Source organism: Streptosporangium sp. CA-135522, from assembly GCF_050949235.1.
GTDB lineage: Bacteria > Actinomycetota > Actinomycetes > Streptosporangiales > Streptosporangiaceae > Streptosporangium.
Map to the genome: position 1 here is coordinate 228,958 of NZ_CP192027.1, position 111,464 is coordinate 340,421.

At 66.9% G+C, this 111,464-nt stretch carries 121 protein-coding genes, 1 tRNA gene and 3 pseudogenes (1 of these 125 running past the window's edge); 97 read left to right on the forward strand and 28 right to left on the reverse strand.

Translation table 11 applies throughout. The annotated features are described in order from the left end of the window. The first annotated feature begins 384 nt into the window (after positions 1–384). Genes ACQPYK_RS49370 through ACQPYK_RS49380 form a run of 3 tightly spaced genes read left to right on the forward strand, consistent with a single transcriptional unit; the run spans position 385 to position 3,343 of the window. Entirely contained in the window at positions 385–1,428 is a 1,044-nt protein-coding gene (locus ACQPYK_RS49370) for a bifunctional DNA primase/polymerase (RefSeq protein WP_433259798.1), read from the forward strand. Then, a complete protein-coding gene (locus tag ACQPYK_RS49375; protein ID WP_433259183.1) occupies positions 1,425–2,942 on the forward strand; it encodes a DNA primase family protein in 1,518 nt (505 codons plus the stop codon). The genes ACQPYK_RS49370 and ACQPYK_RS49375 overlap by 4 nt, the downstream gene beginning before the upstream one ends. Then, complete coding sequence (locus ACQPYK_RS49380; RefSeq protein WP_433259185.1) at positions 2,939–3,343, forward strand: DUF6009 family protein; 405 nt, start codon at positions 2,939–2,941, stop codon at positions 3,341–3,343. Before ACQPYK_RS49375 ends, ACQPYK_RS49380 begins: the two co-directional genes overlap by 4 nt. Positions 3,344–3,777: 434 nt before the next feature. On the opposite strand, the gene ACQPYK_RS49385 is transcribed toward ACQPYK_RS49380, so the two are convergent. Together ACQPYK_RS49385 and ACQPYK_RS49390 are read right to left on the reverse strand one after the other, a co-directional pair. After that, a complete protein-coding gene (locus ACQPYK_RS49385) occupies positions 3,778–4,431 on the reverse strand; it encodes a hypothetical protein (protein WP_433259187.1) in 654 nt (217 codons plus the stop codon). Continuing rightward, complete coding sequence (locus tag ACQPYK_RS49390; protein ID WP_433259188.1) at positions 4,398–4,976, reverse strand: hypothetical protein; 579 nt, start codon at positions 4,974–4,976, stop codon at positions 4,398–4,400. The genes ACQPYK_RS49385 and ACQPYK_RS49390 overlap by 34 nt, the downstream gene beginning before the upstream one ends. Positions 4,977–6,233: 1,257 nt before the next feature. Between ACQPYK_RS49390 and ACQPYK_RS49395 the strand changes: the two genes are divergently transcribed. Beyond that, on the forward strand, positions 6,234–7,796 hold the full coding sequence (locus ACQPYK_RS49395) for a hypothetical protein (RefSeq protein ID WP_433259190.1): 1,563 nt from the start codon (positions 6,234–6,236) through the stop codon (positions 7,794–7,796). A gap of 245 nt (positions 7,797–8,041) precedes the next feature. Here the strand turns inward: ACQPYK_RS49395 and ACQPYK_RS49400 are convergent, their stop codons facing one another. The 3 genes from ACQPYK_RS49400 to ACQPYK_RS49410 form a co-directional block, all read right to left on the reverse strand. After that, positions 8,042–8,824 carry a hypothetical protein gene (locus ACQPYK_RS49400; protein ID WP_433259191.1) on the reverse strand — a complete coding sequence of 261 codons (783 nt, stop codon included), beginning with the start codon at positions 8,822–8,824 and terminating at the stop codon, positions 8,042–8,044. Positions 8,825–9,081: 257 nt separating this feature from the next. Next, positions 9,082–10,152, reverse strand: coding sequence for a ParA family protein (locus ACQPYK_RS49405; protein WP_433259192.1), 1,071 nt, complete (start codon positions 10,150–10,152; stop codon positions 9,082–9,084). Positions 10,153–11,294: 1,142 nt separating this feature from the next. Next, positions 11,295–11,978 carry a hypothetical protein gene (locus ACQPYK_RS49410; RefSeq protein ID WP_433259194.1) on the reverse strand — a complete coding sequence of 228 codons (684 nt, stop codon included), beginning with the start codon at positions 11,976–11,978 and terminating at the stop codon, positions 11,295–11,297. Positions 11,979–12,257: 279 nt separating this feature from the next. Here ACQPYK_RS49410 and ACQPYK_RS49415 point away from each other — a divergent pair, with 279 nt between their 5' ends. After that, a complete protein-coding gene (locus ACQPYK_RS49415; protein WP_433259196.1) occupies positions 12,258–12,728 on the forward strand; it encodes a hypothetical protein in 471 nt (156 codons plus the stop codon). Here ACQPYK_RS49415 and ACQPYK_RS49420 read toward each other — a convergent pair. Further along, a complete protein-coding gene (locus tag ACQPYK_RS49420; RefSeq protein ID WP_433259198.1) occupies positions 12,697–13,095 on the reverse strand; it encodes a hypothetical protein in 399 nt (132 codons plus the stop codon). The two genes, ACQPYK_RS49415 and ACQPYK_RS49420, sit on opposite strands and share 32 nt — an antisense overlap. Positions 13,096–13,363: 268 nt before the next feature. Here ACQPYK_RS49420 and ACQPYK_RS49425 point away from each other — a divergent pair, with 268 nt between their 5' ends. From ACQPYK_RS49425 to ACQPYK_RS49465, 9 genes are all read left to right on the forward strand, one after another. Further along, entirely contained in the window at positions 13,364–13,837 is a 474-nt protein-coding gene (locus tag ACQPYK_RS49425; protein WP_433259200.1) for an SsgA family sporulation/cell division regulator, read from the forward strand. Between the two features lie 511 nt (positions 13,838–14,348). After that, the gene (locus ACQPYK_RS49430; RefSeq protein ID WP_433259201.1) at positions 14,349–14,621 is read left to right on the forward strand and encodes a hypothetical protein; all 273 of its coding nucleotides are present in this window, start codon (positions 14,349–14,351) and stop codon (positions 14,619–14,621) included. Further along, the gene (locus ACQPYK_RS49435) at positions 14,614–16,662 is read left to right on the forward strand and encodes a hypothetical protein (protein WP_433259202.1); all 2,049 of its coding nucleotides are present in this window, start codon (positions 14,614–14,616) and stop codon (positions 16,660–16,662) included. Before ACQPYK_RS49430 ends, ACQPYK_RS49435 begins: the two co-directional genes overlap by 8 nt. Before the next feature lie 351 nt (positions 16,663–17,013). After that, entirely contained in the window at positions 17,014–17,556 is a 543-nt protein-coding gene (locus tag ACQPYK_RS49440) for a single-stranded DNA-binding protein (protein ID WP_433259204.1), read from the forward strand. Between the two features lie 155 nt (positions 17,557–17,711). Next, entirely contained in the window at positions 17,712–18,308 is a 597-nt protein-coding gene (locus ACQPYK_RS49445) for a hypothetical protein (protein ID WP_433259206.1), read from the forward strand. A 331-nt stretch (positions 18,309–18,639) separates the two neighbouring features. After that, positions 18,640–19,146 carry an SLOG family protein gene (locus ACQPYK_RS49450; RefSeq protein ID WP_433259799.1) on the forward strand — a complete coding sequence of 169 codons (507 nt, stop codon included), beginning with the start codon at positions 18,640–18,642 and terminating at the stop codon, positions 19,144–19,146. A gap of 121 nt (positions 19,147–19,267) precedes the next feature. Then, entirely contained in the window at positions 19,268–19,825 is a 558-nt protein-coding gene (locus tag ACQPYK_RS49455; protein WP_433259208.1) for a hypothetical protein, read from the forward strand. Beyond that, entirely contained in the window at positions 19,822–20,766 is a 945-nt protein-coding gene (locus ACQPYK_RS49460; RefSeq protein ID WP_433259209.1) for a sigma-70 family RNA polymerase sigma factor, read from the forward strand. Before ACQPYK_RS49455 ends, ACQPYK_RS49460 begins: the two co-directional genes overlap by 4 nt. Before the next feature lie 130 nt (positions 20,767–20,896). After that, positions 20,897–21,493, forward strand: a complete 597-nt coding sequence (locus ACQPYK_RS49465; protein WP_433259210.1) for a hypothetical protein — start codon at positions 20,897–20,899, stop codon at positions 21,491–21,493. A gap of 472 nt (positions 21,494–21,965) precedes the next feature. Here ACQPYK_RS49465 and ACQPYK_RS49470 read toward each other — a convergent pair. Beyond that, positions 21,966–23,110 (reverse strand): IS3 family transposase gene (locus ACQPYK_RS49470; RefSeq protein ID WP_433258665.1). Its coding sequence is split into 2 segments (ribosomal slippage): positions 21,966–22,897 and positions 22,897–23,110, totalling 1,146 coding nucleotides; the frame shifts between segments, so codons are not numbered across the junction. Between the two features lie 234 nt (positions 23,111–23,344). Between ACQPYK_RS49470 and ACQPYK_RS49475 the strand changes: the two genes are divergently transcribed. From ACQPYK_RS49475 to ACQPYK_RS49545, 15 genes and pseudogenes are all read left to right on the forward strand, one after another. Continuing rightward, the gene (locus ACQPYK_RS49475) at positions 23,345–23,881 is read left to right on the forward strand and encodes a hypothetical protein (RefSeq protein ID WP_433259212.1); all 537 of its coding nucleotides are present in this window, start codon (positions 23,345–23,347) and stop codon (positions 23,879–23,881) included. 281 nt (positions 23,882–24,162) lie between these two features. After that, positions 24,163–24,764, forward strand: a pseudogene (locus ACQPYK_RS49480) (DUF6915 family protein). Continuing rightward, positions 24,730–25,446 carry a hypothetical protein gene (locus ACQPYK_RS49485; protein ID WP_433259214.1) on the forward strand — a complete coding sequence of 239 codons (717 nt, stop codon included), beginning with the start codon at positions 24,730–24,732 and terminating at the stop codon, positions 25,444–25,446. The pseudogene ACQPYK_RS49480 and the gene ACQPYK_RS49485 overlap by 35 nt, the downstream one beginning before the upstream one ends. A 316-nt stretch (positions 25,447–25,762) precedes the next feature. After that, on the forward strand, positions 25,763–26,137 hold the full coding sequence (locus tag ACQPYK_RS49490) for a hypothetical protein (RefSeq protein WP_433259215.1): 375 nt from the start codon (positions 25,763–25,765) through the stop codon (positions 26,135–26,137). Between the two features lie 345 nt (positions 26,138–26,482). Further along, the gene (locus ACQPYK_RS49495) at positions 26,483–28,180 is read left to right on the forward strand and encodes a ParB/RepB/Spo0J family partition protein (protein WP_433259800.1); all 1,698 of its coding nucleotides are present in this window, start codon (positions 26,483–26,485) and stop codon (positions 28,178–28,180) included. Between the two features lie 581 nt (positions 28,181–28,761). After that, positions 28,762–29,118: a hypothetical protein gene (locus ACQPYK_RS49500; RefSeq protein WP_433259217.1), complete on the forward strand. Its 357-nt coding sequence runs from the start codon at positions 28,762–28,764 to the stop codon at positions 29,116–29,118. Then, the gene (locus tag ACQPYK_RS49505) at positions 29,115–29,891 is read left to right on the forward strand and encodes a hypothetical protein (RefSeq protein WP_433259218.1); all 777 of its coding nucleotides are present in this window, start codon (positions 29,115–29,117) and stop codon (positions 29,889–29,891) included. Before ACQPYK_RS49500 ends, ACQPYK_RS49505 begins: the two co-directional genes overlap by 4 nt. A 14-nt stretch (positions 29,892–29,905) precedes the next feature. Next, positions 29,906–30,679: a hypothetical protein gene (locus tag ACQPYK_RS49510; RefSeq protein ID WP_433259219.1), complete on the forward strand. Its 774-nt coding sequence runs from the start codon at positions 29,906–29,908 to the stop codon at positions 30,677–30,679. A gap of 78 nt (positions 30,680–30,757) precedes the next feature. Beyond that, complete coding sequence (locus ACQPYK_RS49515) at positions 30,758–31,111, forward strand: WGR domain-containing protein (protein ID WP_433259220.1); 354 nt, start codon at positions 30,758–30,760, stop codon at positions 31,109–31,111. 40 nt (positions 31,112–31,151) lie between these two features. Next, positions 31,152–32,099, forward strand: a complete 948-nt coding sequence (locus ACQPYK_RS49520; RefSeq protein ID WP_433259222.1) for an AAA family ATPase — start codon at positions 31,152–31,154, stop codon at positions 32,097–32,099. Further along, positions 32,096–33,958, forward strand: a complete 1,863-nt coding sequence (locus tag ACQPYK_RS49525; protein WP_433259224.1) for a hypothetical protein — start codon at positions 32,096–32,098, stop codon at positions 33,956–33,958. The genes ACQPYK_RS49520 and ACQPYK_RS49525 overlap by 4 nt, the downstream gene beginning before the upstream one ends. A gap of 106 nt (positions 33,959–34,064) precedes the next feature. Continuing rightward, entirely contained in the window at positions 34,065–34,481 is a 417-nt protein-coding gene (locus tag ACQPYK_RS49530) for a hypothetical protein (RefSeq protein WP_433259225.1), read from the forward strand. Positions 34,482–34,922: 441 nt separating this feature from the next. Then, positions 34,923–35,285, forward strand: coding sequence for a hypothetical protein (locus ACQPYK_RS49535; RefSeq protein ID WP_433259226.1), 363 nt, complete (start codon positions 34,923–34,925; stop codon positions 35,283–35,285). Between the two features lie 439 nt (positions 35,286–35,724). Beyond that, on the forward strand, positions 35,725–36,237 hold the full coding sequence (locus ACQPYK_RS49540; protein ID WP_433259227.1) for a single-stranded DNA-binding protein: 513 nt from the start codon (positions 35,725–35,727) through the stop codon (positions 36,235–36,237). Positions 36,238–36,429: 192 nt separating this feature from the next. Beyond that, the gene (locus ACQPYK_RS49545) at positions 36,430–37,050 is read left to right on the forward strand and encodes a hypothetical protein (RefSeq protein ID WP_433259228.1); all 621 of its coding nucleotides are present in this window, start codon (positions 36,430–36,432) and stop codon (positions 37,048–37,050) included. Positions 37,051–37,179: 129 nt separating this feature from the next. On the opposite strand, the gene ACQPYK_RS49550 is transcribed toward ACQPYK_RS49545, so the two are convergent. The 4 genes and pseudogenes from ACQPYK_RS49550 to ACQPYK_RS49565 all read right to left on the reverse strand — a co-directional run bounded on the left by ACQPYK_RS49550 (position 37,180) and on the right by ACQPYK_RS49565 (position 40,808). Beyond that, entirely contained in the window at positions 37,180–37,611 is a 432-nt protein-coding gene (locus ACQPYK_RS49550; RefSeq protein ID WP_433259230.1) for a hypothetical protein, read from the reverse strand. Between the two features lie 542 nt (positions 37,612–38,153). After that, positions 38,154–38,962: pseudogene (locus ACQPYK_RS49555) on the reverse strand (ExeA family protein). A 30-nt stretch (positions 38,963–38,992) separates the two neighbouring features. Next, a pseudogene (locus ACQPYK_RS49560) lies at positions 38,993–40,302 on the reverse strand (DDE-type integrase/transposase/recombinase). A 167-nt stretch (positions 40,303–40,469) separates the two neighbouring features. Continuing rightward, positions 40,470–40,808 carry a helix-turn-helix domain-containing protein gene (locus ACQPYK_RS49565; RefSeq protein WP_433259232.1) on the reverse strand — a complete coding sequence of 113 codons (339 nt, stop codon included), beginning with the start codon at positions 40,806–40,808 and terminating at the stop codon, positions 40,470–40,472. 304 nt (positions 40,809–41,112) lie between these two features. On the opposite strand from ACQPYK_RS49565, the gene ACQPYK_RS49570 reads away from it, so the two are divergent. The 18 genes from ACQPYK_RS49570 (at position 41,113) to ACQPYK_RS49655 (ending at position 53,003) form a co-directional block, all read left to right on the forward strand. Next, positions 41,113–41,370, forward strand: coding sequence for a hypothetical protein (locus ACQPYK_RS49570; RefSeq protein ID WP_433259233.1), 258 nt, complete (start codon positions 41,113–41,115; stop codon positions 41,368–41,370). 85 nt (positions 41,371–41,455) lie between these two features. After that, positions 41,456–41,599, forward strand: coding sequence for a hypothetical protein (locus ACQPYK_RS49575; RefSeq protein WP_433259234.1), 144 nt, complete (start codon positions 41,456–41,458; stop codon positions 41,597–41,599). A gap of 77 nt (positions 41,600–41,676) precedes the next feature. Then, positions 41,677–42,354, forward strand: a complete 678-nt coding sequence (locus ACQPYK_RS49580) for a hypothetical protein (protein ID WP_433259236.1) — start codon at positions 41,677–41,679, stop codon at positions 42,352–42,354. A gap of 576 nt (positions 42,355–42,930) precedes the next feature. Beyond that, positions 42,931–43,377 (forward strand): hypothetical protein, encoded by a 447-nt coding sequence (locus tag ACQPYK_RS49585; protein WP_433259238.1) that lies wholly within the window; start codon positions 42,931–42,933, stop codon positions 43,375–43,377. Continuing rightward, positions 43,374–43,862 (forward strand): hypothetical protein, encoded by a 489-nt coding sequence (locus tag ACQPYK_RS49590; protein ID WP_433259240.1) that lies wholly within the window; start codon positions 43,374–43,376, stop codon positions 43,860–43,862. The genes ACQPYK_RS49585 and ACQPYK_RS49590 overlap by 4 nt, the downstream gene beginning before the upstream one ends. 227 nt (positions 43,863–44,089) lie before the next feature. Beyond that, on the forward strand, positions 44,090–44,467 hold the full coding sequence (locus ACQPYK_RS49595) for a hypothetical protein (RefSeq protein WP_433259241.1): 378 nt from the start codon (positions 44,090–44,092) through the stop codon (positions 44,465–44,467). A gap of 101 nt (positions 44,468–44,568) precedes the next feature. After that, positions 44,569–45,213, forward strand: a complete 645-nt coding sequence (locus ACQPYK_RS49600; protein WP_433259242.1) for a hypothetical protein — start codon at positions 44,569–44,571, stop codon at positions 45,211–45,213. 479 nt (positions 45,214–45,692) lie between these two features. Further along, positions 45,693–46,196, forward strand: coding sequence for a hypothetical protein (locus ACQPYK_RS49605; protein WP_433259243.1), 504 nt, complete (start codon positions 45,693–45,695; stop codon positions 46,194–46,196). Positions 46,197–46,271: 75 nt separating this feature from the next. Beyond that, positions 46,272–46,724 (forward strand): hypothetical protein, encoded by a 453-nt coding sequence (locus tag ACQPYK_RS49610; RefSeq protein ID WP_433259245.1) that lies wholly within the window; start codon positions 46,272–46,274, stop codon positions 46,722–46,724. 190 nt (positions 46,725–46,914) lie between these two features. Beyond that, complete coding sequence (locus tag ACQPYK_RS49615; protein WP_433259246.1) at positions 46,915–47,868, forward strand: DNA-processing protein DprA; 954 nt, start codon at positions 46,915–46,917, stop codon at positions 47,866–47,868. Next, complete coding sequence (locus ACQPYK_RS49620) at positions 47,865–48,578, forward strand: hypothetical protein (RefSeq protein WP_433259247.1); 714 nt, start codon at positions 47,865–47,867, stop codon at positions 48,576–48,578. The genes ACQPYK_RS49615 and ACQPYK_RS49620 overlap by 4 nt, the downstream gene beginning before the upstream one ends. 547 nt (positions 48,579–49,125) lie before the next feature. Further along, positions 49,126–49,332, forward strand: coding sequence for a DUF4314 domain-containing protein (locus tag ACQPYK_RS49625; RefSeq protein ID WP_433259249.1), 207 nt, complete (start codon positions 49,126–49,128; stop codon positions 49,330–49,332). Further along, positions 49,329–50,093, forward strand: a complete 765-nt coding sequence (locus ACQPYK_RS49630; protein ID WP_433259250.1) for a hypothetical protein — start codon at positions 49,329–49,331, stop codon at positions 50,091–50,093. The genes ACQPYK_RS49625 and ACQPYK_RS49630 overlap by 4 nt, the downstream gene beginning before the upstream one ends. Positions 50,094–50,599: 506 nt before the next feature. Beyond that, a complete protein-coding gene (locus ACQPYK_RS49635; protein WP_433259252.1) occupies positions 50,600–51,061 on the forward strand; it encodes a hypothetical protein in 462 nt (153 codons plus the stop codon). 77 nt (positions 51,062–51,138) lie between these two features. After that, positions 51,139–51,414, forward strand: coding sequence for a hypothetical protein (locus ACQPYK_RS49640; RefSeq protein WP_433259254.1), 276 nt, complete (start codon positions 51,139–51,141; stop codon positions 51,412–51,414). A 258-nt stretch (positions 51,415–51,672) separates the two neighbouring features. Then, positions 51,673–51,873 (forward strand): hypothetical protein, encoded by a 201-nt coding sequence (locus tag ACQPYK_RS49645; protein ID WP_433259255.1) that lies wholly within the window; start codon positions 51,673–51,675, stop codon positions 51,871–51,873. Further along, positions 51,870–52,190 carry a hypothetical protein gene (locus ACQPYK_RS49650; protein WP_433259256.1) on the forward strand — a complete coding sequence of 107 codons (321 nt, stop codon included), beginning with the start codon at positions 51,870–51,872 and terminating at the stop codon, positions 52,188–52,190. The genes ACQPYK_RS49645 and ACQPYK_RS49650 overlap by 4 nt, the downstream gene beginning before the upstream one ends. A 237-nt stretch (positions 52,191–52,427) precedes the next feature. Further along, on the forward strand, positions 52,428–53,003 hold the full coding sequence (locus ACQPYK_RS49655) for a hypothetical protein (protein WP_433259258.1): 576 nt from the start codon (positions 52,428–52,430) through the stop codon (positions 53,001–53,003). On the opposite strand, the gene ACQPYK_RS49660 is transcribed toward ACQPYK_RS49655, so the two are convergent. Continuing rightward, complete coding sequence (locus ACQPYK_RS49660; RefSeq protein ID WP_433259259.1) at positions 53,004–53,501, reverse strand: hypothetical protein; 498 nt, start codon at positions 53,499–53,501, stop codon at positions 53,004–53,006. It lies immediately after the preceding gene. Here ACQPYK_RS49660 and ACQPYK_RS49665 point away from each other — a divergent pair. From ACQPYK_RS49665 to ACQPYK_RS49695, 7 genes are all read left to right on the forward strand, one after another. Continuing rightward, positions 53,500–53,751, forward strand: coding sequence for a DUF6461 domain-containing protein (locus tag ACQPYK_RS49665; protein WP_433259261.1), 252 nt, complete (start codon positions 53,500–53,502; stop codon positions 53,749–53,751). The genes ACQPYK_RS49660 and ACQPYK_RS49665 overlap by 2 nt on opposite strands. A 155-nt stretch (positions 53,752–53,906) precedes the next feature. After that, entirely contained in the window at positions 53,907–54,050 is a 144-nt protein-coding gene (locus ACQPYK_RS49670) for a hypothetical protein (protein ID WP_433259263.1), read from the forward strand. Between the two features lie 74 nt (positions 54,051–54,124). After that, complete coding sequence (locus ACQPYK_RS49675; RefSeq protein WP_433259264.1) at positions 54,125–54,433, forward strand: hypothetical protein; 309 nt, start codon at positions 54,125–54,127, stop codon at positions 54,431–54,433. Between the two features lie 29 nt (positions 54,434–54,462). Then, positions 54,463–55,068, forward strand: a complete 606-nt coding sequence (locus ACQPYK_RS49680; RefSeq protein ID WP_433259266.1) for a hypothetical protein — start codon at positions 54,463–54,465, stop codon at positions 55,066–55,068. Between the two features lie 487 nt (positions 55,069–55,555). Then, complete coding sequence (locus tag ACQPYK_RS49685; protein WP_433259268.1) at positions 55,556–56,002, forward strand: hypothetical protein; 447 nt, start codon at positions 55,556–55,558, stop codon at positions 56,000–56,002. Positions 56,003–56,584: 582 nt separating this feature from the next. Beyond that, on the forward strand, positions 56,585–56,914 hold the full coding sequence (locus ACQPYK_RS49690) for a hypothetical protein (protein WP_433259269.1): 330 nt from the start codon (positions 56,585–56,587) through the stop codon (positions 56,912–56,914). Between the two features lie 191 nt (positions 56,915–57,105). Then, the gene (locus ACQPYK_RS49695) at positions 57,106–57,696 is read left to right on the forward strand and encodes a hypothetical protein (protein ID WP_433259271.1); all 591 of its coding nucleotides are present in this window, start codon (positions 57,106–57,108) and stop codon (positions 57,694–57,696) included. Positions 57,697–57,994: 298 nt separating this feature from the next. Here the strand turns inward: ACQPYK_RS49695 and ACQPYK_RS49700 are convergent, their stop codons facing one another. After that, entirely contained in the window at positions 57,995–58,519 is a 525-nt protein-coding gene (locus tag ACQPYK_RS49700; protein WP_433259273.1) for a hypothetical protein, read from the reverse strand. 103 nt (positions 58,520–58,622) lie between these two features. Between ACQPYK_RS49700 and ACQPYK_RS49705 the strand changes: the two genes are divergently transcribed. From ACQPYK_RS49705 to ACQPYK_RS49725, 5 genes are all read left to right on the forward strand, one after another. After that, positions 58,623–59,096: a hypothetical protein gene (locus ACQPYK_RS49705; protein WP_433259275.1), complete on the forward strand. Its 474-nt coding sequence runs from the start codon at positions 58,623–58,625 to the stop codon at positions 59,094–59,096. Positions 59,097–59,180: 84 nt separating this feature from the next. Continuing rightward, positions 59,181–59,363 carry a hypothetical protein gene (locus ACQPYK_RS49710; RefSeq protein ID WP_433259276.1) on the forward strand — a complete coding sequence of 61 codons (183 nt, stop codon included), beginning with the start codon at positions 59,181–59,183 and terminating at the stop codon, positions 59,361–59,363. A gap of 99 nt (positions 59,364–59,462) precedes the next feature. After that, positions 59,463–59,747: a hypothetical protein gene (locus ACQPYK_RS49715; RefSeq protein ID WP_433259278.1), complete on the forward strand. Its 285-nt coding sequence runs from the start codon at positions 59,463–59,465 to the stop codon at positions 59,745–59,747. A 72-nt stretch (positions 59,748–59,819) separates the two neighbouring features. Next, a complete protein-coding gene (locus ACQPYK_RS49720; RefSeq protein WP_433259280.1) occupies positions 59,820–60,176 on the forward strand; it encodes a DUF4326 domain-containing protein in 357 nt (118 codons plus the stop codon). 124 nt (positions 60,177–60,300) lie between these two features. Then, positions 60,301–60,630: a hypothetical protein gene (locus tag ACQPYK_RS49725; RefSeq protein ID WP_433259282.1), complete on the forward strand. Its 330-nt coding sequence runs from the start codon at positions 60,301–60,303 to the stop codon at positions 60,628–60,630. A 15-nt stretch (positions 60,631–60,645) separates the two neighbouring features. On the opposite strand, the gene ACQPYK_RS49730 is transcribed toward ACQPYK_RS49725, so the two are convergent. Next, positions 60,646–60,966: a GYD domain-containing protein gene (locus tag ACQPYK_RS49730; protein WP_433259283.1), complete on the reverse strand. Its 321-nt coding sequence runs from the start codon at positions 60,964–60,966 to the stop codon at positions 60,646–60,648. Between the two features lie 122 nt (positions 60,967–61,088). On the opposite strand from ACQPYK_RS49730, the gene ACQPYK_RS49735 reads away from it, so the two are divergent. The 12 genes from ACQPYK_RS49735 to ACQPYK_RS49790 all read left to right on the forward strand — a co-directional run bounded on the left by ACQPYK_RS49735 (position 61,089) and on the right by ACQPYK_RS49790 (position 68,604). Continuing rightward, positions 61,089–61,340, forward strand: a complete 252-nt coding sequence (locus ACQPYK_RS49735; protein ID WP_433259284.1) for a hypothetical protein — start codon at positions 61,089–61,091, stop codon at positions 61,338–61,340. Further along, complete coding sequence (locus ACQPYK_RS49740; RefSeq protein ID WP_433259286.1) at positions 61,337–61,633, forward strand: hypothetical protein; 297 nt, start codon at positions 61,337–61,339, stop codon at positions 61,631–61,633. Before ACQPYK_RS49735 ends, ACQPYK_RS49740 begins: the two co-directional genes overlap by 4 nt. Before the next feature lie 191 nt (positions 61,634–61,824). Continuing rightward, positions 61,825–62,325, forward strand: coding sequence for a hypothetical protein (locus ACQPYK_RS49745; protein ID WP_433259288.1), 501 nt, complete (start codon positions 61,825–61,827; stop codon positions 62,323–62,325). Between the two features lie 119 nt (positions 62,326–62,444). Then, the gene (locus tag ACQPYK_RS49750; RefSeq protein WP_433259290.1) at positions 62,445–63,215 is read left to right on the forward strand and encodes a hypothetical protein; all 771 of its coding nucleotides are present in this window, start codon (positions 62,445–62,447) and stop codon (positions 63,213–63,215) included. 29 nt (positions 63,216–63,244) lie between these two features. After that, positions 63,245–63,394, forward strand: a complete 150-nt coding sequence (locus tag ACQPYK_RS49755) for a hypothetical protein (protein WP_433259291.1) — start codon at positions 63,245–63,247, stop codon at positions 63,392–63,394. Between the two features lie 811 nt (positions 63,395–64,205). Then, positions 64,206–64,291: transfer RNA gene (locus ACQPYK_RS49760), tRNA-OTHER, on the forward strand. A gap of 26 nt (positions 64,292–64,317) precedes the next feature. Continuing rightward, positions 64,318–65,982, forward strand: coding sequence for a TROVE domain-containing protein (locus ACQPYK_RS49765; RefSeq protein WP_433259293.1), 1,665 nt, complete (start codon positions 64,318–64,320; stop codon positions 65,980–65,982). Positions 65,983–66,189: 207 nt separating this feature from the next. Continuing rightward, positions 66,190–66,312, forward strand: coding sequence for a helix-turn-helix domain-containing protein (locus tag ACQPYK_RS49770; RefSeq protein WP_433259295.1), 123 nt, complete (start codon positions 66,190–66,192; stop codon positions 66,310–66,312). A gap of 8 nt (positions 66,313–66,320) precedes the next feature. Further along, positions 66,321–66,458: a hypothetical protein gene (locus ACQPYK_RS49775; RefSeq protein WP_433259296.1), complete on the forward strand. Its 138-nt coding sequence runs from the start codon at positions 66,321–66,323 to the stop codon at positions 66,456–66,458. Continuing rightward, complete coding sequence (locus ACQPYK_RS49780; protein WP_433259298.1) at positions 66,451–67,287, forward strand: DUF4326 domain-containing protein; 837 nt, start codon at positions 66,451–66,453, stop codon at positions 67,285–67,287. Before ACQPYK_RS49775 ends, ACQPYK_RS49780 begins: the two co-directional genes overlap by 8 nt. Positions 67,288–67,831: 544 nt before the next feature. Continuing rightward, positions 67,832–68,332: a hypothetical protein gene (locus tag ACQPYK_RS49785; protein ID WP_433259299.1), complete on the forward strand. Its 501-nt coding sequence runs from the start codon at positions 67,832–67,834 to the stop codon at positions 68,330–68,332. Continuing rightward, a complete protein-coding gene (locus ACQPYK_RS49790; protein WP_433259300.1) occupies positions 68,323–68,604 on the forward strand; it encodes a hypothetical protein in 282 nt (93 codons plus the stop codon). The genes ACQPYK_RS49785 and ACQPYK_RS49790 overlap by 10 nt, the downstream gene beginning before the upstream one ends. A 42-nt stretch (positions 68,605–68,646) precedes the next feature. Here ACQPYK_RS49790 and ACQPYK_RS49795 read toward each other — a convergent pair whose 3' ends face one another. Next, the gene (locus ACQPYK_RS49795) at positions 68,647–69,429 is read right to left on the reverse strand and encodes a phosphotransferase (RefSeq protein ID WP_433259302.1); all 783 of its coding nucleotides are present in this window, start codon (positions 69,427–69,429) and stop codon (positions 68,647–68,649) included. Between the two features lie 1,182 nt (positions 69,430–70,611). On the opposite strand from ACQPYK_RS49795, the gene ACQPYK_RS49800 reads away from it, so the two are divergent. The 4 genes from ACQPYK_RS49800 (at position 70,612) to ACQPYK_RS49815 (ending at position 73,194) form a co-directional block, all read left to right on the forward strand. Then, entirely contained in the window at positions 70,612–71,148 is a 537-nt protein-coding gene (locus tag ACQPYK_RS49800; protein ID WP_433259303.1) for a hypothetical protein, read from the forward strand. A 13-nt stretch (positions 71,149–71,161) separates the two neighbouring features. Further along, positions 71,162–71,908 (forward strand): hypothetical protein, encoded by a 747-nt coding sequence (locus ACQPYK_RS49805; protein ID WP_433259305.1) that lies wholly within the window; start codon positions 71,162–71,164, stop codon positions 71,906–71,908. Positions 71,909–72,020: 112 nt separating this feature from the next. Beyond that, complete coding sequence (locus ACQPYK_RS49810; protein WP_433259307.1) at positions 72,021–72,386, forward strand: hypothetical protein; 366 nt, start codon at positions 72,021–72,023, stop codon at positions 72,384–72,386. Between the two features lie 85 nt (positions 72,387–72,471). Further along, positions 72,472–73,194 carry a hypothetical protein gene (locus ACQPYK_RS49815; protein WP_433259309.1) on the forward strand — a complete coding sequence of 241 codons (723 nt, stop codon included), beginning with the start codon at positions 72,472–72,474 and terminating at the stop codon, positions 73,192–73,194. 174 nt (positions 73,195–73,368) lie between these two features. Here ACQPYK_RS49815 and ACQPYK_RS49820 read toward each other — a convergent pair. Beyond that, positions 73,369–74,186 (reverse strand): IS5 family transposase gene (locus ACQPYK_RS49820; RefSeq protein ID WP_433259311.1). Its coding sequence is split into 2 segments (ribosomal slippage): positions 73,369–73,844 and positions 73,844–74,186, totalling 819 coding nucleotides; the frame shifts between segments, so codons are not numbered across the junction. Positions 74,187–74,280: 94 nt separating this feature from the next. On the opposite strand from ACQPYK_RS49820, the gene ACQPYK_RS49825 reads away from it, so the two are divergent. From ACQPYK_RS49825 to ACQPYK_RS49840, 4 genes are all read left to right on the forward strand, one after another. Beyond that, positions 74,281–74,565 (forward strand): hypothetical protein, encoded by a 285-nt coding sequence (locus ACQPYK_RS49825; protein ID WP_433259313.1) that lies wholly within the window; start codon positions 74,281–74,283, stop codon positions 74,563–74,565. A 359-nt stretch (positions 74,566–74,924) separates the two neighbouring features. After that, a complete protein-coding gene (locus ACQPYK_RS49830; protein WP_433259314.1) occupies positions 74,925–75,368 on the forward strand; it encodes a hypothetical protein in 444 nt (147 codons plus the stop codon). Further along, a complete protein-coding gene (locus ACQPYK_RS49835; RefSeq protein WP_433259316.1) occupies positions 75,365–78,001 on the forward strand; it encodes a relaxase/mobilization nuclease domain-containing protein in 2,637 nt (878 codons plus the stop codon). Before ACQPYK_RS49830 ends, ACQPYK_RS49835 begins: the two co-directional genes overlap by 4 nt. Before the next feature lie 325 nt (positions 78,002–78,326). After that, the gene (locus ACQPYK_RS49840; RefSeq protein WP_433259317.1) at positions 78,327–79,628 is read left to right on the forward strand and encodes a helix-turn-helix domain-containing protein; all 1,302 of its coding nucleotides are present in this window, start codon (positions 78,327–78,329) and stop codon (positions 79,626–79,628) included. A 300-nt stretch (positions 79,629–79,928) separates the two neighbouring features. Here the strand turns inward: ACQPYK_RS49840 and ACQPYK_RS49845 are convergent, their stop codons facing one another. The 5 genes from ACQPYK_RS49845 to ACQPYK_RS49865 all read right to left on the reverse strand — a co-directional run bounded on the left by ACQPYK_RS49845 (position 79,929) and on the right by ACQPYK_RS49865 (position 85,430). Then, on the reverse strand, positions 79,929–80,936 hold the full coding sequence (locus ACQPYK_RS49845; RefSeq protein ID WP_433259318.1) for a methyltransferase: 1,008 nt from the start codon (positions 80,934–80,936) through the stop codon (positions 79,929–79,931). A gap of 98 nt (positions 80,937–81,034) precedes the next feature. Further along, positions 81,035–81,976, reverse strand: coding sequence for an ABC transporter substrate-binding protein (locus ACQPYK_RS49850; RefSeq protein WP_433259319.1), 942 nt, complete (start codon positions 81,974–81,976; stop codon positions 81,035–81,037). A gap of 208 nt (positions 81,977–82,184) precedes the next feature. Beyond that, complete coding sequence (locus tag ACQPYK_RS49855) at positions 82,185–82,550, reverse strand: hypothetical protein (protein ID WP_433259321.1); 366 nt, start codon at positions 82,548–82,550, stop codon at positions 82,185–82,187. Next, positions 82,547–83,335, reverse strand: a complete 789-nt coding sequence (locus ACQPYK_RS49860) for an SAM-dependent methyltransferase (RefSeq protein ID WP_433259322.1) — start codon at positions 83,333–83,335, stop codon at positions 82,547–82,549. Before ACQPYK_RS49860 ends, ACQPYK_RS49855 begins: the two co-directional genes overlap by 4 nt. Before the next feature lie 271 nt (positions 83,336–83,606). After that, entirely contained in the window at positions 83,607–85,430 is a 1,824-nt protein-coding gene (locus tag ACQPYK_RS49865) for an NAD(P)-binding domain-containing protein (RefSeq protein WP_433259324.1), read from the reverse strand. 945 nt (positions 85,431–86,375) lie between these two features. On the opposite strand from ACQPYK_RS49865, the gene ACQPYK_RS49870 reads away from it, so the two are divergent. From ACQPYK_RS49870 to ACQPYK_RS49880, 3 genes are all read left to right on the forward strand, one after another. Further along, positions 86,376–86,612, forward strand: coding sequence for a hypothetical protein (locus ACQPYK_RS49870; RefSeq protein ID WP_433259325.1), 237 nt, complete (start codon positions 86,376–86,378; stop codon positions 86,610–86,612). 140 nt (positions 86,613–86,752) lie between these two features. Then, complete coding sequence (locus tag ACQPYK_RS49875; RefSeq protein ID WP_433259326.1) at positions 86,753–87,448, forward strand: hypothetical protein; 696 nt, start codon at positions 86,753–86,755, stop codon at positions 87,446–87,448. A gap of 206 nt (positions 87,449–87,654) precedes the next feature. Then, complete coding sequence (locus ACQPYK_RS49880) at positions 87,655–88,779, forward strand: hypothetical protein (RefSeq protein WP_433259327.1); 1,125 nt, start codon at positions 87,655–87,657, stop codon at positions 88,777–88,779. Positions 88,780–88,980: 201 nt separating this feature from the next. Here ACQPYK_RS49880 and ACQPYK_RS49885 read toward each other — a convergent pair whose 3' ends face one another. Continuing rightward, positions 88,981–89,835, reverse strand: coding sequence for a hypothetical protein (locus ACQPYK_RS49885; RefSeq protein ID WP_433259328.1), 855 nt, complete (start codon positions 89,833–89,835; stop codon positions 88,981–88,983). Between the two features lie 550 nt (positions 89,836–90,385). Here ACQPYK_RS49885 and ACQPYK_RS49890 point away from each other — a divergent pair. The 9 genes from ACQPYK_RS49890 (at position 90,386) to ACQPYK_RS49930 (ending at position 98,936) form a co-directional block, all read left to right on the forward strand. Beyond that, positions 90,386–90,769 carry a hypothetical protein gene (locus ACQPYK_RS49890; RefSeq protein ID WP_433259330.1) on the forward strand — a complete coding sequence of 128 codons (384 nt, stop codon included), beginning with the start codon at positions 90,386–90,388 and terminating at the stop codon, positions 90,767–90,769. A 329-nt stretch (positions 90,770–91,098) separates the two neighbouring features. After that, on the forward strand, positions 91,099–93,957 hold the full coding sequence (locus tag ACQPYK_RS49895; protein WP_433259331.1) for a lantibiotic dehydratase: 2,859 nt from the start codon (positions 91,099–91,101) through the stop codon (positions 93,955–93,957). A 33-nt stretch (positions 93,958–93,990) separates the two neighbouring features. Beyond that, positions 93,991–95,175 carry a lanthionine synthetase C family protein gene (locus ACQPYK_RS49900; protein WP_433259801.1) on the forward strand — a complete coding sequence of 395 codons (1,185 nt, stop codon included), beginning with the start codon at positions 93,991–93,993 and terminating at the stop codon, positions 95,173–95,175. 140 nt (positions 95,176–95,315) lie between these two features. After that, positions 95,316–96,011, forward strand: a complete 696-nt coding sequence (locus tag ACQPYK_RS49905; RefSeq protein ID WP_433259802.1) for a thiopeptide-type bacteriocin biosynthesis protein — start codon at positions 95,316–95,318, stop codon at positions 96,009–96,011. A gap of 135 nt (positions 96,012–96,146) precedes the next feature. Next, a complete protein-coding gene (locus ACQPYK_RS49910; protein ID WP_433259333.1) occupies positions 96,147–96,554 on the forward strand; it encodes a hypothetical protein in 408 nt (135 codons plus the stop codon). Continuing rightward, complete coding sequence (locus ACQPYK_RS49915) at positions 96,509–97,375, forward strand: hypothetical protein (protein WP_433259335.1); 867 nt, start codon at positions 96,509–96,511, stop codon at positions 97,373–97,375. Before ACQPYK_RS49910 ends, ACQPYK_RS49915 begins: the two co-directional genes overlap by 46 nt. A 211-nt stretch (positions 97,376–97,586) precedes the next feature. Then, entirely contained in the window at positions 97,587–98,072 is a 486-nt protein-coding gene (locus tag ACQPYK_RS49920; RefSeq protein WP_433259337.1) for an N-acetyltransferase family protein, read from the forward strand. Between the two features lie 308 nt (positions 98,073–98,380). Continuing rightward, on the forward strand, positions 98,381–98,671 hold the full coding sequence (locus ACQPYK_RS49925) for a hypothetical protein (protein WP_433259339.1): 291 nt from the start codon (positions 98,381–98,383) through the stop codon (positions 98,669–98,671). Beyond that, positions 98,664–98,936, forward strand: a complete 273-nt coding sequence (locus ACQPYK_RS49930) for a hypothetical protein (RefSeq protein ID WP_433259340.1) — start codon at positions 98,664–98,666, stop codon at positions 98,934–98,936. Before ACQPYK_RS49925 ends, ACQPYK_RS49930 begins: the two co-directional genes overlap by 8 nt. On the opposite strand, the gene ACQPYK_RS49935 is transcribed toward ACQPYK_RS49930, so the two are convergent. From ACQPYK_RS49935 to ACQPYK_RS49950, 4 genes are all read right to left on the reverse strand, one after another. Further along, entirely contained in the window at positions 98,917–99,354 is a 438-nt protein-coding gene (locus ACQPYK_RS49935; RefSeq protein ID WP_433259342.1) for a GNAT family N-acetyltransferase, read from the reverse strand. The genes ACQPYK_RS49930 and ACQPYK_RS49935 overlap by 20 nt on opposite strands. A gap of 109 nt (positions 99,355–99,463) precedes the next feature. Beyond that, positions 99,464–100,372 carry a phosphotransferase enzyme family protein gene (locus ACQPYK_RS49940; RefSeq protein ID WP_433259344.1) on the reverse strand — a complete coding sequence of 303 codons (909 nt, stop codon included), beginning with the start codon at positions 100,370–100,372 and terminating at the stop codon, positions 99,464–99,466. Next, the gene (locus ACQPYK_RS49945) at positions 100,369–100,764 is read right to left on the reverse strand and encodes a hypothetical protein (protein ID WP_433259346.1); all 396 of its coding nucleotides are present in this window, start codon (positions 100,762–100,764) and stop codon (positions 100,369–100,371) included. The genes ACQPYK_RS49940 and ACQPYK_RS49945 overlap by 4 nt, the downstream gene beginning before the upstream one ends. A gap of 31 nt (positions 100,765–100,795) precedes the next feature. Next, positions 100,796–102,010, reverse strand: a complete 1,215-nt coding sequence (locus ACQPYK_RS49950; protein ID WP_433259348.1) for an MFS transporter — start codon at positions 102,008–102,010, stop codon at positions 100,796–100,798. 91 nt (positions 102,011–102,101) lie between these two features. Here ACQPYK_RS49950 and ACQPYK_RS49955 point away from each other — a divergent pair, with 91 nt between their 5' ends. Next, on the forward strand, positions 102,102–103,085 hold the full coding sequence (locus ACQPYK_RS49955; RefSeq protein ID WP_433259350.1) for a LysR substrate-binding domain-containing protein: 984 nt from the start codon (positions 102,102–102,104) through the stop codon (positions 103,083–103,085). A 518-nt stretch (positions 103,086–103,603) separates the two neighbouring features. Here the strand turns inward: ACQPYK_RS49955 and ACQPYK_RS49960 are convergent. Both ACQPYK_RS49960 and ACQPYK_RS49965 read right to left on the reverse strand, forming a co-directional pair. Beyond that, a complete protein-coding gene (locus ACQPYK_RS49960; RefSeq protein ID WP_433259352.1) occupies positions 103,604–103,855 on the reverse strand; it encodes a DUF397 domain-containing protein in 252 nt (83 codons plus the stop codon). Further along, positions 103,855–104,745, reverse strand: coding sequence for a helix-turn-helix domain-containing protein (locus tag ACQPYK_RS49965; RefSeq protein WP_433259353.1), 891 nt, complete (start codon positions 104,743–104,745; stop codon positions 103,855–103,857). The genes ACQPYK_RS49960 and ACQPYK_RS49965 overlap by 1 nt, the downstream gene beginning before the upstream one ends. Positions 104,746–105,019: 274 nt before the next feature. Here ACQPYK_RS49965 and ACQPYK_RS49970 point away from each other — a divergent pair, with 274 nt between their 5' ends. The 5 genes from ACQPYK_RS49970 to murD form a co-directional block, all read left to right on the forward strand. Then, positions 105,020–106,285, forward strand: a complete 1,266-nt coding sequence (locus tag ACQPYK_RS49970) for a hypothetical protein (protein ID WP_433259355.1) — start codon at positions 105,020–105,022, stop codon at positions 106,283–106,285. Between the two features lie 2 nt (positions 106,286–106,287). Then, positions 106,288–107,076 (forward strand): creatininase family protein, encoded by a 789-nt coding sequence (locus ACQPYK_RS49975; protein ID WP_433259357.1) that lies wholly within the window; start codon positions 106,288–106,290, stop codon positions 107,074–107,076. A 978-nt stretch (positions 107,077–108,054) separates the two neighbouring features. Then, positions 108,055–108,540: an ATP-binding protein gene (locus ACQPYK_RS49980; RefSeq protein ID WP_433259358.1), complete on the forward strand. Its 486-nt coding sequence runs from the start codon at positions 108,055–108,057 to the stop codon at positions 108,538–108,540. A 603-nt stretch (positions 108,541–109,143) separates the two neighbouring features. Continuing rightward, complete coding sequence (locus tag ACQPYK_RS49985; RefSeq protein WP_433259359.1) at positions 109,144–110,625, forward strand: UDP-N-acetylmuramoyl-L-alanyl-D-glutamate--2,6-diaminopimelate ligase; 1,482 nt, start codon at positions 109,144–109,146, stop codon at positions 110,623–110,625. 113 nt (positions 110,626–110,738) lie between these two features. Continuing rightward, positions 110,739–111,464, forward strand: the 5' portion of a protein-coding gene (gene murD / locus ACQPYK_RS49990; RefSeq protein ID WP_433259361.1) for a UDP-N-acetylmuramoyl-L-alanine--D-glutamate ligase. Its footprint extends 663 nt past the window's final position; the window shows 726 of its 1,389 coding nt (coding positions 1–726); the start codon lies at positions 110,739–110,741; the stop codon falls past the right edge of the window.

Genomic DNA, 111,464 nt, shown 5'->3' on the forward strand with positions numbered 1-111,464 from the left:
GTGCGCGTGTGCGCGTCATAGAGGGGAACCTTCAGTCGCTTCGGTCGCTGTTGTGGACGACAAACCGCTGTGAGCTGGGACTTCTTGTGCAGTCCGATCGCAGTGACTGAAGCGACTACGGTCGCTGCTGCATGGTTCAGTCGCTGATAATCCGCCACGCAGCGGTGATCCCTCGCCATTGCTAACGTGTCCGCTAATCTATGTTGGCCATGTTTGGAACTTCAGTCGCTTCGGTCGCTTCAATCGCTGGGCGGCCCTGTGGCCAGGGTTTTTAAGCAGCGACTGAACCTCCGCAGGGTCATGCGCAAGATGAGAAGGGATGCTGTGACGCCGTCTTCGAAGCAGGCCGCTCACCACCCCGCGCCTCAGCTTCAGTCGCTGGCGATCGCCCGATGGTGCGCCGCTCAAGGCTGGCCAGTCCATCCGCTGGCCCCCAGGCGTAAAAGTCCGGCAGGTAACTGCCGGCCGTGCAAGGAAGACAACCATCTCCCCGCCGCCTGCGCATGCCTGAAGAACGGACGATGGTGCCACGGCTTCCACGCCGCCACCCTCAACCCTGACCTGATCACCTCCTGGTGGAGCGCCCGTCCCGCCTTCGGGGTGGGGGTCGCCTGCGGTCCGGCCCACCTCGTCGTCGTCGACATCGACGCCCATCCCAAACCCGTGCCCCCACGCGATCGGATCCTGCCGGGCATTCCCATCCACGACCAGGTCGACCTCACCGGACTGGCGATGGGCTTTCACACCCTGGCGCTGCTCGCAGCCTTACGCGGTGCCCCGGATCCGGCCGAGGATGAATCGACCATGCGCGTGCGCACCCCCTCGGGAGGGCTGCACGTGTGGTACCGCACCGATGCCGCCCGTCCGTTTCTGTGTTCCAACGGATCCAGCACCGGCCGTCCTCTGGCCTGGCAGGTCGACATACGAGGGGAAGGGGGGTACATCATCGCCCCGGGCACCCAGACCATCGACGGGACCTACACGGCCCTGGGCGATTGTCGCCGGCCCGCCCCACTCCCCGACTGGCTCGCCCAGGAGCTCATCCGCACAGGGCACCTGCCCGCGGCCGCCCCTGCCCCACCTCCTGCCTCCCCACCCGTGGTGCCCGCCCGCGCCCGCCAGGCCGTCATCGCCGCCGGCGGCGGCCGCACCAGGGTCACCCGCATCCTCCAGACCGTTCTGGCGGAGGTCACCGCCTGCGCCGCCGTACCCCAAGGCGCAGGATTCAGCGACAAACTCAACCGCGCCGCCTACACCGCCGGCGGACTCGTCGCCTCCGGTCACCTGAGCGAAGCCGAAGCCGAACAACTCCTCACCGAGGCCGCCGGGCAGGCCCGCCCGGGCCAAGAGCGCCGCTGCGCCCAGATCATCCGCAGTGGTCTGACCGCCGGCGCCGGGCGCCCGTTCCATATCGAAGGACGCGCATGAACCGCTCGACAGACCGCGGCGGCTTCGACCCGACTGCGGTCGCCCAGCAGATGCTCGATCTCCCCATGCCTGCAACCACAACAGCTGCGCCCCAGCCTCGCTCCTCCGCCGAGACGGCCACCGCCCACGGCCTGCTGCCCGACACCCTGTCTGACCGCGGCAACGCCAAACTGTTCGTCAGCCTCTACGGCAGGGACTTCCAGCACGTCCCAGGGCTGGGCTGGTACCGCTGGGCCGAACACCGCTGGGAGCTAGACGAAAGCGACACCGTCGTCTGGGCCGCCGGTGAGATGGCCGACCACATCGCCCGCACCGACCCCCGCGGCGTCTACAACGACCGAGAGCTGAGCCGCCACCGGCGCCGTTCCCTGTCCACCTCAGGCATCAACGCCCTGCTGACACAAGCCAAGGCCGCCCCCGGAATGGTGCTCAACGCCGCACTGCTGGATGCCGACCCTTATGCGCTGTGCACCCCGGCCGGCGTCATCGACCTGCACACCGGCCTGCTCACCTCACCCGACCCGAGCAAGCACTTCCACTCCCGCTCCACCACTCTTGCTCCCGAACGTGTCCCTACTCCCCGCTGGCAACGCTTCCTCGACGACACCTTCGGCACCGACGCCGAAGGCCGGCAGACCACCGACTTCCTGCACCTGCTGCTCGGCTACTCCATCACCGGTGACGTCGGCGCCCAGATCCTGCCGTTCCTGCACGGCGGCGGCAAGAACGGCAAGTCCGTGCTTTTGGAGGTCATGCTCCAGCTCCTGGGCGACTACGCCGACGCGGCCCCGCCCGGCTTCTTGATGGCCAAACAGTTCGACGGCCACCCCACCGATCTGGCCGAACTTCACGGCCGGCGCATCATCGTCTGCTCCGAGCTCAAGCCCGGCGACAAATTCGACGAGGCCCGAGTCAAGCTGCTGACCGGCGGCGACAAGATCAAGGCTCGTCGCATGCGGCAGGATTTCTTCAGCTTCCCCCCTACCCACCACCTGTGGCTGCTGGGCAACCACCGGCCCGAGGTCAGCGCAGGCGGCTTCGCCTTCTGGCGCCGTATCCGCCTGATCCCCTTCAACCGCGTCGTCTCCGAAGAACGTAAGATCGATAACCTGGCACGCGTCCTCGTAGAGGAGGAGGGCCCGGGTATCCTCGCGTGGCTGGTCGATGGTGCTCGACGCTACCTGGCCGGTGAAAAGGATCTGAGCGGCCCTCAGCTGGTACGTGTGGCCACCAACGCCTACGCGGAGACGGAGGACCACGTGGGACGGTTCATCACCGACGAGTGCAAACTAGAGCCTGGCATGCGAGCCGAACAGGCTCAGCTGTATGCGGCATATACCCGCTGGTGCGGCTTCGAGGGCGCCAGCCCCGTTTCCGCCCGCGCCTTCGCCGCCCGCATCCGCGACGCCGTGGGCCTGACCTCTCCCAAGGGGATGGTCTTGTCGAACTCGCGTAAGTACTATCCGGGGATCGGATTGATCTCTGAGCTTCAGGCCGAGGAGACCCAGCCGTGAGCGCGCTGATCGAACCGAAGGATCTCATCCATGAGATCGACTTCGTCTGGCTGGAAGACCCAGAGCTTCTCGAATACGTTCGCCAATCCCTGGAGCGGTTGCCCAATCGCAAGCGCAAACCGGCCTACCACCGTGACGGCCGCATGATCGGCTATGCCATCCTCAGCCCCGCTGCCAAGGCCTCCCCTGTATCAGGCACTTTCCATCGTCGGGTGTTCTGGCTGCTGCCGCACGACCGTGACCAGCAGCCCGGCGGTCCGTACGTCACCGGTGCCCCCTCCGAAGCTGTCGATCCCCGCACCTTGGCGCCGACGGTGGTGGGCTACAAGACGGAGCGCTCCGAAGGCGGCCCGCCGTCGCCGGCGATGCTCGAACTTGGAATAAAGCTCCCCAAGGCCTGATGCGGAGCGCGCGCGCCGGCAGGCATAGATCGCCTCACCTCCCTTTGATCAGGGAGAAACTCAGGGAAGCCCCTCAGCTCTGCCGGCACGGACATCCATCGTTGTCGTGGTCTCGACGATGCTACGAAGCCAGCCTTTCCAAGGCGACGAGCGGGAAGACGCCCTTCGCTCGCCATGCCGCTAAATGGGCCCTGAATGGATCACTGACTGTTCAGGCTGAAACGGGACGGCGAACGACCAGCAACAAGGCCGAGAGCTCACGCCGCCCGCACACCACAACGTGACCGATCTCCGGCGTCGACGACGCTCGAACGGCGGCCTTCCTGCATGAGGAAGGCCGCCGTTCGAGCGTCGTCACCAATACCCGCGGTCACCGAAGAAGAAAGCGGAGGCCATCCCCCTCCAACGCCCCCACACCTCTCCCCCATGGTCGCTCATGTGGCCAACTTCACCGCTTCAACATCAATGCGCATCGTCGCCCGCGCCCGATGGGCCAGCACAAGACATTGCTGTGGATCACGGCTGGTGACGATCACATAACCTGCACACGGGGGAGCCTCCTCGGCCCCGAAGGCGAGCCGGTCTTCAGGGGCGACCAGCCAGCTCATCTGCTCAACCCAGGACATGCCCGCCAGATCTCCAGAGGCCTCCAGCCGCCGTACTGTTCCAGCTGCCGGAGCGTGAACATACTCCAGCACCGCAGACCGATACTCCCGATCAGGACTGCCGACAGGCAGCCCCAGCGCTGTGGCTGCGCACTCGGCCGCCAAATCCGCCCCGCTGGCCAGGCCCACCACCTGCGCCAGCAGGTTCCCGCCAGCGGCCGGGTTAACCCCTATGACAACAGGGCCATGAAGGGTCAGACGGAGCTTAACCTCGCTGCAACCGTCACGAACTCCCAGCGCCGCCAGCCCTTCCCGGGCCGCCTGAACGACCGGCGGACTCATCCTCGCGGGATCACCCGCGTCGACCAGATGCCACAGCACAGTCGCAGCCAGCGCGAACTCCGTCATCGTCCGGGCAACCGCCACGATGGAGCTGTGACCGCCTTGGGTCAGGCAGATGACGCTGAGCTCCGGCCCGGCCACGCAGGCCTCCACCACGACGCTGGGGGAGGGATGATCGCCAGCTGCGGTCGAGAAAGCCAGCACGACCTCCGAGGCCGAGCGGGCGAGGAGCACTCCCGCCCGCCGGACCACATACGAGGCTTGAGGACGACCGGGTATCCGATGCCGGCCGCAGCGACCACCGCCTCGTCGAGGCTGCCGGCCAGCCGGGCATGCGGCGTCAAGCATCCGGCCGCCTGGAGCCGCTGGTGCAGGCGCCACTTATCACCGGGCGTCACCGCCGCGCTACTGCCGTAGCCGGGAACGCCGAGTTGCTCGGCCACTGAGGCGGTCAGCGCCGCCAGGCTCTCATCGAAGGTGATCACACCGGCCACTGGCTGCCGTGATGCGCTGATCGAGCGGAGCACGTGTTCAGTGCTGAGGTTCATCGGGCGCAGCTCGTCGCTGAGGTAGGGCCTTTGCCAGGTGGCCTGGACGGTGTCGGCGACCACGAGCCGGCGACAGGCCAGGGCCCGCACCGCGGGCTCGGTGACGGCCGGGCGCAGGGCCATCCCGCCGATGAGCACGATGGCACCCGGCCCAGTCGCCGTGATGGGCTCGGTCCTGAGGCGGGGCGGATCTGAGCTGGCAATACGGAATCGTCGGTTCATCATGCCTCGCTGGGCTGGACGCCATGACGGAGTCGGTCAGCAACCATGTCTTGACAGACTTTCTGACTTGTCAGAGTTAATCCGGTCAGACAGTAAGGGGTGAAGGCGACGTCCACCACCGGCGAAGCATTCTGGGCGCCAGTTGTGATGATTGTGTTATCCGATCAGACAAATTTCCCGTTCTGGCATGCGACCAGCCAGAGGGTATCCTCCCTGCTCAAAGGGGGCAATCGACGGAAGTCAAGAGAGGAGAGGCGGATGCGTCCGCCCAATAGGCGCGCTTTGTGCCTCTATGTCCATGTCTAATCGTTGCCGACGGAGCATGATGATCACAGAAAGGAAACGATTGTTGCGGAGAGGGTTGCGCTCATAGAACTGGTCAAATCGACATAGCTACATTTGTCTGCCACCTTTACTGATCGTTGTCATGAAAGTCAGGATGGTTCCGCCATGTCCCCGCAACCGCGAGGCCGGCCTCCCTACCGCCCGCTTGCTCCGTCCTACGACGTCCCGCAGGACGCCTCCCACCGATCCAGCGATTCCTTCAAAACTCACCGCAGCAACTCCTCCGCTGACACTGAACCCAGCAGCATGACCCCCCTTCGGCGCTCACGCTGGCGCACCACGACCCGCACCCTGGCAATGACCGGTGCCACCACACTCATTGCGATCTTGATGTTCGAGGCGATGTTCGACCAGCCCACGCCCAGTCAAGCGAGCAACGTCAACATCGCCGTTACCGAGTACGCGGCCCCAGTGGACCATCTGCCGTTGTCCGAGCCACCTCCCCTGCCGACCTTCGCCGTCACCGCGTCCCCATCGCCCTCACTCAGTGCGACGCCGTCAACGGTGACGACACCCATGCCCCTGACCGTCGCCAACCCGCCGAAACGTTCGGCGACCCCCACCCCTACCCGCACCTCCAAACGCCCCCGAACCTCTGGAAAGAAGATCATCAACACCGCGCCCACCAGCCCGGCCGAGAGCCCCTCGGCGCAGCCTCCAGAGCAACCCGACCCCAGCCCGGCACCCGCAGCCCCCTCGCCATGACAGCAGTTAACGGGGCCACTCCCCCAACCCGCCGACCTTCACCTGGCGGCTCCCGCAACAGCCGCGACACCGCCTACTCCCATTGACCACCCCACATCCCCGTTCTGCGACTAAGGAGACGTCATGATCCAATGGATACGAGCCCGGCCGAGGTGGATCACCGCCACCCTCATCGCCGTACTGGCCGTCACCGGCGGCATCGCCAGCGGAGGCGCCATCGCCTCCACCCAGGAAACCCCGGACTACTGCGCCCAGCTCTACCCCGCCGGCGGAAGCGAATACGAACGCTGCAGATTCTGGAACGATCCGAGCCTCGAGGCCGGAGCCGGAGCGATCGACGGCAGCCAGCCCGCAGTGAACAGCTCCTACACCCTCCCGCAGCCCGTGTCGTTCTGCGGCGCCGAAACACCCGCTACTAAAAAGGTCAGCGGCAAAACCGCCATCAGCGCCACCAGCTGCTCACGCCCCATCATGTGCACCTGGAACACCTCCACCGGCAAATACCACTGCGTCGACTCCGCAGGCAACGCCGCAAACCCGCCCGGCCGAGTCTGCGCCGAAAGCCCGAACTTCGCCTGCGCCGCCAAATCGACTACCAACTCCTCCACCGTGGTGATCACCCCCACCACGCCACCGCAGTCACGGCACATCACATTTCCGTCTCAGCAACCCCAGGCCGTCAGCCCTGACCCTCTCGCCCCCAGCACTGATCCGGTCGCGGCCCCGACCGCGACTGCGGCCGTTCCGGCCCCGACCTCCAGCCCCTCCCCGACGCAGAGCACAACCACCGACACCGGCGACCCGACCGCGCAGGCCGTCCAGCAAGCCCAAACCCTCGGCTTGAACGTCTGGCTGGATACCGACCTCGTCGCCACCTGGCAGGCCGGCCCCGCCCAGCTGCGCGCCGCCGCCGCCCGCCTGGCCCAGCAGGCCAACCAGCCCAACGTCACCGGCGTGAAGTTCGCCGCGGAACTCGGCCTGCGCGGCGGCTTCTCCTCCGCCGATCAGATCCGCACCTTCGTCACCGAGACTTCCAAGGCCCTGCGGGAGGTCTTGCCCGCAGGGCGCAAGATCGAGGTCGACGTCATCATCCCCGAGCTCGGCTGCGGCCAGCACTCCCAGTGTGTCAACACGATGCGCACCAACTACCCCCTGCTCTCCCTCGCTGAGGTCGAGCAGTATGTGCTGACCGGGGCCGTCGGGGCCATCGACGCGGTCAATGTCAGCTCACCGTTGATCAACCCGTTCATGGACATCTACACCCGCTCCGGTATCACGGCCGACCGCGTACTGCAGCAGCAGTGGATGGCGCTGCGCATCCGCGGCTGGGACAGTCGCGGCCTGGACCTCGGCGCCCGTGAGCTTGGTCTGGCTCACCCGGATAACAAGCCGGCCCTGGCTGGACCTGTAGCCGAGCGCGTGGTCAAGGGCCGTCTGGATAGTCCGTTGCGTCTTGGAGCCCAGCATGTGGTGCTGTGGACCTGGCGACAGGACTGGAACGGCACCGCTTGGCGCCTCAACGAGCCTGGGTTGAAGTCGAACAGTGTCTGGGACGCGCTACGCGGTCGCAAGGCCCTGGGGCGTACCAGCATTGTCTTCAACCCGCGTGAGGTCGAGCGCAACGTGGGCGAGGACTTGCGAGAAATTGCCAACATCGCCTCGACGGTCTACATCACTACGCAATAGGGCGACCCTGTCGTGTGACAGCGACGGGAAAGGCGTAGGCCTCATCTGTCGGGACGTAAGCAAGGGCGCGGACCTTAAAAGGATCCGCGCCCTTGCGCTTCTCAGCGCTTCAGGTAGTCACAGACGCTGCTCTGGGTGGAGCCGCCCCTGCCCTCGCTTCACCAAGCAGTTCCACTCCTTTCCAGGTGAACGACCCGTGGGCAGGATCGAATGGTGCCGCCCAGGTTCGATACACGCCCTGAGAGTCACAAAACCCGCTCTATCCGCACAGGGATGCCAAAATAGTCACCTAGGGCGAGACGGGCGAGTACCGATTGCCTGAGGTTGTAGCGCCGAGCCGTCTCTTGCAATGTTGGCATCCACCTCCCCGACACCGAGTACTGCAGCCGTGTATTCGCCGGCTCCACCTTCTTCGGCCGTCCCGGACCTCGCTCGATGATCTCAAGCCCAGGGAACAGTCCGCCTTCGTGCACGGGCCCGCGGGCCTCAGCGATGATCTCCGGAAGTCGGTTCGCGCACTGCGCCACCGCGGTCAGGACGATCTTCTCTGCCGACCTTCCCGTCTGCTGCATCTCCTTCACCTTCGCCGCGATGGAACTCGGCACATAGGTCTGGAGGCTCACCTTGCCCGTGGCGGTGGCATTGAGGTACTCCAACTCGTCGTACCCGTGCTCACCACGGTCGTCATCGGTCGAGTCGGTGACATCAGCTTGCACCTCTGCAGCAACGCGCTGGGCCTCTTCGGCTTCGCGGCGTTCGCGCTCCTGACGCTTTTGCTCGGCCTGACGTTCCTGTTCAGCTAGACGTTCCTGCTCGGCGCGCTGGGCCTCTTCGGCTTCGCGGCGTTCGCGCTCCTGACGCTTTTGCTCGGCCTGACGTTCCTGTTCAGCTAGACGTTCCTGCTCGGCGCGCTGGGCCTCTTCGGCTTCGCGGCGTTCACGCTCTTCGTTGGCCTTGCGTTGGGCTTCTTGACGCTCGCGTTCTCCATCAACGTTTACGGAAGCTGCTGGAGCAGCGCCCTCGACCATAGTGTTAGACGTAGCGGAGTTCGGCAACGACGCAACCGTCGACACGACAAGCGAAGCTGCGGATGGAGATAGGACCGGCGTAGGCACACTGCCACCAGAGAACGTGCCAGGAACTGCCCCGGGCTGGATTCCAGTAGGCGCTACCGTGTCGCCAGACCCAGCCTGAGCAACCCGAGCTCCACGCCTGCGGTTCCGCCCCAGACCGCTGACTTCGGGCTTCGGCGGAGCGACTGGACCATTCGACTGAGTTGCTTCTGTCATGCTACGGCGGCCTCTTCCATTTCCACCTCGTGGATGCGCTCGACTACTTCGACAACGAGGTCTTCGTAGTCGCGGCCGACCTCCTCTGCCCGCTCAGTGGGGAGAACCGTCCCTGTCTCTCCCTTGGCCTTCTGCCACCACTTGATCCCGTCAGCGGCCTCTCCCACCTCATACGAGAGCTGTCCACGATCGCGGCAGTTGACCGCAACGGTTTCTGCGTCCCGAATGACCGCTTGGAAAACCGGGGCGTCCGTACCTGCTTCGCTCAACAGTGACTGGATACGCTCACGTGCCTGAACCCAGAGGCCAACGGGCCGCTTCTCGTTGGTCTTCCTGTCGGTGTAGTAGCGGTGGGCGAACCCAAACAACACAGCGCCGAGAAGCTCGAGGTCAGGGTTGAGATGGGCGGTTTCGTTGAAGCGATAGGCGACACCCCCCAGACCGTCGATAGAGGAAATGTCGCCTGTAGAGACAGGACTGAGTACCCATCGTGCTGCGCACAGGGCAAGCAGCTGAGGCTCTTTCGTCACGGGCGGGCAGTCGATGATGATCCAGCGATACTCGCGAGACAGCTTGGCAAGCAGAACGGCCAGACTGAGGTTCGCGGCCTGGCCGTACTTGCTCTGCATAGTGACCATCTGGAACGGGATCTGTTCCAGATGCTTGCCGCTTGGGACCACATCCAGGTGCGACCGAACATTTCGGATGATCTTGGGCATGTCGCCGAATTGGAGGGCGATGGCCAGGGACTTCCCTTGATCGTTATCCAGGTGCCCCTTGATGCCAAGATCGTGAAGCGTGTTGCCCTGAGCGTCAACCTCAAGGAGGAGAACACGACCCGCATCCTGGCCCTCTGCAGCCTTGGCAGCCTCTCCTTCTGCGAGCAACCCCGCCATGTGGGAGGCCAGGCTCGTCTTGCCCTGTCCCCCTTTGCCATTGAAAACGGAGATCACACGCGTCAGGAACGGCCGCAGCGACAGCACAAACTCGTCCAGGACATGCTGTGGCGTCGAGGGCGTGAACGGGTCCAGGGAGAAATCTGGAAGTTCGAGCGCTTTCGTGGTCATCAGTGCGAGTTCCCCTCCGAACGTTCGACAGGCGCCGCATGGCGCCCGATGGTGGACTCCGACCCGGGCCTACGAACAGTTCGCGCCCCTGGCATAGAGACGGGACGGGATCTTACCTGACAGATGGGTTGAGGAGTGAGCGCCACGCAGGATCTCTGTATGGGATCACGGCCGAGCAGATCGTCTGGCCTCCTGATTGGTCTATAGACAAACCGTCCGCTAGTCCCATCGTTTGCTCCGCCGCATGATCTGAAGCTCATCTCATTAAAGGAGCGGCAGACAGAACTTTCACATGTACCACCGTTCGACTTAGAGCATGATCCATAGTTGGTTCTGGCGTCAGATCTAGCTCTGAGTCAATATTTTGATCTGTCGCCAGGACTGTGACTGGCGCTATAGGCGGTTTACACTACTAGCCTTAAGTTGGATCCGACTCCTGTTCTGCAGTATGTTCTAATATGTGTTCTTTATTTAAGTCTAATATAAGAACTATTTCTAGAGGCTAATGTCGCTCTCATATTTGATCTCATAGAGACCCTTTTGTTTAGTCTTTATTTTGATCTAAATCTTGATCTTATTAAACATCTATTTTGCGGACGAATATACAGGCTTTCTATAAGTCTATATATAGGACTAGCTTGAGGACTAGTCATAGGTCTCTATTAGAGACGTATAATCAACTTGCTCGAATCTATATAGAAGGCATGTCTAACTACTATGCAAGAAACTTGCTTGGAGACCATGAATCAACTGTGTTCTAGACTAGGTAGGAGACTGGTTCAGCTGGCTGACCTGGTCATATTCGTGATGTGAGGATCGCGAACAGTTGGTTAATTCAACTCCTGTCTGAAGACCTTACGAAGGTTACCAACCCTGAACTACTTCGGTCCTCTCAAAAAATCGAGCTTTATGGATGGCAGGAGCACGGTAGATCTGCCGTGTAACGCGTTGCGGTTCAGCAGAAGTTAGTCAAGATCCTCAAGGTGTCGACCGGGAGGCATCCAGACGTACTTGAAGATTTCTTCGAGGAAGCGGAGCGAGCTCATGCAGTTATTCGATGAGCTGGAAGAGGATCCGTTTGGCGAAGCGTCGTGGGGTATACCTCTCAGTGCTTCTCGGAAACGACGCCAGGCGCAACGACCTCAGAGATTTCGCGCAGCCTCCAGCGCAGCTTTCGCTTCCGATGTCCGGGCTGGGGGAGCCTCATCGATGGAAGCTTGCATGTTGATTTCTGTGACTGCGAGGCTGATGTACGCGGCGAGACTCTGCTGTTGAGTGGGTGTCGGCGTTACTTCCTCCAGGATTTCGCCGGCCGATTTCAGCCATTCTTCCGCATCTTCGTTGAGCGTCAGGTCATTCACCTGTCTCAGCAGCGCGGCGGCGATGGCCCGTACCTGGTGGTGGCGTCTCGCGACTGCGAGTGCTGTGCGGCGCTCCCGATCCGCAACAGCTTGCTCCTGAGCCACAAGCTTCCGGCCTGCCGCCGGAGTTCGCTTCCCATCTGGATCTGCAGCAGCGGCCCGCAGCCGGTCGAAGCGGTTCGAAGCGCTACCGGGGTACTCGACGCCCAGCAGCACTGCAATCGCCTGCCAGGTGAGACCACCGCTCCGCGCGTCCTGGAGTGCCGCCAGCTCTTCGCGGTCGAGCAGCTCCCGGAGGTTCCGGATGAGCGTCAGCCGCAATCCGGCATGCTCGCCTCGGCGCTTGTTCTCGTAGGTTGCCGGTGGCATCGCCCGATGGTGGGTCCGGGCGTACACGAGGGCTCCGATGAAATCTCGGTCATCTGGCCACAGGGCCAGGCTTTGATCGTCGGCATCGACGTGCATTTGGTACAGACGCTGGAGGAGTTTCCGCAGGTCAGTGGGCTGTGGGCGATGTGGACGTCCTTTGGGCACGCCCTGATGATGGCACCAAACCAGCACTTTGTCAGTCTGACAAAGGAGGGACATAAAACCACAAATAGGGCATCGACCCTCGCTGTCTGAAGCTGATGGTCGAACAACCCACCTGATGACAAGAGCGGTAGCGGATTCAGGCGGGAATTACGCAGGGAACGGAGAGATGTAGGACCAAGCGAACCAAGATGCCACCCACACCGTACGGGCGTGCTCGACAACACGGCCGTCGCCAACGCGGGCCGTACGGCACACCTCCATGACCGGCTGCCCAGCGGAGAGACGGAGCAGGTCAGCCGTGCATCGTCGAGGAGCACTACCCTGATCACCGCGGCGGCAACGGTCCTCCCAGCCCAAGCCCCGGCCGAAGCCACCGGCGTGGCCCGCATCCGGGCCAAGGTGGCTCGCGCGATCGAGTTGGCCTTCCTGATGGGAGCAGTCCGGGTCGACGCCGCGCTGGGTCTGGCCGCCATCCACGGCCTTTTCAGCGAGAGCGACCTGGCCTCCATCCGTCCGACCTGCCGGTGGGCCATCGTCGCCGGTGACATCCCTGGCCAGCCCGGCCTGCGCATTGAGATCTTCGGATGCGAGCAACCCCGCCAGATCAAGGAAGCCTGGCCCCCGCCGTCGGCCGGGCGGCCGCACCTGATCACCCACCCGGACGCCGCGAGGCACCCTTGAGTATCTCCCTCCGCCGGGCTCGGCAGCGGTCACTCCTGATCCGGCGCCCGAAAGCGCCCAGGGTCCGTCCGGGGAAGCCGCCGTGGACCTCCAGGCGCTCGCGCATGGCCTCGTACACCATCTGCAGCACCTGCCGTTCCTGATCAAAACGCTCGATGAACTCCCGCAGGTGGCCGACGAACGCGCAGCCGCCATAGTGGTGCTCCCCGATGTAGGAGACGACCTGCCAGTGATGGCTGGCCAAGTCATCGTCGTCGTAGGAGCCCAGGTCCCAGCCGGTACGCGCGATGAACTCCTTCAACGTGATCTCACCGCGGTCCCAGGCCTGCACCACCTCCAACTGCGTGGCCACCACGAACCTGGGCACGCGCCCTGGCAACCGATACGCCAGACTCAACACCGCGACGTGTTCTTCCCGGCTGCACTCTTTCCACAATTGCCGCATATCTGATCACATTGGCGCCGCTCGGCGGCACCGAGGACAGGACGGTCACGATCGGCCGGGCCTGTTCCAGACGGGGCATGCCCCGACAGGCCTTCACACATTGCATCGAAAGCGTCGCAGTCAACCCTTGACGCTTTCCATGATCCTCCTTATGTTCAAGCGCCCTTTGACGCAGACCGTAAGGAATGGCATGAACGCGATCATCGAAGAGCTCGAGGTGAGCTTCCCGGCGGGAGGTTCCTGCGCGGTCCGTGCCGTCTACGAGCCGACTGACCCGTTCGCGGTGCAGTTGCAGTTCAACGTCCCGAGGGAGGCGGGCGACTGCGGTGCGGCCGCGCCGGCCGGTGCGGACGAGGACGTCGACCAGTGGACCACTTGGGTTTTCGCCCGGGACCTGCTGGCGCTCGGCATGAACAAGCACCTGGCGTCCATGCGGATGCAGGTCGGCGAGGGCACCATCGCTCTGGGGCCGGGCCCTACCGGCGACCAGATCACCGTGGTGCTGTGCCCGGCGGACCCTGGCAAGCGGGTGGTCATGTACATCCGCCGGGCCGAGCTCGAGGAACTCCTGGTCAGGAGTGTGCAGCTGGTGCCGTTCGGCCAGGAAAGCACCAGGCTGGACCTGGATGAGGAGTTCCGGGCACTGCTGCGCAAATCAGCATGAATTGCCATAACGCTCAGGCGACGGGCGGGTGGCTGCCACACGGCTGCCACCCGCCCGTTTGATGATGACGGCGCCGCCAACGGTGACCGCGGAGCAAGCAGGTGCAGCTGTGCTAGGCGACTTTCCCATGAGGTTCCCCCGGTTCCCCGGAGTGTTTCCCAGCTGGTTGCGGTTAGCTCGGTGTAGCTGCTGACCGTGTCGGGTGGATCGCGTTGTTGGGTGTACCAGGCGGCCTCGTACTCATCCGGAGAGAGTCCGCCCAGACCCTTCTGGATACGGAAGGACAGCCTCGGCGCGCTCACGTAGCTCCACGCTCACGTAGCTCCATCGGGTACTTCCGCGTCCCCGTGATCCGCAGACCATGATCCAAAGCCTCCGGAAAAACAGGGAAGCTCACCAGGATCCCCGCTGCCGTCTGGGGCAGCGCAGAAGGAACGATACCGCCCACCTCCGACATGACTGAAGCTGTCAAAGTCTTCCATATCGCCAGACAAGTCACTATAACTGGCGCATGATCTCATCCGAGGGCGAACCCTTCGTAGTAGAAGGTGAGCTCGCTGACGCCGTCACCGCTGTTGACCGCGACGGGTTCACCGCCCGTCCGTTCCGTATCGCTACCGCCGACGGCGCCACCGCCGTAGTCATTTCTGAAGAGCTGCTGCTCATCTTGCAGCGCGCCGCCGACCATGACGCACAGCAAGGGGTACCGCTGACCATCGATGACCTGGCAACCCTCATGGACGAACCGCCCCGGGCGGACTCGCCGGCGGTGAGCGATGGCTGAGGGCGATGGACGTGCCGTCAACCCATGGCAACCAGGCGCCGACCGCGCCTGGGGAGATGGCACCCCTGACGGTTTCGACCGTGCGGACCGGACGGTCGACCCGGACGTCCGCCAGTTCCGCTCCGAAGAGTCGATCGTCGCGGACCGCACGTATCGCCGGCCTCCCGCCAGTGTCACAGAGCGAGGACCCCGCCGGGACCTGCTGGTGGAACGTGACGTCCTAGCCGACATCAACCAGTTGCCGGAAGCCGACCGGTTCCGGGCCGTGCAGCACATGCAGGCCCTCGCCCGGGATGTGCCCGGCAGTGAAGGCATTCTCCTCACCACGCTGCCGAACGACGGCCGGATGTGGCGGGACTCACCCTTCGCCCTGGTCACCCGCGGCCTGGACGATCAACAGCGGGACCTGTTCCAGCAGCGGCTGCGCGCGGCCCTTAGCCCGTCGCCGCACAACGACATCGTGCCCGTCGCGCAGGTAGAAGGCGACCTGCGCGCGCTGCCCCGCGAGATGAAAGCCCCGGCGCTGCAGGCGATCGATGCCCTCGCCCAGGCCTCACCATCGGAGCTGAAGAAACACGAAACCGTCTTCACCCGCGCCGACGGTTTGGGTGGAACGGTGCGCATCCTGCCACTGGGCGAGAACCACACGCTGATCTACCACCACCAACCGCCGGCGTGGGGCAGCAGCTCATCCTCTCAAGAGCTCCCTGATGCGAACCTGGGGAAGTTCTCCGCCCCGCGCCGCCCGGCCGAGAGCCTGCCCGGCCGCGGAACCGTTCAGCTGCTGGCGGTCTGCGACAACAACACCGAGCTCGGCCGGCTGGCCGACGACCGCGCCACCGCGCTGCCGCACGGCCACATGGTCTACCGGGTCCTTCCCGGCCATGCCTCGCCTACCGGCCGTGAGGCCGTGCAGGTCCTGGCCATGCAGGTGGGAGCCAGTGTCGACGTCGACCGTCTCACCGAGCGCGTCTACGCTCTTCAGGCCAGCATCAGCGAACATCGCGAGCGCACACGCACCACCACACGGCTGGAGCACTCGCCTGACGTCGCCGTCGTGCCCGTCGCCAGCAGGAACACTGCCGCCGACAACGGCATTACGCCCCCGCGTCCGGCCCGGCTGGCCACCGTCGCGGGCACGGTCACCGAATCCTTCGACAAAGACCTTGCCCGTGCCCTTTCTCCCGACCGCCGGTGGGACTTCGTCGTCCACCCCCAGGCGGTTCAGGAGTTGCGCGAACTGCCCACCGAAGTGAAAGCGGCCGCCTTCGGGGAACTGCAGGATCTGGCGTTCTACGGCCCCAGCAGTCAGGACGTCAAACGTCAGCCGCCCGGGCAGCCGACCCCGCCCAGTCCTGCCAGCGCCCAAGCGGTCAAGGACTTCGACCTGTCACAGTTCCGGCCCCGCTACGTGCTCGGAGGCGATGGCCAGCCGACGCATCAGATCGTTTACCGGGCCGTGCCCGCACCCGCCGTGTACCGGCAGCGCGCAGGCCAGCGCGTCACCGGCGTCGGCGAGAGCATTCGTGTTCCCGTGAGCATTCCTGACCCCGGGCCGGGAGCCAGACTCGATCAGGTGCTTGAGTCCCGCGGACCGTCTCTGCGTATTGACGGCACTCGGGATCCTGACTCTCGCCCGCTCATCGTCATCACCGCGGTGCGCCCCTGGCCCAACGACCCTGATGTCGCCGCAGTCGTCGCCGACCGCTCACCTCAGCTCAACCGGGAATCCCTCCAGCAAAAGCAGGCTCGCCCCTCACGGGTCCAGCCTGCTGAGCCCGGCCTTGGCTATCAGGTCGTCGAATTGGCGCTCAGGCCGACGGAAACCGCCCAGCAGATGGCCGAGCGCGTGCACGAACAGCAAGAGGCACGACTGAAGGAACGACAGGAGCGGCGGGCTGGCCCTCCCAATCCCCGGCAGCAGGCCGCCACTCGGCGTTCTGCCACCGCCTCTGCTCCACCGATCCCGCAGCAGCCGCGCCCCACCCTGCCCGCGGCGCCTCCACCCCAAGCACGGCCGACGGTCAATCGTCAGAGGTAAGGCATACCGAGCAGTTCCGGTGGCCCTTGTCCCCTCTCAAAAGAGGGGACAAGGGCCACCGGCGTAGAGGGGGGCGAAGCAAGCCGGAGCGGAGGTGGGGTTTCCGTCCCGACTGCTTGCAGGATGCGGCCCCGGCATCGGGCGGCAAGCCGGGCGGAAACCCCCGCCCGTCAAGATCTTTTGCGCTCTTCGCCGTTGCTCACCCCTCCGCCGTCGACGGGCGCAAAACATCTTGACGGGCGGCCGCCCGGCTTGCCCCCCGAGCCTGCCGGGACCGCTGCCAGCAGTCGTTCGGGACGGAAACCCCACCGCCACCCCGGCGGTGACCCGAGGACGCGAAAGGCGCACATCATGGCTGCTGGAGACACCACGATCACCATCGTCGGCAACCTCGTCGACGAGCCCGAGCTGCGCTTCACCCCCACCGGGCAGCCGATCGCCCGCTTCCGTATCGCTTCCACCCCCCGCTACCTCGACCAGGCCACCAACACCTGGAAGGACGGCGAGAGCCTGTTTTTGACCTGTCAGATCTGGCGGCGGGCCGCCGAGAACGTCGCCGAGAGCCTCCAGCGCGGCATGCGGGTCATCGTCCAGGGACGGCTGCGCCAGCGGTCTTACGAGACCAAGGAAGGCGAGAAGCGCACCGTCTACGAGGTCGAGGTCGACGAGGTCGGCCCGTCGCTGCGCAACGCCACCGCCAAGGTCGACAAGAACTCGCGCCAGGGCGGAAACCGGGGCCCTGCGGAGTGGGAGAACGCCGCCTCTGAGCGAACGCAGCAGGCATCCGTTCCGCCGCAGGCCGCTGCGGCGCCCGCCGAGGCCCCGGCGAGCAGCCCGTGGGAGACGGAGTACGCGGCCGCCGGTTCGTCCCAGGGCGACGCGCCCCCCTTCTGAGTAACGCCTCCACCGGCCCCGGTTCGCGCGGGTGCGTGAACCGGGGCCTTTGCCTGCTCCGGCCGATGCGCCGGACACGACCGTGCCGGGATCGGAGCCCGGCACGGTCATCGGCGTTTTCCCAGATCGCCCCTCTCCGCCCGTGGAGGTAGCACATGTACCTGACCCGTGAATCAGCGATCGAAAGCCTCAAAGGGCTGGTCAGCTTTCTCGAAGAACACCCAGAGCTCCCGGTGCCGACCCATGTCGTCGCCATCGTTCCCGCTGAGGACGCCGACCAGATCACTGAAGCGCTGGACCACTGCGACGACGCTCGCTACGGCACCCACCGCGTGATCACCTTGGGCGAAAACGTCGCTAGCGACCCGGTCTGGCCGATGCGCTTTCAGACCTCCCCTCCCGGGGGATTCCTGTCCCCGGCAGTGTTGTCCGACCTGGAGCCTGCTCCGCGCGAACTGCCCAACTGCCCGCCTCCTCCCGCCCAGGACGGGATGGGTCTGTTCTGGGACCACTACGACAACTTCGCGGTGACCAGCCACGTGGAGCCAGACGGCAGCGGACACGCCGACAAGGCCCTGCACACCTGTAGCCGTTTCGGTGACTACACCGGAGCCAGTGTCCTGGTCGCCGTCTCGGCAGACGGACGCTGGCAGTGGCGCTGTGTGGGATGCCGCGCCGAGATCTCGCAGTTTGGCCTGTGCTCGGGGTGCGCGGAGCGCGAGCACCGGCTCTGGGGCGATCCTCCGTTTTGATCTCTGCTTCGCTGCTCTCTGGTCTCGCCTCCATCGCCCGTCGGCCGGATGAGGGTGAGCCCGACAGAGCCCACTGGTCTTTCCCCTTAGCCCCCGCCCAGAGCTCACGTGCCCCGGGCGGGGCGGGTGCTCTGCCAGGGACGCTCGGGCGGCTGGTCCTAACCCTTTTCAGCCTGCGGTATCAGCGGGTTCGGGGCAAGCCGCCAGGCTTGCCCCGAACCCGCTGATACCGCGTGCCGGAGTCGTTCGGGACCAGCCCGCACCGCCGACCGGCGGCGCCGACTCGAAAGGAAGGGAGCTCAGCTTCGTGTTGCTACTCGACGACCCGCACGTGTTGATCTGCGGCAGCCGCGACTGGCCTTGGCCAGGTGCGGTGCACACTGTGTGTGATCGTTTGGAAAGCCGTTCCGGCAAGGATCTGGTGCTCATCGAGGGCGCCGCCCGCGGTGCCGACCGGGCCTGCCATGACTGGTGCGAGGCCCACGGCCTGGGCACGCGGCACCGCTGCTTCCGGGTCGACTGGGCAGCTGAGCGTGCCGCCCGTCCGGACAGCTGGCGGAAGGCCAGGCCGGAGCGCAACACCCGGATGCTCGCCGAGAACCCGAAATTGATCATCGCCTGCCACGAGGCGTTCCTCTTTCACCGCGGCGGAACGTCGGACATGTGCTTGCGCGCCCTGCTCGTCGGGGTGCCGGTGTGGTTCATCTCCGGCCCCAATCTCTCCGGCGGTCAGTGGCTGCGTTTGGAGATGTTCCCCCGCTGGCGGGCGATGCGGGCCGCCGACCTGCTGCGCCGCATGTACCCGGAGATGACGCCGAAGATCCTGCTCACTGCCTGACCCGCCGCATTCCGCACTGACGGCGGCGATGACCTCCCATCCTCATACGGCCCCCGGGACCCGCCCCCCCTTTCGGTGGACGGGCCCGGGGGTCGCCGTCATTTCACCGAAGGAGCGCACCATGATGGACGCACCCGGGACGCTGCCGTTGACCACCGCTCTGCAGCTGTCGGACCCCGATGTCGCCCTGTCCCTCGTCAAGCGGCTGTTCGGCAAGCAGCCGCACGACACCATGGTGGCCCTGGGATTCACCCGGCAGTGCCTGACCGCGGTGGTCAGCGCCCACCTGCCCACCCTCTCCCCGCCGCTTCCCGCCCTGATGCAGGACCTGACGGGGCTGCTGGTGCAGCACCGTGTCACCGAGACCATCACGGTCGGCTACGGCGCCGCCGCGTACATGACTTCGGCTCTGACCGGCCTGCAAGGCATGCTGGATCGCGTCGGCATCATCCAGATGGCCACCGTGCACTACCAGAACGGCCGCTACTGCCTGCCGCTGTGCCCGCAGCCGGGCCGGTGCTGCCCCGCCGAAAACATCCTGTGGAACCCTGATCAGGGCGACCCGGCCGCCATCGCGGCCCTGCAGGCTCACACCCCGGTCATCCACACGATCTACCCGTCCCGCCGCTCTCTGCGCAGCATCCGCCAGCCCTGCCCGACCGGCGGTGCCCGGCGATGAGCGTGACGATGGCGCTGCACGCCGATCCCGAGACCTCCCCCGACATCGATCTCGTCCGCATGTACCTCACCACCATCAGCAGCCGCGACCTGCTGAGCGCCGAAAAAGAGGTCGAACTCGCCAAGCGCATCGAGGCAGGCCTGTACGCCGAGGCCCAACTGAAGGCCGGGCCGAACCTGCCCACCGTCGACCGCGGCGAGTTGGAGGAGGTCGCCGCCGACGGACGCCACGCCAAAGACCACATGATCGAGGCGAACCTGCGGCTGGTGGTTTCCATCGCCAAGAAGTACACCGGCCGCGGCCTGACCCTGCTCGACCTCATCCAGGACGGAAACCTCGGCCTGATCCGCGCGGTGGAGAAGTTCGATTACACCAAAGGCTACAAACTCTCCACCTACGCCAGCTGGTGGATCCGCCAGGCCATCCAGCGCGGCCTGGCCGACTCAGCCCGTGCCATCCGTCTGCCTCTGCACGCCCTGGATGCCCTGTTCCGGTTGATCCGAACCGAACGGGATCTGCACCAGAAGCTGGGTCGCGAACCTGCGGTCGAAGAGCTCGCGGCCGCGCTGGAGATGACCCCGGCCAACGTCCGCGACCTGCTGAAGCTCCGGCAGGACCCGGTCAGCCTGGATGTCTCCACCGAAGACGGCTCAGCCGACTTCGGCGACCTCATCGTCGACACCAGCCAGATGGAAGCCCCCGAGGCGGTCGAGCGTCGACTGCTCGGCGAGCAGCTGCAGGAAATCCTCGCCACGCTCTCCCCGCGTGAGGCGCGGATCATGGCCCTGCGGTTCGGCTTCCACGACGGTACGCCCCGCACCCTCCACCAGATCGGCGGCGAGCTCGGCCTGACCCGCGAACGGATCCGGCAGATCGAAGAGCGCTGCCTGACCAAACTGCGCCATCCCAGCAGTCTGCTCCAGCTGCGGGACTGGACCTGACCCGCAGACGCGTCCGCCAGCTCATCAAGCAGCCTCGGGCCGCCCAGGCGGCTTCCGGTGCCGCCCTCGCCCGATGCTCCTGCTCCGCCCTCCCACTTCTTCTGATCCTCCTGCCGAAGGAGACATTCTCATGCTGTCCAGGGAGCCCTCGAAGCTGTACAGGAAGCTGCTGGACCTGTGGTCCGCGGTCTTGCCTCTGCTGGTCGCCATCGACAACGCCGTCGACGGTGACTGGCACATCGCCGCCCTCTGGATGGTCCTCACCTTCGTCAGCCTGGCCCTGCTGGCCTTCGCTCGCCCCGACCGCGTGCGCGCCTGGCTCGCTCCGGGCCTCGTGATGCTCACGCGGTTCACGAAGCGCCGCCACGACGACCTCAAGACCATCACGTTGTGGCACAACCAGCACCCCGAGCGCACGACGGGCTGGCAGTCGCACCATCCCATGAAGGCGGTCTTCGTCTTCACTCTCCCGGTCTACCTGTCACGCGGAGACAAAGACACCCACTATGACCTGGACCACCTGCGTGCCCGCTTCACCTTCACCGGTGACCCCGGAGACGACGAGCTGCTCCGCCTCTACCAGGTGCACGGCCTGCGACCGCTTGAGGACGGTGACGTGATCGAGATCAATGACCCTCGGAAGAAGACCCCATTCACCCGCTGGCAGATCAGACCGAACGGCTACACCCCCGCCATCGGCCCATGGACGAGAGACCACAGCAACTGATCGCCGTTCTGACTCCCGGCGAATGGACCTGGCTCCTCCGCCTAAGCGCGAAGGAGCCGGGACCCTGCCGCCACCGCGCTTGGGACGGCAGCAGGCGAAGACGCGCACCGCGATCCCCGCCGCCCGCCGGGCAGCCTGCCACGGGACCTCTGCGCTCTGGAAGGCCACAGCCGCGCTGCGCGCGGTCGCCCTGCGGGCGAGCCTTCCGGCGCTCCGAGAACCCGTAGCCGCCCAGCGGCCCGGCGGCGGGGATTGGGCCCCGCCCGGCCACTACGGGAGGTCATCATCATCACGTTCGGCAAGGACACTCCGTCCGCTGCCGGCCTAGGCATTCGTGAGATCCGCGGGTTGATCACCGACAACACCAGCTCGTTCGTACCGCATCTGATCATTGAATGACCTGACCAGCCGCTGACGGCCGACACCAGGACCTGGAGTTGCCCCGGTTCGGTAGACACATCAGGGCTTTCGGCTACGCGGCAGCATAGTCGTCTTCTTGAATGGGCTTGAGGGCTTGGCGTCGCTCATATTCGGCCGGGCTGAGCTGGCCGTTAGCGGAGTGACGGCGGCGTGGATTGTAGAAGCCCTCGATGTAGGCGAACACCGCGCGCCCGGCCTCTGACCTGGTGTGGAAAGTCCGCCGGTCGATCAGCTCGCACTCCAGCGAGGCGAAGAAGCTCTCGGTGATCGCGTTATCAAAGCACGTGCCGGTGCGGCCGGTGGAGGGGCGCACGCCGGCCTGCGCACACCGCTGGCCGAACGCAATCGACGTATATTGACCGCCCTTGTCGCTGTGATGGATCACCCCGGCGTCAGGGCGGCGCTGACCAACCGCCATCGCCAGGGCATCGGTGACCAGTTCGGTGCGCATGTGCTCGGCCATCGCCCAACCAACGATCCTGCGGGAGAAGACATCCAAGACGACCGCGAGGTAAAGGAAGCCCTGCCACGTCGGCACATACGTGATATCGGCGGTCCAGATCCGGTTCGGCTCGTCGGCTTCGAACGTCCGCCTCACCAGGTCTGAGGCGGCAGCCGCCTTCCTATCCGTAATCGTCGTGCGACAGCCCCGACGCCGAGACACTCCGGCCAGCCCGGCCGCGCGCATCAGCCGGGCCACCCGCTTGCGGCCCACGTTGTCCCCGTCGATCTGGCGCAGGTCGGCGTGGATGCGCGGCGCTCCGTAAATCTCATCGGAGGCCTGATAGTGAGCGTGGATCTTCTCGGTCAGCTCCGCATCGCGACGGGCGCGAGCCGACGGGCCGCGCCCGGCCCAGGCGTAGTAGCCCTGGCGCGACACACCCAGCACCCGGGCCAGCAGGGAGACGCCGTGGTGGTCTTTCTCCGCATGAATCAGCCGGAATCTCATCTCGGCCGATCCGTCTCCCGCGCGAAGAAAACCGCGGCCTTACGCAAGATCTCCTTCTCCTCGCGCAGCAGCTTGACCTCACGACGCAGCCGGGCCAGCTCGTCTTTTTCGGCGCTGGTCAGCCCGTCTTGGCGGCGGCCGTCATCCAGGTCGGCCTGGCGCACCCAGACACGGATCGACTGCGCGGAGGGCTCGAATTCCTTGGCGAGCTCCTCCGGCGACCGTCCCGCGCGCACCAGCTCCACCATCTGCCGGCGAAACTCCGGCGGATAGTTGTTCGGCACAGTGGACTCCTTCTTCCGGGAACCAGGGTTCCTCAGAAATCAGGTGTCCACCAAACCGGGTCAACTCCAGACCGTTGTGACTTCAGCTGCCGTCTGACGGCAATCGCAGCGATGACTCGCCTGCTGCCTTGCGGTCTTGCTCCGGCCACCCCGAAGGAGCGCGGCCGCCGACATCTCAATCTCGGCTAGGAGCCCACCATGACCTTTGCGTCATATCACCCTGCCCGCTCAGCGCCCGACTCCGAGGTGAGCCTCCTCATCACCGAGAAGTTGTTCGGTGCCGACCTTCACCCCAGCCTCGTCGCGATGGCATTGAAGCTGCAGGGGCTACCCGTCGCCGCGGTTCAGATCCACCTGCCCGACCGTTCCCCACAGTTGCTGCCACTGCTGTCTCGCCTGACCGACATCATCAAGGACGGCGACGCCTGCGGCGCGGTAGGCATCGGGTACGGCGCCGCCGCATACATCACCCCCGCCCTGAACGGACTGCAGGTCACGCTCGACGACGCCCAGCTCGACACATGGCGGCTGCTGCACTACGAGAACGGCCACTACTGCTCGCACTTGGATCGTAACGGCTGCCCAGATAAGCCTCTCCCCGTAAGGCGCTCCCTCGCCAGTAAGGCCGCAGCGGACATCTTGGCCGTCGCCGCACCGGCCATCTACACGATCTCCCCGTCCGGGCGCGTGTGCTCCCGGAAAGAGGGCCGAGTCATCACCTGCGGTTCGGCCTGAACGACGGCAATCTCCCACCCTCAACAGATCGGCCGGCGTCTGGGCGTGACCGGGGAACGTGTCCGCCGAGTCGGGAGTTGTCATCGACCCGCCTCACCCAAGGCAATCGCGACGCCGTCGCTTTGCGCGCGATCTTACGCAAACTCACCTGGTGCAACGGATGGCTGGACCTGCCGGGTCGTCCGCCCGGCTCCGCCCAGTCTGTGGCATCGGTGCCAGGCGGGTGGAGACCCCCTACCTTCACAAGATTTTTGCGCCTGCCGTCGCGCCTGCTCGGCCGGATGAGATCCCTGCCTAAAGCGCACTGCGCATCCGTTAAGGCGGCTGACACCTGCCTTCAGCACACGTTCGCACAGCGCACCGCCTCCTGCGGGCTCTATGCCAGCTCGGCCGGTCGCTCTGGCAGAGCGACCGGCGCCGAGATCGTGGGCGAGGAGGCGGTCCCGTACTCGCCCTCACTTACCGAGGTGTCAGTGAACTCGTTCTTCCATGCCAAATCCTCCGCCCACAGATGGGGCGGCATACCTGAGGACTACCTGCCGATCCACGAATTCATCGACTCCTCCAAGCAGGTCATCGGTGACGTACGGCATCGCTCCCTCTACCACCACACGCTCGGCGTGTGGCTCTGCCAGATGATCTTCGGCCGCACGATCACCGTGCGAGCAAGCAGATCCCCGTGAGGGAGATCGCCGAACGCCACATCATCGAGGACCTCGGCTGGCTCCCCAGCCCCGCCGACTACATCGGCGGCATGCCAATCCAGCGGTGGATGAGCGGCAGCAAGTCCACACAGCTTCCTTTATCCGCGCTCAGTCTCACCACTCTCGACGAGAGGAGATCATCTGATGACATCCCAGCCGACGACCCAATCTCCGGTTGAGCCGTCCTCCGAGGTCGCCACCTACAAGGAGGTCTTGCGCTTAATCGACCGCCGACAAGCCCAGCTTGATCACTACCGCCAGATCGCCGAAAGCTACCTCACGAACGCTTCAGGTGACACCGAGATCAGCACCGCTAATGGTGATCCGGCCTTGTCTTGCAATGGGCCGCTGACCTTCACCACGACCTTCCTCGGCATCCCCATCGAAGGCGAGATCATCCGGTCGAACAAGGACGAGCAGAAGCCGATCGAGGAATTCGCGCCTCTCATGCAGGCCGTCCTAGACGACCCCACCGTGCAGGCCTTCGGCTGGCAGCAGTGCACGCCATACTTCAACGACGGCGACGAATGCATCTTCAGCGCAGGAAGCCTGTGGATCCGTACCGATGCTGACCCGGCTCCTGAAGCCGGTGACGAATGGGACTGGCGCCGGAACCACTTGGTCGGCAATCACCATCCCACGCTCGGTGAGCGACCTCGCGTCTGGGACTCAGTCACCCGCGTCCACACACAGCTTTCCTACACCGGCCCGGACGAGGACCGCTACGACCGCTGTCTTGCTCTGTCGAACGCCATCTCCTCCGGCTACTCCGACAACGTGCTGCTGGACGCCTTCGGAGACCACGCCGAGATCACCATCACGCGCGACGGCATCACCGTCGACACCTACGACCATGAATGACCCAGCGGAAGGCACCGTCCACGGGCGACGGGCTGCACAACGAGATGATCCGCAGGCACGGCCCCTTCAGATAAGCGAAAGTGCGCGGCCTTGGCCTCTGCAGAGGCCAAGGCCGCGAGCGCATAAGGCAGGAGGCCGAGGCGAGGACACGGGCCCGCCCCGACTCCCCGCATTCTGCGGCCCCGGGCTCGGGTGGCAAGGCGGGCGAAACCCCTGCCCGCCTTGCCACCCGAGCCCGCCGGCACCGCTTGATGCGGTCGTTCGGGATCTGGATCCCGCGCCGCCACCCCGGCGGCTCACCTGGTGAGGAGTCCGCATGTTTCCCCCACAACGCCCCGTCGAGCAGTTGTTCATCACCGTGGCCATCTGGCACAACACCAATCACCTGTGCCTTCTGCGGGGTTGGCATCCCGCCGACCCGATGATGCGGGTCTACGCCTACGACATCCCGGCCGAGCATGCCCGCAATCCCGCCCAGGTTCTGGAAGAGGCATACGAGACCTTCAACGTCGGTGACGACGAGCGTGCCCAGGCCTACCGCGAGCGCAGCAACCGCTCGCTGAGCGTGGGCGATGTCGTCGTGATCGGCGAAGTCGCCTATGTGTGCGCGTCGGTCGGCTGGGAGCTGTTGAACGGCTCGATCACCGTGGCCAGCCACGGCCAGGACGAGTCTGCTCCAGGGCACCGATAGTGCCCATCACCTTCCTCATTCGGTGACTCAGGCGATCACTCGCTTGCGTCCGCAGGGCGGCATCCACCGCTGTCGACGCAGGTGACCTGAGCTCAGCACATCGCACGTGCTGAGCCTGGCAGCCCTGACCTCCGCTTCATCGTGCCAAGTCTCCGCTTTGCCGTACTGACTCACCATGCCGATCGGCAGGGCCGCCCCGGCCATCTGAATTGAAAGGAATCTCATGACCACAGTCGCTAGATCCGCCAAGCGCCGCCGCGCCGTTCACCGCCGGGCGAACCGGCGAGCACGCCCGAACAGGATGCGCTGGCAGGTCCCGACTACCCGCCGTACGCCGTCATCCCCCTGGACCGGCTCGAGGAGAACCCGCTCAACGTCCGCACCGACTACGGCATCACCGAGGAATACGTTCAGACCATCAAGGACGAGGGCGCCCCCGAAGTCGACCTGATCGTCTTTCCCTCCCCGAACAACCCCGGCATGTTCCGCGTGCACGACGGCCACCGCCGGCTTCGGGGCACCCGGGCGGCCGGCGGCAAGGAGCTGCTGTGCCGCATCAAGCCGCACCTGGCCAACAGTCAGGAGGCCATGCTGCTGGGGCAGCTGAAAACCAGCATGCACCATAAGAAGCTGACAGATGGGGAGGCCGCCCAGGCCTTGTTCGCCCTTGATCAGCTGGGCGTAAACGCTGAACGACTGCAGCAGGCCACCGGCAAGAGTCGCAAGCAGGTGGAGCTGGCCATCCAGGCGGGCAGTCTGTCACCGGAAACTCGCGCGGTCATGGCCGCTGCTGCCCCGCATCACCAGCTCACCCACGAAGAGGAGGCGCTGCTGGCGGCTCAGGAGCAGGACCCGGATGTGCCGCCGAATGCGCGGGAGGAGATCGTCGAGCGCATCAAGCAAGGCCAGGGCGTCATCTACGCCGTCAGGATCGTCAACACCAACCGGCGGGAAGCCGCCGAGATGGCCCGGCTAATCGACGAGCTGCAGGCCGCAGGGGTCACGGTCACCGAGGAGATGCCCGAGGGCGCGGTCAACCTGTGGCGCCTGGAAGACGCCGGCGGCAAGACGTTCACCCCGGAGACGCACGCCAACTGCCCCGGCCACGGCGCCTACTTTCCATCCCGGACCCGGCCCAGCTTCTACTGCACCTGCCCCGAAAGCCACGGCTATGAGCCGCCGCAGAAGCCCGAGGAGAAGTCGAAGCTGCCGACCCGGCAGGTGCGCGAAGGTAACACCGCCTGGCGTGAGTGCGGTGAGCTTCGACTCAAGTGGTGGAAGACGAAGCTGCCCACCCGCTCCGACCCCAACCAGCGGGTGCTGAAAATCGTCACCGAGCTGCTGACCGCCGATCCGCCCGAGCCTCTGCGCGACCTGTTCGGCATGATCGACTACAAGCCGTTCTACGACGAGCTGGTCGGTAAGGCGCCCAGCGCCAGCACGATCGCCAACGCCTCCACCGGGCGGCTGACCTGGACGCTGATGGCGCGGGTCATCGCTGCGATGGAGTACTGGATGACCCAGCCCAGCTACTCCGTCTACCTGTGGCGCACCGACGACATGGGCCGCCCGGAGAACCGGACCGTCGCCCAGCGGTGGCTGACGATCTGCCAGAGCCTCGGCCACCAGCTGCAGCCGATCGAACAGGCGGTCAGAGAAGGCCGCGAGTACCAAGGTGACCTGGTCGGCTCCGATGCTGACGACGGCCTCATCGAGGTAGTCGGCCCACAAGAGCAGCACACTTCCACCGGTGACCTAGCGGCCAGCCATGCGCCCGTTGACGACAGCGCATCCACCGTCGACGGCGTCATGTATCGAGGTGAGAACCCCGGCAGCGACGCCCTTGACGACCAGGAGAGCGACGACAGAATCGACACGCCCTTCGACCCGGATGAGACCACCGCTCCGGCTGAGACCGAGGTGGACCCCGCGCCCCTGGGCTATCCCGTAGACCTGGTGGAGGGGGAGAAGCACCACCCCGACGCACGGGTAGACCTCAACGACGTCTCGCTGAACGACAGCGGCCCCAGCTCGTCCCCGTGATCGCCGGTCCTGCGCTCGCTGGCGACGACATCATCTCGCAGCCGGTTGCGCAGGCGAGCTGACGGCATGCGTGCTCTGCCCTGGTGACGCATGCCCAAAGCCACTGCACCCGAGCGGTGGGGATAGACACCCGCGCGTCATCGGCGACAAACACCCCTGGTAACCCACAGCGCTTCCGGCTGCAGCGTCAACAGCAACGCGTTGATCTGTCACCGGGGCCACGAACCCGCCTCACTGACCCCTCAGCTCTAGCCGCTATCCCGCATGACCGGGCGGCGCCTGCCCCTGATCTCTTCCTCTTCCCGATGGGCCTCCTGCGGGCGTTTCCACACTGGCGCGAGGCCCATCGGCATTTCTACCGAAAGGAAACCGAAGCCCATGCCGATGAGCATGCTCGCCAACCCGCCCAACCGCGGAGTTTGTCTCGGATCGAGCTTCTCGTGCCGATGCTGCCCGCGCTCCCGCCGCGGTGGATGGCGCATGATCCGCCGTTGCCAGAAGCAGCGCCTGCGCAAGCAGATCTACCGCCATGCAGCCCCGGCCAGCCACGCACCCGACACCGCGCGCCAGGAGGACACCCGATGACCTCCCCGACGATTCCGCCTGCGGTTGAACTGCCCGCCGAGATCGCCCCCTACGTGGAGGTGCTGCGGGTCATCGAGGAGCGCCGACAGAAACTCAACGAGTACTGGGAGATCGCCGAAACCCACCTGAAGAACGCCCTCGGGAACGCCGAGATCGGCACCGTCCACGGCGTGGAGGCCGTGTACTGGCGGCACGTCAAAGGCAAAACCACCACGGACTACAAGCGCCTGCGCCTCGATCACCCCGAGGTCATACCGCTGCTGCAGTCCTACGCCAAGGTCGGCAACCCCAGCCGTCGCTTCACCTTGGCCAACGCGGCCGCGGCGACCAAACCCAAGTCCGCCAGTCCATGAGCGTTCTGGCCCTGCACGACCCGATGCCCGATGTCATCCAGCACCTGGACGCCGCTCTCAAGCACGCCATCACCCATCAGCCGCGTTCCTTGCAAAAACGGCTGGGACCGTCGGAGATCGGCTGCGAGTGCGACCGGCGGCTGGGCTTCCACCTGGCCGGCGTCGCCCCGTGCAACCCGCATGTGCCCTGGCTGGCCTACATCGGTACCGCCATGCACGCCCAGCTCGCCACTGACCTGAAGGGCGTGGTGCTGCCGAACGGCGCGTGGGTGCTGGTCGAGCAGAAGGTCGACGTCGGCCGGATCGGCGGCGAAGACATCGACGGCACCAGCGACGTGTACGTCGGTTTCCCCGACGGCGTCACCGGGATCGTCATCGACTGGAAGCTGGTCGGCAAGACCTCTCTGCAGCGCTACCGCTCCCGCGGCCCCGGCCAGCAATACCGGGTCCAGGTCCATGAATACGGTCTCGGCTTCCGGCGCCGCGGCCTGCCGGTGACCCATGTGGCCATCGCGTTCCTGCCTCGCAATCAAGAACTCGTGCACCGCCACTGGTGGTACGAGCCCTACGACGAACAGATCGCGCTGAATGCGAACAAACGCACCGACGCGATCGCCGCTGCCGTGGACACGGTCGGCCCGGCGGTGCTGCCGCTACTGCGCACCGCAGACGCCAACTGCCCGTACTGCCCATGGTTTCGCCCTGGCAGTGCGGATCTGACCCGCAGTTGCTCCGGCGCATTCGATCTTCTCACCCCTAGTTCACTCATTTGACAAGGAGTCACCTCGTGACAACCACTGCGAACGACCTGCTCATGGCCGGCGGTCTGAAGTCGGCGTCCTTCCTGGCGATGGGCACTACCGTCGGCGGCCGCGTCATCCGGCTTCCCGAACCGGTCCAGCAGACCGAGTTCGGCACCGGCAAGGTGAAGGTGTGGGACGACGGCACGCCTCGTATGCAGGTCGTCGTCCACTTGGCCACCAACGAGCGCCGCGGCGATATCCCCAACGACAACGGTCACCGTGCCCTGTACGTCAAGGGCCGCATGCGCCTCGCCGTGCGCGACGCGATCCGCCGGACCGGTGCCACCGGCCTGACCCTGGACGGATGGCTGTCGGTCACCTACGTCGGCGACGACGAGCCGACCATCGCCGGCGGTAAGCCGCCTAAGTTGTATGTCGCCGAGTACGCGCCTCCGGCCGGTGCCGCCAACGCTGTGTTGATGGCCGCTGAACCCGCTGATGCTGCCCGGGTCCCGGCCGCAGTGCCTGTCGGGGTCTCCGCGCCTATCAGCACCGCTCCTGCGATGGGGGTTTCCGCGCCTATCAGCACCGCACCTGCGATGAGCCCGCAGCAGCTGCTGCAGGCCCTGGCGGCCCAGAGCACGATGCCCACGATTCCCGCCCCGCCCGCGCCGACCTTCACTCCGCCGGCCGTCCCCCCGACACCTGCCCCGGCCGCGGCGGCCGCCCCTCAGCCGGACCCGGAACTGCTGGCCCACCTGGCGCAGCTCAGCCCTGAGGTGTTGGCGCAGCTCGGTCTGAGCACTCCGTCCTCCTGATCTTCCGCCTTCGCGTTACCGACCACGTCCTGCGGGCCCGGCCATCGGCCGGGCTCTTTTCTTTCCTGGAGGCACCTTGTGATCACAAAAGCACCGGACGCCGACACCTTGGCGGTCGGCTGGGAGCTGGAGCTGATCGACCCTAAGCGCAACCATCGCAAGTTCTACCGGTTGGTCGTCGCCGGCTCGACCGTGGTGACCAATTACGGCCGAATCGGCCAAAGCGGAAGTTTTCGGGTCGCGCAGTTCGACTCCGTCACTGAGGCCCGGGACAAGGTCGTCGACACCACCCGCGCCAAGGAGCTCAAGGGCTACACGGGATCGATCGAACCGGTGCGATTCACCGTGCCTGACCAGCTCATCACCCACTGTGTCCGGGGCGACTCCCTTGCCCGCGCCGAGCTCATCAACCAATTCCTGAACGCCTGCTGATCCTCCCCGACATGTCCCTGAGCAACGAAAAGAGCCGTTCATGAGCACTCCTACGGCCACTCAGGCCGCCCAGATACTGGCCGACCTCACCAGTGATGACGACTTTTATTCCGGTGTTCCCACCGGCATGACTTCCGCGGCCACGGCGGTGGCCCGACCGGTGGCGCTGGCGCCGGTAGGAGAACGCATGCGCCCCAACGGTCAGATCTACAAGCCGCGGCAGATCGGACCGCACGAGGACCTGGCACTGATGCGTGCTGCCCAGCTTCGCCGCGAGAGCGTCCTGCTGTACGGGCCGCCCGGCACCGGTAAGACCGCGATGATCGAAGCCGCCTATCACGATGCACCGGGCCTGGAGTCGGTCATCGGCTCAGCCGACCTGACCGAGGCCGACCTGGTCGGCACCTTCGTTCAGGACCCGGTCACCCGCGCCTTCACCTGGGCACCTGGACCGCTGCACCGCTCGGTGCTGAAAGACGTACCACTGCTGGTCGACGAGATCGCCCTCATCGACCCGAAGGTGCTGTCGATCCTGTACCCGCTCATGGACGGCCGCAGCGTTCTGCAGATCACCATGAACCCCCAGCTGCCGCCGCTGAAGCTGGGACCGCGCTGGATGGTGGTCGCCGCCTGCAACCCCGATGTGCCCGGCGCGCAGCTGTCGGAAGCGCTCAAGAGCCGCTTCGCTCACCACCTGCTCGTGGGCACCGACTGGCAGCTGGCGCGTGAGCTCGGCGTGCCCGACACGGTCGTCACCATCGCCGAGAACCTGGACCGGCGCCGCATCAAGGGAGAGATCACCTGGTCACCGCAGCTGCGTGAACTCCTCTCCTTCCGCGACCTCGCCCCGGCCTACGGACCGCAGTACGCAGCAGCCGCACTGGCCGCCAGCGCCCCGGAACACGACCGCGATGAACTGATCACCGCGCTGCGCAAGTTCTTCCCCAACGTCACCGCCGCTCGAGTGGAAGGCCGCTACGGCGCATGAGCACATTCCCCACCGCGCAGCGCCGCCGCACCGCCCTCGCCTCTCCCACCGATCCACACCTCGATCAGGCACGCCAGGAACTCACCGCCCGCCTGAACCACATCATCGGAGTCTTGACCGGCCGCACCGATGTCCTGCTGGACACGGTCTGGGACCAGCCCGAGGACGTCCCCGCAGCACTCTTCGACATCACGCGGGCCGAGATCGTCATCAACGGGGACCTCGCCCTGCCACCCGGCACCGATCCCGCCGATGTCGATCCCACCACCACCCACGGGCGGTTGGCGCACCCGGTGCTGATCGGATTGTGCTGCCATGAGGCCGGTCACGCCCGGGCCCACGGCTGGAACACCTCCGAACCGGCCGAACGCAGCCGCACCGCACCCCGTGCGGGCGAGCTGGCCGGTTGGCTGGAGGAGCTGTGGATCGAAGCGGGTCAGCTGCGTCACCGTCCCACCGACCGGCGATGGCTGCGCGCCGCCGCACGCCATCTGATCAAACCGCCGGACCTGCCCGACGAGCCGACCGAGCAGCAGCTGCGCCTAGCCGCCGGATTCAGTGCGATCTTGATTCTGGGCCGCGTCGACGCCGGCGTACTGGATGCCGCCGACGTCGACGCGATCGATCAGCAGGTACGAGACGTGCTCGGCGACCAGGTCCTGGCTGAGCTCACCGATCGGTGGTGTCAGGCCCTGGCCCTGAACGAAGGCGACGTCGACGGCCTGTTCACTCTCGCCGAGGAAATCCGTGATCTCCTTGGCCTCGACGACGACTTCCCCGACGCCCTCCCGTTCCCCCCTGGTATGGGCTGTGCGCTGGGCGCGCCTGCCGCAGGCGGCTCGGCCTCCGACTCCGACGGCGCGAGCGCAAGTGGAGCCTCCGCGAGCAGCGCGCACCCACTGGCGGACGCGGTGGCCGACCTGGCCGGGGAAGTGTCCGAGGCCAGCATCACCCAGGCGGCTGCCGACCTGGCCGACCTCGAAGCGGCCCACGCTCCGGACGCCGACGCCATGGCCGGCCGCGCCCACGAGGCCACCGAACGCGCCGCCGCTGCCGCCCAAGCCGCCTCCACATTCACTCCCGGCGGCGGCCACGGCACCACTCCGGACGGACCGGTAACCGGACAGCGCTCGCCTGCAACAGTCGAGCGGGTGGCCGCCAACACCTTGGCCATTCAGCTGCGCCGGGTCCGCTACCGCGGTCGTGCCACCACCGTCACCTCCAGCGCGCTGCCACCCGGACGGCTGTCGGGCCGGACCGCCGTGCTCGCCGCGGCCCAGCACGCCATGGGCCTGCCGGTCACCGCACAGCCTTTCCGTCAGCTGCGCCGCCGTCACGTCGACCAGCCGCCGCTGACGGTCGGTATCGCCGTCGACGTCTCCGGCTCCATGGAGGACACCGCTCGCGCGATGGCCAGCCTGTCGTGGGTGATGGCCCACGCCGTCGCGCAGGTGCAGGGCCGTTCGGCCACGCTGGCCTGGGGGAGTGCCCTGACTCCGTTGACATGGCCCGGCCAGGTACCCGGCCAGGTACCCATCCTCAACACCAACGAGGGCACCAGCGTCCTGCCCGAAGCGATTCGGGCACTGGACGGGGCGCTGGGGCTGGCCACCGGGCGAGGAGCCCGCCTGCTGGTCATCGCCTCCGACGGCGAATTGGATGGGACGGTTCAGATGCGCACTACCCAAGCACTGATCGAACGGCTGACTCGATACGGCTGCGGAGTGCTGCAGCTGTGCCTGGACGGCACCGCCCACGTACTGCCCGGCGCAGTCCCCGTATCGGCGACACGTCCACAGGAGGCTGCTCGCGCTATCGGCCAGACCGCGATCGACGCCCTCCGCCGGGCTAACGCCTGACCAGCACACCGCGACGCTCCCCTGCCGCCGATCGGGCCCGGACGTCATCACCGGCGGCAGGCCCGCTACGGCTACTCCCTCAACTGACCATTCCCGAAGGAATCCGATGGACGACCTGTTTGAGCACGACATCCAGTACGCCACCCGCGCACCCGACGGCACCATCACCGAATATGACCTCTACGACTACCCTTCGCACTGGAACCTGCCGTGCACTCCCGGTGAGACGCTTTTCCGTATCGTCCGGACCGACCATTACGCCCATAACCGCGTCGCCGATGTCGTCTCCGACTGGCACGACTTGCCCCGCGGCCACACCATCCAGTACGGCACCCGCAACGCCGACGGCCAGACCGCGCCCGTGCCCGTCTACAACATGAACACCCGCCGCATGCACCTGCAGGCACATGGTCTCCACAGCATGGCAGGTGAGGGCAGCGACATCGTCGTCCGCGTCGCCGCCCTTGACCAGCACGGCCGCCTCACCGCTCCCTACACCGAGTGGATCACTATCCCCTCCTGACTCCAGTGGATATCAGCCCTGCAGATCATCATCTGTGGTCATCTTGGCCCCCGCTGCCCGGCCCGCCGCGAGCCGGGTCAGCCACGCCGTTCACGACCCGAGCAGATCAGCTGGCGGCCGCAGGAGCCCTGGACGACACCCCTGATCCGCTCCTGATCCACGGAGGACGCCCAGAGCCAGGGCATGAACTACACCAGTCGCCTCCACGTGCCTGACCGCGCCCTGCCCGCGGCCGACATGGCAGCTCAGGTGCTCCGCCCCCAGCATTCGCCTATTGACCGGCCCATCCCGCTCCACCGACGGGCCGGTCAACAGCCGCTGCCATCCCGACCGCCGCTACTGACCAGCCCTTCAACCACAGGAACCCTCCTCGCCATGCACGCCGCTGCCCACTCGCCCCCCGATCCGCCGGGCCGAATCCCCATCACCGACCAAGCCGCCATGGACACCATCCACGCGGTCCTCACACGTCTCGGTGCAACCCCTGATGCCTTACCCGGCATCGCTGACATCGTCCGAGCCACCGGCCGCCTGTTCCCGCAGACCACACCGGTAGACGTTGAAGTCCTGGAAAGCCAAGATGGCCAGCAGATCGCCTACGTGCAGGCCGGAGACGTGGAGATCTTCGTCTCCCCTGAACCCGGCGCAGGCGTGCACTGCGACTTTCACACCCGCAATGACCGTTCCCGCGAGCTACTGCAACTCGCCATCGATGGCCGGCCCGTATCCGAGACGCACCAGACATTCGCCTCCCCCGCAGCATGCACCGACTCGCCAAGGGAGAGCAGCCGTACCGGTCGATGACCCTGCTGTCGAGTCGGTGTGGTTCTCCCTTGGATTACATCCCAGAGCTGCTCCCTACCCGGCGGCACACCTTCCATTGGAAGGGGGCCGTCAGACGCGAGATCCGCGGGCCCGGCCTTGACAGGGCCGGGCCCGCGGCCATGCAAGGAGAGCAGCACAAGAGGCCGACAGCGGGATTCCGTCCCCGACTCCCTGCATCGTGCGGCCCCGGCGTCGGGTGGCAAGGTGGGCGGAAACCCCCGCCCTTACAAGATCTTTTGCGCCCTTCGCCTGCATAGCCACCCTCCGGGGTCGAAGGGCGCAAAACATCTTGACGGGCGGCCGCCCGCCTTGCCACCCAAGCTCGCCGGCACCGCTGCCTGCAGTCGTTCGGGACGGAAACCCCACCGCCACCCCGGCGGTACCACCCGAGAACGTGACCAGGCGAAAGGTGCGCGTCATGGCTATTGGAGACACGTCAATCACCATCGTCGGTAACCTCGTCGACGAGGTCGAGCTGCGCTTCACCCCGACCGGGCAGGCGGTCGCCCGCTTCCGGATCGCCTCCACCCCCCGCTTCCTGGACAAGACCACCAACGAGTGGAAGGACGGCGAAGGCCTGTTCCTGACCTGCCAGATCTGGCGGCAGGCCGCCGAGAACGTCGCCGAGACCATGGGCAAGGGCATGCGCGTCATCGTCCAGGGCCGGCTGCGCCAGCGGACGTACGAGACCAAGGAGGGGGAGAAGCGCACCGTCTACGAGGTCGAGGTCGACGAGGTCGGCCCCTCCCTGAAGAACGCGACCGCCAAGGTCAACAAGGTTGCCCGTCAAAACGGCGGCGGAGGCGGCTTCGGCGGCCCGGCCAACGACCCGTGGGCTTCGGCGACACCGGCCGGGCCCCAGAACGGCGGCTACGGCGCGGAGCGGCCCCAGGGTAACGGTAACGACTTCAGCGACGAGCCGCCGTTCTAGGCCTCCTCCAGCCGCCCTCTGCGGCGAAACACCGTTTTAGATCTACTTCGATCAGCCCTGGCCTGTGCTCTCGCAGGCCAGGGCTTTCCCATCGTCCGGTCTGCGTGCTGGACGCGGCCGTGCCGAGCTCGGGGGTCCCGGCACGGCCACCGGCTCCTTTCCTCGCCCCCGTTCCGCACAAGGAGGCTGCACATGGTCAGGTCCCTATCGCGCGAGTCCGCCATCGACGAGTTGGAAGGGCTCGTGCGATTCCTGAGAGATCATCCAGAGCTTCCTGTCTCGACCCACGTCGTCGCCATCGTTTCCGCTGAAGGCCTGGACACGGTTGCTGAGGTGCTGCGCCACTACGGCTGCGACGAGGACCGCACCACCTTTCGCCGCATGGTCACCCTGGAAGAAATGGTCACCAGGGGAGAAGACGTCGACCTCTACCCGCTCTGGCCGATGCACTGGCAGACACTCCCTCCCGGAGGATTCCTGACCCCAGCCGTCATATCCGGCCTGGACGCTTCCCGCGAACTGGACAACTGCCCGCCCGCTCCGCCCCAAGACGGAATGGGTCTGTTCTGGGATCACTGCGGAAACTTCTCCGTGACCAGCCAGGTGGAGCCGGACGGCAGTGGTCGCGCGGACAAGGCGCTGCACACCTGCAGCCGGTTCGGCGACTACACCGGCGTCAGTGTCCTGATCGCCGTCTCCAAGGACGGCCGCTGGCAGTGGCGCTGCTTCGGCTGCCCTGGTACGGCCCCGCGGTTCGGGCTGTGCCCGCCGTGCGCGGAGCGAGAGCTCCAGCAAGGTGACCCTCCGTTCTGACCCCGCCCCGCTGTCACCCGGCAAGGGCATGCCGCTGCCGGGTGCACCGCGCGCCAGAGCAGAACACTTCACCGGCCGCTGATCGTCCTGCGGCCGCGAGCGTGCCTTCGAGCTGGCGAGCATTCATGCTCAATCGCGATGCGTCTCCGACGGCCAGGAGAAACCTGCCTCTGCCGGCGGTCGCGCACCCTGGCGGTCTCCCTCGAGCGCAGGGTCCAGCTCCAGCCCGGTATCCGCCGCAGCTGAGTCCTTTCGAACTGTCCTCGGCCTGCGCTGCTTGCCGCGGACCGTACGGGGACGGCCACGTGACCGCCCCGGCTCGCTCTCGAAACCCAGGTCCCCTAAGTTCTCCGGTCTCCAGCCTTCCCGCACCGCCTGCTCATACAGCTGCTTGAGGGTCTTTGCTATAGCCGCGCGATCCTTGCCGAGGTTGGCGATCTTGTCATCGATGTCCTCGAGCTGAGCTGTTGCCGCAGCCAGCTCGCGAATGACTGGCATGCGGTCTTCGAAGATCTTCTGGGCTCTCTGCTCAACGTCGCTGACTCTGTCCCTGACTTCCATAACTGATCAAAGTAACGATCACTTCGTCTTTCGGAAAGAGCCTGCCCGGAAGTAACCACCGCCTCCTGTCCGCACCGCTGTCTGCCCAGGGAGTAAGGCACTCCAGTGCGTCATCTCCGCTACAGAACCGGTGCGGCAGCGAACCCATCCGCCGCGAAGACCATACGCCCGCCCTGGCCGATCATCCCTTTCACGTTCCTCAACGGAAGAACCCATAGCCCTCACCGACCCAAGCTCGGCGACTTCGCCGCACAGGTCGCCGCTACCGCGGCCGCCCGGCGTGGAGATTACCGCTACGACGATCGACGGTGTGTACGAGAATCCCGTCAGCGTCGAGCGGGCAGCCCACACGGTTGCGGGCCTCCGCCAGGAGGACGACTTCGACCCCAGCGACTACCCCGAGTGTTGCCCGGCGCTGAAAATGCCGATGAATCAGGCGTTCAGGATGCCGACGGTCTGGAACGAGAACACCCCGCCGGTGGCGGGTCCGGCGGGGTGTCCATCGGCGAGGTGTCGTCGTTCGTCGGCATGGTGCCGGTCGGTCAATCGACCACCTCGCTGACCGCGGAGCGGGCTGCGGCCTCGTCGACGAGGTTCTTGCCCGAGGCGAACGCGGCGACCAGGGACTGCAGCGACAGGTTATTGACCGCCCGGGGATAGCCCCGCGAGGTGGTGTGGATCAAGGACATCGCGTCCTCGGTGAATAGCTGATCAGGGCGCCCGACCAGGTTGAGGTGGTGTTTGACATAGCTGGCGGTCTCGGCCGAAGTCATCCCCGGCATCGTGTAACGAAGGGCAGTGCGTTGTTCGAGAGCGGCCAGGACCGCCAATTTCATGGTCCGGCGCAAAGTGGGCTGGCCGACCAGCAGGCAGGCCAGCGGCGAGTCCTGATCCATGCCCTGGTTGGTGAGCATGCGCACCGTCTCCAACTGCTCGTAGTTGAGCAGGTGGGCCTCGTCCAGGACCAGGACGGGGGTGCGTCCCGTTCTTCGCGTTCGGCCACCAGGGCCTTGCCGACCTGGACGGCCAGGCGGGAACCGAGGTGGGCGGGGTGCTGGCCGAAGGTGTTGACGATCTCCTCGTGGATGCCGCGGACGCCGATCATCGGGTTGGGCAGGTAGATGACGGTGTGCTTAGAGGGGTCCAGGCCGGCCAGGGCGGTGCGGACCGAGACGGTCTTGCCGGCGCCGACCTCACCGGTGACCACGCCGATGGAGCGTTCGCTGATGCACCAGCTGATGCGGGCGACGGCCTCGTTGTGGGAGCCGTGGCGGTGTAGCATGCCGGGCGCCAGGTCCCGGCCGAAGGGCATGCGGGAAAAGCCGTAGTGGGCCTGCAGTTTCTCAATCACGCTGATCCTCGATGGAGTTGGCCGGCCCGATCACAGGTCGGTGAGGTCGACGGCCGGGGGTTCCCAGCCCAGGGCGGAGTAGTTGACCTTGTCGGCGAGTTCGGCGCTGTGCTGAGCGTCGATCAGGCCCAGATAGTCGATGCCGGTCGTGGGTTTGGGTTCCTCGGCCGGGACCTCGGGGCGGGCCTTGGGGTGGCTGTTGCGGCTGATCTGGAACGGCAGCGCGGTGCCCGCGTCCAGGCCGTCGTTGCGCACCCGCAGGAAGGTCAGGTCGAACGGGTCGAAGACCAGCTCGACGCGGTAGCCGACCAGCGTCGGGTCGACCTGGTAGCGGTTGCCGTGCAAGGAGACCAGACCGGTCTTGGAGACGGTGCGGTGCTCCGACCAGCGGAAGGCCTCGGCCAGGTCGGCCCGAGCCGGGACGGGGAACGGGGCGCCGTTCATCCAGCGAGCCAGCGGGGCCATGGCGGTCTCGGAGTGGGTGCGGCGGTGATAGACGCCCTCGACCCAGGCGGTGAACAGCCGGTTCATCTCCGCCAGGTTCCCGATCTGCCGTCCTGCCTCGCCCTCGCCGGAGGCGATCTCGACGGTGAATTCGCCGTTCACTGTCCGAAAGAACCGCTCGATCTTGCCTCGGCCCTGGGGCGGCCCGGCGCCGAGTGGACCAGCTTGATGCCGAGCTTGGCGCAAGCCCGCAGCAGCCAGGAGTCCACGAACGCCGAGCCGTTGTCGACGTAGACGTATTCGGGGACGCCTCGGGCGGCCAGCGCCGGACGCAGCGCCGCGGCCAGGCGGACGGTGTCTTCGGCAAAGCCCCAGCGATGGCCGACCACCGCCCGCGAATGGTCGTCGATGAAGGCGAACAGGTAGGTCTTGCGGCCGTCGATGCGGGGGCCGTGCAACGCGTCGCCGGTCCAGATCTCGTTGGGCCGATCGGCCTCAAACCGGCCGAACACCGCCGGTTCGGCCGGGGCCTTGAGCGCGTTCAGGCCGGTGCGCACGAACATCCGCTGCAAGGTCCGCTCGTCCGGCGCCCAGCCGTGCTGGGCCGACAGGATGCGGCGGATCTGCGCGGCCGACCGCGACGGGTTCTCCTTTTTCAACGCGGTGGCCAGCTCGAACACCTCCGGCGGGGTGCGGGGCTGGGACTGGCGGGGGGAGGGGACCAGGGCGTCAAAGCCGCCCCGGCGCCATTCAGAGATCCACCGATCCAGCGTCCAGCGGGTGATCCAGACGGTGCGGCCGTCGGGGTCGGTGTGCGGGACGCCGGCCAGCGCGCGCACCAATGCGCCGCGCTGGCGCCCGGTGAGCGTCGGGTCGGCCGCCTCCCTGATCAGCATGTAGCGAAACAGGCCGATCTGCCGGGCTCGCTCCAGGCGTGCGGCCTGGTCATCGTCCTTCTTCGTTGTCAACGCGACCTTCCTGGGGGGTTGTCATGTGACAGGACCCGCGAAGGCTCGCAGACACTCGCCGCCCGGGGTCAGGGGCGGCTGGTGTTGATCGACGATCAAGGCCAGGAGGGGGCCAGCAGATGGCCCCGGCTCACCGCGCAAGCCAGCCGCCAGGGCGACACCTCACCGATATCCGGCCAGCGTGAGGCCGCCGCCACCGACGCGCCGACCACCGCGGCGACCGCGTCAGCGAACGGCGTCGCGGCCGGTGCGGGTGGCACTGGATCGACGCCGGTGTCCACCAGCAGCACCGTGAAGCGGATCCGCACCTGTTCGGCCCGGCCGGCGAAGCGCCGCAGCCAGCCGCGGACCGTCTCCACCGGCCGGCCAAGTGCTGCTGCGATCGCCCGGGCCCCTGCCCCGGCCGCCTTCGCCGCCAGCGCAGCCCCTATCACCTCCGCTAGATCCGCTCGCCTGACCAGGGCGAACACCGGGAGAAGGACATGCGAGACACCACATCCCGCGCAGCGGGCTCGCCGGGGACGAACCGTCACCGGCATCGAGCCGCTTCGCAGCACCCGTTCCCGAGCCCATCCCCACGGGCCCAGCGAATCACCGCAATCCGGGCATGCCAACTCCCCGTTGGACAACTGGCACTCGACCTTCGCCGCGTTCGCCCCTACCGTGAGCACAGCGCCTCCGTGCGCTACACGGCCCTCCCGGGCACTCGGCCAAAAGAGACACCGGGAGGGCCTTCGCATGCCCTTGGTCGGCAAGGTGCCGCCGCCGATGAACTCATGGGTCCCAGGGACATGCATCCGAATTTGTCGGCAGACAGGATGCCCCCAATTCGCCGCGTTCGTAGGCATCTTCAGCGACGTTCAACACCCCGAGCTGTTCACCATCTATGAAGCCGACGAGCCGGTGATCACGGCCATCGAGGAGCCTGACCCGGACGCCGACCGGCGCATCGCCGCAGAGATCGTCCACATGCTCACCGAAAAGTTCGACCTGTGATGGACTTCCGGAGCCTCATGGCAGGCCCGCCCGCCAGCCCGCCACGCGCCGGCTGCCGCACACGTCCCCACTCGCGGACCAGTACGTGACCGCACTACACCAGGGCGGCGCCATCAATGCCTACCAGCTCCACCTGCTGACCGGCCACGGCACCCACCGCCACGGATGCGCCTTCCTCATACCGCGCGACCAGGGGTACCGCATCTGCCGCGCCAGCAGCGCCGTGTGACAACACCGCACCCACAACGCGGCCACGAGACATTCACCACGCCACACGACCTGCATACACCAGCGAAAGGACAAGTCGTGGACACGGACTCGAACCTCACCCGCGACCCCCGGTACGCGGACGTCATCGTCATGTACGCCGTCATGTACGAGGACAAGAGCGACAGCGTGGAGGTGATCGCCGAGACCCCCGAACTCGCCGAAAAGTACATTGCGGGCCAGTGGTCCACCGAGGGCTACTCGATCGAGCAGGTCAAGGTGATCAGGGCACTGCCTGAGCCGCGGCCGCTGTACATCATCACCGGTCGGCTTCCTTACAACCCGGCCAAAGAGGCCACTCGGCAACTGGACGACGACCCCGTGTTCCCTGGGCTCGGCAACGGCACAATCGTGCCGCTCGATCACGTTGTCGGCAAACTGTCCGAATACACCCCGTACGGGTGGGACGTGCAGGCTACTGGCTGGAACCTGAAGCAGACCGAGACGACGTTTAAGCAGCGCATGAACGAGGCCCGACAACTGCGGGCCACCCGCATCGAGGAGTTCAGCGGGTTCACCCACGGGTGCGTCGTGCGCACTCCCGGCGGCGAGACGATGCTACGCGTCGTCCGCCCGGACGGTGTTCCCTGCTGGAAGTCCCCCACCAGAGTGCTGTACGACGCAGACATCGACCCGAGCACGCTGACGGTTATCGCACCCGGCGACAACCCAGACCACCCGACGGTATCGCCGCCTACCAGCCGGGGAGACGCGTAACCACCTCACGGCCTACCCAGGCGAACCCGCGCCCTATCCGAAGGACACCGGTAGCGCCGCGCCGAGGGCGGAAGACGCCCTGACGGAGAACCCGCCACCACGGCCGGGTGCAATGCCACGCCCTGTTCCACGACAGCGCCGTCGGCCAGGAACGCCTAGCCAGCCGACCCGAACCTCTCTCCTCAGGATCTTCCACCAAACCCACCCATGCCTTCCGCACGACCAACAATGACGGAGGCGGCCGCGCACTACTCGGGCGGCCGCCTGCCGACTCCGTCCGGTTACTGAGGCGCCCCTGCAGATGTCTGACGTCATCTGTGCTCAACTCGCCGATCTGCTGGACGATTCGGGCATCCTGTCGCTCATCGACGTCGAACTGGCCATCGGCCAGGCCCGCTTGGCCCACCCGGAGAGCAGCCGCGCAATCAGATCGCCGGGCTGTTGCTCAACCAGTACATGCCGCCCGCGCCGGACCGGTGATAGCTGGACCTGCGCGGCGGCGGCATGCTCGTCGGCCTCTGCCACTGTGACGCCCCCGCTGACCTGCCCGACTCCATCTACGAAGAAGGGAACACGATGACCCGGAGAATCCGCCCCGCCGCCAACCCGAACACCAGCCGCAGCGTGATCGTCACGAAGGCGGGCCTGAGCGGGTGGGCCATCACCACCGGGGCGACCGACGCGGAGGGCGTCACCAAGTTGACCCTGACCCGCGACAACTGGACTGTCATCGTCACCTGCCAGGGGCAGACGGCGTCCTTGGCCGCGATCCAGTACCCCGGCCAGTCCTACCTGGCGGGCGTGCTGTCGCTCAGCATGATGTTTCGCTACCTGTGCGGCGACCGGGCGTCCATGTCGGCCTTCGCCCGCGGCCAGCGGGTCGTCGTCGGAGGCCGGGCCGGGGTGGTGGAGGACATCATCCCCAACGAGGCGAAGGTCCGGCTCGTCGTCCGCTACGACAACGGCAGCCTGGGGGAGCCGTACACCACGCACGTCCGCGCCGAGAAAGAGGTGACGGCGTGAGGCCGGTTCGCCGACCGATCGCGCTGCTCAACCACCCGGTCTACCAGGACCCGGACGGCGAGCACACCTACACGCTAGCCCCGGGCGTCTGCGGCAAGGACTTCCACGTCCCCGGCTGCCCCAAGCTCAAGGACATCGAAGGGGTCACCGAGGTGACCGGCACCTACGACGGCATCTTCACCTCCCGAACCATGCCATGCAAGCACTGCCAGCCGCACGGGCGGCACAAAGTGACCCTGCCGGACGGCACCGACCGCTACCGGCCGATGGGCCCGATCGCTGTCGGCAATCACGGTGACCGTGACGCGGAGTACGGCGAGTACGCCCTGTGCGAGCAGCGCAAGGGAACGTGGCGGGTCCGCGAGTGGGCCGCAGACGGGCCGGCCGCGCTCGCCCGCGCCGCCGAGCTCGGGGTGAAGGTGATCCTCGGCCCGCACGACGCCCGCCACGGACTTCCGATCGGACCCACGGAAGGCCAGCTATGACCACGGACACCGCCCGGTCAAGGCGACGACGTGACCAAGGCCCTGGACAGCGTGTACGTCGTCCTGCGCGTCCGCGAGCGGACGCCTGGCCAAGGCCCGCCACTCAGTGACCAACACCGTCTGACATCTGGTCCCGCGCACCGGGCCCTGGGTCAGGCTCTAACCACCGCATCGGCCCCCCTCTGGTGACGGGACCGATAGCGGTACCGCAACCAACGGAGGAACTCGTGACCGACGGCATCCCCCCGGCCCGCATGAAGTGCCCAACGTGCGGTGAGACATCACGCATCATCACCCGCGGCGATTCGCGGGGAACGATCGTCTCGGCGTGCTGCGAGGCAGTGATCCCCGAAAAGAACGACGAGCCGGCCGTGCTCGTCGAAGACGGCAAGCTCGTCTGCCCCTACGGCGACTGCGGCGCCACCAACCAGATCTTCGAGCTGGACGTGGCGACCCGCAGCAACCACCTGGTCATCGACGACGAGGAGACCAGCGCGATCAAGGCATGCACCGGTGACTCGTCGTTCGAGACGGACGGCTACGAGTGCGATGGGTGCGCACGCGCTGTGGCCCTGCCGGACGGCTACGAGGTCATCCAGTCCTGACCGCTGATACCGGAAAGGATCACCGCGATGATCGACCAAGCCCGCGACCTGCTTACCGAACACGAACCTGGCAACCCACGCCCACAGGGAATAGAGCCCCGATGAGCCGCCAGTTGGCCCTGCGGCTGTCACCTATGGTCGCGTTCTACCAAGTGGATGTGGCCGAGGCCGAGGAACACCTGATCGCCTGGCGCCACCCCCTGCACCTGCCCGATGCCGAACATCCCACCGGCAGGCCCTACACCCGTCCATTCGGCAGCCTGGCCTTCGTGATGGAGGACCGCGGCCGGCGAGCAGCCACCGTCGTGCTGGCCAGCACAATCAACCCAAGCGTGTGCAAACCGCAAGGCTGGCACAGGTATAACACTGTGGATCTTGCCAGAATCGCACGGAGCCCGGACCGCCGTGACCAGCAGTGCCTGCGGGCTGTGCTGCGCATCACGCGCGAGTACCTTGTTCCACTCTGGCTGGGAACGTACCCCCGCTGGGATGCGCGCAGCGCCGAGTTGTGCGGGCAGTCACAGATCGAGGCACTGGCGAGCACAAGTCTGCCCGGCACGCCCGGAAATTTGTACAAGTTCGACGGATTCAAGCGCATCCGGGTCTCCAAGGGCCCAAAGGGTGGAGGCCACCAGCGCCCCAGCGCCGCGAACGCAATCGCCGACGGCGCGCGAGGCCTGTGGGTGTACCCCTACCCGCAACCGGTAACGCTCGCCAGTGTTTCGAGAAAGTCCCAGGTGGGCTGACGGATCGGTAGATCGCGCGAACGGCAGCCGCGCTGGACGTGACCCGCCGGCCAGGAAACTCACCTCCGGTGCCGGGGGATCCACCAGCAGACCTCCGGCGCCACCATCTGGTCGTCCGCCTCCTCCGCGGCACCAGCTCGCCCTCCAGCGCCGACAACCGGCACTGCGGCCTGTCACCCTCACCGCGAAGCTCCCGGCCGCCCAAACATCGCTGTGGTTTCCCCGGCACAGGGCCCGCAAGCAAGCCGAGCCCCACCCTCAGGAAGGAAGGCCGTGAGATGGCCGATTCCGGCGCGAGCGCATCCGCCCGCACCTCCCGGTCCATGGTGAATCATGTTCCCGCAGATGACGCAGTGGCCTCGGTGACTTCCGCTGCTCATGAACTCGCCCTGCCCGACTTGTCCGGCTGGCGGTTCCTCAGATGCGGCTGCACGGTGTGTTACCAGGGGCACCCTGGCCGGTTCTCTCTGCACTTCTCCGTGGCCACACGGTGCCCGCAGGCTGAGGAACTCCACGACGCCCACATGGCGCAGGCTCTCGCCGAACTTGATCCCGACCGGCCACCCCGCATCCACGCTGACTGGATGGCCGCCCATGCTGCTCGCCGGGACCTGTACGTGGCGACCACGCTGCACTACGAACCCGATCCCGCGATCGACCCGCAGGGGTTTCAGCAGTGGAAGAGCGCCGCTGAAAACGAGATTCCCCGCTATGGGTACACTCCCGGCGGCCGCGCCATCCACACCACGAACGACCCTGACTACGGCCGCACCCGGTGTGCGTGCGGGCTGGCCTGGGCGGCCAATCACAGCCCCGGTGACGGCACCGGATGCCCCGAGCACCTCAAGCCCCGGCACATCCGGCACCCCAATCTCGACACTCCCGCCGATCAGGAGTTCCGAGCCCGCTACGAGATGTGGGCCGCCGAATTCGCCGAGCGCCGCGCTCAGCGTGCGCGCCGCACCTTCCGCTGTGTCTCCTGAAGCGCACTGGCCGGTGCGGCGATCGCATGACCCCGGCCAGGGCTCGGGCGCCCAGCTGACAACAAGGAGGTGTTGATGAAGCTCATCCAGCTTCGCCTCGCGCTGCTGGGACTCCTCCCGCTGCTCATCGCCGAGTTCAAGAACACGACGTTCGAGGAACGCCGGGACCCGGCGGCCGCCGACGCGCAGACCATCGCCTCCCGTGCCGACCAGCTCATGTTCCCCGACCCCAAAGCGAAACTCTCTGGAGTCCTGACGAGTATCGCCCGGGGTCTAGCCATCGGCGCCTATCAGCCCGGCGGCATCACCGTGCTGGGCATCCACGCCTGCGTCTACGCCCACCCGCACTGCCCGGCAACCCCCGGTGAACGCCCCTCGTGCTGCACCTGCGACCCCGGCCAATGCGCCACCGGCACCGGCCGCGCATGCCCCCAGGAGTGCAGTTGGTGCGCCAACGGCTGCTCCACCGACGGCGCCTGCTGCCCGCCCCCTTGCCCGCTGGGGCGCATCTTCATCGTTGAGAAGTGAAGCCTGCCTTCGCGCCCCCTGCAGTTTCCCTTCTACCTGCGGCCCTGCTGGTCACGCTCCTCTTCCGATGTCCCGCTGCGGCCAGCGAATCCTCACCCTGTGCCCGTCGTTCGGGCGCTGACATCCTCCACCCGGCGGGGCACAGCACACGTTGCCGAGCCCGCCCTGTCTGAAAGAAGGTGATCCGGCGATGACCGATTCCGATCTGCTGTCCCGTCTTACACTCATGCGCCTGGCCGAGCCCGGCAGCCTGCTCATCAGCCAACTGGTCCAGAACCTAGGAGCCGTCGCAACTGTCGAGGCGATCCGGTCCGGCACGCTGAAGGAACTGCATGCGGCAGCCGAGGACGACGACGCCGGCGAGCTGACACGGCAGCTGCCCGACTGGCAGAAGCGCCTCGAAAAGGCCGATCCGGTAGCCGACCTGGAGGCCGGGCAGAAGAGCGGAGCCCGTTTCCTCACCCCTGCCGCCGCCGAGTGGCCTACCTGCCTAGACGATCTTGGTACGGTGCAACCCCTAGGATTGGCGCAACCCCTAGGATTGTGGGCACGTGGGCCCGTCGACCTGCGAGCCGCCTGCCAGCGGGCGGTGACGATCGCCGGATCCCAGGCCGGCACCCCTTACGGCGTCCACGTGGCGACCCGTCTCGCGTCAGGTGTCGGAGAAGCTGGCTACACGGTCGTCTCCGAACTCACCCCCGAAATCGGTGCAGCCGCACACCGTGGAGCGCTGGGCGAGCTGGGGGCCACCGTCGCGGTGCTGCCCTCGGGCATCGACATGCGTTACCCGCAAGGACACCACTATCTGTTCGATGTCATCGCCGACCAGGGGGTCCTGATCAGTGAGTGTCCTCCCGGCACCATCTCCACGTGGTGGCGGACGTGGGCCCGTCACCGCATCACCGCCGCCCTGGGGCAGGCTACCGTGATCGTCGAGGCAACCTGGGACGGCGGCACGATGGCCATCGCCAACCGCGCCGAGATGCTGCGCCGGCCGCTGGGCGCGGTACCGGGGCCGATCGCGTCCGGGAGGTCCCAACCCTGCAACTGGCTTATTCGCGACCGCAGGGCGGTACTCATCCACAATCCGGAGCACGTGATCGCGTTGGCGGCGCTGGATGCCGATCCGCAGGAGCACGCATGACCCTCCCGACCTGCGCGGCTTTCCGTACGGAGGTGGACCTTCAGCCCGCGGCGGTGGAGGGTCTCGACGACGACCTCGGCTACGGCCTGGTCCTGCGCGACAATCATAGCCACCAACGGTGCGTCGTCGCCGGCACCCCCGACGAGCTGATGATGGTCATCCGCTGTATCACCGAGCGGGCCAAAGCCGTCTTCGGGCTCGACCGCCGCCACATCCCCGACCAGGAGCCGGCGCCGATCCGGCCGGTTGTGTTCGGCCCTCATCAGGCCGTCGATGTGGCGGTGCTCGCACCGGGCTGCGTTGTGCGCCGCTGGACGGAGTCCGACGACCCGGACGCCTGGGACGAGGACGGCTGGACCTACACCGGCAGCGCGGTGCGCACCACCGCGCCGTGCTGCAGCCGCACGATTCGGGTGGCCCTGGAGCACGCCGAGCAGGACGGGCCGCTGATGTGCCCGTGGTGCCGCGTGCTGTATCAGGCAGCGCTGATACAGGAAGACGATGGCGGTTACCTCGCCTGCTTCACCGTCCAGGCCGTCGATGTGCCTATGGTTCCGCGCCGAACTCGGAAGCGGTGCCAGTGCGGAGACTCGATTTACTCACGAAAAGGCACATGCCCCGAGCCGGGAGAACGGGACCACCTCTCGTGCCCCCGGCGCGCCGGCTACCTGGGCCGCGACCGCACGACACGTCCTGAACCGCCATCGTGACCGAAGGCGCTGGTCAGGGCAGCCTGTGGGACGACACCGAGGTCACCACCGACGACCTCCCCGGGGATGCCGCGCAGCACCGAGTGAAGCGCTCACGGCCATCCACTCACCTGCCGCATGCCCGCCGCAGCAAGGAGGCCCAGGCTCAGGCGTGCCGGCCCGTCTGCCGCATCTGCCGTCGCCCTGAAGGCCGCGGCCGCTGCAGTCCTCGGTGCGCCATTGTCTGCACGCACACCGCTGAACCGTGCCAGGTCGGGCTGTGCCTGGTCACCACCCGTGTGCAGGCACGGCTCGTCGACCGCGCCGGACGCCGGCTCGCCGTCGTCGATGACTGTCCTTTCTGTGGGCGTACCCACTGGCACGCCGCCCACTACGGCCACCACTACCGGACGGCCTCCTGCGGTCAGCCCTACCTCGTCACTCTCGCCCGGCCGCGGCCCATGTGGATGGGATCAGCCCGGCCGTAGACCGACATCTCGGCGGGGCCGCGCAGCAGACGCTGCGCGGCCCCGCCTTCGTTTCCCCGCTGAGCCGAAAGGTCCACCTGATGGTGAACTTCCAGCGCAATGATCGCGTTGAACTCGTCCGGACCACGGACGAACACACTCGTCTTCAGCCCGGCGACCGCGGTACGGTCACCCGCGTCGACCACAGCATGAAGGTTGTCGGCATGCGCTGGGATGACGGTTCCAGTCTCAGCATGCTGCTCGACGAGGGCGACGAGATCCGGCTCCTCGAAAGGCCCACCTCGTGATGACGCGTTTTTCTGTAGACACCCGCATTGAGGTGTTTCCCGCCCTGCCTGAAGACGTCGAGCACGGCCACCTCCTCCACCTGAAAACCGAGGGCGCCGCCACTGTCATCGCCCCGGTTGATGTGGCTGTGGGCTTCCTCGCCTACGCCCGGCAGGTGGCTGACCTCGTGACCGCCACAGCTGACGGCGACTACACGTTCAGCGTCCGGTATCTCAACGTCGACACCGCCGCCCTGTTGCACGAGAGTGACCTGGACCCCGGCGCGGACGCTTACACGGACGTCACCTTGACCGGCACCTCCGGGTCGCGGATCAACGTGCACCGCGCTGCCCGGCAGATCGGCCACCTGTGGTGGAACGCCACGTCGGAAATGTGGCACGCCGTCGCCGTGGACGATACGCCGATCGGCGAGCATCAGCTGCGTGTCAGGGCTGTTGCCCTGGTCGTGAACTATGCCCAGCAGGCGGTGGGCACCCCGTGGGGGTGGCTCATCACCCGAAAGCATGCCGCCAACGATGACGCGCTGGTTTTCGGTCCGCACAACATACAGCTGCAGATTCTCAGCAGGCTGGAGCGCGGAGAAGGCACGCAGTTCCGCTTGCGGGATGCTGACGGAAACCTCGGCTACGAAGGTCGCATCATCGCAGAAGACGGCGGTCCCGCGTTGCTGTTCATGCTGCTGGAGCGGGCCAAGAGCAGCACCGGCTGCACGTCGATCGAGTACCTGAACGAAAGGACCAACGGATGGGTGGAGCTGTAACCATCGCGCACCTCGTCTTCAAAACCCATCCGGACCTCGACCGCTACATCATGGTCTACAGGCTGGGCCGCCCCGCTAGGTAGCGGCAACCGCGCCGCGATCGAGAACCTGTGCCGCCGCAGCTGGCTCGGCCGTCCCAGAGCGATTCGATCGCGCTGATACCACCGGCACCAGCGCCATGAGCGGGACAGGCGGTTGGAACGACGGCGTCCTGGTCTTGCGAGAGTTCCCCACCCTGCTGCTGATTCTTGTACTCAGGCTTCAACCCCGAGCTCGCCGTCCGGGGCGCGAAAGGAACGTCTGGTTCGTTTCCCGGGAAGGTCCCGATCCGGGTTGTCATCTCGGCGCCTTTTCTGGGTCTATCGCGGAACCCTTCCGCTCCGGAAGGCCGAAGCCGCTTCGCGGTCGCCTTCGGCGAGCCTTCCTGCGCTGCAGGAACCCGCGATCGAGACGACCCAGGCGCCAAGACAACAACCCGAACCACTGGCCACAGCGAGAGGACACTGATGAAGATCCGCCTCATGGCCGATCACTCCTGGACCGAGCTGCCCGAGGATGCGGCGTACACCGACGAGGTGTTTGAGATGTCCCGCGCCCTCTGGGACAGCACGTCCGCGACGGAGCGCGAGAACTGGGCCGCCGGGGCGGCCCTCGTGCTCGCCGAACGCCGCAGCAAGGAGACGTTCCAAAGCTACGAGATCGAGCAGCATCCCGAGCGGCTCGTCGGCCGGACCGTCACCATGGTGGGCAAGCGCCCCATCCGGTGGGAGGACACCACCATCACCGCTGTGGAGGGCATTCACCTGATTCTGTCCGGCGGCGAGCAGATCACCCAGCTCCTCGACGACTCCCCGGTGCGGACTCCTATCGGCGGCCCGAACAGCCGCGTCCCGGCCTGGGAAATCGCCCGCGGGATCATCCACTCATGGGCGGATCCCTCCCCGGCCGCAAAGCGCGAGCAGCCATGACGGGCCCTGCACGCACCACAGAGCCTGAGCGTGCCCCAGGGCGCCTCGAGGTTGCCCAGCGGACAGGTGAGCCGCCGGTGGATGCGGCCCTCTGCTGGCGGAAGCGCGCCGAACGAGCCGAAGCTGAACTCGTCCAGCAGGCCGAGCCGCACGAGGATCTGCTCGCCTCGATCTGGCTGTACATCGACTGGCGGGACGTCACCAGACAGCTGACCACCGAGCAGAAGAACCTGTTCGCCGACGCCGTTGAGGCATTCTCACTCCGGCGAGACGACGAGCCCCCCGACGCGCCCCTGACCGTGGACCGCTGGTGGCACTCCGATCAGGAGAAGCTGCGAGCCAACACTTCCTGAACACCAACCTGAGACCACCGAGCGACCTCGCTGTCTCCAGCGCCAGCGCTCCCGGGTTGGTGCACATCCGAGAGTGCGGTCATCGTCGACCGCTCCGCTAGGCAATTCCTGCGCGGCCGCTGAGCACGGCCGCGAGGACACCGTCCGGCCGCATCATAAGCACCTGCTCGCTGGGATGCCTCGGAGGTCAAGACGCTGAGCGAGGCGGCCGAGGCCGCCGGGTGCACCGCCGCCCGCGACACCAGGAACCTGATTCGCGTGACGTGCCGGATCACCGCACGGCGCGACCTGCGTGGCGCCGAGCTCGCAATGCAGCAGGCGGGGGACATGATTGGCGCGCTGCTGAGGCAGGCAGGGATCACCGCTGAGGCCTATGTCCGCGACATCTACGCCCACCCTCCCAAGCGCCGGGACCACCCCGCCGCCAGCACCCCGGTGCACATGGGAGGTAGACGATGACGTACCCCGACGCGCAGCTGTCCGACGACATCGAGGACTTCAGCTTCACCGACGACCCGGCCCGGTTCGACCTCACGCGCCCCGGCGACCTGCTTCTCGCGGTCGGCCGCATCCTCGCCGCCATCCACCTTAAGAGGCCGATCGAGATCGCTCAGGTTGATCGCAACCGTACCTGGCCGACCAGCCCAGCCTACGTACCTCGGGCGGTCGGGATCAGCTGGAATGCCCTCAACCACCTGTGGCTGCTGATGGGCATCCGGGACAGCGACGGCATGACCATCACCTATGGGCCAGTCGTAGAAATCACGCACGCATAGCCGACCGACGCAACGCACCGACTGGCCGATGCAGCCAGCGGTAACAAGCCCACCTGGAGACGGCGAGGAGCACCAGGCCCGCCTTCTCCAGGTGGGCCACAGCGTTGGCTCTAGCGGAGCAGCGGCCAGCCTCCGCCATCGCTTGACCTAAGCCCTTTGTCCGCGTCTTGCACGTGCGCATTGGGAGGTGGTCAAGCCTGATCATCCACCCACTCACACACGAAAAGGAGAGTCCCCATGCTGCCTGAGGTGAAGGCATACTTCAACGCCATCAGGGACAGGAACCACGACAGAGAGCTCGACCGCGTCTACCGGGAGCACCCCATCCCGGCGTGGGACCACACCATGCCTCCGGACCAGATCGAGGCGTACTTCGAGGCTGAGGACAAGCAGAAAGCCGCCTTGTACGCGCTGGAGTCGGCGCACAAGAAGAAGCAGGCCGACGCGTACCAGGACCTGATGAAGTCCGAGAGTGCACTGGTGCGCTTTCTGCTCACCGATCCGGAGGTTCGGAGCTACCCCCGCCACGCGGAGGACGTGCTGAAGGCCCTGCCGATGACTCGTGAGGAGATGGAGGACTTCGGCAACCAGCAGGGCTGGTGCAGCGAGTTCGGGCGCTTGCTCGAGCGCGCGGAGAAGGCCGGCGTCCTGCCGGAGCCGGTCCCGGACCTGGCGGACATCGACGCGCTCGTGAACGATCTCCAGGCCATATACGGCACGAGTGCCCGCCGCCTCCGCTCCGTCATTAACAAGCACCTTGGGGCCATCATCGTCAGCGCCACGGCTAGAGCCGCTCAGGAGGCGACGACGTAGCTAACGAGCGAGCGCGGGTGGTGGACGGTCGACCGTCCACCACCCGCGGCACCTGCCGAAGAAGCACGCATGCGCCTGATGTTCGACAACGCGCAGCCTGGCCAGTTCGGCCGGTGTGTAGGGGGCGGTGCGCTCGCTGGGGGCGCTGAGTGCGACCGGGGTGCTTTCCCCACGCTGTGCCCAGGCGAGCGCGGCGCGTACCTGCCGCAGCCAGGACCGGTAGGTCTGTGCGGTGCGCGGGGCCAGGTCGGCGTATCCGGCCAGCACGAACGCGTCGATCGTCTCGTGCCGCAGCCACACCTCCGGGTCAGCGGCCAGCCCGCGCCCGTGGCACCAGATCGCCAGTCGGCCGACCACATGCAGCAGCCGCTCGATGCGGTAGCTGACCCACGGCGCGGACGCGGCGACGGTGGCGCGGACCTGGTCGGCCACCGCCTCCCAGCCGGGCGGGGCATTGCGTGGCCGATAGCTCGTGATCTTCGCCCGCGACGGGCGCATGATCGTCTCCTTCGAGCCCAACTGGCCTGATCGGAGGTTCGGCGATGATCCACATGCGCTCGACCATCTGATGGAGGGGCTGCGCTTCCAGATAGCCGATGACGACGTCGACCCCGTGGAGGCGGACGAGAGCGTCAGCTCCGCCTTGGCGCTGATCGGACGGATCACCGAAACCGACATCACCACCGATTGGCTCCAGGCGCGGCACTCGCGCATCAGCGACCCCTCCTGGCACCCACCCATGCCTTGAATGCAGGGCCGGCTGGGAAACGATCATCTTCATCCTGGGAAGCGATCAACGATTCCCTGACTCGTCCGCAGGTCAGGGCCACTCGTGAACACCCCGAGTTCTGCATTCTCGGCCAGCTCTTCGGAAAGTTTGAGGAGGGCCTGGGGCACCTGGAAATGGACTACGAGACGGCCGAGGAAAACGGCTTCTATGTGGCTTACGAGGACGACGAGGGCGAGCCCGTCCCGGATCTGGTCCAGCAGCACGTGGTCCTCGCCCGGCACTGGGAGTTCGAGATCAAGAAGCGCCTGGCCACCTGACCCTCAGCCCAGAATTCGCGGGCCCGGTGATTGTCACCGGGCCCTTTTCCTTGCACGGATACGAAAGGTTCGAGATGAACGAGCAGGAGCTGTCCGAGCGGATCGAGCAGGGGGCCGAGCTGCTGGACCAGGAGTACCCGGAGTGGTTCAGCGAGATCGATGAGGGCCGGCTCGACCTCCGCAGTCACTGCAGCGACGTCCTCGCCCAGCTTTTCGGGTCGTACAAGGACGGCCTGCGCTTCCTGGAGATGGAGTACAAGGAGGCCCAGGATCACGGGCTCACGATCCTCAACGAGGACGGCGACGTCCCTGACATCGACGAGCAGTACATCGCCCTCACTCGCCTGTGGCGTGAGGCGATCAATAAGCGCCTGACCGCCTGACCACGTCCCATCGAACAGAGAGGTACGAGATGAGCGAGATGACCTTCAAGACGGTCGAGCCGATCGAGGACTTTGCGGTCTACGAGGAGCGGGCCAGGTCTGGGGCCTGGGTGATGGACGACTTCGCCGGCAATTGGCAGTGGGTCGTCAATCCGAACGATTTGGACCTGGAGTATGGGCACCGGTGCGTGCTCGGTCAGTACCTCGGTGACTGGGAGCTGGCTCCGGCCACGATGGCGATGGACGAGGACGAGTTCGTAGCCAACGGGTTCATGTTGATCGACGGCACGCGAGCCCAGTTCGAGGCGCTGAACGTGGCCTGGCGACGAGAGATCAACTTCCGTCGCGAGCGCGATCTGAAGAAGACCTTCCGGACGCAGCACATTGGCGAGGTCAAGGTGGCCGAGGCGATGGCCCAGCCGTGGGGCTTCATCATCCCCAACGACTACGTCCAGCTCCTTAGCGTCGAACAGCGGTGCCTGCACTGGATGGGTAAGTGCTGGCAGCAGGTCGCATGCGGCATGCCGTGGATGGAGTGGTGCGGCGCTTCCAAGAGCGACGCCTGCGAGTACGGCAAATGCGCCGACTGCCATCAGGCCCAGCTCGACAACTACCCCGGCAGTAAGAGCGCCTAACAGAATGATCTCTGTTGTGCTTTGATCTCTCGCTGTAACGACAGCGGGAGGGGTGAGCCGGTTGGCGCGGTTGAAGCTATGGGAGCTCAGCGACGAGCTATGGGCGGTCATCGAGCCGCTGTTGCCCAAATATCAGCGGCGGGTGCGCCGGCGTCTGGCAGCGCCTGCACAAGGTGCTGCTAAATCGGCTGCGGGCCGTAGACGCCCTAAACCTCTCCCGGGCCGTGGTGGACTCCGACAAGAGCGGCGGATCAGGTGGCTGGCTCCTATCCCGGTCAACGTCACCGGTGACATTCCGCGCTCCCACGTCGTGCCGATCAACTGACCACTGGGACGGCAGCCTGCACACGAGCCTGCACCCGGCTCCGCTGGAAGACAGCTGCTCAAACGGTCGGCGAAACGCTGAGTGCCCGCACCGGCGAGCAGGCCACCGCCTGCCGGACACACGCCAACGCCCCTCGTCGCCCATGCTGCAGGCGTCGGCCTCATGCGCGCTGGCCACGCTCCGGGCCTGCCCGTCCTGATCGATCCGGCCGCCAGCCCGGCCTTCTCACCTCTTTTCCGGAACGGAAGGAAGCACATGCATAAGGCCACCCTGCCCGCGACCAAATGGCTCATGACGCTGCTTCAGACACGCGAAGATGCCCGCCACACGGCAAACCGCAGCGAGGACAACGACCTTCAGGAGAAGCTCCGCGACGCCAACACCAACGTCGTCAACGAGGTCATTGCTTTACTCGGCTTCCGCTCGAAGCAGGACCAGTTGCGGGCCGCAGACCAATGCCCTGCGGTGCTGGACGCGGACAAGTGCGTCGATCCGAGCTGCTGCGGCATCTCGACGTACTGCGGCCAACCTAAGAGCGACGAATGCGGAGCGGGCTGCTGCCCTTCTCACCACAACGGCGACGACGGGGACGGCTGTCTGATCTGCTGACCACGATAACCACGGGCCCTGAGATTCCATCTGGTCCTCGACATGCATTCCGGCGAGCACACCCCCATCTCGTGGACGTGATCAACCAGGCAATCCACGCCCCGAAGACCTTCAACGCCCTGATGGAGCTCTTCTGCCGCGGCACCCATCAGATGATCAGATGCTGCTCGGTTGCCTGACAATCACGATGACGACCACCACCATCCGCAGCGGACGAGCACGGACCAGCGGGCCCGAAGCGTCGCGGCCGCCAGCCGACCGGTCTTTCCCGCTCTGCCCGGTGACATGAGCACTGCCTGCTGTGACGGCGAGAGGTGAGCGTGTTCCTCCCAGGGCCGGGCCCAGTGCCTTTCCTGGGTCTATCCCGGAACCTCTGCACTCCGGAAGGCCAAGCCGCGCTGCGCGCGGTCGGCCTGCGGCCGAGCCTTCCTGCGTTCCGAGAACCCGAGATGTCGGCGAACCAGGCACCGGGACCCCCCTCGGAGCTGCGGCATCGACGTCGCTGTGTGCGGCGGGTCCGACCCCTCAACAAGCCACCCTGGCCATCTCCGGGTCGTTCCCGCACCCACCGGAGGGATGTTCATGCCCATCAAGTGCGGCAACTGCAGCAACCGCCACTTCAGCGTCACCTCCGTCCGTATGTGCTACCAGTACGGCGGGGTCCTGCCGTGCGACTGGCTAATCGACACCCGCCGGTACACCGAGGACGGAGAACCGATCATCGTCGCGTGCGGTGCTGACGCGTGGACTACCGACCGGGGATGGCGGTGCGCCGCCGGTCACGAGCACGTGTCCGCAGAGGTCCGAGACCGTGAGGGATGGGACTACGTGACTGAAGACGAGGCGGAGGGCTTCGCCCGCAACACAGGGCGGGTGCCCGTCCTGATGAACGGCCATCCCTGGGTGCCGTAACCATCTCGGCGCATCCCCGCGCAGCCGCAGATGCCCGCACGTCTACCGGCGTGCGGGCATCTGCGTCTGCCCCTTGGCCCGGTCCAGGCGTCGGCAATCACCCCGGCGCCGCGGAGAAACGAAAGCGTTGTCAGCCCCTGGACGGGAGCCGAACCATTCGCCGTGAGTGAGCCCACTCGAAGGAGAACACCGTGAACGACATTGCTGCCGGCGGCATCCAGGCCATCGAGGCCCTGCTGGCCTTCTTCGACGCTTTTCAGAAGTCGGCGGGCGACTTCGAAGACGAGCAGATGAGCCGCGCCTCGGACGAGCAGGCGATGGTGCCGGACGAGACATTCGCACTCGTGAAGGACTTCATCATCAAGCAGGGACTGGAGCCCATTGGGGAGGGGGACACGATGGAGTTCGACCCGGCGATACATGACGCCACGGACGCGCTGGCTCCTGGCGCGCCCGTGGAAACCATCGCTCAGGGGTGGCGTTGGCGGGCGCCCGACGGAGACATCGTCCTTCGCAAGGCGAGCGTTCGCCGAGCCAAGGATCCGTCCCGAGCTTTCGAGGCCGAACTCGAGGCCAGCCGCGAGTATCGCCTGGGTCCTCAGCGGGTCGGTGGCCGATACCGCTGCGGTTACTGGGGGATGGAATACACCGTGATCGCCATCAATGAGGATCCGAGCACCGGATGTTGGAGCATCACGGTCCAAGATGACGTCGGCACCCGGACCCACTGCACCCCGTGGGCCTACGGCCGGGGCAACAGGGTGATCAGCCAGCCCGAATAACCGACCCGAACGGCGCTGCGCTGGTGAGCTTCACTCCGGCACAGCGCCGTTCCTTCGTGAGATGAACCGCAGACCCAGGAGGCCGTCAGCGTGCTCTTGATCAGTCGCAGTGTGAGGCCGGGGCGATTGCGCTACCGCAAGCCTTCTTGCTCCTGCTCGTGCGGCCGCTCGTGTCCGGTCTCATCGGGCCAGGGCCGCTTCATATCGGCCTGAGCTGGCCAGGGACTGCCGCAAGGCCGAGGCGGTGGGGACTGCGACGGCCAGGGCGACCTGCTGGCGGGGGAGGCGGAGTGGCTGGCTACTCGGTGGGCGGGGGAGCGGGTTGGCCCTTCTTGAACGCCGGAATGCCGTGCTCGTCTCGGATGCGCCGGATGTATGGGCCTTTGAACGGACCATCGGTCTCAACCTCGGCTGGCCGAACGCCGCCACGCAGGGCGTCGACGATCGCAGCGGTTACCTCTTTGCGAGCCTCTTCGTGGGCTTTCTCGGTGCGCTGGTATTTGCGGGTGGCTGCTCGCAGCGTCTCGCGTAGCCGCTCTCTTTCCGTCTCACTCATGCGCTTTACGGTAGCGCAAACCTGTTGCGCTACACCATTGATAGCGCTACAGTGAAGCGCAGAAGGAAAGCGCAATATTATACCGTAAATCCAAGGGAGAATGACATGGCCGCTACCACTCAGACCATCCCTGCCGAGCGCATCAAGCCAGGCGTCGCCCGCCAGATCGTCAACCTCTTCGACCAGGCCGGCGCGTTCATCCGCCAGGTGGACTACCGGGGCACCGAGGAGCAGGCACGCGCCTACGCGCAGCTTCAGATCACGCATGACACCGACCCCGCTTCGCCGTCCTGCGGGCCATCGTCCGTTGCTGACCTCCCGGCCCGGGGGAGACCCCGGGCGCCCACCCCCTCAACCACAGGAGTCCACAATGACCGCCGACCAGTCCTTTCCAGCCGAGCTCGCCCACCTGCTGAACCACGACTCCCTGCCTGACCTGCAGCACAAATACCCCTTCACCGCCGTCATGGGCCGCGATCGGTTCGGGGCCGGCCAATTCGGGATCGAAGAAGTCACGGCGATGACGGGCCCGACTGACCCGGAGTCGGCGTTCGCCGGCGCCGTCATCACCATCACCCGAGTCAATGCCCTAGACATCAAGCAGGGCATGCAGCTCGCCGCCATGTCCGCCTGGCACGACAACGGCACCCCGCGGCCCGCCAACGCGGCATGCGCCCGCGAAGTCAAAGGCGTTCACGTCAAGGAGAAGTTCGGGCGTCGCAGCCGCAGCCTCACCTGGGGGTTGGTCAGCGCCGTCATCACCGTCACCTACACCGATGGCATGGAGCGGATCTTCCTCCATGAGCAGGACCGGCCAGAGTACGCCTGGATCGTCAGCGTCTGATCCGGTGTTGCGCCAGCCGCTCCAGGGCCCGGAGCGGCTGGCAGAACACCCGACCAGTCGAACCATCCCGAACGGAGAACCACGATGACCGAGAAGATCGCGACCATCACCGCTCAGCCTGGAATGCGTCCCGGCACCGTCATACACCTCATCACCTACACCGAGGACGGCCAGGACGTAGGCCGCAGTTATGCCCGCCCCGAGGACCTGGACGAGTGGAAGGCCGACCTGACCGTGCAGGGGTGGACGGTCCAGGACGCCCACTGATCCCCTGCCTCGGCTCTCTCCTTCCGGCGTCTGGCCGGACAGCACTCGGACTGCGGAGAGAGCGCCAACGCCACCTCCAACGATCTTGAACGGAGCGAAATGGCCAAGCGCCGCCTCACCAAAACCCTCGTCGAGCAGACCGTCCAGGAGACCAAAACCCGCGAGTTCATCGAGCACGTCGGCCTCACCTACACAAAGGCCGACGGCCGTCGGGAGCTCGACATCCGCCTCTTCGACGCCTTCGACGACCCGCGCCAGACCCCTGCCGGTAAGGCACTGATCGAGCGCCTGGAGGCCAGTGGATGGTCTGTGGCACACCGTCACGGCCGCCTCTACTCCCGCCTGACCGTGTCCGAGCCGATCGCCGCCCCCGAGGAGCGCTGACCCGTGCCTGACTCTCCGCTCCCTGAGGGAGCCCCGAAGCGCATCCAGCGCAAGCGAGAGCGCGGATGGCGCATGCCCGAGGGTGCCGTGTACGTCGGCCGCCCGAGCGTATGGGGCAACCCGATCCGCATCACCCTGCGGAAGTTCGACGACGAGCGCCGCCCAATGTGGCACGTCACTGGCAGCCCGCGCTACCTGGATGGCCCGGCGTTCAACGTTCTCAAGAACGCGCGGGTGGAGGCGACACTGCAGTTCAAGGCCGACCTCTTGCGGTGGGGCGATATCGACTACCCGTCCATGGAGGAGGTCCGCGCGCAACTCGCAGGCAAGGATCTTGCGTGCTGGTGCCCGCTCCCTGAGCCGGGAGAGATCGACTGGTGCCACGCGCGGATTGTGCTGGAGATCGCGAACGGAGACGCCGATGCCTGACATCCCTGAGGGAGCCGTACAAGCCGCCGCTGAGGCTCTCGCCTTACACGACTGGACGTCGCATCCGCGTTCAGCTCACCGGCTCCACAAGTACGACTCCGGGTGCGCGGTCTGCCGGGGTGACGTGACGGCGATCGTGAGTGTCGTCGCCCCGTTCATCGCCGAGACGATCGCTCAGCGGATCTGGGATGACCCGTTCAACGACTCGACGATGCCGCGCTCCTGGGCCGCTCAGATCGCCCGTGAGGCGTTCCCGAAGGGAGACGCAGTGACCGACTCACATGCCAACCGTCTTGCTAGCTCACATGTAGGGACCATCACCGCAGAAGAGCGCCGTGAACTCCTCGACGAGCTCACTGCCGACTCCATCGACGCAGGCACCTACACCCAGCCCGCCCCGCTTGGCGACATCGAAACCGGCGGCGCCAGCCTCCTGGAAGACACTCGTGACTGAACCGGATGGTCGCTGTCATGCACCGGGGGCCCGGTACTCCACTTCCTGCCGAGTAGCCTCGTCGATCTCTTCAGGCGTCAGGAGAACAACCGTCCGCGTTCGCGCTCCGCCAGCTGCCGACGCTGTGAGGCCCACAGCAGCCGAGGCCACGTTGTTCGGCATATCAGCGATGATGTAGACGTCGTTCTCGCCGAACGCGAAATACATCTGCTCGACCCGGCCGCTCACGCTTTCCACCATGCGCTCCACCACCTCACGCCGTGCGGTTCCTCCATCTCGGAGCACCCCCTTGAGGCCATCCATGGTGTAGCTCGCCTGAATGAGGTACTTGGGCATGATCGGCCCCTTCCCGTACCGCCGCCTCACATTGAAGCGGCCATTGCGGTTACGAGGTGAGCCGTTCTCAGCTTCGGGCGACGGTAATCCCACCCGCTGCACTGATTTCCCTTGGAGGGTTAATGGATGACTTGGTTGTAACTCCCGCTGCCCTGATCACCTCTGCCGAGGTAGAGCGTCTCTCCCGAGACCTGGAGACCGTCCGAGCCACCATTGCCCGGGTCCGCGAGGTCCACCGCGTCCACTCCTGCGAGCGAGACAGCCACGTCCACGCCAGCACGCCGACCCCGTGCGTCAACGACGGCTACTGCTCGTGCGGATGCTTTGCCCCGTGCGCGACCCTCACCGCTCTCACCACCTTGGAGGAGCCATGACCGCCTGGATCATCGCCGCCATCTACGCCGCCGGCGTCATCGTCACCGTCCGCCGCATTGCCCCGGAAGCGATCGCCGAGCAGGGCGGCGATGTGGTCCTGGGCCACACCATCGGCGTCCTGTCCGCCGTCCTCTGGCCAGCCGTCGCCATCGTCGCCTTCATCACCCGCGCCTGGGCAGCAATCAACAGGAGGAACCAGCGTCGTGATTCGAGAAGGTCTCCCCGGGTAGCAGTATCGCTGCTGGTAGACCGCCGCCCGCGACACATGGAGGACCCATGGCACGGCCGTTGACCTCCGCCGTCCGCTCCGGGCTGGCCGCCGCCTTTGGAACAGCGGCACGCTTACGACATGGACGCCCACTCCACCCTGTCGGGCTGTCCTTCCACGCCAACCTGACCCTGCACGGAGCACCCCACCCGTGGGGAGCCGAATTCCTAGACCAGCAAGCCGACCTCCAGGGAGTGGCTCGACTGTCCCGATCCATGGGGCTACCGCATCCACTGCCGGACATCCTTGGCCTGGCCATACGCTGGCGGCCCCCAGGCACCGATGACGTAGCGGATCTACTGCTGGCCACAACCGGGCACACCGCGCTCGGCCGCCGCATGCTGATGCCCACCACCACATGGGCGGGCATGTACAGCTCGCTCTTCCCCTACGAAACCAGCAGGGGCCGGCTGCTGCTCGGCGCGGTTACCCGGCCGCCGTGGGCAGTGGAAGCCAACCTCGACGCGCTAGCCTACGCAGTCGCGGTGCAGCCACTGCTGTTCGATTTGGCGGTGGCGTCCCCGGGCGGCGCATGGCAGAAGTTCGGCCGGCTGACCCTAACCGGCCCAGCGCGGCCGGACTTCGCCGAGCCGATGCGGTTCGACCCGGTCCGGCATCCGATCCCAGGACTGCAGCCCGCGGGCTGGCTCCACCAGGTGCGCGGACCTGCATATGCTGCCGCCCAGCGGGTGCCTCAGTACACCGACAAGGACTAACGCTCGCTGAGAACGCGAAAGGCGGCCCCCACGCCACATGGGAGCCGCCTCACCTTCACAGCACCAGACCCAACCCTCACGTTGGTCTCCCGTAAGCGTACGACCTCGGGGAGGACCACATGTTCGACCGTTCGATCTCGCCCGAAGGGGCCTGCGTCTCCATCTGTAACCACCGCAGCCGACAGGCGTGGATTGCCTACCACAAGGCCCGCGAAGCGCACGCTGACGCGGTGGACGCCTGGGTCAACGCCGGCCAGCAGGGGGAGCCGCCCGCGGAGCCTGAAATGCCCGAGGCGCGCTTCTACGCTGGCGACCCGCTCATCTGCGCCCGGGACAAAGCGACCGTCCGCGCGACCCTGCTGGACGTAGATGAACTCATGACGCTTCGGCTCCTGCACGGCGACGGCTACGAGTCGCGTGATCAGAACGAGCGGGTCTCCCGTTCCCCTGAACCGTCGTCCCCTTCGCCTGCGCACGATGACCTGAACGAGCTGCTGTGCTGGCTCCGCGCCCAGGAGGACGCCTACCGCACCTCGCAGCGCTGGCCCACCGTCCCCTATCGGGGAGAGTCGGCGCCAGCGTTGACCTCATCAGTCGCCTGGCTCGCCACGCACCTGGACAGCATCCTGACTCACCCCGATCATGCTGCGGAGTTCGCCGTCGGCGTGCTCGCCTGGCACCGCCGTATCGACGTGGCCGCCAAATCCAAACCGCGTCGTCGTACCAAGAGCAGACTCTGCCCCCAATGCAACCTGGCTACCCTGTCGCAGATGGACGGTGAAGACCGTATCGAGTGCCGCAATCGTGACTGTGGAGCATCCCGCGGAGGCCCCGTGGTGATGACCGTTGAGGAATACGACGCTCTCGACACCATGGCTGCGGCGTCGTGACCGCCGCGTGCCAGGACAATGGAGGGGCCATGCTCTTGGACTCTCCTCCCAGCCCCGTAGACATCGTGCGCTGCCCGAACGGCGATGTACTGCTGCTGCCTGCCATGTGGCCGGTACGGCTCACGCCGGAAGAGCGGCGAGCGTTCGCCGCCGACCTGCTGGCGGAGGATCAGGCATGAGCGAGCAGTGCCCGAACTGCCGGGGCCGTGGAACAGTCCCTGAGCTGAAGATATGCGCCTTGCCGGGGTGTGGCCGTCAGTTCCGCTGGCAGGATGACGGCAGGGGGAGAACGCGCTCGAGGGTGGACGCGCTGTACTGCTCCGCTTCATGCCGGAACGTCGCCTCACAGCGCGCACACCGCAGCAGGAACGCGGCGTAAGGTCATCGCCCGCGACGATCCCATGACATTTCATGACCTGCCCGATATTCGGGTGTGACGCGTCACGCCAGTCTGTACCGTGGATCTCAGTTCGCCGGGCCTGAAGTGGATGCGGGTCGAAGGGCGTCGGTTATCTTGCCAATGATCCGCCGGTGCTCATCCCCATATCCGTATCCCCTTCAGGCCCGACGCGCTGGTCAGGTCTGGTGCTGGCACGGGTCGAAGCTCGTCGGTTATCGCCTATTAAGCCGGTGGTCGCGGGTTCGAATCCCGTCACGGACTTCGGGTTCGTGTAGCTCAGCGGTAGAGCACCGTAACGGCCGGTGGGTCCTCCCACATCCGCGCCAGCTCCAGACCTGATCGTTCGTCAGTCCTGCCGGTGGTACGGGTCGAATCTCGATCGGTTATCGCTCTCTCAAAGCGGAGACCCGGGTTCGAATCCCGGCACCGCCTTCGGGTGGTGTGGTGTAGCGGCCTAGCACGTCTAACAGCCGGTCGGTCACCCCATATCCGTGCCACCGGCAGGGCTGACGAGCAGGGGAGCGGGTCGAAGTCATATCGGTTATCGGGAACAGGTTGTCGCGGGTTCGAATCCCGCCACCCGGCACTCGCGGGGTGTAGCTCAGTTGGCAGAGCGCCTGTAAAAACACCGGTGGACGTCACCACATCCGCTCCCCTTTTTGCATATCCGCCCCAAGGGCGGGTCGAATCGAAGGAGCAACGATGACGCGTGATCCCCTCGCCGCGGTCTCGACGATCGCGACGCCGCAGTCCCAGCCGATCCCCGGCCGCGCCGACCAGGTACAGAACGCAGCCGGCGGCTACGTGTTCGCCAAGGACCTGTGGACACGCCTGGAGGACTTCCTGATCCTCGGTACCACGGGCGGCACCTACTACGTGGGCGAGGACAAGCTGACTGCGGAGAACGCCGGCGTGCTGTTCCAGGCGATTACCGAGGACGGCCCGCGCGTTGTCGCGCTGCTCACCGACATCTCCACCGCCCGTCCGCCACGCGCCCCCAAGCAGCGGCCCGCGCTGTTTGCGCTGGCTGCCTGCTACGCCAAGGGCGACGCTGACACCCGGCAGGCGGCAAAGGCTGCTCTGTCGAAGGTGGCGCGCACGACCGACCACCTCGCGCAGTTCTTCGGCTACTACAAGAACCTCGGCGGTAAGGCGACCGGGCGCGGTTCGGCGCCCGTCGTCGGCCGTAGCCTGCGGACCGCGCTCGGCTCCTGGTTCCTCGCCGGCAGCGCCGACGACATCGCGTTCAAGGCGTGCAAGGCCGCCCAGCGGAAGACGCCTCAGGGTGAGGCGTTCTCGCTGCGTGACGTGCTGCGCATCGCCCACCCGGTGGCCGACTCGGAGCAGCGCAAGATGCTGTTCGGGTGGATCGCGGGGAACGTCTCCGACGATGAGGCCCGTGACGGGCTGCCCGCCATCGACCGGTTCCTCACCGCCAAGGCCGTCACGACCACGGCGCAGGCGGTCCAGGTCGTCAGTGAGGCGCGGGTGCCGTGGGAGTTCCTGCCCGACGCCATGCTGCGCGAGCCCGCGGTGTGGGACGCGCTGGTGGACACGGTCGGGATGACCGCGCTCATCCGCAACCTGGGCCGGATGACGCGCATCGGCACGCTCAAGCCGATGGCCGATGCCACCGGGCGTGCGGTCGCCCGGCTCACTGACCGGGACGCGCTGCTGAAGGCCCGCATCCACCCGATGGACGCGTTCCTCGCCCTGCGCATCTACGCGTCCGGCCGCAGCCAGCCCAACCCGCGGGCAGACGCCCACACCTGGGCGCCCGTTCCGGCGATCCTGGACGCGCTGGAGGAGGCCTACGAGCTGTCCTTCGGCAATGTCGAGCCCTCAGGCAAGCGGCTGCTGGTCGCTGTGGACTCGTCCGGGTCGATGAACTGGGGCGGCGGCGTCATGGTGGGCGGGTCGCCGGTCGGCAGCCCGTACGAGGTCGGCTGCGCGATGGCGGTCATGCTGGCCCGGATGGAGAAGGGCAACGTGCACGTGATCGACGTCGACACTGCGGTGCACGCGTCGAGGGTGACGCCGCGCACTAACCTGCGCGAGATCGCCTCCTGGCAGCCCTCAGGCGGCGGCACCGACCTGTCGCTGCCGTTCATCTGGGCAACGCGCGAGCAGTTCGCCGCGGACGGCATCGTCGTCTTCACCGACAACGAGACCTGGGCCGGCCGCTCCCACCCGACACGGGCGCTCAACGCCTACCGCCGGGCGGTCAACCCCGACACGCGCGTCGTCGTCGCTGCGATGACCGCAGCTGGGTATTCGATCGGCGACCCCAATGATGCTGGCGTGCTCAATGTCGCAGGGTTGGACGCGTCGCTGCCACTGATCGTGAACGGGTTCATTCGCGGCTGACGAGGTGCCCTCGCTCGATAGGATGAGGGCACCTCTTCCGGTGCGGAGACTGCGAGTTGAGCGGTCACCATCAGGGATCTCGGAAGGTGGCGCGCGGTCGCATGCCGATCGTGCGCCTCTCCTTTCGAGAGGGCAGCCTTGCGCACCGTCGAAGACCGCTTCTGGTCGAAAGTCTCCACCGCTGGGCCTGATGATTGCTGGCCGTGGATGGCACGTCGCGCTCACCAGCGCGGCGAGTCGTTCCGCTCTATCGGGCGGAGGCTCGGCGTCGCGCACACGACGATCTCCAGACTCGTCAATGGTGTCCACTGGCGAAACCACAGCGCGTAGCAGCCGAAATGCGCGGCAGTGGCATAGACCTGCGTGTCGAGGCCCGCAAGTTCATCGACCGCCACCCCAGGCTCATCCAGGGGACCAGCATGGTCGCCGTGCTGCTCGCGGTCGCCGACGAGATCGAGGAAGACGGCCATGTCTGAGATCCTCCGTGACACACTCGCGAACGCCATCCGCCACCGGGTGCGGCTCTGCCTCGAACCGAACGCGCTCGCTCACGCCGGACAAGGGAAGCCGATCGCGTTGAGCGGCACCGAAGCTGACGCCGTCATCGACGCCGCCCTGGCTGCCCTTGCTGCACAGGGCTACGTCATCGTCTCCGCCAAGGACCTCCGCGTCATGCTGGAGGAGTATTGGTCGGGGGTCTGTAACCCGGCGCTGACGGCGCGGCCCGCTTCCCGTCTCACTCGCGCTCTCTCGGGTACGGCTCCGCAGCCGAACCCCGCCCCCTTGCTGGCTACCACTCGCAAGGCGCCAGCAACGAGCAGGCCGTCCTCGACGACCTCGCTGGCCGAATCACTGGCGGCATGTCCCCCCTCGCCGCCGCCCAAGACCGTTTCGGAGGACCTCATGCCCGACTCCTCCCTGCCGGCGGAAGCGCCGAAGAGGATCCAACGCCACCGCACGAAGGGCTGGCGCAAGCCTGACAACTGCGTGATCGTCACTTGCCCGTCCCGCTTCGGGAACCCCTTCACGATCGCGAAAGCGATCAATATCGGATTCGCCAACACCCCCGACGAGGCCCGCAAGATATGTGCCACCGCGTTCCGGTCTTGGGTGGGCGGCAGCGACACCTGGTGGAGAGGCCCCGAGTCCGAGGCTGCTCTGAAACGGCTGCTCGCCGAACTGCCGGAGCTGCGAGGCAAGGACTTGGCCTGCTACTGCCCGCTGCCTGCCGAGGGGGAGCCGGACCACTGCCACGCGCGAATCCTGCTGGACATTGCGAACGGAGAGTGGCCCGCCAATGCCTGATCGCACCCTCCCGGCGGAAGCCGTACAAACCGCAGCCGCGACGATCATGCAGACGATGACGCAGGCCGCGGACCCCGATCAGCTACTGGAAGCTGGGACCTGCCGAAGTCGGCTACTGCTACTGCGCTCCCGGCGCCCGTGTCTGCGATGAGGGCGGCCCGGCCCAGCCGGTCGCCCTGGCCGGGCCTGTCACCTGCTCAAACCGCTCTACCCGCCCACAACCCGAGGGGAAATCCCATGTCCAGAGTCATCGCGAACGGCACACCAGGATGTGGTTGCACCGAGTGCATGACCGGCGAATACGTGCCCTTGCCGTTCGTGAGTGACGGCCAAGTCGCGGCGATCTCCGCAACAACGTCGGCCGCCAGTTCGACGTCGCCATCCGCTATGTCATCACCCAGGACCAGCCGCTGCGGAGCGGCACCGCGGAGGAGGTCGTCGTCACCTGCGGTGACCGCACCTAGACGCTGGACCCCTACTTGCTGATCGGCGTGCTCCCGTAGCCAGCCACACCTATCATCCGCCGATCAGAAGGGAGCTCATATTGCCCATCTACCTGCCCGCCCCCACCCACAACCCGGGCGGCCCCGACGGCAATGGCTGGAACCGGTTCAGCCTCAACGCCGGAGCCTTGTACCCCGGCCAGTGCGCCTTGCAGCCCACTTCGTACGCGACCCTGTGGGAGTCGCACGACACGCGGCGCGCCCGCTGGGGCGGCTTCGACCCGTGCGTCCGCAACGGCGACTGCACCAGCTGCCCAGCACTGACCCCCGCCCAGCCGCGGCGGCTGCTGTCCTTCACACCCGATGTCCTGGTCCGCATCCTGGCCCGGGAAGGCGCCGCCGACCAGCCGCACATCATGAACCGGCCCGAAGACGGCTGGGCATCCTTCTCTGAACGGTGGACCTGGGCTCAGCTGGCCCACCTGGAAGGGTGGCGGCTCGGAGACCAGCACCGCGACGAGCACAGCGCCGGCTTCTGGCTCCACGCGACCACCATCTCCGGCGGCGTCTACGGCCGGAGCGAGGCCCGCCCATGCAGCTGACCCTCAACCTCCCCGAACTCGAACGCCGCCGCCCCCGGCCCGTCCTGAACCTGCTCGCCTACGACCTGATCGTCATCTGCAGCTCAGCCGGCAAAGACAGCATGGCGATGCTCGCCTACGTGGCCAAGCAGATCCGCGAACAGGGCTACCGCGGCCGCGTCGTCGTCCTGCACAACTACCTCGGCGTCACCCGGTCAGGCGAGCCCGTCGAGTGGCCGGGCGTGCAAGAGCTGGCCCGCGAGCTTCTCTGCACCAACTCCGGAAGGTACTGAGCATCAGCGGTTCGCCACGCGGCCGCGTCCGGTCAGGTCGCGTCAAGCGTGGCCGAGGAGTTCCTCGCGCCGGGCCAGCGCCCACGCGCGCTCCTCCTCGATGTCCGGGATGAAGTTCTGCCGCAGGAATGCCGCCCAGGGGTCCGCGCCGAGCGGGCCCAGGCGCGCTATTCGCTCGGTCTCGTCGCATTGCAACCGCGCCAGCGCGTCCAGCACGTCAGCCGGGTCCGCGCCGTAGGCGTCGCACAGCAGCCGCAGCCGTCGCGCCAACGGCGCGCCAGCTGCGCCGTAGCCGACCCTGCGCTGACGGTCGGGAAGCCGCAAAGGCACGCTGTACCAGGCCAGTTGTGCGAGGTCGTCCAACGCCTCGCCGGGGATGGCCAGGTCCCAGTCAATGACGCCCACCAGGCGGTCGTCCGCCCAGACCGAGTTCCAGCTTGTGAGGTCGCCGTGGCGCATGATCAGCCCGGGGCGCCAGCGGGCGTCCGGGTCGCACCAGACGGCCTGCGACGAGGGCCGGAAGTCGCGTACGGCCTCGTGGTAGTCGCGCAGCCACCGCCCGAGCGCGATGACGCCCTCGTCCGCGAGGAGCGCCCGTGGCCACGGGTACAGCCCGACTTCGCCGCGCAGCAGCGACACCGCCTCGTGGCCGTCCACGGGACCGTCCCCCAGGGCGCGCGGCACGCCAGCGAATCCCACCTGCTCCAGGTGGCGCAGTAGTTCCCGCACTGCGGGGGTCCACACGCGCCAGGGCCTGAGGATGGTCTCGCCCTTACGGCGCACCGTCGACAGGCCGCCGCGCATCGATTCACCGTCCTGGATCATGGTGGAATCCTAGTGAGCGGCGGAATCCTGGGCCCGGGCGCGGTACCAGTTCCGGCAGGCTCCAAGCGCGGGAACTGGGCCGGGTCGGGCGTGCACGGTGCTCGGGGCGGGTGGCTGGTTGGAGCGCGGGCGAGCCGGGCGCTCATGTGGCGCGGCCCCGTGAGGGCGCGTGCGCGACCGGCCGTTGACGGCCGAGGTTCGCGCTGCTGATCACTCGGTTGTGAGGCGCCTGCGAGTGACGGAGGGAAGGCCCAGGTCCACGGGGGCACAGCACCCGAAACCAGCGCAGCAGGTCATACCCATAACTGCGGCCCGTCAGAGCACTCGTGTCGCCGAGCGCCAGATCCCGCAGGTACCGGCTCACCGGCTCGATCTCCCGGTCCGCCGCATCGACCATGAACCACGGCAGCGAGGGTCTCGACTCCTTCACCACCGCACCGACCGACGGTCACTCCCGAATAGGCATGTGTCCTGAACCGAGACATCGCGAGTGCTTCTTCTGCCCTCGGCGTTCCGGCTACCTGAACCGCGACCGCACGACGGTCCTGAACCGCCACCGTGACCGGAGGCGCTGACCAGATCAGCCTGTGGGACGACACCAGGGTCACCACTGATGACCTCCCCGCTGCCACAACGCAGTCCCGCATGCAGTGCTCACGGCCATCCACCCACCCGCCGCGTGCCCGCCGAATCCAGGTGTGTCTGGCCATCACCCACGTGCAGGCACGACTCGTCGTCGGCGTCGACTGCGCCGGACGCAGACTCGCCGTCGTCGGCGGCTGCCTCTTCTGCGGACGCACTCACTGCACGCCGCCTGGTACGGCCACCACTACCGGACGACGCTCTGCAGCCGTCCTTACATCGTCACCCTTGCCCGGCCGACCCGGATGAACGCGGGGCCAGCTTGGCTACCGATCCGACCTGGTGAGGGCCGGACAGCAGAGGCTGCACGGTCTCCGCCTTCGGTCCCCATTGAACACGCCAGGCCTGGTCCGCCAGCATCCCGCCGATCGCCACTCGCCTCACCATCCGTGCCCTCCTGCGATCAGGTGGCCGGCGCCCGTCACTTGGTGCCTTCATCCCAGAAAGCCTTCCACCTTTGTTCCCCTACGATTTCGCTTGCCCCGCGCTGCCCGACCTGACCGACGCGACCGAGGAGGAACTACGCCAGCTCGCCGGTCCGTGGCCGGTGGAGTCGTTCTGCACGGCTCCCGGGAAGCGGCCATTCACTGTCTGGCCATCGAGGTCCGCGAACGGTGGGCGGGCCGCAGTGACCCGGGCCTGCCCGCGACTCCGCCGGACGACGACCAAGACGCGGTCGACGCGTTCTTCCGCGTGGTCAAAGACGAGTGGTACTGGCTGCACGCAGTGACGATCCCTGCGGCGGCCGCGGCCGTGCTCGCCAACATGACCGTGTGGGTGCTGCACCACGACACTGACGCCCGCACCACCGGTGAGGTCACCGTGCACGCCTCCCGGCAGGAAGCCGTCGCCCACCTGGCGGGGAAGATCCGCGACACCTGGGACTGGGTCACCGACGAGGAGGACGCCGAGGTGCCGGACACGCCGCCAGGCGACGACGAGGAGGCCGTCGAGCTGTACTTCACGATCCGGCGTCGTCAGGAAGGCGACGAGTCCTACACCCTCCACGACGTGGAACTCCCCGGCCCCTTCACGGCCGCCTCAGCCGCACCCGCAGCCCCCCACCCCGCCCCCTGACCTGGAGGTCACCATGTCCCTTTCGGAACGCCCGATCCATAACCTCGCCGACCAGGTGCCGGAGGAGATCGGCAACGAGCTGATCGACCTGGTGAGCGAGTACCGGCAGACGCCGCTCGGAGTCAACCGCATGGTCCTCGCCCACCAGGTCGCGGACCTGGCCGACCGGTACCTGGTCGACCCGCCGGCGTGCTGCTTCGCCATCGTCAGCGTCGCCGGGGAGGCCGTCGACGGGACCGGCGCCCGCATGCACTTCGCGCGGGCGGAGGGCGCTCGCCGGCGTCTCGCCTCGGTGATCGAGGCCCGGCCGCAGGACGCGCCATACCGGATCGTCCGCCGGGACCGCCCCTGCTACGTCGCCGACTGCGCCGGCTGTGGCGAGATCGACGCCAGCGCCGACGACGGCGGCATGTGGGTCGGCCACCACGACACCCAGGCCGCAGCTGACGAGGCTGCGAGCCGGCATTGGGTCCGCACCTGGGACGGGCGGCTGCTGTGCCGGGGGTGCGCGGCCGCCGAGTTCGCGCCGGATGCGCGGCGCCCAGCCTCACCCGACGGTCACCGCATCCCGCCCTGCCACTCATCACCCTTCTACTGGAGGAGGCTCATGGCGTTTTTTCATCGGCACTCCTGGACGCCGACCGCTGGAATGCACACCCGCCGCGCTGCAGGAAATAACAGCGACGTCACCGCGATCCTGCGACGCAAGCGACGTCGAGCTCGTCAACGGGCACTGGCCGTTGCACCACTTCCTGCCTGATGAAGCTCCTCGCACGAACCAGGACCACTGACCGATCGAGCGCCCGCGCGCTGCCATCTCCCGCCGCGGGCCTTACGGCTGATCACCTCTGCCCCCTCGACGAAAGGCGCCCATGCCGGCCACGACGACCGCAAGCCTGCTGCCGACCCTCGCCACCCGACGAGCCGCAGCGCTGATCCTCGTTGCTCTCGCTCTCCCAGGATGCGACACCACCACCACTCCGGCTACATCCTCCGCCGCGGTAGGCGTCGTGATCGACACGGACTACGACCCTCCGCAGTCCACCCCGAAGCGGCAGTGCCGCAAGGTCAACGGCCGGAACGTCTGCAGCTGGAAGCTCGTGACCGAGCCCGCGGACTGGGACCTCACCATCCAATACGGCACGGCCGAGCCGCAGGAGATCGACGTCACGAAGGACGTCTTCGGCCGGTGCCCGAAAAACGCTTCGTATCCCACCTGCGCGACCGTGCGCCGGTAGCGACGTCACTTTCACCCGAGCCCTTCGGCCAACCCCAAGGCCGAAGGGCTCGCGCTATCTCACGCCTTCCCGTCTCTGGAGACCTATGTCGTCACTCGCCAACCCCTCCGACCTGACATTGGAGGCCCTCGTCGACGCGGCAGCAGCCGACGTCTTCCCCACCAGCGAGCAATGGGGCTGGGCGGAGGACGAGATTCAGCAGGCCATGAAACGGCACCCGTGGGCAGCCGACACGATCTGGCACAGCTTCGCACTACTGAGAGCCACCCAGCCGCTCATGCGCTACGAGCGGCCCTACCGTGCGCACTGCCGTGAACTCCTCGATCGAGTCGCTGCCAGCCTGGACACCCGTCCCGGCACCGCCGCAGAGATGTGCTGCGTAGCCAGCGCCATCAGCAAAATCACCCCGATGAACTCCTCCGGCTTCGGCACCTACATGCGAGCCCTAACCCAGGCGTTCCCCGATTTGGTTGCCGACTTGGACGTGACCAGCGACCGGCTGAGCCATCATGAGGCACTTAACGGCGAACGCATCGACGATCTGGAAGGCCAACTGCGTCGCAGGCTCACTGTCGACGACCGGACGCTTGGCACCATCGCGTGCCAGGGCCGGCATCACGGCGAGTCAGTTCTCTGCCGTTACGCGACCTCCGTCTCGACTTTCCCCTCACTGGTAACGGCACTGCCCTCAGCTGAGGACGCCATTGCCCTGCCGCCCGCGCCCGCCTGCGTGCCGCCGTCGGCCGATCCGCTGCCCACCCCCTCGTGGTCTTCACCGCTTGGCGCTTCGCCCGCAACAGAGGGCTGATGCCCGTGCTGATGAACGGTCATCTCTGGACGTCGTAACCTTCTGGGAGGCCACCGCTGAGTCGAGCGTCCGAGAATGCAGTCTTGAAAGTATCTGACCCCAGCCCAGAGGAGTATCAGTGAGCCCTCCGCACGCCCGAGCCTTCGATCTGCCTGGCTGGCCTTAGACCATGTCCTATATGGTGAGTTTGAGATGTCGCTTATGGCAGGTCATGGCTGCAGCGAGGGTGAGAAAGGCCAGGTAGGCGTAGGGGTGACGCTCGTAACGGGGTGACAGGCGCCGGTAGCCGAACAGCCAGGAGATAGTTCGTTCGATCACCCAGCGATGGCGGCCCAGTCGCTGGCTGGACTCGACGCCCTTGCGGGCGATACGCACTCCGATGCGCTTGCCGCGCAGCCATCGCCGCAGCTCAGGATGGTCATAGGCCTTGTCGGCGTGGAGCTTGCCGATCTTGCGATACCGGCCCTGCACAGGGCTGTGTCTCAATTGGAGGGCGAGCACCATCGGCTTCAACCAGCGGCTGTCGTGGACGTTGGCCGTGGACAGGCCGACGACCAGAGGCAGTCCGGCCGCGTCCGACAGGACGTGCAGCTTGGAACCGGGCTTACCCCGGTCCACGGGCGAAGGACCTGTGTGTTCGCCCCCTTTTTGGCGCGCACATGCGCCGAGTCGAGCACCACGCGCGACACATCCAGCAGGCCATCGCCGGCCAACTGGTCCAGGACGGCCTGGTGTAACCGCTCCCACACCCCGGCACACGACCAGATCAAAAACCGGCGATGCACAGTGGACTTGGAGGCTCCGAAACACGGCGGCAGCGCCCGCCAGGAGCATCCGCTGACCAGCACGTAGACGATCGCGGCGAACACCGCCTCATCAGCGACACCGACGATCCCGCCGCCCTGCGGGCGCACCCGAGGCGCCGGCAGCAACGGCCGTGCGATCTCCCACAACCCCGCCGGGACGATCCAGTCCCATTGCCCGCCGTCCATGGTGAGTTCAACGACTCACCCACCATGTAGGACACGCTGTTAGCCGCCGCGTGTCCGCGACATCCCCCACCACGAAGAGTCGTGGGGATGGGTCGTGATAGGCGAGGTGCCGAATTATTCGGGTGTCGCCATGGATGACCTCGGATACCTGTGGGCCGACGGCAACAGGTGTCCTCGCTTCATGCTTCCTCATGAGAATGACGCAAATCCCGGAGCCATTCTGTTCTGGACGCCGGATGGGCTGGGCGTCTGGATTCATTCCAAGTCGCTCCGCAACCTTTCCAGCATGAGCCGCCTGGACATGGATCGTGATCAGTGGCTGCCCATCGCTGTTGCGGCAGCTGAGTTGCCGGCCTTCGTCAGCAAGGCTGGGGCGTAGTGACGGTGACTTCCCGAGGCTCTGAGGCCGCCGCCGATGAGAACGAGAAACGCGGCCTGCGGTAGCGGTCCGGCAGCTCCCACCACGGAGCATCCATCACGGAGGGTCGGTTGCGTCGGCACCCGGCCAAGGGGTGTGCAACGGTGGCCGATGAGACTTGGCTGCGGGGCCGTGGGGCCGACATCCCGAGCGCATAATCACTGACAATAACCGGGTGCGCGATACACCTCCTGAATGTCAACTTTAGTTGACATTCAGGAGGTGTATTTTATGGTCGAAATGTCCGTTTCTTGTAGCAAGTTAGTGGATAAACCGGAGTTAACAAGCGAATCCTGAGGCATGCTGGTTAAATCCGACGAATGAGCCCGATCAGGCGTGACCGGGATGAGGGTGGCGGAGAGGGAAAAGGGGAGACATCAGGGGTGGTGGGACGGCGGGGACGAGCACGGCAACCACGTGACAAGCGGGTCGGTCCGCTGCTGTTCGATGAGCCCGAGTTCGCTGCCTTAGTACTTGCCGCAGAGCGCGAAGGGCTCAGTGTCGGAGCGTTCATCGCGGATACGGCCGTGGCAGCGGCCCGCCAGCAATTGCATCCCATCCCGCTGAACTACCGCGAGCAGATGACGGAGTTCGTGCGAGCACGAGTGGTCCTCAACCAGCTCGGCAACGCTCTCACCGAGCTGGCGCGGTCTGAGCAGCCGGACGCGCCTGCGCTAAAGGCCGTGGCGCAGCGGATCGACCGGACGATCCAGCGGATAGAAGACGTGGCCGATGCATTCGATGTGCCGGGACCAGCCTGGTGATCGCCAAGGTGCTATACGGCAAACAGACCGTGGGCCTACTGAACTACCTGTACGGGCCTGGTGCACACGAAGAACACGTCAATCCGCACCTGGTGGCCAGCTGGGACGGGCGGGAACCGGACCCTGCCCGCGCCCCGTCCGGCTCACCGCAGCGTGAGGACGCACTGTGGCGGCTGGCGCGCAAACTGGACCGGCCATTGGGCGGATACCCTGGCACCATCTCTCACCACGTCTGGCATCTTCCGGTGCGATGCGCACCAGGGGATGGCACGCTGACCGACGCTCAATGGAACCGGATCGCACGACGTTTGGTGGCCGCGGCCGGGATCGCTCCGTTCGGCGACGACTATGGGTGCCGGTGGGTGGCAGTGCGCCACGCCGACGACCACATTCACATCGTGGCCACGCTGGCACGTCAAGACGGCCGCCGTCTCCCAGATCTGCGTGGTGACTGGTTTCGGCTGCGGAACGAATGCCGTGCGATCGAAGAAGAACATGGACTACAGGTGACTGCGGCCATCGATCGCAGCGCCGCCTGCCGGCCGACGCGCGGCGAGCAGGACAAGGCTCACCGCATCTTCACCCCGCAGACGCCCGCACCGCTCGCCCCGACCGCCCGCGAGCATCTTGCGGTCATGGTGCGCCAGGTTGCGCTGACGGCCATCAGCGAGGCCGACTTCTTCGTCCGTCTACAGCAGGGTGAGCTGAACGTCTACAAGCGGACGCTGCCATCGGGACAACTGGTGGGTTATGCGGTGAACTACCCCGGTGACCTCGCCCGCGACGGTAAGCCGGTGTGGTTTTCCGGCTCCCGGCTGGCACCGGATCTATCACTGCCACGGGTTCGGCAACGCTGGGCCGACGCGGATGAGCCGAAGCCTGCGATGAGCCCCCGGGCAGCAGCCGTAGCGACGCGCCAGGGGATGCGGCCGACCCAGCCGCAACTGCGTGCGATGGCCTGGCAGCATGCCGCAGGTGCGATATCGCGGGCCCGCGAGGTACTCGATGCTGCCGGGGATGAGCATGGCGCGGCCGTGACCGCTGCCCTGGCCGACCTGCTGACGGCCGCCGCCAGTCAGGCCCCGAAGGAGATCCGTCGGGAACTGGTTATTGCTGCGCGTGCCTTCGAGCGTTGCGGCCGGGTGCCGTGGCGCGCCCAGCACGAGGCATCGCGGCGGATGCGTGGTGCGGCCCGGGTACTCATCGATGCCGGGCAGGCGCTGGCTTCTGGTGATGAGGCAGCAGCCGTGCTGGCCACGGTTGTCGTCATGGTGGCTGCGGCGCGCGCGGTCGCGGCACGCTACCGCCTCCAGAAGATGCATGCCCATGCTCAAGCGGCACGGCTGGCGGCGGCCCATCTGCAAGACGCCGGCGAGCGCCTAGGGGCGCGGCCACGCGCTCACGCCGACCACCGGGCGGCGGCCCGCAGCGACCTGCATGCGGCACTGCGGCGGGCGGTGACCGGCCAGGCCGACCCAGAGGCGATCCTGGTCGATCCCGCGTGGCCGGTGCTGGCCGGGCTGATGGCGCGCGTCGAGTACGGCGGGGCGGACTCGGGCGCTGTCCTGCGCGCGGTGACCATGCAGCGACGGCTGCGCACGGATCCGTCGAGCCCGTCGCGCAGCGAGACACAGGTCTTGGCATGGCGGTTGCAGAACTGGCTCACCGACCGGGAGTCGACCCCGCAATCCGAGCACGAGCGCACGACGATTCACCCTGCGACGATTCACCCTGCGACGATTCACCCTGCGAGGAATCACCCGCCGACCGGGTTGGTGCTGCGGTCCAATGATCCCCCGGTGCTCCAGCGAGCGGTGCGGGAAGTGGTGGCCGCTCAGGCCTGTACGTCGAGCATGTTGCAGCGCCGTTTGGGTGTCGATCGCGTCGAAGCCGCGCGACTGATGCAGGTGTTGCGTGAGCGTGGCGTGCTCGGCGGTGATGGCGGGCTGCCGCGCGTTCTGCTGCGGCCAGCTGATGTGTCGCGTCTTCAGGCGGCGGAGGGGCGCATGGACGCGGTGCTGGTCCAGCGGGCAGCTAAACATGTGATCGCGGCGCAGTGCTGCACTCCTGAGATTCTCCAGCGGAACTTGGAAGTGAGCGCATCCGATGCACATGTTCTGATGGGCGCATTGGAGCGGCAGGGGGTGATCGGTCCCGGCGATGTTCGTCGGCGTGAGGTTCTCATCACGCCCGCGGGTCGTGCCGCCACACTGGCACCGCCTTCGGGTGCGGATGACATGCGGAGACCGATGCGGCCGCAGAAGAACGTCCTCGGTGGTGTCGGGGCGGGGGAGGACCTGTTTTTCCGACGGGCGGTCACCGCGGTAGTGCAGGTGCAGGAATGCTCGGTACCGATGCTGGGCAAGGCATTGTGGGTCACCGAGGCCAAGGCCTTCGAGCTGATCGGCCAGCTGCAGGAACGCGGGGTCGTCGGTGCGCGAGAAGCCGGTGGGCGGTATCCCGTTTTGATCTCAAGAGAAGATTTGGCGCGATTCGAGCAGGTCGTGACACCGTCACGGCACGACGCGGCCCGGCTGGCATCGCCGACATCGTCGACGCCGCCGGCACAACCGAAGACTCTCCCGCCGGTCTCGCCTCCGGGGCCGGGACGGCACCCGCGCCGGCGTCGATGACACCAGCGATGACTCTCCATCAAGTAGGAAATCTACTTTGTAAAGGCGTCGGGGCCGTACGGCTTCGTTTCTTAACAACAGAATGGATCTTCGCCGCCATCTGAAGAGCCAAGGTGCGTCCGGGAGTCCCGCCGGCTTCGGCGACGTCACATCACGGCACCTTTCTTTCTAAGGTGGTAACAATCAGTCAAAGCGGTCGTAAGATTGCCTGCGGTCGTGATCACAAGCGTCGCCGTACACCGGCCGGCGAGGAAACAGTGGGCCAAGGCGCAGACGGGCGGGCACGTGACTTCCGCCTCGACGCCCCGGCGACATGAGAGGCACCGTGACGAGCAGCGTTGATGATCGTGCGATCGGATTGCGGATCAAGACAAGACGGGAGCAGCAGGGGCTGACCCAGGGGGAGCTGGCGCACCCGGAGCTGTCGGACAGTTACCTCTCCCTGCTGGAGGCGGGCAAGCGCCGTGCCTCCCCCGCGACGCTGGAACTGCTCGCCGTCAAGCTCGACTGCTCACTGCTGGAGCTCACTCAAGGGATCGCGCCCGAGCAGGTGCGGGAGGTCGAATCCGCTCTGGCCGCCGCGCGGCTGATGCTGGAGGAGGGCAAGGCCTCCGCGGCCCGGAGCGGCTACGCCCAGGTGCTGGAGAACTCGGTCCTGGTCGCTCTGCCCGCCCAGCACCGGGCCGCCGAATTCGGGTTTGCTCTGGCCGCCGAGGCTGAGGGGGATCTGGAGGCTGCGATCGTCACCTTGGTCCGGATGGTGCCGTCGGCCCCCTGGGGGCAGTTGGGCGAGCGTGACGTCGACGCCGCGGTGGCGCTGGCCCGTTGCTACATGCAAAACGGTGACTCCCGCCAGGCCGTACAGCTGGCTGAGAGCATCGTGGACGGGCCTGAGCCGCCACTGTGGAGCGAGCGGTTCATCGCGCTCGGAGCCATGTTGCTGACGGTCTATGTCGGCCGGGGAGATCTGCTGCGGGCCCGGCAGTGGGCCGGCGAGCTGCACCGAACCGCGGCTGAGGTGGGTACGCCGCAGGCGATGATGACGGCCTGCTGGGCTCAGGCGGTCGTCGCGGTTGAAGCCGGCCGTGACGACGAGGCGGTGGCCATGGTCGACCGGGCGCTGGGACTGTGCCCGGAAGGGGCTGAGGTGCCGGTGCGGGCCCGCGCCGTCTTGACTCACGCCGAGGTGTTGCTGGCCGTGCGGCCGTCACGAGCGGAGCAGTGCCGTACCCAGCTGCTGATCATGCAGGAGGAGCTGCGCTGGTTCGACGCTCCGGTCGAGCAGGCTGAGCTCACGTACCTGTTGGCCCACGCCGAGCTGTTGTGCGGCCGGCCGGAGGAGGCGGCAGAGCAGCTGCGCACCGTCTCAGCCCGGATCGAGGTTTTGCCGCGACCCCTGCAGTTGCGCCATCATCTGTTGGCCGGGCAGGTGCTGGCCGCGCTGGACCGGCCGCAGGAGGCCGGGCTCGCGGTCGAGAAGGCGCGGGAGCGGTTGCTGGGCGAGCCTGCCAGTCGGCACAGCGCTCACGGCTGGACGGTTGTCGCTCAGGTGCTGGAGCGGATGGGTCGTCAGTCTGACAGCGCTGATGCCTATCGGCGGGCGTTGAGCTGTGCGAGGCTTGTGTAGGCATGATCGCCGGGAGAATCCGGGACGAACGCCTTCACCGTCTGGCGCGATCAGAAAAGCACTGTTCCAGCTGCTGCCTACGAGTAGGTGGGTCATCTGTGCTGTGTTGCCATGCCTCGGCCGCGCCCGGGTCATCCATCCCGGGGCGCGGAGGGCTGGCAGATTCCCCGGCCGAGACGCCACGGAGACGTCTCGGCCGGGGGATGACGGTGGGGATCTGCCAGCGGGTGGTCGGCGACGCCGGCCACGAGATGAAAGGTCGTTGGGGCCGGGCCTGCGTCGAGGTCGGCGTCACCGGGTCTAGGCGAGCGTGGCGATGACCAGATTCAGACCAGCCAGCGGCTTGATCCGCTTCGGCAGGAGCCCGGCGCGGAGCAGCAGACCGGAGTACTCCTCGACGGTGCGTTCACGCCCGTGCGGGAAGAGGCTCATCATCCGCAGATCCAGAGCGGTGCCGGCGTCGGGTCCGTGCCCGTTGGCCAGCAGCTTGTCGACGCACCACAGCTGGGTGGTCCAGCCGGTGGCGACCATGGCGGCGCGCACCTCGGCGAGGAGCTGTAGCGCCTGCTCATCGCCCCAGTTGTGCAGGACGCTGCACAGGGTGTAGACCGCCGGGCCTGGGGGGGCTTTCACGGTCGGCACCTCGGTGAAGAAGTCCCCTTCGGTGACGGTGCAGCGGTCGTTCAGGCCGAGCTGCGTCATGCGATCCCGGGCCCGTGCGGCGGTCTGCGGGCCGTCGACCAGGACGCCGCTCAGGTGGGGGTGTGCGCGCAGGAGTTCAGCCAGGATGGTGCCGGTCCCGCCGCCCACGTCCACGATCGTTCGCACGCCGGCCAGCTCTTCCTCATCGGCGAGGTCCACCGCGATGGGATAGGAGCGGGCGGCCATGAACGCCTCGAAGTCGGTGGCTTCGCTCGGGTAGTTGGCCAGGTAGCCATACAGCGAGTCCTCATCGCCGGGCAGGACCGGCCGGCCCGTGTAGACGATCTCGGCCAGGCGTGGGACCGCGTTCAGCCAGGCCGGTTTGCCGGCGGTGAGCACGGCGGGGCGCATGGAGTCGGGAATGTCGGAGCGCAGGGTCGCGCCGATCTCGGTCAGGGTGAACGCGCCGGGTTGTGTGTCGGCGCGCACGATGTGCGCGGTGGTCAGGTCCCGCAGGATTCGGTACAGCAGGTCGGGGCGGACGTCGCACTGCTCCGCCAGGTCTTCTGCTGTCAGGGTGCGGTTTTGGGCGGCGTGCAGCAGGTCGGCCAGACGCAAATGCGCGAAGGTGTACAGGGCGCCGAAGTGCAAAACGGCGTCGAGCATGCTCTGGACGGTAGCGCGGCGGCGGGGGACCAAGAATTCGCTGCTGCCCGGCAGGGATTTGCGCGTCCGTTTAGGTAGGCCGGCGTCGGTCATCTCAGTCACGAATGTCCTCCGGTGGTGGTCGGGGTCAGCGCGGGCGCCAGGAGGGGGCGCACGTCGAACTTCTTCGTCAGGTAGCCGTGCTCGAGCATCGCGTTGGCGACGCGTTGAATGCGGTCCGCGTCCAGGCTGGTGGGGAAGGTGCCCAGGGTGATGATCCCCGCGGTCTGCGGAGGGATCTTCGTGTAGGTCGGGATGACTTGCGTGACCGCGTTACGGTCGTCGGCGGCGTCGTGCTGCGCGCGGATGATCGCCCGCTGGAACGCCGCGACGAGGCGAGGGTTCTTGGCCGCCCACGTCGCGGAAACGGCCCACCCGGCAATGGGGAAGTCCTCCATCGGGCCGTCCTTGATCATGTCCTGAAGTCGCTCCAGGCCGTGATCGGCTTCGCCTTGCGTGATGAACGGCTCGGTCAGCCAGGCGGCGGCGATGATCCCCTTCTGGAGGGCGGCGACCATCTCGGGAAGCCGGAACTCGACAAGGTCGACGTCGCTCTCCTTCAGGCCGTGAACACCGAGCGCGGAGGCGACTGTCAGCGATCCGATGCTCTTGCGGGTCGCGACCCCGACCTTGAGGCCCTTGAGGTCTGCCATGGACTTGATGGGGGAGTCCTTGCGTACCATGAGCACGAAGCATCCGGGCGCGGCCTGGTAGTTGTCGGCGATGACGAGCAGTTTTTGCCCTGAGGCCGCGGCTTGGATCACCGTGACGTAGTTGGCCTGGATCACCTGGAGGCTTCCGCCCAGGAGTGCGGGCAGGGCCGGTCCGGCGCCCTGGATGGGTTCGATCGTGACGTTCAGGCCCTCGGCGCGAAAGTAGCCGTTTTGGCGTGCGATGTAGGCGGGGGCTGCGTCTGGGACTTCCAGTGCGCCGACGGTGATCGGGGTCAGCGGGTGTCCGGTGGTGGCCGAGGGGTGGTCAAGGAGGCCGCACCCCACCATTGAAATAACACAGAGCGATAATAATGATGCGGAAAGTAATCGTTTCATGGAATGCTCCAGTGCATCGTGACGGCTCAAGGAAACTGGTCAGTCGGTCAATAAGGGGCCATCGGCTGGGCTGTGCCCGCACCCACCCTGCGAAGTCCCGGCCATGTGCGGTTGGACGGGCGCGACGGTTGTCACCGTCGCGCTCAGCTCATCACGGAGTTCACCGCGGTTGCCTGGTGGAGACCGACTCCAGCCGGGCCATTTCGGTCCTGCTCAGCTGCGCGGAGATCCGGCGCGCGGCGCTTTGCTCATCGGCCACCTCGGCATAGGTCAGGACCTCGTCATCCGGGCGATCTTTGCGGGCACTCGCGCGGCCGGTCGACCAGTAATACACGTGAACGTTCCGGTCGGTCCGTACGATCAGCCCGTTGACCGTGAGGATCGGTCCGCCGTCGGTGTGGATGATCTTCGGGGTGAGAAGGTAGCCCTGCAGCGCTCTGCGCAGCTTCTTCAAGGCGGTGAGGCTCGGTGGCAGGGGCCTGACCGCTATCAACCGCTCGAAGGCGGCTGTGCCGGGCGGGATCATGCGCCGCTCCTGGTGAACGCGACGCCGCCGAGGAGTACCGGCGGGTAGCCGCGATCCAGCGTGTCGTTCACCGGCCAGTCCCGCACGGCTACCACGCCAGGCGCAAGCGGCTTCAGCCTGGAAAGCAGAGCGCGGATCTGCGTACCCGAGCGCGGGTAGATCGGCATGCCGTACGCCTTGACCGCCACGGCGACCGTTTCGGCGCTGAGCTTGTCGGTCGTGGCGTGGGAGAAGACCAGAGCGCTGCCGGGGGCCAGCGCGGCGAGGTAGGAGCCGAGCACGCCGGGCAGGACATCGTCCGGCCAAAAGTGCGTGAGCGCGCCCATGACGAGCGCGACCGGTCGGCTGAAGTCGATCAGCTCTGTGACCTCAGCCGCGGCCATGATCTGCGCAGGACGCAGGGCGTCGCCGTGGACCACCGCCGTTCCTGCGTGGTTGAGCCGGGCCCGCCAGTGCACGACGACCATGGGATCGTGATCGACGTAGACGATCCGGGCGTGCGGTGCGTGCTCATGGGCGACGTCGTGCAGGTTCATCTCTGCGTCGGGCAGGCCGGCGCCCAGGTCGAGCACCTGGGTGATGCCGTGGTCTCGGGTGAGCGTGGCCACGGCTTCACGCAAGAAGACGCAGTTGGCGCGGACCGCATGCCCAATCCCAGGGATGACGGCGCGGACCGCTTCGACGATTTTCCGATCTGTCGCGAACAGGTCTTTCCCATCTGCGAGACCGGCGTAGACACGGGACGTGGCGGGCCGGCTCACATCCAGGTGCGGTAGCTCGCTCATCGATACCTTCAGGTGCTGGAGGGGCAAGGGTCTGGGGATCCACGAGATCTGCCGGTGCGGCCGCACCGGCGCATCGTTCTTGGAGTCCCGAGGGCGCTGGGGCAAAACCGGTAACCGCTCGTACCCGAAGGAAAAGCGGTCGCGGGGCCGCAGCGCCTGTTGCCAATGAAACCGGTGATGAGCGCGATGGGTAATGGCCAAAACATGGCCATTTGCGATTGGCCGGGGGCCAGAAACCTGCTGACCAGGGATAAAGCGGGCGGTCGAGGTTTTACGGCTCGCCGGGAAGGCCGTTTAAAGCCTCGAAGATTTCCGCGAGGGAAGGGTGATCGTCTTTGAAGTCGGCCAGGAGGTCGAATATCGCGGCAGCATGAACGGCCAGCTCCGCGGGAAGCCCCGCGCTACGCAGTTCCTCGGCCGCGTCGCGCAGTTCGCCGCCCCATCGCCAGCTTCGGCTGGCCACGCTGGAGAATCGATCAGGGTCTGAGGCGGGGTGATGCCACCGCGTCGCCTCGGCGGCCAAGGTCGCCGACAGCCCATGCTGGGCGGCCAGGGCATGCCCAAGGAGGGCCAACGCCCGGCTGGCCTTCTGCGTGATGCTCTGAGCCAGCTTCAGCGCCGATGCCTGCCCGACGTCCTCGCCCAGCACGCTCACCTCGAGCTCGGGAGCCGACGCGAATAACGCCGCGGTGGCGTCAGCAGCAGGAGTGGGCCCGGACAGATACAGGCGGGTGGGCTGGGGCAGAGTCGGCGATGGGGGCGGCCCGGTGATGCTGGCGTCGAGGAGTTGCCCGCCTGCGGCATGGACGCGGTCGGCGATGGCGCGCAGCATCGTGGGCCGGATCGCGTTGGCCTCGATCAGCAGCCCACGAAACCCGGCCGCCAGGAGGTGGTCGGCCACCTGCCAGGCGGCGGCGGGGGCGACGACGGACACGGCGATGTCGGCTTCTGCGGCCAGTTGCCGCATCGGTACCGAGGTCAGGCCCGCCTCACGCGCTCGGCGCCGCGTCGCTTCCGAGCGCCCGTCCACGCAGCACAGCAGCCGGTGCCCGGAGGCGGCGAGCACCTGGGCCAATGCCGTGCCCATCGCGCCCGGGTGCAGCACCGCGACCGTCTGGGGCATGCTCACCCCTCCAGCGGCAGCGGCGCGACGTCGCCGGGTAGCGCTGGCGGGCTGATCGCGTTGGCTGCGGAGATCCGGGAGAGCACCCGTGTGGCCAGGCGGCTGTTGCCGTGGCTCTCCTGGAGTTGGCCGGCGAAGCGGTCCATGCGGCGCACGACGCTTTCCACATACCGCATACCGCATCTGGAGGGTTTCGACGACGGCTTTGATCTCCTGCTCAGCGCCTTCGGGGTGTCCCTGTTCCCATCGGGCGGCGGCCAGGTCCAGGCGGGCGTGGCACAGCTCGCCGGTCCGTTGCCGGTCAACGGGGTCTTGCAGGTACAGGCGAACCGACTCCTGCGCGGCCGTCTCCGCATCGGCCAGCCGGTCCGCCCGCTCGAGCAGCAGGTAGGTGTTGGCTCGCCAGTACAGTTCTTTGGCGGACGGGAAATCGATCATGCCGCCGGGGTCGTCGAGCGGGTCATCAGTGTGGACGACCTGATCACGTGCCTGTTGCACGCGGGCCAGCGCGTGATGGGCCTCGCGCTCTCGTCCCGCCATGGCGAGCGCTCTGGCGTATATCGCGGTGGTGCGCACCGATGCCGTCCCGGCGTTTACCGGCCAGCCCAGCACCGGCTCGGCGATCGCTATCGCCTCATCCGGGCGGCCGTCCCAGAAGGCGATCAGGGACTGCAGCCCGTGGGTCCAGACTTGGACGCCGCGGTGATCGCACAGGTCTCCGAAATGCAGCGCCGTGCGTGCATGGACCATGGCGGGCTCGGCGGCGCCCAGGTCGAAGGAGGCGTTGGCCAAGATCGCGCAGCTCCATGCGGTGACCAGATACAGATCCCGCGTATAGGCCGGGCGGCGTGACTGCTCGGCCAGCGCGTAAGCGCGATCACGCAGTTGCCTGGCCGCCAGGAGGGAGTCTCCGGGCGGGCTGTAGGGGTAGACGGCGGCCAGTCGACGCAGCTCATCGACTATCTCTGTCATGGTGAAGCTTCCAAAAGGGGTTTTATCCACTTGCTCACCCAGCCGAGCCGATTCTCTCGCTGACAGAGCCACCATAGCCGCCACATCTGCGGGAAGAACACGTGGGGCTGAATTGGTCATATCCGGCCTGGCTTTGGATATGGCTGCGGCTCTTGCCAAATCCACCATGGGTATGCCCAGGAGGTTAGACAGGAAGCGTCGCCAGTAATGGCCGGCGACGCGGTGCTCTCGTTCCCACCGTGAGACTTGGTCTTGCGTCGCACCGACATTGCCAGACAACGCGCGTAACCGTTCGGCGAGGTCTTCCTGGCTCCAGCCGCGTTCCTGCCGGCGTCGAGCGATCAGGCTTCCAAAGGGTTCACGGCCTGAGCGGGCAAGCTGACCGGATGCCACTGAGCGGGCGCTGGAAGGGGTTTTGTCCACAGCTGGGTCTTTCTGTGGGGGTGAAAGCCTGCAACCATCATGATCTAGTTGATCACAGAATTCACGGATACGGCCACCGAACGCTTGATCATTTCGGACGGATTAGAACGCCATTCTATATGGCCAATCCATGGCCAATGCGAGGAAACGCTTGACCATGATGCCCGATCAGGCATGCAATGCCCGTGTCGTTATCGCTACATGCGATCGAGAGGCATTCTCGATATGGCACAAGGGTCACAGACTGACGTGGTGCTCAGCGTTATCGCGCAGCGCCTGCACGGACTCGCCAACGAGGGAAGGCCTACCGCCGGAGCGCAGCACCATCCCGCCCTGGGGGATGCGGCCGGCCATAGCGCACCCCCGCTACCTGGACGCGGTCGAATGGTGAGCCGAAGGGTATGCCCCGTGCGCATCATGACAGGTAGGACGCCTGGTGCGCATGCTCGACGGCCGCGAAAACCTCGGCAAACTGGTGTGGGCATACTGTCGAAGGCACTATGGAGTGTGAAGAAGGTCGCCATGTGGACCGCAGTTAAGCGCGACGACGGCGCCCTTCTGGTGCCTGTGCACATCACCACCCCCGACGGCTGGCACGCCGACGGTGCCATCGCCCTGGCTCCGGGCGCCCCCGACTACAGCACCCACGCCGCGAACGCCATCACGCCCACCGAACTGGTAGGCAACCCCCACGAAGACGCGGACCTACTCGCCCGCTGGGAAGCACGCGCCGTCCAGACAGAACGCCGCAGCGCATAACCTCATCACGAGGCCACAGCGACGTTTCCGATAGCGCACCGAAGATCTCAGAAGGCGACGCCGGACGACGAGGCAGACCCGCCGGCACGGCGAAGATCTCGCCGTCGAGCCGGCGAAGGCGCGCCTTAAGCTGATCGACCGTGAATGAGCCCACCCTTGAGACCGTCCGCGACTATCTCCTGACGAAAGCCAACGATGCCCTCCGGCGGCCCGGCATGTACGGAGGCGAGACCTCCATTCACCTCTACCTCGACGCGGTGGCCTTCGCCCACGGCGCCGCTCAGACATGGACTGCCGACGTAGAAGACCTCCACCAACGCGGCGGCTCGAACGGCCTCGGGGTCACCGGCGCACTGGCACAGATTCTCGGACGCGGCACCGATGACGCCGTGGCCTCCGTCTACGCCGACCTGGCCCACCGCCGTAACTGGCTGCGCCTGTACCGCCTTCTGTCCGCCACGGACTACGACGAGATGCGCGAGCGCATCGACCTCCTCTGCCGCACCGACATCACATGGAGCCAGATCCGCGAGCGGTTCGGCGAGCCGTCCGTCCTGTTCGGCGGCACCAACCCCCGCTTTCCAAAGACGTTGGGTTATGCCAGCGAGCGCCCGCAGGACCCGCTCATCTGCTTGCACCTATGGAACGATCATTTCCACTTGTGGAGCGACCAGGAGGCCCCTGAGGAGCCGGTACTGCTGGCCGTGCGGCGAACCGACACCGCCGCTGCCTTCCGCGACGGCTTCACGCTCACCCCCGCCGGCCACCTCCACACGGCCACCCGGCCGGCCCCCGACACGGTCGACGATCAAAGCAGCGACAACAGCGGCCCGTGACCAAAGATCCGGCCGCCCGGCACATCCGCATTTCTCGAGCTCCTCACAACGGCGCCCACATGTAACCGTACGCTCACCCCACTTAGGGGAGGCACCTGACAGCGCGGCTGCGTAATCAAGGCCGGGACTCCTTCGCCGGATCAGTAATTGTCGCCCTTGACGGCTAAGGTCGCCACACACAGGTAACGATCATGACAAGGGGCGCAATGGCCGAGCTGATCCGCAGCATCGACGATGAGATACCGATCTCCTATGGACGCTTCGGCCTCATAGACGGATCCGGTCTCGGCAAAGAGGCCGAGCCGGAAGCCGCAGTCGGTGCGCTGCTGGCCGAGCCCGGCCAGATCGCCCTGGGCCAGATCGGCGTGGCAAGCCAGTCCCCGGCGCGGACGGCCCACCTGCGGATGGAGGCCTGGGACGCCGAACCCGCCGCACCTGGCGAGCCTTGGACTGAGGCCGGGCAGATCACCTACCTGAGCCCAGGCGGCACCGTGCAGCTCTGGAACCTCGACATCGGTCCCTCCGAACAGAGGCTGCTGCTGGGCCCGCCGTTCTTCGCCTACGGCCTTCGCGCCTATGCCGGACCCGTCCGCACCCAGCCGGCCGACTACGACAAGACCGTGACCGAAACCGTCGAGGAGGCATGGCTACTGAGGTTTTGGCCGCTGGCCGATGCCGCCGGCCCGGCTCTGCGCACGCAATCAGAGGCGGACGGGTACACGGCGGCCAAGATGCGCGAGATCCTTCCGCTCGAGCCCGGCTCCGTTCCACCACAGGTGGGGGAGTGGCCCGCCCTACACCCGCTGTCTACCCCCGAGCCCGCGCCCGCGGTAATGCTCCTAACCTCCTTCCCATACGCGGACCGTTCACCGAGCCACCGGACCGCGCGCCGCAGGCTCACCCCCGCCCAGATGCTGGGCGACCTGCGCATCGATATGCTCGGCAACCTCCCCGCAGGCATAGAGTCCTGGCCACACTCGGAAGTCGAGCGATACGCCACGCGGCTGCGTGTGAGCATGCGCATCGGCAAGGAGTTGAACCCACACGGCGCATCCACCTTGCGGTTGGAGGCCTCCAGCGTGCGTACCGGCCTGATCGGACCCGACCCCGGGTTCAGCGGCCGCGCCTGGGTATGGGCCAACGACGAGAACGCGCATGCCGCCGTCCTGTCGGTCGACCGACAGCGCGTCGCCCGTGACCGCATCCGCCAGAACACACTGCTCACCGGGATCGTCACCATCCTGCGCAACGAAAACGGTTTCGTCGAAGTCCGCGCAGCGACCGAGGCGGAGGCCGCCCGGGTGATCACCGTCGAGCAGACGCGGGGCTGAAGGCACTTCTCGAGCTCCTTGATCCAGGCTGAAAACACGACCCGCAGTGAATCGGCTAGCTCGGCATCGTCCTGCGGTGGGAGGTCTCATCCGACTTGATCTATTTGCCTGAGCTTGTAGCGCCAGGCACGAACTCCGGAAAAACGCGGTCCCATCCGGCTGACCCCCACCCGGATGGGCGGGCCCTGCCGCCGCGTGGGTTTACGAGGCCACCGGCTTGAGGAAGCCGTCGAGGACTACCATGCCCTTGCCGTACGTGGCGTCGACCTGGCGCTGCAGCTCCGGTGTGACCACCCAGACCCCGATCTGGACGCGGCCCGCCCGCTCGTCCGCCGCGGCGCAATACACACCTTTGATCTCCTGCTGAGCTCTTTCCTGGAGCGCTCGCAGCTCAGCTACGGTGCGCTGGGCGGGGCTCAGGCACAGCGCACCGTAGCTGACCTCGCGAATCAAGGGTTCGTGGGCGGCCGCGTCGCCGGTGAATCGCAGGTTCAGCACGAGCCGCTTCGGGTCGTTGGCGTGCCGTTCCACCGATCGAGGGTCGTCAGCGTCGAAGTCGTCGATCTCTTCGAGGTAGCTCTGGTCCAGCCAGCTGCCTGCATACCCAGGAAGCTCCTGAGCCCTGGTGATGGCGGCCGCCATCGTCTCCTGGGTGCTCTTGCCCTGGTCGACCGGACGCCAGCCGCCCGCGGGCTTTGGGCACGGGGTGGTGAGGTCAGGTCGGGCACGCGGGGCATCACGGCGCTCGGCGGGGTGCGGAGGTTCCGTCAGGGTGAGCCGTGCACCGTCCCAGGTACCGACCACGTGGTATTCACCCCAGCGCACGCCGCCCCGAGCGGAATGCTCGACCGTGTTCCAGTCCCACCCGATGACGTCGGGTCCGCCACACTGGGGTGGTAGGGAGGCGGCGACGATAGCGCAGAGCTGAGGGCCGTGTTTCGCGTCGGCGAGTACGGTCCCGTCGGCCTGATACCGCGTCGCGGGAGTGGTCGCCGCTGGTGCCGTCCCGCAGGCGGTGAGCGTCACGAGCACGGCCACGAACCAGATGCCTCTCATGCTCCTCCAGACGGGCCGAAGTGCCCAGGGGTTCACGATGCCTCTGCCAAGAGGCGGCCCCGGCGAGCACTGACGCCTTCTTCGCGCTCAGCACTTCGTGAATGAGATCCGTGAGAGTCAATCAGGTGCGCTGAGATGCGCTGAGAACTGACAGCTGACTGTTCCGCCTCATGCAAAGTAGCCACGCAAGGAGCCCTTTAACCAGACAGAATTGAATTACTGTCCGGTATATTTTCTAAATTCGACTCGCGGCACCTAATGTGCTGGCGCACGTATCGTGCCTTTCGAGGCCGAGCACCACTTTACAGCAAGCTTGCTCCCGGAAACCAACGCCATGCCCGCCTGGTCGGCTCCGAAAGTGAGCTGAGGACGCTCTATGGCAAGTGGACCAAAAACGGGGAGACGTTACCCGGATATGGGCCAAAGGTTCCGGAGCGGTCCAAGCTGGCAGATGGCACGGTGATCCAATGGCGCACGGCGTCGAAATCTGTAGGCGCTACGATCGATATCGTTCTCCCCAATGGCAGGCAACTTAAGGTGCATATCAAGGATGGATGAAAAAGTCCGCACTCTAATGGCAGAGGTCCTGGATGAAGGTTTAGATGACTGGATAACTCTAGGTCACATTCTCTATCGGGCATCAACCATGATCGGGGCAGAGACGAGCAACGCAAGAAGTGCGGCGCTAGCTGCCGTAAAGATTCTTCTTACTGAGAATCTCGCCGTTGCCGGAAATATCGGAGACTCTGGATTTGAAGCCTGGGACTTGAATGTAGAACAGGCCCTTGACCGGATCCTGCTGGAATGCGAGAGCCGCAATTGGGTGCTCGGCTTAACGGATGTGTGGATAGCCACCACCGAAAAAGGCGACGACTTGGCGCGGTCAATGAAAGTTGAAGGCGAAATCGTGCTTGATCAACTGGTTGATCAGTAAAAACCGCTTCGGTGACTGTGGCACAGGAGTGTCATCGACGACATCGCCCTGTGATCGACAGCATCTGTTAAGGCGGACAGATGCGAAAACCTTCGGCGTATCTGCGGCGCAGAACTACGGCTCCGCAGATACGCCGAAGCCGCCTGGTACGAGACGGTAAGACGCGTACGGGAGAGTTCGGCGCGGTTGCAATCGGCCGAGCGGTGCCGGTCGTGATCGGTAGCGTCGCCTCAGCCGCCATCGAAGCGCGCCGTTGACGCGTGGGCCGCGCTGAATGATCGTCAGCACGTGTACATGCGGGTGACCTACACCCAGGACCAAAACGCCGAGTGGGTTCTGGAAGGGCGTCTGGTTGCGGGGCGAGCAGGCACACCCTCCGCTACCTCCTGCGCGCCACCGGCCGCGCCACCCCGTTCGGCCTGTTCGCCGGCGTCGCCCCGGTACGGCTCGGCGCCACCGCCGCCCTGGAGTGGGGAAGCCGTCACCGCGCCACCGCCCGCCCGGACGCCGCCTGGCTCACCATGCTCATCACCCACCTGGAAGCCCGCCCCGACCTGCGGCCCCACCTGCACGTGGTGGCCACCACGCTCGCGCATCAGCGCGGCGACCGGCTCGTCATCCCGTGCCGCCTGCAGCCCGGCCACACCACACCGGCCGACACGACGATCCGCAACACCCCGGCAGTCCAGAGGGTGATGCGGGCCGCCCGAGCGCCCATCACGATCGCCGAGCTGACGCGGTCACTCGCCCAGGAGCTGCCCGGCCACCCCGCGGCCGACGTCGAGACGATGCTGGCCACCCTGGTCGAGCACGGCGTCCTCATCAGCAGCCTGCACCCGCCGATGACCATCACCGACCCGCTCACCCACCTCATCGGCCACCTAGCCGACCTCGGCCCCGCCGCCCCCGTGGACGTGCTGGGCCAGCTCCAGACAATCCGGGACGAGCTGGTCCAGCACACCCACGCAGGCTCACCCGAGGAGCGGCGCGCCCTGCGCACCTCGGCGACCAAACGGATGGCCGACCTGCACAGCCCGGCGATGTTGGCCGTTGATCTGCGGCTCGACTGCCGGACGGTACTGCCTGCCACCGTGGCCTGCGAGGCGGAGGCCGCCGCCACCGCCCTGATCCGGCTGGCCCCGCACCCGTACGGCACCCCGTCCTGGCAGGCCTGGCACACCGCGTTCCTGGCCCGGTGGGGGATCGGCGCCGTCGTCCCGCTCGCCGACGTCGTCAACGCCGACACCGGGCTCGGCTACCCCGCCGGCTACCGCAACGCCCACGCCACCGCCCCCGCGCAGCCGCTCACCAACCGCGACCGGGTGTTGCTGCGGCTCGCCCAGCAGGCCGCATTCGACGGCGGCGACGTGGTGCTCGACGAGAAGCTCCTGGACGAGCTGGCCGCGGGCGTCGACGAGCAGCGGCCACCGCACCCGGTGCCACACACCGAGCTGCGCTTCGCCGTGCACGCCCCCAGCATCGACGCCATCACCCGCGGCGACTTCACGCTCGTCGTCGTCTCCGCCGCTCGGCAGGCCGGAACCACCGCAGGCCGATTCCTGCACCTGCTTGCGCCCGCCGACCGTGACCGCATGATCCACGGGTTGGCCGGATTGCCCACCTTCAACCCCGGCGCCGTGCTCGCCCAGGTCTCCTGCCCGCCGCTGTCGCCGCGCGCGGCCAACCTCACCCGCAGCCCCGCCATCGCGCTTGCGATCTCGCTCGGGGAACACCAGCCCCCCGACGCGGAGCACCTGCCGGTGGAGGATCTGGCGGTCAGCGGCGACGCCCACCGTCTGTTCCTGCTGTCGCTGTCCCGAGGGGAGATCGTGGAGCCGCTGGCCGTCAACGCGCTCGACTTCCGCCGGGCCACCCACCCCCTCGCCCGGTTCCTATGCGAGATCGCCACCGCCCGAGCCGCTTCCTGCGTCCCGTTCTTGTGGGGCGCAGGAAGCGGCTTGCCGTTCCTGCCGCGCGTCCGCTACGGCCGTACCGTCCTGCACCCGGCTACTTGGAACCTTTCCGCCACCGACCTGCCCGCCCCCACCACCGGATGGCCAGCGTGGGAGCAGGCGTGGACGACCCTGCGCGGCTGGCACCGCATCCCCCGCCTGGTGTTTCTCGGCGACCGCGACGTCCGCCTACGCCTGGACCTGGACGAGCTCGCCCACCTGGCCGTGCTCCGCTCCCACCTGGACCGCGACCAGGCCGCCACCCTGGCTGAGGCGCCCGATCGTGAGGCGTACGGCTGGGCGGGAGGTCGCGCCCACGAGATCGTCCTCCCGCTCGTCGCACAGCTCCCGCCCCCCGACTGTCCCGTCGTGCTCACCGCCGTGGCCGGTGCCCTGCGGCCGATCCACCACCCCGGGCACCCGCCCGGCGCATCCGCGTGGCTTTACGCTCGCCTGCACGCCCACCCCGACCTCCAAAGCGAGATCCTCACCGGCCATCTCCCTGGCCTGCTCACCGCCTGGCAAGAAGGCCCCACCGACGGCTGGTGGTTCCTGCGACATCACACCCCCGACCACCACCTGCGACTCCGGCTCCCGCTCCACGACCCGGGCCGGTACGGCGACGCCGCCCACCGCGTCGGAGCCTGGGCCGATCAGCTACGGGAGCGCGGGCTACTGCGCCGCCTGGTGCTCGACACCTACTACCCCGAGCCCGGCCGCTACGGCACGGGCGCCGCCCTCTCAGCCGCGGAGACCGTCTTCGCCGCCGACTCCGCCGCCGCTCTCGCCCAACTCGCCGTCCTCGCCCCCGGCCACCCCAGTTTGGTTGCCATCACCGCGGCGAGCATCCTCAACCTGGCCGCCGCCTTCACCGGCAGCCCGGAGGCCGGGACGGCCTGGCTCACCACGCGCGTCCACCGCCACCCCGCCCCACCCATCGACCGCGCCCTCCACGACGAGACGATGCGCCTGGCCAACCCGGACGGGGACTGGGCCGCACTCCAAGCGCTGCCCGGCGGCGACCAGATCATCCACACCTGGCAGGACCGCCAGCAGACGCTGGCCTCCTACCGCGCCCACCTGGCCACTCAGCGGCCGACCCCGGACGCGGTTCTGGCCGCCCTGCTGCACCTGCATCACGCCCGCATGGCCGGGCTCGACCCCGGCAGCGAACGGCTGTGCTTGCGGTTGGCCCGTGCCGCCGCCCTCGCCTGCCGGCACCGGATGAAGGGATAGACCGCCATCAACATCACCCCGAACGTCCCCGACCTGGTCACACATCTCAACGACCCCAGCCAGACGCCGGACCCGGACGGGCACCCCCAGTCGCTGTCCCGGGGCGCCACCGGCATCGCCCTGCTGCACATCGAACGCGCCGCTGCGGGGCTCAGTAGTTGGGACGCCGCCCACACCTGGCTCACCACCGCCACCAGTGGCCCTCTCACCATGGGCCCACAAGCCAACCTGCTGTTCGGCGCGCCCGCCCTCGCCTACGCCCTGCACGGCGCCACCGGCCCCGGCCGGTACACCCGCGCCCTGGATGCGATGGACGCCCAGGTCGCCCGCCTGACCCGGCAACGCCTGGAACAAGCCCACGCCCGCATCGACCGCGGCGACCGCCCGACCCTCGGCGAGTTCGACCTGTTCAAGGGTATGACCGGGTTCGGCGCCCACCTGCTGCGCCGCCACCCCGGCGGCGAGCTGCTCACCTATGTACTCGACTACCTCGTCCGGCTCAGCGAGCCTGTCGGCCGTGACGGGTTGCCCGGCTGGTGGACCGACGAGGCCCCTACCGGGCGTCGGGCGACCGGCGCCCGGGGCGGACACGGCAACCTCAGCATGGCGCACGGCATCTCCGGTCCCCTGGCCCTGCTGTCCCTGGCCGCCATCCGGGGGATCATCGTGGACGGCCAGCTCGGCGCGATCCGCCGCACCTGCGACTGGACCGACACCTGGCGGCAAGTCCACCCCTCCGGCCCGTGGTGGCCCGAAATCGTCACCCTCGCCGAGACTCACACCGGACAGACCCGGCAGAGCGAACCGGCCCGACCGTCTTGGTGCTACGGCACCCCGGGGCACGCGCGCGCACAGCAGCTCGCCGGGATCGCGCTCGGCGACATCGACCGAAAGCGCCTGGCCGAGCACGCGCTACACGGCTGCCTGGTCGACCCCGGCCAACTCGCCAAGATCACCGAGCCGGGCCTGTGTCACGGGTGGGCGGGCCTGCTCCACACCTCTCGCCGTATCGCGGCCACGGCGAACAACCCCGCCCTGACCCGCCGCGTGAACGCCCTCACCAACGAGGCCGCCCCGCTGCCGCCCGTGCTGGAGCCCGGCTTCCTGAACGGGATGGCCGGGCTGGCGCTGGCGCTGATCAACCTGCCCAGCGGGCAAGCCACCACAGGCTGGGACACCTGCCTCCTGCTCACCCCACCCGACGAGAGGCGACCGTGATGGACCGGCAACCCTCCGCTTGGCCGCAAATCTCCGTGACGTTCGCTCACCGGCACACCGCCGAGCAGGACGCCCTCACCCACCTCGCGCCCGCCCTGAAGCGCCTCGACGCGGCCGGCCTCGTGACCTCGTAGTCCTTCATCCGCAAGCAGGCCTGGCGCATCCGGTATCTGCCGGCTGACGACGACCGCGCCAGCCGAGCGCGCACGCTCCTGCACGAGGCCGTCACCCCTCTACGACAGGCACGTCAGGTCTCGCGCTGCACGGAGACGATCTACGAACCCGAGACCGAAGCGTTCGGCGGTGACCAGGGAATGGCCGCCGCCCACGACCTGTTCCACGGCGACAGCCGCCATATCTTCACCCACCTTGCCTACCTCGACGCAGGCCCGGTCCGGCGGCGGGAGCTGTCGGTTCTGCTGTGTACGGCGCTTATGCGGACGGCCGGGCTGGACTGGTTCGAGCGGGGAGACGTCTGGGCGAAGGTCGTCGCGCTGCGCCCGGCCAAGCAGGATGCCCTCGCCGAGCAGTGGGAGCCCTTCCAGGCTGCCGTCGAACGCCTCCTGGTCAGTGACATCAGCCTCGGCGGCGACCTGCGCTCGGGGCCGATCGCCTTCGCCGCCGGCTGGGTATCCGGCTTCGAGGCGGCAGGGCGGAGGCTGCGGGCCCTGGCCGAGGAGGGGCTGCTGGCCCGAGGACTTCGCGCGGTGATCGCCCATCATGTGATCTTCCACTGGAACCGGGTCGGCCTGCCTGCCCTCGTGCAGGCGAACCTTGCGCTGGCCGCGCAGAAGGTCGTGTTCGACTCCCCGGGGCTTACCCGGACTGGGGAGTGAGCACGAGGTCAATCCGCCGAAGGTGAGGGTCCCGCTCATGCGGCCCGGCTGGGTCAGCATGTCACCTTCGCGGATGGCGAACCGGCCGACGTGTTCACCGGGCGGTCCACACTCGCCGCCCCTACCCTCGAGTGGATGGAGACCACCATCGCCCAGGCCGTCGATCCCGCCGAACTGCGCAAGGCCATGGTGGCCACGCTCACCGACTCCGGCCATCTCCGCGCCCCCGCGATCATCGACGCCTTCCGCGACATCGAGCGCCACCATTTCGCCCCGGACGCCGCCGTCCGGGACGCCTACGTCGACGACGCCGTATCGGTCAAGCACGACCAGGGCGGAGAGATGATCTCCTGCATCTCCGCGCCGTCCATCGTCGCCACCCAGTTGGAGCAGCTCGGTGCGCGGCCCGGTCACAAGGTCCTGGAGGCCGGGCCGCCACCGGCTACAACGCCGCGCTCCTGGCGCGCTTGGTCGCTCCCGGCGGCCACGTGTGGACCGTGGACGTCGACTCCGACCTCGTCAGTGGAGCCAGAGACCGCCTGACGGCGGCCGGCGCCTCGAATGTGACTGTGGTGCTGGGAGACGGCGCGGCCGGGCTCCCCGAGCACGCCCCCTTCGACCGGATCCAGTTCACCGTGGGCGCCGGCGACGTCCCCGTCGCGGTCCTGGAGCAGCTGGCTCCCGGCGGGCGGCTGGTCATCCCGATGCGGATCCGCGGCAGCATCTCCCGCTCCTTCGCCTTCGAGCGCGACGGCGACACCTGGCAGACCGTCTCCTGCGAGATGGCCACGTTCGTCCCGCTGCGCAAGGGCATCTGCGACGACATCCGCACGCTCGTCCCGATGACCGGGGAAGGCAACGTGAGGCTGGAGACCTACAGTGAGCAGCTCGTCGATCGCGAGGCGATGCCGACCGTCCTGGACGAGCCCGCCCACAAGATCTACACCGCGGTGAAGTTCCGGCAGGGCTCATCCTGGCAGTGGGTGTATCTGTGGCTGGCGTGCGTCCTGCCCAACGGTCTGGCCCGGATGCCCGGCCAGCGGCCCGGCTTCACCCCGCACTTCGCGTGGGGTTCCATGGCCGCGCTCGACGGCGACACCCTGGCCTACCTGACCGTCCGCGAGGGCGAGGACAGCGAGAGCCGATTCTGGGAGATCGGCGTCATCGGCCACGGCCCGAACGCCGCCGCCCTCGCCGAGCAGGTCGCCACCGCGATCGGCGAGTGGGACCGCGACTACGGCAACGACGCCCCCGCCCCCGGCTTCCGCATGGCCACCGGCACCGCCCGCGACCTGCTGAAGACCGCCGACCCCCGCTTCATCATCGACAAACCCAACAGCCGACTCGTCATCGACTGGCCGTGAAAGGACCAGCGTGATGAACCCCGCGTGTGGCTGTGCGATAGATGGCGGATGAGAGCGGCAGTTGACGGAGACGGAGCCACCCGGAGTCGATCAAGTGGGCGGAAGTACGCCGGGTGTCACCGGCTTCGGCGCCACACCGCGCACTGAGCCGGTCGAGGAGTTGCGCCGCCGCCCGCTCCCCCATTGGCCATTTTCGTCGTAGTCTCCGCTCATGCCGATCCGGTACGCCCTCCCGCCCGACGCGGAGGTCATGGCCGAGGTCACTTGTGCCGCGTTCGCCGGGTTCGAGGACTTCGACGTCACCCGCGAGCAATCCACCGCCAACTGGCGCCGGAATCTCCTCAGGGAGACGGCCGAACGACCTCGGCCACACCACACCAGGGTCGCCGAACTGCCGGACAGGGCGGTCATCGGTCTGGTCATGGGCGGTCCGGCAGATCCAGCGCTCGGCCATGACGCCGAGATCTACGCCCTCGCTGTCCGTCCCGGACATCAGGGCCATGGCCATGGCCGCGCCCTGCTGCGGGCGGCGGCGGCCGACCTGTCCGCCGACGGGTTCGGCTCGCTGGCGATCCGGGTACTGGCCGTCAACGAACGCGCCCGCCGCTTCTACACCTCGCTCGGCGGAGTCCTCGCGGGTGAGGTACCACCCGACGAGGTCTGCTACTCCTGGCCGGAGATCGCGGCGCTCCTCTGATCCGGGCTACCCGACCCCGGCCGCGCCCCTGCCGAGGATCTTGGTGACAACCAGCCCGCCTCAGTGACAACCGGCGTGCCTCGGCTCAATTCAGCCAGATCTCACAGCTGCAGCGGCGCCACCTATCGCTCACAGCCACACGCCGCCCGCATTCCACTGGGCCGACGTCTACGCCCACGTCGAGGCGTTACCGTGCTGAACCGACCGGGTCCAGCGCGGCCGACAGCTTGGTGACGAACCGGTGCATCTGCGGGTCCAGGCGCGCCCCCGCCCATGCCGCGGCATCACCGAGCCCGAACCAGGCGCTGTTGATTCGTCCGCACGTCATCCTCCGGCCCGGCGAATACGTGGGCCGTCTGCCGTGGTGGCTGCGGCGATTCAGCCGCGGCGGCACGGTGCTCGCTCCGGCGCCCGCGAGCAGAACCATCCAGCCGATCGACGTCCGCGACGTCGCCCGTTTCACCCTCGACCTGGCCGCCAGGAACGCGACCGGCGTCTACAACCTCGCCACACCGATCGGCCGGGACACCTACGGGGCCATGCTGCAGGCATGCGCGCAGGTCACCGGCGCGTCAACTGAGATCGTCCGGGGTGGATGAGACGTGGCTGGCCGAGCGCGGTGTCACCGAGTGGACCGAGGTGCCGCTGTGGCGCACCCTGCCGACGGCGTGGGCCATGAGCACGCACAAAGCCGAGGCCGCCGGGCTGGTTTGCCGTCCGCTGCGGGAAACCGTCGCCGACACCTGGACCTGGTTGCGCTCAGGCGCAACGGCTGTGGCGCACGAGCGCGTCGCCGAGCACGGCCTCAGCAAAGCGCGGGAGGCCGACCTGCTCCAGCAATGGATCAGCCGCGCAGATCCTTGATGAACGCGCGGTTGATCTCCGGATCCCGGCCGTCCACGTAGCGGTCGGTGGGCCGATAGTCGAAACTTCGGTAGAGCGCGAGCGCGGCGGTGTTGCGCACCCCGGTCTCCAAGATCGCGCGTTCGGCCCCGTTGCGAACGGCATGGCGTTCGAGTTCTGCCAGGATGCGGGTGCCTGCGTCATATGCCCGGTAACCACCGCAGGAGACGGGAACCTCGCCCAGATAACCGACGAGGAACACTCCGCTGGGGGGAACATAGGCGGCGGGGTCGGCGTCGTAGGGGTCGGCGTAGCCGTATCGCGCGACCTGCTCATCGAACAGGCCACGCACCAGGCGTAGCGCGTGCGCATGATCGTAGGCGCGCTCCAGGACCGCGAAATGCCGCAGGTCGGGTGGTTGGGCGATGCGGTCGGTCATGATGGTGTCAATGCCTGATCGAACTCGGGGAGAAAGGTCGACGCTATCGGGGATCGCCGGCGTCGCGCGAAGAGCAGACGAAGGCTGCGCCGATAGGCGATGAGCCCGGTCATCGATACGGTTGCCACCTGGCGGTCAGATCGCCCGCCGTGAAGCTATGCATGCGCTGCTCCCATTGAGGCCGTATCGCCGGGTTGCTGCGCAAAATGGGCAGCACGCTGGTCACCAGTTTGAGCTCGCGAAGCCGCCGTAGAACGGGAAAGCCTTCCCATCGAGTCACGTCGAAGCCGTATCTCTCGGCCAGTGGCCGGTGCTCGTCCACGGGGTAGTCCATCCGCAGGCTGCCGACCGCCACCGGGGTCAGGTCCCATTCACGCGGACCGATCCCCGTGCTGTCGAAGTCACACAGCACCGGCCCTTGTGCTCCGGCGATGACGTTCCCGAGGAACGCGTCCCCGTGGATGACCCCAGGTGCAAGCACATAGCCGATCGTGGTGAGCTGTTCTTCCAGCTCATCACACTCATTCAGCAGGAAGGCCCGGTCATCAGCGGAGAGGTCTTCTGGTTCGGCCAACCGTTGACGGATTTCGGTCATCGGCCGCCACGGCGGCAGGCTCTGTGGCGGATCGGGCAGGAGGTGCAGGCGGTGAAGCAGGGCCGCCAGATCGGCGCCGCTGGGAGGCGGCCCCACCTCCGGTATGCACTCCCACAGGGTGATCATGTGACCGTCCACACGCAGCGGCTGCTCGATATCAGGCAGCAGCCGCACCGCAGGGAAGTCGTGGCGCGCCAACCAGCGGGCGACCTGCACCACCGTCGGCACGCGAACGCGCGCGGCCGTAGATCCAGCGATGCGCACCACGACGGGCTCCTGGCGGAGACGGAAAACGGCGTTGTTGGTGAACTTGATCAGCTCGGCGTCTTGGGGCGAAAGCCCTACCCGGTCACAGACTGTGGCTAGCAAGTCATCGAGCCGTTCGCGGGTGAGTCGGTCGCCGGAGTTGGTGGCCGCTGTCATGCCGCACGCAGAGTCAAGATTTGCTGGGCGAGGTCACGAGCGTCCGGGTAGTGCGCTGCCCGGCTCATGGCAGCGTCTTGCAGGGGGGCCAGGCGGTCAATGACTCGCGTTGACTGGATCTCCGTCGCCAACGTGACGGCCTGGTGGCCAGTGTCGATCCCGTTTGCCATATCACCTCCGTTGAGTTGCACCGTGGCAAGAGCGGTCAACTCGAATGTGCGGCTGCGGGTCATGCTCGGGTCGCGGCCGGCTAGGAGCTGTTCGGGGTTCGGATCCAGGTGCTGATGGACGCGCTGATCGCCGAGGCCGCATCGCGCGGGCAGGCCGCCGACTGCCCGCGGTTCATCACCGTCCTGAACAAGATCCGCTTGCTGGTGGTGTACGGCCGCCACGACCTGCTCTACTCCCGGTGCGGTACCCCGATCAGGCGCGATCCTTTGATGAACCGGCTGTCCTGCCCCTGCCCGAGATGCCGGCGACGGCCGCGCTGACCACGGCGAGCGCCGCTCCCACCCACATCACCGCGGAGAGCGACACGCCGTCCACGATCCGACCGCCGGCGAACGAGCCGAGCGCGATGGAAACGTTGAAGGCACCGACGAAGAGCGCCGTGCCCATTTCGCCGCCGCCCGACCGCATGATCCAGAGTTGCAGTGTCACCCCCACGCCGCCGTAGCCCAGGCCCCACACCACGAGCACGATCAGGGGCAGGCCGATCAGGGGCAGCGCCGCCGTGGAGAGTGCCATCAGCACGGCCAATGTGATCAGGACCGGCTTGGGGTTCCTGGCCGCCCATGCGCCTGCCACGAAGTTGCCGACCACACCCGCGGCGCCGTACAGGAGCAGGGCGGCGCTGACGAAGGTGGGACCGGCGTGCGAGACCTGCTCCAGGAACGGCCGGACATAGGTGTAGGCCGCGAAGTGGCCGGACACGATCAAGACGGTCAGGACGAGGACGACCTTGAGCGGGCCTGAGAGCCGCGCGAGCCACCCCTCCGACGCCCGGGTGGGAGACTCGTGGGGCAACGGCTCGGACGCGCGAGCTCGGGATTCGCCGGGTAGGGGCGGCAGGGTGGTGGCCAGCAGCACGATCAGGGCCAGGGCCAGCACCCCCATGGAGATGAACGCGGTCCGCCACCCCGCGAACGACGAAATGAACGTCCCCACGGGGACCCCCAGTACCGACGCCACCGACACCCCGGCCAAGATGATCGACGTGGCCCGCCCGACGGACCCTTCGGGCACCAGCCGTAGGCCGAGGCCGGCCGCGAAGGCCCAGAACCCGCCGATACTCACCCCGGTCAGCACCCGGGCGGCCAGCATGACGGGGTAGCTCGGCGCGAACGCGCCCGCCAGGTTGGCCACCGCCAGCAGCGCCATCAGCCCCAGCAGCATGACGCGCCGGTCGAGCCGTCGGGTGGTGATCGCCAGCACGGGCGCGGAGACGGCGGCGACCAATCCGGGCGCCGACATCATCAGCCCGGCCGTCCCGTCGGAGACACCGAGGGTGGCGGCGATCGAGGTCAGCAGGCCAACGGGCAGCATCTCGCTGGTCACGATGGTGAAGGTGCCCACCGAGACCGAGAACACGGCGAGCCAACGCGCCCGGGTAGTGGCGGAGACGTCAGTCATGGTCATGCCAGCCAGCTTCCTGTCGACCACCGGTGGGAACAATGGCGAAGGTCGAAGGCTTGGTTTAGGTGGACTAAGCGATCAGACGGAGGCGAAGATGGAGTTCAGGGAGCTGGAGTGCTTCGTCGTGCTCAGTGAGGAACTGCACTTCGCGCGTACGGCCGAGCGCCTCTACCTGTCGCCTGGCCGGGTGAGCCAGCTCATGCGCTCGCTGGAGACCAGGGTCGGCGGCCGGCTCTTCCACCGGACCAGCAGGCACGTGAGCCTCACGCCCTTGGGCGAACGTTTCCTGGCCGACCTGCGCCCCTCCTACGACGGTCTCGCGAATGCGGTCAGCCAGGCCAAGGCGGCCGCCCGCGAGGTGACAGGCGTGATCAGGATCGGTTTCCTGGCCACGCCCACGGAGGTCGTCACCGACAGCGTGCGCGCCTTCGAGCGCCGGTACCCGGGGTGCGAGGCGGAGCTTGTGGAGATCCCGCTCTCCGACCCCTTCGGAAAGCTGCGGGCCGGGCGGGTGGACATCGCGTTCACGTTGCTCCCGGTGGACGAGCCCGATCTGGCGACGGGTGAAGGGCTGAATCGGGTCTCGTACCAGCTCGGTGTCTCCTCGCGTCACCCGTTGGCCGCCCGTTCGAGCATCGGCGCGGAGGAACTGGCCGACGTGCCTCTGATCGGCCTGGACGGCCCAGCTTCACGCATGTGGCGCGAGCGTGTGGCACCGTCCGCCACTCCTTCCGGCCGTCCCATTCCCCTGGCCGGTACGGTGGCCACCAGTCAGGAGGGCCTGACCCAGGTGGCGCTCAACCGGGGTGGCATGTTGTTCTGCACCCCCACGGCGGCTCACCACAGACGCCCGGACATCACTTTCGTCTCCGTCACGGGGTTGCCGCCCTCGATTCTCGGCCTGGCCTGGGTGAAGGCGGCGGAGACGGCGGCGATCCGGGCGTTCAACGAGGCGGCCGTCGGGCACGCGCTAGGAGCTGTTCGGGGTTCGGATCTAAGGCCTGTTCGGGGTTCAGATCATCGGGTTGCGGATTCTTCTGCGCGGCGCCGTCTGAGCCTGACAGAGCACAGGACATGACGCGTGGTGACCTCACCGATGACGAGTGGGCCCTGGTCGAACCTCACCTGCCGCGGGGAGAACGGGGCCCGGTCCCGGACCTGCGACGGCACTTCAACGCGGTGATGTGACGCTTCCGCACCGGCAGAATGGCGGGGGCCGGCTTTCCGCTTCGGCAAGACCCCGGAGAGCTATCTGGCCGGGCTTCACCTGCGAGGCGCCATCTTGTGGATCCGAAGCCTCCAACCCGCCTGAAGATCCGAACCCCGAGCAGGCCCTAGTGCTGTGGTGAGGCATTCCGCGGCGGCCTCGAGGTAGTACAAGTAGCTGGGAGCGTCATCGGCCGCGGCCAGCAGGTGGTGGGCTTTCTCCGAGGCCGCTCGGAAACCTGACAGATCGCCCGCGGCGCAGGCTCGCCCAACCTGGTAAGAAAGAACGGACCTCCGTGGACAAACGATGGCGGCCGACCCTGGGGTTAGTGGACAAACGATGGCGGCCGACCCTGGGGTTATGGGGCGAGCACCGCGGCGGGACGCTCGTCAGCCAAGGGCGAGCAGGAAGTCGAACTCACCGCCCTTTGCACCGAGGAGCCAAGCCTTAGCCTCAGCCGGTGTGTATACGTGAGGAAGACGTTCGGGGTGCTTGGAATCGCCGATCAAGACATGCCGGCCCTCATTTCCTTCGAGGATTCCGATTCGAACGCAGTCTCCACCTCCTCCGCTGTGGGAGGAGACCGTCCACTCGACCTTCGTAAGGTCGAGATCGGCGGGGTTTGGCTTGCGTGCTGTCACTACCGTAGCTCCTTGATCTTTTCTTTGAGGCGTATGACGGTGGCGTCGGGCTCCAATGCCTTCTTCCACAGTCCAGCGAAGACCTCGGTGTAACGCTGAACATCCGCCTCTTCTTCGAGGTACACCGAGCGGCTCATGGTCTCGACGCAGACGACGTCGGGTGTGGACTCAGGAAATCCCATCAGTACGAAGGGACCAGCCAGGCCCGGATGGATTGCGATGACCTCTGGCAAGATCCGGATGGTGTGAGGGGGCTCTTCGGAGGCGGTAAGCAGTCGCTCTAATTGGGCTCGCATGACCGTCTGGTCGCCGACCGTCCGCGACAGCGCCCCTTCTGCGATGAGGGCCTGAAAGTCTCGCAGAGGGCCCTTTGCGAGTTCCTGTTGTCTGCTCATGCGGAGCGCAACCAGCCCCTTGATCTCGACCGGTGTCAGATCGGGGCGCATTCCCTCAAGGACCAGACGGGCGTACTGAGGGGTCTGATATAGGCCAGGGATGAGGGCCGTCTGAAAGCTGTGCATCCGAGACGCTCGACGTTCGAGCGTCAGGAACTCCTCGAACTTCATTGAGCCGATCACCGCAGAGTATTTACGCCAGAGCGCCGGCCTCCGGCGCCTGGTCGTATCCACGCTGAGGAGACCAAGGATGTGATCGCGTGTGGCGGTGTCGGTCTGGTAGCAGTCAAGGAGAGCTTCCGCAGTCTCCCTGGAGACGCCGCGCTTGCCGTTCTCTATTCGGCTCAGGGAGCTGTTGTCGATCTTGATGCCGCGGTCCCGCAGGAGTTGCGCGACCCCGACAAGGGTCAACCCCGCGATGTCACGCAACTCCTGTAACCGGCTGCCGAATTCGCGGCGCGTCAGCGACCACATCGGCCCATTCATCTGCGCCATGGATGCCAGTGTGACGGGTCGGCGGGCTCTCTACAACCAAACTATCGAGCAATCTGCTCGGTCATATTGCTAACAGCACATCAGAGGAGCATCCTAGCGAGGGCCACGAAGTGTACGACCGCCGTCGCCGCTCGTGGCACATCACCTGGCCGAGCTCATCGTCGTGGAGATCGTCGAGCACAGCTCGACCTGCCCCAAACCGGCGAGTTTGTAGGACGTACCGCTGCTGACATTCGATCAGTAGAAATGACAGAGGATACGCAGGGAGGCGACGGTGACTCAGGCGACTCTCTTCCGCAAATTGGTCCAAGAACACGACTGGACCACGGTCGAGACGTTCAGCATCCACTTCGGCCGGGCCGCCCGAAATCTCGCCGAGCGAACGGGGGAAGAGCAACTGGCCGCCGTCACCGTGTCTCGGCGCAGCTTCGACCGCTGGATGCGCGGGGATCTCAGCGGGACTCCCCAACGCAACACCCGCCGTATCTTGGAGCACCTGTTTGACGAGCCGGCTGTCAGACTGTTCCGTCCAGTTGGCGCTGTCACGTCGACCGGATCGGTTCCAGCGTCGGAGAGCTGCGACGCCTCTGCGGCCGTGGCCGCTTCGGGCCTGACCGTCTTACCCCCTGCAAGGATCGATCCGGCGCTCGTTCCTCACTGGAACGGACTACTTCACATCCTCGCGGCCACGCATAACGCCTTCGGTCCACACCGCATGCACGGCACCGTGACCCGCGAGATGGAGGTGATCCGAGACCACCGGCTCCGTGCTGATGGCCTGATCCGTGCCGGCCTCCTCGGCGTCGAGGCCCGATGGGCGGAGTTCGCCAGCTGGACCGCCGAAAACCTCGGCAGCGGTGACGAGGCCGCTTTCTGGCTCGGCCACTCCCTCAGCCTTGCGAGGGAGGGGAACGACGCCTCGATCGAGGCATATGCCCTGATGCGGCAGGCGCAGCGCGCCGCTGAGCGGCGGAACGCCCAGGAGGCCCGCGAGCTCGCGAGTGCTGCGGGTGCGACAGCTGGAGCGAGTGACCGAGATCGTGCTCTGAGCGCCGTACGCCTGGCTCAAGGTCACGCGCTGGCCGGTGACGGCCGATCATGCTTGAGGGCCCTGCAGATGGCTTACAAACTCGTCGAACGTGCTGACGAATCCGGAGCAGACGACGATCCGGCCACGATCGGCCATCACTGTGTGCGCGCGTACGTGCAAGCTCACGAGGGGTACTGCCAACTCTTCCTCGGGCAGCCGGCCAATGCCGTCGACCTGCTGGTAGAGGCACTTGGCTCGTGGCCGACGAACCTTCGGCAGGATGAGCAGCTCGCGCGGGCCTGGCTGGCACTGGCGTATGCCGCCGATGGTCACCTGGCCGAGGCGGCCGACCAGGGGTCCGCCGCGCTCGCTCTGACTGCGGCCAGCGGGTCGGTACGCGTCATCCGCGCGTTGCGCGCCCTCGACCGACGGCTAGCCACAGGAACCGGTCCGCCTGCGGAAGTCATACAGTTCCGCTCTGCTCTGGCGCTCACAGCCGCAAAGATGTGATCATGAAGGTACTCACCACTGCGACGACAACCGACGAGGCCGAACGCGCCGCCAAGGTGGCCGTGTTGCCAATCGGCAGCTTTGAGCAGCACGGCGGCCATCTCCCGCTCACCACTGACACCCTCGTGGCCAGCGGGATTGCCCACGCGCTCGCCGAGGAATACCAGCTTCTCCTACTGCCTCCGATCACCATCGCCTGCTCTCATGAGCACGCCGGATGGGCGGGCACCGTGAGCATCAGTTCCCGGACCCTCGCGGCGATCATCAACGAAGTCGCCGAGTCCCTCGAACGCTCCGGCATCGAGTACCTGGTACTCGTCAACGGGCACGGAGGCAATTACGTACTGTCGAACGTCGTTCAGGAGGCCAACGTCGACCGGCCGCGCATGGCCCTGTACCCGGGACGCGAGGACTGGGCCCGCGCCCGGCACGCCGCTGAACTGAGCAGCAGCGCCCACGATGACATGCACGCTGGAGAAATCGAGACCTCGATCCTTCTGTACCTGTGCCCGGAACAGGTCCGCAACAGCTACAAGCACGCCGACCACGTCGCTGACCGACCTCACCTACTGATTCACGGGGTCAGTGCATACACGCCGAACGGCGTCATCGGCCAGCCGTCCTTGGCGACTGCGGAGAAGGGAGCGGCGATCTTGGCCAATTTGACCGCGACCTTCATCGCCACTCTCAAGGCGCTGCAGGACAACCCGTCCGCCAACGGGCCTCGGAAATCCCCTGCATCTGGGCGTCGCATACAACAACCGGGCCCCAGTCGTCGGTCCGGTCATTGATCTTGTAGGGCGGCTCCGCGCGCTCTCGCTTGTCCAGCTCGACGTGACCACCGCACAGCTTGTGCGGCTCCGCTGTGAGGGCACGACCGACCGGTGGGATGGCGTTCGGTCCGGCCCCTTTCCCTACGATGCCCCTATCCGCATGCCGCAGCGAGCGAAACGCCGCATGTGTGTGTCCGTCGACCGAGATCCGCCTGTTCGCCATGTGTGTTGAAGCCCTAACGGGCGGCCTTCTCCTTGAACATTGGGGCGCTTTAGAAAGGGCTCGATCCTCGACACCAGGGCTCAGCTGCCGCTCTACCTGCTCCGTGGCGTTGCGACCCGTCTGCGATGATTCGAGAGTCATTCGAATTTCGTGACATTTGGGCTACAGGTGGCGGCCAACGACGGATGCTCGCCCGACTGCTGTCTACTGCGGCGCGCCGGGTTCACCGCTGGTCATCAACCCGGATTGTCGCACAGCCCGGTGATGATCAAGGAGTTCCCGGAAACGTGCTGAGTATCGGCACACCTACCACCTGCCTGTCTCGATCACGCTGTCAAGACATCGAAACGATTGAGGCCAGTGGCCGCTCAACACCTATAAGGGCCGGTCGGTACGGAAACGCTGGCTCAAGTTCGGCAGACACCTTACCGAGATCGGAACATGCCCGGTGAGCGTGAGGTGCACCAACAAGGGCCGGAGATAGCCGTCCCTTCCGCCTCATGCCTTTCGGATAAAAGCTCGCTCTCTATGACGATCGGTTATGCCGGACCGCCGCCATTTCGTGGCCATTTCTATGCGCGGCGTCCCCCAATCGTTCGGCGAATTGCACCGATTATCCCGATACTGCCTGTCGGCCTGTGAGGCGGCGCCATCGGAAGTGGCGAAAAAGTGGCGATGGTTTGGCGTATCGGTGCCACGAACTGTGCGCCATGGTTGAACCCGGGCCGATCTCGGTCCGCGCCGCAGGGCGTCTCGAATGCGAGGAGACGAGGGTGCCTCCGACCACCGCTGAGCTGATCCCGGACGAAATCTTGGGAGAGCTGATAAACCACGACGATATCGACCTCACCGACCTCGAGGCCCCTCAGGGGATCGCTCGGGAGAGGGTGCGTGCAGCGTTGATTGGCCGTGCTAACACGGGTGAGATCGACGATGCGGTCCTCGTGGCCGACGAGCTCATCGGGAACGCTGTGCAGCATGCCGGTGGCCCGATCTCCCTGATGCTCGACATCTACGAAAACGGCGCCGTAGTAGGAGTCCTTGATCGAGGGACCGAGATCGATGTGGTTGGCTTTCAGCCGGCGCCAGGCCCCGACGACTTGGATGGGGGCGGCGAGGCAGTCGATATTGACGATGTGCCGGAAAACGGCCGCGGCATATTCATCATCGCCCTTCTCTCCACTGCTTGGATGGTAAGAAAAGCGAAAGGCGGCAAAGTGGTAGTTGCCGTCTTCGTCCTGACCGGCGGTGGCCTGTAATGACTATCTCGAATTTCACCACACGGCACTTGTGTCGAGGGATATTCGCGCATCCTCTAGGCATTCACTGCGCTGCTATCGGTGAAAATGTGACAGGCCTCGGCGGCATGCCTATCCCCGCCGTCGTCGAGGACGCATATTTCCTCAACGGATTCCGACACGCGGTCGAACGCGGGCGACGCTTCTGGACACCGCGGACTCCTACGGGTATGGGCACTCGGAACGCGTCATCGGGCAGCTTCTTCGGGAGTACCCGGATCTGCCGCTCCAGCTGAACAGCAAGGTCGGCCGGGTGCGGGGGTCGGCTGGGTCATCGGCCGCGCCGGGAAGCGTTGGCGGGTCCGCAACCTGGGGATGAGCGCCCCCCACACCCGCCTGGCATGAGGAAGTGCGAGACAGCCCAGCCGAGACAGATTCGGCGTGAGCGCGAGCCCCGAAGGCCAGCACTTCTGGCTGGATCACCCGAGGAAGACCCTCACACCCTGAACCGGCGGCAACGTGGCACGTCCCTGCCCCGCGTTGCCACGCCCCGATCCGGCGCGTTGTTCGGGCCCCGGCCCTGTCCTTCACGGCAGGCTGATAGCAAAAAAGAAAAGGAGAGAGATGAAGCTGAGCGACCTTCTGGCCGGATACGACCACCAGGTACTTCAAGGCGACCCGGAGCTGGCCGATGTCAGGGCGGGCATCACGTATGACTCGCGGCGGACGACTTCCGGATCGATGTACATCGCGATGCGCGGCACCCGCTCCGATGGCCACCGGTATGTGCGTGACGCTGTCGAGCGTGGCGCGGTGGCGGTGCTGGTCGAACACCCGATCGCCGAGGAGCTTGCGCCGCGGGTGTGCGTGGTGCAGGTGGCCAACACGCGTGCGGCCGTCCCCACGGTGGCCTCGCGCTACTTCGGCGAGCCGGCCAAGGAGATGAATGTCGTCGCCGTCACCGGCACCAACGGCAAGACCTCCATCTCGTACATGGTCGAAGCGGTGCTACGCATCGGGGCGAAGGCGCGGGTCGGGGTCATCGGTACCGATGGGTATCGCGTCGGCCACGAGCTGATCCTGGTGAACAGGACCACCCCCACCACTCCGGAGTCTGTGGACCTGCATCACATCCTGCGTTGCATGCGTGATCGCGGCACGGGCACGGTGATCATGGAGGCGTCGTCGATCGCATTGACGCGGCACCGCGTTGAATGCGCCGACATCGACGTCGGCATATTCAGCAACTTGACGCCCGATCACCTCGACAGCCACGGCAGCATGGAGCAGTACAAGCAGGCCAAACTCCGGCTGTTCAGCGGAATGTGCCGCCGGGCGGTGGCCAACGCCGACGACCCGGTCAGCGCGGACATCGCCGCGTTGATGCCCGGCGCGGTGACCACGTTCGGCATCGACGCGGCGGCGGATTTCCGGGCGACCGATCTGACGGTAGAAGCCGCCGGCACCCGCTTCGTCCTGCACCACGACGGTCGTCAAAGGCTCGCCCAGGTGCCCATCCCGGGCAGGTTCGCCGTGCACAACGCCCTGGCCACGGTGGCGGCCTGCCACGTGCTGGGCCATGACCTGGACGCCGTCGTCGATGCTTTGGCGGTGCTGCCGCCGATCCCCGGCCGGTTCGAGACCATCCAGACGCCCGCAGGGGTGTCCGTGGTCGTGGACTACGCCCACTCCGCCGACTCCTTGGAGAAGGTGCTGAGCACGATCGGCGGATTCGCACCCGGCCGTATCATCACGGTCTTCGGCTGCGGCGGGGACCGGGATAGGACCAAGCGCGCACTCATGGGCGAGATCGCCGCAGAGCGTTCGGACTTGGTGATCGTCACCAACGACAACCCGCGCGGCGAAGACCCGGAGACGATCGCGGACCAGATCATCGCCGGGGTCGCCAAGACCGGTACCGAGCATGAGCGGATCCTCGACCGCCGGGCGGCGATCCAGCGGGCGCTGAGCGTCGCCAAGGCCGGCGACGTCGTGCTCATCGCGGGCAAGGGCGCCGAAACCTACCAGATCATCGGCGGCGAAACCGTGCACTTCAATGACATGGAGACTGTGCAGAAACTGGCCGCGGGCTCCTTGGCATCCTGACGACGCCGGCGGCGGCCCGCTGTCCTGTAGCGGCAGGTCCGCCGCCGAACCGCCGCCCCCTCCCCCCCCTTTCACCGGCTGGACACCCCCGCCGCTCCCCCTTGAGGCTTCGTATGTTCCTTAACCATGCGCGGATTCTGATCATCGGACTGGGCATCAGCGGCGAAGCCGCGGCGGCCTTGTGCGCCGCACGCGGATCCGCCGTCACCGTTACCGATACGCGCGGCACCGACCAGTTGCGTCCGGCGCTGGAGCGGCTCGCCGACCTTCCGATCTCCTACCATCTCGGCGCCGAGCCGCCCCCCTGCGGAGGCTTCACGCTGATCATCCGTAGCCCGGGGATACCGCGCGATCTGCCGGTGCTCACCGCGGCCCGCAGGGACGGCATCCCGGTGTGGAGTGAGATCGAACTCGCCTCCGCCGTGTGCCCCTGCCCGAGCATCGCCATCACCGGCACGAACGGAAAAAGCACCACCACCATCTTGGTGGGGCAGCTGATGCGCGCCGCCGGCCGTAGCACGCACGTGGTCGGCAACATCGGCGCACCGTTCGCCTCAGCCGTTGCGGCCATCGACGCCGGGGACGTCGCGGTCGTTGAGGTCAGCTCCGCGCAACTGGAGGACTGCCACGCCTTCGCCCCCACCACGGCGGTGCTGACCAACCTCCGGCCCGAACACATGGACCACTACGTGTGGCAGGACTACGTCGCGGCCAAGGCGCGGATCGTGCGCAACCACACCCCGGACCACTCCACGGTCGTCAACTACGACGACGAGGTATGCCGGACGATCGCCGAGCAGGCACCCGGACGCCTGATGTACATCAGCCTGCAGGAGCTG

What these genes read in the sequence shown, in the direction of transcription:
- ACQPYK_RS49730 (WP_433259283.1), bottom strand. Translation starts at nt 60,966, where the DNA reads ATGCCCAAGTACCTCATTCAGGCGAGCTACACCATGGATGGCCTCAAG.
- ACQPYK_RS49395 (WP_433259190.1), top strand. Translation starts at nt 6,234, where the DNA reads ATGATCCAATGGATACGAGCCCGGCCGAGGTGGATCACCGCCACCCTC.
- ACQPYK_RS49780 (WP_433259298.1), top strand. Translation starts at nt 66,451, where the DNA reads ATGTCTGAGATCCTCCGTGACACACTCGCGAACGCCATCCGCCACCGG.
- ACQPYK_RS49790 (WP_433259300.1), top strand. Translation starts at nt 68,323, where the DNA reads ATGCAGCTGACCCTCAACCTCCCCGAACTCGAACGCCGCCGCCCCCGG.
- ACQPYK_RS49745 (WP_433259288.1), top strand. Translation starts at nt 61,825, where the DNA reads ATGGGGCTACCGCATCCACTGCCGGACATCCTTGGCCTGGCCATACGC.
- ACQPYK_RS49865 (WP_433259324.1), bottom strand. Translation starts at nt 85,430, where the DNA reads ATGACAGAGATAGTCGATGAGCTGCGTCGACTGGCCGCCGTCTACCCC.
- ACQPYK_RS49570 (WP_433259233.1), top strand. Translation starts at nt 41,113, where the DNA reads ATGCCCTTGGTCGGCAAGGTGCCGCCGCCGATGAACTCATGGGTCCCA.
- ACQPYK_RS49795 (WP_433259302.1), bottom strand. Translation starts at nt 69,429, where the DNA reads ATGATCCAGGACGGTGAATCGATGCGCGGCGGCCTGTCGACGGTGCGC.
- ACQPYK_RS49530 (WP_433259225.1), top strand. Translation starts at nt 34,065, where the DNA reads ATGGACGACCTGTTTGAGCACGACATCCAGTACGCCACCCGCGCACCC.
- ACQPYK_RS49950 (WP_433259348.1), bottom strand. Translation starts at nt 102,010, where the DNA reads ATGACCATGACTGACGTCTCCGCCACTACCCGGGCGCGTTGGCTCGCC.
- ACQPYK_RS49890 (WP_433259330.1), top strand. Translation starts at nt 90,386, where the DNA reads ATGGATGAAAAAGTCCGCACTCTAATGGCAGAGGTCCTGGATGAAGGT.
- ACQPYK_RS49635 (WP_433259252.1), top strand. Translation starts at nt 50,600, where the DNA reads ATGAAGATCCGCCTCATGGCCGATCACTCCTGGACCGAGCTGCCCGAG.
- ACQPYK_RS49870 (WP_433259325.1), top strand. Translation starts at nt 86,376, where the DNA reads ATGTGGACCGCAGTTAAGCGCGACGACGGCGCCCTTCTGGTGCCTGTG.
- ACQPYK_RS49545 (WP_433259228.1), top strand. Translation starts at nt 36,430, where the DNA reads ATGGTCAGGTCCCTATCGCGCGAGTCCGCCATCGACGAGTTGGAAGGG.
- ACQPYK_RS49700 (WP_433259273.1), bottom strand. Translation starts at nt 58,519, where the DNA reads ATGCGTGATCTGAAGCTGCGCGTAGGCGCGTGCCTGCTCCTCGGTGCC.
- ACQPYK_RS49805 (WP_433259305.1), top strand. Translation starts at nt 71,162, where the DNA reads ATGTCCCTTTCGGAACGCCCGATCCATAACCTCGCCGACCAGGTGCCG.
- ACQPYK_RS49375 (WP_433259183.1), top strand. Translation starts at nt 1,425, where the DNA reads ATGAACCGCTCGACAGACCGCGGCGGCTTCGACCCGACTGCGGTCGCC.
- ACQPYK_RS49815 (WP_433259309.1), top strand. Translation starts at nt 72,472, where the DNA reads ATGTCGTCACTCGCCAACCCCTCCGACCTGACATTGGAGGCCCTCGTC.
- ACQPYK_RS49910 (WP_433259333.1), top strand. Translation starts at nt 96,147, where the DNA reads ATGGAGACCACCATCGCCCAGGCCGTCGATCCCGCCGAACTGCGCAAG.
- ACQPYK_RS49615 (WP_433259246.1), top strand. Translation starts at nt 46,915, where the DNA reads ATGACCGATTCCGATCTGCTGTCCCGTCTTACACTCATGCGCCTGGCC.
- ACQPYK_RS49850 (WP_433259319.1), bottom strand. Translation starts at nt 81,976, where the DNA reads ATGGTGGGGTGCGGCCTCCTTGACCACCCCTCGGCCACCACCGGACAC.
- ACQPYK_RS49600 (WP_433259242.1), top strand. Translation starts at nt 44,569, where the DNA reads ATGAGCCGCCAGTTGGCCCTGCGGCTGTCACCTATGGTCGCGTTCTAC.
- ACQPYK_RS49665 (WP_433259261.1), top strand. Translation starts at nt 53,500, where the DNA reads ATGATCGTCTCCTTCGAGCCCAACTGGCCTGATCGGAGGTTCGGCGAT.
- ACQPYK_RS49885 (WP_433259328.1), bottom strand. Translation starts at nt 89,835, where the DNA reads ATGAGAGGCATCTGGTTCGTGGCCGTGCTCGTGACGCTCACCGCCTGC.
- ACQPYK_RS49860 (WP_433259322.1), bottom strand. Translation starts at nt 83,335, where the DNA reads ATGAGCGAGCTACCGCACCTGGATGTGAGCCGGCCCGCCACGTCCCGT.
- ACQPYK_RS49650 (WP_433259256.1), top strand. Translation starts at nt 51,870, where the DNA reads ATGACGTACCCCGACGCGCAGCTGTCCGACGACATCGAGGACTTCAGC.
- ACQPYK_RS49445 (WP_433259206.1), top strand. Translation starts at nt 17,712, where the DNA reads ATGTACCTGACCCGTGAATCAGCGATCGAAAGCCTCAAAGGGCTGGTC.
- ACQPYK_RS49675 (WP_433259264.1), top strand. Translation starts at nt 54,125, where the DNA reads ATGAACGAGCAGGAGCTGTCCGAGCGGATCGAGCAGGGGGCCGAGCTG.
- ACQPYK_RS49955 (WP_433259350.1), top strand. Translation starts at nt 102,102, where the DNA reads ATGGAGTTCAGGGAGCTGGAGTGCTTCGTCGTGCTCAGTGAGGAACTG.
- ACQPYK_RS49485 (WP_433259214.1), top strand. Translation starts at nt 24,730, where the DNA reads ATGACATCCCAGCCGACGACCCAATCTCCGGTTGAGCCGTCCTCCGAG.
- ACQPYK_RS49855 (WP_433259321.1), bottom strand. Translation starts at nt 82,550, where the DNA reads ATGATCCCGCCCGGCACAGCCGCCTTCGAGCGGTTGATAGCGGTCAGG.
- ACQPYK_RS49940 (WP_433259344.1), bottom strand. Translation starts at nt 100,372, where the DNA reads ATGACAGCGGCCACCAACTCCGGCGACCGACTCACCCGCGAACGGCTC.
- ACQPYK_RS49500 (WP_433259217.1), top strand. Translation starts at nt 28,762, where the DNA reads ATGACCTCCCCGACGATTCCGCCTGCGGTTGAACTGCCCGCCGAGATC.
- ACQPYK_RS49775 (WP_433259296.1), top strand. Translation starts at nt 66,321, where the DNA reads ATGCGCGGCAGTGGCATAGACCTGCGTGTCGAGGCCCGCAAGTTCATC.
- ACQPYK_RS49965 (WP_433259353.1), bottom strand. Translation starts at nt 104,745, where the DNA reads ATGGCGCAGATGAATGGGCCGATGTGGTCGCTGACGCGCCGCGAATTC.
- ACQPYK_RS49975 (WP_433259357.1), top strand. Translation starts at nt 106,288, where the DNA reads ATGAAGGTACTCACCACTGCGACGACAACCGACGAGGCCGAACGCGCC.
- ACQPYK_RS49710 (WP_433259276.1), top strand. Translation starts at nt 59,181, where the DNA reads ATGACCGAGAAGATCGCGACCATCACCGCTCAGCCTGGAATGCGTCCC.
- ACQPYK_RS49455 (WP_433259208.1), top strand. Translation starts at nt 19,268, where the DNA reads ATGATGGACGCACCCGGGACGCTGCCGTTGACCACCGCTCTGCAGCTG.
- ACQPYK_RS49535 (WP_433259226.1), top strand. Translation starts at nt 34,923, where the DNA reads ATGGACACCATCCACGCGGTCCTCACACGTCTCGGTGCAACCCCTGAT.
- ACQPYK_RS49880 (WP_433259327.1), top strand. Translation starts at nt 87,655, where the DNA reads ATGGCCGAGCTGATCCGCAGCATCGACGATGAGATACCGATCTCCTAT.
- ACQPYK_RS49400 (WP_433259191.1), bottom strand. Translation starts at nt 8,824, where the DNA reads ATGGTCGAGGGCGCTGCTCCAGCAGCTTCCGTAAACGTTGATGGAGAA.
- ACQPYK_RS49845 (WP_433259318.1), bottom strand. Translation starts at nt 80,936, where the DNA reads ATGCTCGACGCCGTTTTGCACTTCGGCGCCCTGTACACCTTCGCGCAT.
- ACQPYK_RS49505 (WP_433259218.1), top strand. Translation starts at nt 29,115, where the DNA reads ATGAGCGTTCTGGCCCTGCACGACCCGATGCCCGATGTCATCCAGCAC.
- ACQPYK_RS49670 (WP_433259263.1), top strand. Translation starts at nt 53,907, where the DNA reads ATGGACTACGAGACGGCCGAGGAAAACGGCTTCTATGTGGCTTACGAG.
- ACQPYK_RS49620 (WP_433259247.1), top strand. Translation starts at nt 47,865, where the DNA reads ATGACCCTCCCGACCTGCGCGGCTTTCCGTACGGAGGTGGACCTTCAG.
- ACQPYK_RS49735 (WP_433259284.1), top strand. Translation starts at nt 61,089, where the DNA reads ATGGATGACTTGGTTGTAACTCCCGCTGCCCTGATCACCTCTGCCGAG.
- ACQPYK_RS49770 (WP_433259295.1), top strand. Translation starts at nt 66,190, where the DNA reads ATGGCACGTCGCGCTCACCAGCGCGGCGAGTCGTTCCGCTCTATCGGG.
- ACQPYK_RS49425 (WP_433259200.1), top strand. Translation starts at nt 13,364, where the DNA reads ATGAACGCGATCATCGAAGAGCTCGAGGTGAGCTTCCCGGCGGGAGGT.
- ACQPYK_RS49755 (WP_433259291.1), top strand. Translation starts at nt 63,245, where the DNA reads ATGCTCTTGGACTCTCCTCCCAGCCCCGTAGACATCGTGCGCTGCCCG.
- ACQPYK_RS49440 (WP_433259204.1), top strand. Translation starts at nt 17,014, where the DNA reads ATGGCTGCTGGAGACACCACGATCACCATCGTCGGCAACCTCGTCGAC.
- ACQPYK_RS49660 (WP_433259259.1), bottom strand. Translation starts at nt 53,501, where the DNA reads ATGCGCCCGTCGCGGGCGAAGATCACGAGCTATCGGCCACGCAATGCC.
- ACQPYK_RS49610 (WP_433259245.1), top strand. Translation starts at nt 46,272, where the DNA reads ATGAAGCTCATCCAGCTTCGCCTCGCGCTGCTGGGACTCCTCCCGCTG.
- ACQPYK_RS49935 (WP_433259342.1), bottom strand. Translation starts at nt 99,354, where the DNA reads ATGACCGACCGCATCGCCCAACCACCCGACCTGCGGCATTTCGCGGTC.
- ACQPYK_RS49410 (WP_433259194.1), bottom strand. Translation starts at nt 11,978, where the DNA reads ATGCACGTCGATGCCGACGATCAAAGCCTGGCCCTGTGGCCAGATGAC.
- ACQPYK_RS49655 (WP_433259258.1), top strand. Translation starts at nt 52,428, where the DNA reads ATGCTGCCTGAGGTGAAGGCATACTTCAACGCCATCAGGGACAGGAAC.
- ACQPYK_RS49830 (WP_433259314.1), top strand. Translation starts at nt 74,925, where the DNA reads ATGAGCCCGATCAGGCGTGACCGGGATGAGGGTGGCGGAGAGGGAAAA.
- ACQPYK_RS49625 (WP_433259249.1), top strand. Translation starts at nt 49,126, where the DNA reads ATGGTGAACTTCCAGCGCAATGATCGCGTTGAACTCGTCCGGACCACG.
- ACQPYK_RS49920 (WP_433259337.1), top strand. Translation starts at nt 97,587, where the DNA reads ATGCCGATCCGGTACGCCCTCCCGCCCGACGCGGAGGTCATGGCCGAG.
- ACQPYK_RS49715 (WP_433259278.1), top strand. Translation starts at nt 59,463, where the DNA reads ATGGCCAAGCGCCGCCTCACCAAAACCCTCGTCGAGCAGACCGTCCAG.
- ACQPYK_RS49460 (WP_433259209.1), top strand. Translation starts at nt 19,822, where the DNA reads ATGAGCGTGACGATGGCGCTGCACGCCGATCCCGAGACCTCCCCCGAC.
- ACQPYK_RS49680 (WP_433259266.1), top strand. Translation starts at nt 54,463, where the DNA reads ATGAGCGAGATGACCTTCAAGACGGTCGAGCCGATCGAGGACTTTGCG.
- ACQPYK_RS49685 (WP_433259268.1), top strand. Translation starts at nt 55,556, where the DNA reads ATGCGCGCTGGCCACGCTCCGGGCCTGCCCGTCCTGATCGATCCGGCC.
- ACQPYK_RS49430 (WP_433259201.1), top strand. Translation starts at nt 14,349, where the DNA reads ATGATCTCATCCGAGGGCGAACCCTTCGTAGTAGAAGGTGAGCTCGCT.
- ACQPYK_RS49490 (WP_433259215.1), top strand. Translation starts at nt 25,763, where the DNA reads ATGTTTCCCCCACAACGCCCCGTCGAGCAGTTGTTCATCACCGTGGCC.
- ACQPYK_RS49810 (WP_433259307.1), top strand. Translation starts at nt 72,021, where the DNA reads ATGCCGGCCACGACGACCGCAAGCCTGCTGCCGACCCTCGCCACCCGA.
- ACQPYK_RS49465 (WP_433259210.1), top strand. Translation starts at nt 20,897, where the DNA reads ATGCTGTCCAGGGAGCCCTCGAAGCTGTACAGGAAGCTGCTGGACCTG.
- ACQPYK_RS49740 (WP_433259286.1), top strand. Translation starts at nt 61,337, where the DNA reads ATGACCGCCTGGATCATCGCCGCCATCTACGCCGCCGGCGTCATCGTC.
- ACQPYK_RS49985 (WP_433259359.1), top strand. Translation starts at nt 109,144, where the DNA reads ATGAAGCTGAGCGACCTTCTGGCCGGATACGACCACCAGGTACTTCAA.
- ACQPYK_RS49690 (WP_433259269.1), top strand. Translation starts at nt 56,585, where the DNA reads ATGCCCATCAAGTGCGGCAACTGCAGCAACCGCCACTTCAGCGTCACC.
- ACQPYK_RS49520 (WP_433259222.1), top strand. Translation starts at nt 31,152, where the DNA reads ATGAGCACTCCTACGGCCACTCAGGCCGCCCAGATACTGGCCGACCTC.
- ACQPYK_RS49705 (WP_433259275.1), top strand. Translation starts at nt 58,623, where the DNA reads ATGACCGCCGACCAGTCCTTTCCAGCCGAGCTCGCCCACCTGCTGAAC.
- ACQPYK_RS49550 (WP_433259230.1), bottom strand. Translation starts at nt 37,611, where the DNA reads ATGGAAGTCAGGGACAGAGTCAGCGACGTTGAGCAGAGAGCCCAGAAG.
- ACQPYK_RS49765 (WP_433259293.1), top strand. Translation starts at nt 64,318, where the DNA reads ATGACGCGTGATCCCCTCGCCGCGGTCTCGACGATCGCGACGCCGCAG.
- ACQPYK_RS49525 (WP_433259224.1), top strand. Translation starts at nt 32,096, where the DNA reads ATGAGCACATTCCCCACCGCGCAGCGCCGCCGCACCGCCCTCGCCTCT.
- ACQPYK_RS49585 (WP_433259238.1), top strand. Translation starts at nt 42,931, where the DNA reads ATGACCCGGAGAATCCGCCCCGCCGCCAACCCGAACACCAGCCGCAGC.
- ACQPYK_RS49720 (WP_433259280.1), top strand. Translation starts at nt 59,820, where the DNA reads ATGCCCGAGGGTGCCGTGTACGTCGGCCGCCCGAGCGTATGGGGCAAC.
- ACQPYK_RS49750 (WP_433259290.1), top strand. Translation starts at nt 62,445, where the DNA reads ATGTTCGACCGTTCGATCTCGCCCGAAGGGGCCTGCGTCTCCATCTGT.
- ACQPYK_RS49475 (WP_433259212.1), top strand. Translation starts at nt 23,345, where the DNA reads ATGACCTTTGCGTCATATCACCCTGCCCGCTCAGCGCCCGACTCCGAG.
- ACQPYK_RS49540 (WP_433259227.1), top strand. Translation starts at nt 35,725, where the DNA reads ATGGCTATTGGAGACACGTCAATCACCATCGTCGGTAACCTCGTCGAC.
- ACQPYK_RS49435 (WP_433259202.1), top strand. Translation starts at nt 14,614, where the DNA reads ATGGCTGAGGGCGATGGACGTGCCGTCAACCCATGGCAACCAGGCGCC.
- ACQPYK_RS49405 (WP_433259192.1), bottom strand. Translation starts at nt 10,152, where the DNA reads ATGACCACGAAAGCGCTCGAACTTCCAGATTTCTCCCTGGACCCGTTC.